102 protein-coding genes, 1 tRNA gene, 1 rRNA gene and 2 pseudogenes are annotated in these 115,343 nt (G+C 61.7%); 51 read left to right on the top strand and 55 right to left on the bottom strand.

Annotation, left to right across the window (positions count from 1 at the left end; genetic code table 11):
• Positions 1–142 precede the first annotated feature (142 nt).
• Both greB and OKC44_RS18325 read left to right on the top strand, forming a co-directional pair.
• Positions 143–616, top strand: coding sequence for a transcription elongation factor GreB (gene greB / locus OKC44_RS18330; protein ID WP_011704309.1), 474 nt, complete (start codon positions 143–145; stop codon positions 614–616).
• Between the two features lie 268 nt (positions 617–884).
• The gene (locus OKC44_RS18325; protein ID WP_270814493.1) at positions 885–3,191 is read left to right on the top strand and encodes a Tex family protein; all 2,307 of its coding nucleotides are present in this window, start codon (positions 885–887) and stop codon (positions 3,189–3,191) included.
• A gap of 55 nt (positions 3,192–3,246) precedes the next feature.
• Here the strand turns inward: OKC44_RS18325 and OKC44_RS18320 are convergent, their stop codons facing one another.
• From OKC44_RS18320 to bioH, 4 genes are all read right to left on the bottom strand, one after another.
• On the bottom strand, positions 3,247–3,525 hold the full coding sequence (locus OKC44_RS18320) for a hypothetical protein (protein WP_270814492.1): 279 nt from the start codon (positions 3,523–3,525) through the stop codon (positions 3,247–3,249).
• A gap of 94 nt (positions 3,526–3,619) precedes the next feature.
• Positions 3,620–4,417 (bottom strand): putative metalloprotease CJM1_0395 family protein, encoded by a 798-nt coding sequence (locus OKC44_RS18315; RefSeq protein ID WP_270814491.1) that lies wholly within the window; start codon positions 4,415–4,417, stop codon positions 3,620–3,622.
• Between the two features lies 1 nt (position 4,418).
• Positions 4,419–4,652: a flagellar hook protein FlgE gene (locus tag OKC44_RS18310; RefSeq protein WP_042065963.1), complete on the bottom strand. Its 234-nt coding sequence runs from the start codon at positions 4,650–4,652 to the stop codon at positions 4,419–4,421.
• Positions 4,653–4,723: 71 nt separating this feature from the next.
• The gene (gene bioH / locus OKC44_RS18305; RefSeq protein WP_270814490.1) at positions 4,724–5,488 is read right to left on the bottom strand and encodes a pimeloyl-ACP methyl ester esterase BioH; all 765 of its coding nucleotides are present in this window, start codon (positions 5,486–5,488) and stop codon (positions 4,724–4,726) included.
• Positions 5,489–5,524: 36 nt separating this feature from the next.
• On the opposite strand from bioH, the gene OKC44_RS18300 reads away from it, so the two are divergent.
• Together OKC44_RS18300 and nfuA are read left to right on the top strand one after the other, a co-directional pair.
• Positions 5,525–6,253 (top strand): ComF family protein, encoded by a 729-nt coding sequence (locus OKC44_RS18300; RefSeq protein WP_257685793.1) that lies wholly within the window; start codon positions 5,525–5,527, stop codon positions 6,251–6,253.
• An 80-nt stretch (positions 6,254–6,333) separates the two neighbouring features.
• Positions 6,334–6,912, top strand: coding sequence for a Fe-S biogenesis protein NfuA (nfuA, locus tag OKC44_RS18295; RefSeq protein ID WP_270814485.1), 579 nt, complete (start codon positions 6,334–6,336; stop codon positions 6,910–6,912).
• A 70-nt stretch (positions 6,913–6,982) separates the two neighbouring features.
• On the opposite strand, the gene gpsA is transcribed toward nfuA, so the two are convergent.
• The 3 genes from gpsA to OKC44_RS18280 are packed head-to-tail and all read right to left on the bottom strand — an operon-like array spanning position 6,983 to position 8,939.
• Positions 6,983–7,987 (bottom strand): NAD(P)H-dependent glycerol-3-phosphate dehydrogenase, encoded by a 1,005-nt coding sequence (gene gpsA, locus OKC44_RS18290; RefSeq protein ID WP_270814484.1) that lies wholly within the window; start codon positions 7,985–7,987, stop codon positions 6,983–6,985.
• Between the two features lie 2 nt (positions 7,988–7,989).
• Positions 7,990–8,460, bottom strand: a complete 471-nt coding sequence (gene secB, locus OKC44_RS18285) for a protein-export chaperone SecB (protein WP_011704300.1) — start codon at positions 8,458–8,460, stop codon at positions 7,990–7,992.
• A gap of 47 nt (positions 8,461–8,507) precedes the next feature.
• Positions 8,508–8,939: a rhodanese-like domain-containing protein gene (locus OKC44_RS18280; protein WP_005307875.1), complete on the bottom strand. Its 432-nt coding sequence runs from the start codon at positions 8,937–8,939 to the stop codon at positions 8,508–8,510.
• Between the two features lie 325 nt (positions 8,940–9,264).
• On the opposite strand from OKC44_RS18280, the gene gpmM reads away from it, so the two are divergent.
• Together gpmM and envC are read left to right on the top strand one after the other, a co-directional pair.
• Positions 9,265–10,794: a 2,3-bisphosphoglycerate-independent phosphoglycerate mutase gene (gpmM, locus tag OKC44_RS18275; RefSeq protein ID WP_270814482.1), complete on the top strand. Its 1,530-nt coding sequence runs from the start codon at positions 9,265–9,267 to the stop codon at positions 10,792–10,794.
• Positions 10,795–10,803: 9 nt separating this feature from the next.
• Positions 10,804–12,153, top strand: coding sequence for a murein hydrolase activator EnvC (gene envC / locus OKC44_RS18270; RefSeq protein WP_270814480.1), 1,350 nt, complete (start codon positions 10,804–10,806; stop codon positions 12,151–12,153).
• Positions 12,154–12,275: 122 nt separating this feature from the next.
• Here the strand turns inward: envC and OKC44_RS18265 are convergent, their stop codons facing one another.
• Positions 12,276–12,926 carry a Qnr family pentapeptide repeat protein gene (locus OKC44_RS18265; protein ID WP_045790859.1) on the bottom strand — a complete coding sequence of 217 codons (651 nt, stop codon included), beginning with the start codon at positions 12,924–12,926 and terminating at the stop codon, positions 12,276–12,278.
• 90 nt (positions 12,927–13,016) lie between these two features.
• Here OKC44_RS18265 and OKC44_RS18260 point away from each other — a divergent pair, with 90 nt between their 5' ends.
• On the top strand, positions 13,017–14,024 hold the full coding sequence (locus OKC44_RS18260) for a substrate-binding domain-containing protein (protein WP_270814497.1): 1,008 nt from the start codon (positions 13,017–13,019) through the stop codon (positions 14,022–14,024).
• A 97-nt stretch (positions 14,025–14,121) separates the two neighbouring features.
• Here the strand turns inward: OKC44_RS18260 and OKC44_RS18255 are convergent, their stop codons facing one another.
• From OKC44_RS18255 to OKC44_RS18245, 3 genes are read right to left on the bottom strand one after another with little or no spacing between them, the layout of a single operon-like run.
• Positions 14,122–14,763, bottom strand: coding sequence for a bifunctional 4-hydroxy-2-oxoglutarate aldolase/2-dehydro-3-deoxy-phosphogluconate aldolase (locus tag OKC44_RS18255; RefSeq protein WP_044798912.1), 642 nt, complete (start codon positions 14,761–14,763; stop codon positions 14,122–14,124).
• A gap of 23 nt (positions 14,764–14,786) precedes the next feature.
• Positions 14,787–16,583, bottom strand: a complete 1,797-nt coding sequence (gene edd / locus OKC44_RS18250; RefSeq protein ID WP_017410601.1) for a phosphogluconate dehydratase — start codon at positions 16,581–16,583, stop codon at positions 14,787–14,789.
• The gene (locus OKC44_RS18245; protein ID WP_270814477.1) at positions 16,580–17,089 is read right to left on the bottom strand and encodes a gluconokinase; all 510 of its coding nucleotides are present in this window, start codon (positions 17,087–17,089) and stop codon (positions 16,580–16,582) included. The genes edd and OKC44_RS18245 overlap by 4 nt, the downstream gene beginning before the upstream one ends.
• Before the next feature lie 245 nt (positions 17,090–17,334).
• Here OKC44_RS18245 and gntU point away from each other — a divergent pair, with 245 nt between their 5' ends.
• From gntU to OKC44_RS18225, 4 genes are all read left to right on the top strand, one after another.
• Positions 17,335–18,675 (top strand): gluconate transporter, encoded by a 1,341-nt coding sequence (gene gntU / locus OKC44_RS18240; RefSeq protein WP_045528700.1) that lies wholly within the window; start codon positions 17,335–17,337, stop codon positions 18,673–18,675.
• A 146-nt stretch (positions 18,676–18,821) separates the two neighbouring features.
• Positions 18,822–20,171, top strand: a complete 1,350-nt coding sequence (gene pssA / locus OKC44_RS18235) for a CDP-diacylglycerol--serine O-phosphatidyltransferase (protein ID WP_016349097.1) — start codon at positions 18,822–18,824, stop codon at positions 20,169–20,171.
• A gap of 179 nt (positions 20,172–20,350) precedes the next feature.
• Complete coding sequence (gene recG, locus OKC44_RS18230; RefSeq protein ID WP_171281937.1) at positions 20,351–22,420, top strand: ATP-dependent DNA helicase RecG; 2,070 nt, start codon at positions 20,351–20,353, stop codon at positions 22,418–22,420.
• 30 nt (positions 22,421–22,450) lie between these two features.
• Complete coding sequence (locus tag OKC44_RS18225; RefSeq protein ID WP_257703626.1) at positions 22,451–24,517, top strand: AsmA-like C-terminal region-containing protein; 2,067 nt, start codon at positions 22,451–22,453, stop codon at positions 24,515–24,517.
• Positions 24,518–24,579: 62 nt separating this feature from the next.
• Here OKC44_RS18225 and OKC44_RS18220 read toward each other — a convergent pair whose 3' ends face one another.
• Complete coding sequence (locus OKC44_RS18220; protein WP_043126567.1) at positions 24,580–25,488, bottom strand: bifunctional GNAT family N-acetyltransferase/hotdog fold thioesterase; 909 nt, start codon at positions 25,486–25,488, stop codon at positions 24,580–24,582.
• A 173-nt stretch (positions 25,489–25,661) separates the two neighbouring features.
• On the opposite strand from OKC44_RS18220, the gene OKC44_RS18215 reads away from it, so the two are divergent.
• Positions 25,662–26,339 carry a spermidine synthase gene (locus OKC44_RS18215; RefSeq protein ID WP_270814472.1) on the top strand — a complete coding sequence of 226 codons (678 nt, stop codon included), beginning with the start codon at positions 25,662–25,664 and terminating at the stop codon, positions 26,337–26,339.
• On the opposite strand, the gene dtd is transcribed toward OKC44_RS18215, so the two are convergent.
• From dtd to typA, 3 genes are all read right to left on the bottom strand, one after another.
• Positions 26,328–26,765: a D-aminoacyl-tRNA deacylase gene (gene dtd, locus OKC44_RS18210; RefSeq protein ID WP_270814470.1), complete on the bottom strand. Its 438-nt coding sequence runs from the start codon at positions 26,763–26,765 to the stop codon at positions 26,328–26,330. The genes OKC44_RS18215 and dtd overlap by 12 nt on opposite strands.
• Before the next feature lie 79 nt (positions 26,766–26,844).
• A complete protein-coding gene (locus OKC44_RS18205) occupies positions 26,845–27,717 on the bottom strand; it encodes a virulence factor BrkB family protein (RefSeq protein WP_011704286.1) in 873 nt (290 codons plus the stop codon).
• A gap of 173 nt (positions 27,718–27,890) precedes the next feature.
• Entirely contained in the window at positions 27,891–29,702 is a 1,812-nt protein-coding gene (gene typA, locus OKC44_RS18200; RefSeq protein ID WP_011704285.1) for a translational GTPase TypA, read from the bottom strand.
• Positions 29,703–30,053: 351 nt separating this feature from the next.
• On the opposite strand from typA, the gene glnA reads away from it, so the two are divergent.
• The 5 genes from glnA (at position 30,054) to add (ending at position 35,843) form a co-directional block, all read left to right on the top strand.
• Positions 30,054–31,463: a glutamate--ammonia ligase gene (gene glnA, locus OKC44_RS18195; protein ID WP_011704284.1), complete on the top strand. Its 1,410-nt coding sequence runs from the start codon at positions 30,054–30,056 to the stop codon at positions 31,461–31,463.
• A gap of 91 nt (positions 31,464–31,554) precedes the next feature.
• Entirely contained in the window at positions 31,555–32,136 is a 582-nt protein-coding gene (locus OKC44_RS18190) for a DUF4124 domain-containing protein (RefSeq protein WP_101150373.1), read from the top strand.
• 80 nt (positions 32,137–32,216) lie between these two features.
• Positions 32,217–33,272 carry a nitrogen regulation protein NR(II) gene (gene glnL / locus OKC44_RS18185; protein WP_011704282.1) on the top strand — a complete coding sequence of 352 codons (1,056 nt, stop codon included), beginning with the start codon at positions 32,217–32,219 and terminating at the stop codon, positions 33,270–33,272.
• Positions 33,273–33,281: 9 nt separating this feature from the next.
• Positions 33,282–34,700, top strand: coding sequence for a nitrogen regulation protein NR(I) (gene glnG / locus OKC44_RS18180; RefSeq protein WP_010635441.1), 1,419 nt, complete (start codon positions 33,282–33,284; stop codon positions 34,698–34,700).
• Positions 34,701–34,841: 141 nt separating this feature from the next.
• Positions 34,842–35,843 (top strand): adenosine deaminase, encoded by a 1,002-nt coding sequence (gene add, locus OKC44_RS18175; RefSeq protein ID WP_024944669.1) that lies wholly within the window; start codon positions 34,842–34,844, stop codon positions 35,841–35,843.
• Positions 35,844–35,911: 68 nt separating this feature from the next.
• Here add and hemN read toward each other — a convergent pair whose 3' ends face one another.
• The 4 genes from hemN to OKC44_RS18155 all read right to left on the bottom strand — a co-directional run bounded on the left by hemN (position 35,912) and on the right by OKC44_RS18155 (position 39,787).
• The gene (hemN, locus tag OKC44_RS18170) at positions 35,912–37,285 is read right to left on the bottom strand and encodes an oxygen-independent coproporphyrinogen III oxidase (protein ID WP_044798902.1); all 1,374 of its coding nucleotides are present in this window, start codon (positions 37,283–37,285) and stop codon (positions 35,912–35,914) included.
• Positions 37,286–37,311: 26 nt separating this feature from the next.
• A complete protein-coding gene (locus OKC44_RS18165) occupies positions 37,312–37,752 on the bottom strand; it encodes a DUF2489 domain-containing protein (protein WP_270814495.1) in 441 nt (146 codons plus the stop codon).
• Between the two features lie 11 nt (positions 37,753–37,763).
• On the bottom strand, positions 37,764–38,342 hold the full coding sequence (yihI, locus tag OKC44_RS18160) for a Der GTPase-activating protein YihI (protein WP_162516539.1): 579 nt from the start codon (positions 38,340–38,342) through the stop codon (positions 37,764–37,766).
• An 827-nt stretch (positions 38,343–39,169) separates the two neighbouring features.
• Positions 39,170–39,787, bottom strand: coding sequence for a c-type cytochrome (locus OKC44_RS18155; RefSeq protein WP_016349084.1), 618 nt, complete (start codon positions 39,785–39,787; stop codon positions 39,170–39,172).
• 142 nt (positions 39,788–39,929) lie between these two features.
• On the opposite strand from OKC44_RS18155, the gene yihA reads away from it, so the two are divergent.
• A complete protein-coding gene (gene yihA, locus OKC44_RS18150; RefSeq protein WP_029302461.1) occupies positions 39,930–40,580 on the top strand; it encodes a ribosome biogenesis GTP-binding protein YihA/YsxC in 651 nt (216 codons plus the stop codon).
• Between the two features lie 790 nt (positions 40,581–41,370).
• Here the strand turns inward: yihA and OKC44_RS18145 are convergent.
• The 9 genes from OKC44_RS18145 to OKC44_RS18105 all read right to left on the bottom strand — a co-directional run bounded on the left by OKC44_RS18145 (position 41,371) and on the right by OKC44_RS18105 (position 48,113).
• Complete coding sequence (locus OKC44_RS18145) at positions 41,371–41,631, bottom strand: DUF1488 domain-containing protein (protein WP_016349082.1); 261 nt, start codon at positions 41,629–41,631, stop codon at positions 41,371–41,373.
• On the bottom strand, positions 41,628–42,449 hold the full coding sequence (aroE, locus tag OKC44_RS18140) for a shikimate dehydrogenase (protein WP_270814463.1): 822 nt from the start codon (positions 42,447–42,449) through the stop codon (positions 41,628–41,630). Before aroE ends, OKC44_RS18145 begins: the two co-directional genes overlap by 4 nt.
• A gap of 103 nt (positions 42,450–42,552) precedes the next feature.
• Entirely contained in the window at positions 42,553–43,461 is a 909-nt protein-coding gene (gene hemF / locus OKC44_RS18135) for an oxygen-dependent coproporphyrinogen oxidase (protein ID WP_270814461.1), read from the bottom strand.
• 94 nt (positions 43,462–43,555) lie between these two features.
• Positions 43,556–44,116 carry a Sua5/YciO/YrdC/YwlC family protein gene (locus tag OKC44_RS18130; RefSeq protein ID WP_042065946.1) on the bottom strand — a complete coding sequence of 187 codons (561 nt, stop codon included), beginning with the start codon at positions 44,114–44,116 and terminating at the stop codon, positions 43,556–43,558.
• Between the two features lie 134 nt (positions 44,117–44,250).
• Positions 44,251–44,754, bottom strand: a complete 504-nt coding sequence (gene purE, locus OKC44_RS18125; RefSeq protein WP_011704271.1) for a 5-(carboxyamino)imidazole ribonucleotide mutase — start codon at positions 44,752–44,754, stop codon at positions 44,251–44,253.
• A 74-nt stretch (positions 44,755–44,828) separates the two neighbouring features.
• Entirely contained in the window at positions 44,829–45,386 is a 558-nt protein-coding gene (locus OKC44_RS18120; protein ID WP_016349077.1) for a DNA topoisomerase family protein, read from the bottom strand.
• 55 nt (positions 45,387–45,441) lie between these two features.
• Positions 45,442–45,915 (bottom strand): DUF494 family protein, encoded by a 474-nt coding sequence (locus OKC44_RS18115; protein WP_202012438.1) that lies wholly within the window; start codon positions 45,913–45,915, stop codon positions 45,442–45,444.
• A complete protein-coding gene (gene dprA / locus OKC44_RS18110) occupies positions 45,908–47,023 on the bottom strand; it encodes a DNA-processing protein DprA (RefSeq protein ID WP_270814455.1) in 1,116 nt (371 codons plus the stop codon). Before dprA ends, OKC44_RS18115 begins: the two co-directional genes overlap by 8 nt.
• Before the next feature lies 1 nt (position 47,024).
• Positions 47,025–48,113 (bottom strand): LysM peptidoglycan-binding domain-containing protein, encoded by a 1,089-nt coding sequence (locus tag OKC44_RS18105; RefSeq protein ID WP_103828399.1) that lies wholly within the window; start codon positions 48,111–48,113, stop codon positions 47,025–47,027.
• A 108-nt stretch (positions 48,114–48,221) separates the two neighbouring features.
• Between OKC44_RS18105 and def the strand changes: the two genes are divergently transcribed.
• The 5 genes from def to OKC44_RS18080 all read left to right on the top strand — a co-directional run bounded on the left by def (position 48,222) and on the right by OKC44_RS18080 (position 54,103).
• A complete protein-coding gene (gene def / locus OKC44_RS18100) occupies positions 48,222–48,734 on the top strand; it encodes a peptide deformylase (protein WP_011704266.1) in 513 nt (170 codons plus the stop codon).
• A 12-nt stretch (positions 48,735–48,746) separates the two neighbouring features.
• Positions 48,747–49,691 carry a methionyl-tRNA formyltransferase gene (gene fmt, locus OKC44_RS18095; protein WP_011704265.1) on the top strand — a complete coding sequence of 315 codons (945 nt, stop codon included), beginning with the start codon at positions 48,747–48,749 and terminating at the stop codon, positions 49,689–49,691.
• A gap of 56 nt (positions 49,692–49,747) precedes the next feature.
• The gene (gene rsmB, locus OKC44_RS18090; protein WP_011704264.1) at positions 49,748–51,040 is read left to right on the top strand and encodes a 16S rRNA (cytosine(967)-C(5))-methyltransferase RsmB; all 1,293 of its coding nucleotides are present in this window, start codon (positions 49,748–49,750) and stop codon (positions 51,038–51,040) included.
• A gap of 147 nt (positions 51,041–51,187) precedes the next feature.
• Positions 51,188–52,564: a Trk system potassium transporter TrkA gene (gene trkA / locus OKC44_RS18085; RefSeq protein WP_011704263.1), complete on the top strand. Its 1,377-nt coding sequence runs from the start codon at positions 51,188–51,190 to the stop codon at positions 52,562–52,564.
• Between the two features lie 96 nt (positions 52,565–52,660).
• Positions 52,661–54,103 (top strand): TrkH family potassium uptake protein, encoded by a 1,443-nt coding sequence (locus tag OKC44_RS18080; RefSeq protein ID WP_011704262.1) that lies wholly within the window; start codon positions 52,661–52,663, stop codon positions 54,101–54,103.
• 105 nt (positions 54,104–54,208) lie between these two features.
• Here OKC44_RS18080 and rmuC read toward each other — a convergent pair whose 3' ends face one another.
• On the bottom strand, positions 54,209–55,549 hold the full coding sequence (rmuC, locus tag OKC44_RS18075; protein WP_270814452.1) for a DNA recombination protein RmuC: 1,341 nt from the start codon (positions 55,547–55,549) through the stop codon (positions 54,209–54,211).
• Positions 55,546–55,761, bottom strand: coding sequence for a hypothetical protein (locus OKC44_RS18070; RefSeq protein WP_016349071.1), 216 nt, complete (start codon positions 55,759–55,761; stop codon positions 55,546–55,548). Before OKC44_RS18070 ends, rmuC begins: the two co-directional genes overlap by 4 nt.
• 138 nt (positions 55,762–55,899) lie before the next feature.
• Here OKC44_RS18070 and OKC44_RS18065 point away from each other — a divergent pair, with 138 nt between their 5' ends.
• Positions 55,900–56,412, top strand: a complete 513-nt coding sequence (locus tag OKC44_RS18065; RefSeq protein WP_011704259.1) for a ferredoxin-type protein NapF — start codon at positions 55,900–55,902, stop codon at positions 56,410–56,412.
• Between the two features lie 58 nt (positions 56,413–56,470).
• Here the strand turns inward: OKC44_RS18065 and OKC44_RS18060 are convergent, their stop codons facing one another.
• From OKC44_RS18060 to OKC44_RS18035, 6 genes are all read right to left on the bottom strand, one after another.
• Entirely contained in the window at positions 56,471–56,923 is a 453-nt protein-coding gene (locus OKC44_RS18060) for an Rrf2 family transcriptional regulator (RefSeq protein ID WP_011704258.1), read from the bottom strand.
• Positions 56,924–57,222: 299 nt separating this feature from the next.
• Positions 57,223–58,062 carry a PfkB family carbohydrate kinase gene (locus OKC44_RS18055; protein WP_011704257.1) on the bottom strand — a complete coding sequence of 280 codons (840 nt, stop codon included), beginning with the start codon at positions 58,060–58,062 and terminating at the stop codon, positions 57,223–57,225.
• A 119-nt stretch (positions 58,063–58,181) separates the two neighbouring features.
• Complete coding sequence (gene ald / locus OKC44_RS18050) at positions 58,182–59,297, bottom strand: alanine dehydrogenase (RefSeq protein WP_270814450.1); 1,116 nt, start codon at positions 59,295–59,297, stop codon at positions 58,182–58,184.
• On the bottom strand, positions 59,294–60,049 hold the full coding sequence (locus OKC44_RS18045; RefSeq protein WP_011704255.1) for a glutamine amidotransferase-related protein: 756 nt from the start codon (positions 60,047–60,049) through the stop codon (positions 59,294–59,296). Before OKC44_RS18045 ends, ald begins: the two co-directional genes overlap by 4 nt.
• Before the next feature lie 84 nt (positions 60,050–60,133).
• Positions 60,134–61,630, bottom strand: coding sequence for a CoA-acylating methylmalonate-semialdehyde dehydrogenase (locus OKC44_RS18040; protein ID WP_270814448.1), 1,497 nt, complete (start codon positions 61,628–61,630; stop codon positions 60,134–60,136).
• 98 nt (positions 61,631–61,728) lie between these two features.
• Positions 61,729–63,060 (bottom strand): aspartate aminotransferase family protein, encoded by a 1,332-nt coding sequence (locus tag OKC44_RS18035; protein ID WP_024944654.1) that lies wholly within the window; start codon positions 63,058–63,060, stop codon positions 61,729–61,731.
• Positions 63,061–63,245: 185 nt separating this feature from the next.
• Here OKC44_RS18035 and OKC44_RS18030 point away from each other — a divergent pair, with 185 nt between their 5' ends.
• The 6 genes from OKC44_RS18030 (at position 63,246) to OKC44_RS18005 (ending at position 68,486) form a co-directional block, all read left to right on the top strand.
• Complete coding sequence (locus OKC44_RS18030; RefSeq protein ID WP_011704252.1) at positions 63,246–63,788, top strand: cupin domain-containing protein; 543 nt, start codon at positions 63,246–63,248, stop codon at positions 63,786–63,788.
• A gap of 261 nt (positions 63,789–64,049) precedes the next feature.
• Entirely contained in the window at positions 64,050–65,546 is a 1,497-nt protein-coding gene (locus OKC44_RS18025; RefSeq protein WP_016349065.1) for an aldehyde dehydrogenase, read from the top strand.
• A 125-nt stretch (positions 65,547–65,671) separates the two neighbouring features.
• A complete protein-coding gene (locus OKC44_RS18020; RefSeq protein ID WP_016349064.1) occupies positions 65,672–65,845 on the top strand; it encodes a hypothetical protein in 174 nt (57 codons plus the stop codon).
• Positions 65,846–65,970: 125 nt separating this feature from the next.
• Positions 65,971–66,873, top strand: a complete 903-nt coding sequence (gene rarD / locus OKC44_RS18015) for an EamA family transporter RarD (RefSeq protein ID WP_270814446.1) — start codon at positions 65,971–65,973, stop codon at positions 66,871–66,873.
• A gap of 67 nt (positions 66,874–66,940) precedes the next feature.
• The gene (locus OKC44_RS18010) at positions 66,941–67,759 is read left to right on the top strand and encodes an AraC family transcriptional regulator (RefSeq protein WP_270814444.1); all 819 of its coding nucleotides are present in this window, start codon (positions 66,941–66,943) and stop codon (positions 67,757–67,759) included.
• Positions 67,760–67,838: 79 nt separating this feature from the next.
• A complete protein-coding gene (locus tag OKC44_RS18005) occupies positions 67,839–68,486 on the top strand; it encodes a LysE family translocator (RefSeq protein ID WP_168755424.1) in 648 nt (215 codons plus the stop codon).
• A gap of 99 nt (positions 68,487–68,585) precedes the next feature.
• Here OKC44_RS18005 and mgtA read toward each other — a convergent pair whose 3' ends face one another.
• A complete protein-coding gene (gene mgtA, locus OKC44_RS18000; protein ID WP_060390904.1) occupies positions 68,586–71,348 on the bottom strand; it encodes a magnesium-translocating P-type ATPase in 2,763 nt (920 codons plus the stop codon).
• A gap of 1,230 nt (positions 71,349–72,578) precedes the next feature.
• On the opposite strand from mgtA, the gene OKC44_RS17995 reads away from it, so the two are divergent.
• Positions 72,579–74,201 (top strand): methyl-accepting chemotaxis protein, encoded by a 1,623-nt coding sequence (locus OKC44_RS17995; protein WP_270814439.1) that lies wholly within the window; start codon positions 72,579–72,581, stop codon positions 74,199–74,201.
• Positions 74,202–74,326: 125 nt separating this feature from the next.
• Positions 74,327–75,436 carry a YeeE/YedE family protein gene (locus OKC44_RS17990; protein WP_270814437.1) on the top strand — a complete coding sequence of 370 codons (1,110 nt, stop codon included), beginning with the start codon at positions 74,327–74,329 and terminating at the stop codon, positions 75,434–75,436.
• Between the two features lie 104 nt (positions 75,437–75,540).
• Here OKC44_RS17990 and OKC44_RS17985 read toward each other — a convergent pair whose 3' ends face one another.
• Positions 75,541–76,161: a LysE family translocator gene (locus tag OKC44_RS17985; protein WP_270814435.1), complete on the bottom strand. Its 621-nt coding sequence runs from the start codon at positions 76,159–76,161 to the stop codon at positions 75,541–75,543.
• A gap of 101 nt (positions 76,162–76,262) precedes the next feature.
• Here OKC44_RS17985 and OKC44_RS17980 point away from each other — a divergent pair, with 101 nt between their 5' ends.
• Positions 76,263–77,147 (top strand): LysR family transcriptional regulator, encoded by an 885-nt coding sequence (locus OKC44_RS17980; RefSeq protein ID WP_270814434.1) that lies wholly within the window; start codon positions 76,263–76,265, stop codon positions 77,145–77,147.
• Positions 77,148–77,156: 9 nt separating this feature from the next.
• On the opposite strand, the gene OKC44_RS17975 is transcribed toward OKC44_RS17980, so the two are convergent.
• Positions 77,157–77,831 (bottom strand): chromophore lyase CpcT/CpeT, encoded by a 675-nt coding sequence (locus OKC44_RS17975; protein ID WP_041213570.1) that lies wholly within the window; start codon positions 77,829–77,831, stop codon positions 77,157–77,159.
• A 271-nt stretch (positions 77,832–78,102) separates the two neighbouring features.
• Between OKC44_RS17975 and OKC44_RS17970 the strand changes: the two genes are divergently transcribed.
• The 3 genes from OKC44_RS17970 (at position 78,103) to OKC44_RS17960 (ending at position 79,904) form a co-directional block, all read left to right on the top strand.
• Positions 78,103–78,759: a DUF3313 domain-containing protein gene (locus OKC44_RS17970; RefSeq protein ID WP_017410561.1), complete on the top strand. Its 657-nt coding sequence runs from the start codon at positions 78,103–78,105 to the stop codon at positions 78,757–78,759.
• Between the two features lie 98 nt (positions 78,760–78,857).
• On the top strand, positions 78,858–79,370 hold the full coding sequence (locus tag OKC44_RS17965) for a cupin domain-containing protein (RefSeq protein ID WP_024944645.1): 513 nt from the start codon (positions 78,858–78,860) through the stop codon (positions 79,368–79,370).
• A gap of 84 nt (positions 79,371–79,454) precedes the next feature.
• Positions 79,455–79,904, top strand: coding sequence for an SRPBCC family protein (locus tag OKC44_RS17960; RefSeq protein WP_024944644.1), 450 nt, complete (start codon positions 79,455–79,457; stop codon positions 79,902–79,904).
• Between the two features lie 88 nt (positions 79,905–79,992).
• On the opposite strand, the gene OKC44_RS17955 is transcribed toward OKC44_RS17960, so the two are convergent.
• Positions 79,993–80,493 carry a DUF1993 domain-containing protein gene (locus tag OKC44_RS17955; RefSeq protein WP_024944643.1) on the bottom strand — a complete coding sequence of 167 codons (501 nt, stop codon included), beginning with the start codon at positions 80,491–80,493 and terminating at the stop codon, positions 79,993–79,995.
• 278 nt (positions 80,494–80,771) lie between these two features.
• On the opposite strand from OKC44_RS17955, the gene ydfZ reads away from it, so the two are divergent.
• Together ydfZ and OKC44_RS17945 are read left to right on the top strand one after the other, a co-directional pair.
• Positions 80,772–80,969, top strand: coding sequence for a putative selenium delivery protein YdfZ (ydfZ, locus tag OKC44_RS17950; RefSeq protein WP_219282082.1), 198 nt, complete (start codon positions 80,772–80,774; stop codon positions 80,967–80,969).
• Between the two features lie 228 nt (positions 80,970–81,197).
• On the top strand, positions 81,198–82,601 hold the full coding sequence (locus OKC44_RS17945) for a hypothetical protein (protein ID WP_270814431.1): 1,404 nt from the start codon (positions 81,198–81,200) through the stop codon (positions 82,599–82,601).
• Between the two features lie 96 nt (positions 82,602–82,697).
• Here the strand turns inward: OKC44_RS17945 and OKC44_RS17940 are convergent, their stop codons facing one another.
• Positions 82,698–83,042: an SH3 domain-containing protein gene (locus tag OKC44_RS17940; protein ID WP_270814430.1), complete on the bottom strand. Its 345-nt coding sequence runs from the start codon at positions 83,040–83,042 to the stop codon at positions 82,698–82,700.
• 234 nt (positions 83,043–83,276) lie between these two features.
• Here OKC44_RS17940 and OKC44_RS17935 point away from each other — a divergent pair, with 234 nt between their 5' ends.
• From OKC44_RS17935 to gapS4b, 5 genes are all read left to right on the top strand, one after another.
• Positions 83,277–84,062, top strand: a complete 786-nt coding sequence (locus OKC44_RS17935; RefSeq protein ID WP_270814428.1) for a hypothetical protein — start codon at positions 83,277–83,279, stop codon at positions 84,060–84,062.
• 146 nt (positions 84,063–84,208) lie between these two features.
• Positions 84,209–85,102, top strand: a complete 894-nt coding sequence (locus tag OKC44_RS17930; protein ID WP_270814427.1) for a LysR family transcriptional regulator — start codon at positions 84,209–84,211, stop codon at positions 85,100–85,102.
• A 189-nt stretch (positions 85,103–85,291) separates the two neighbouring features.
• On the top strand, positions 85,292–85,822 hold the full coding sequence (locus OKC44_RS17925; RefSeq protein WP_270814425.1) for an REP-associated tyrosine transposase: 531 nt from the start codon (positions 85,292–85,294) through the stop codon (positions 85,820–85,822).
• Positions 85,823–86,031: 209 nt separating this feature from the next.
• Entirely contained in the window at positions 86,032–86,982 is a 951-nt protein-coding gene (gene gapS4a / locus OKC44_RS17920) for a GapS4a family protein (protein WP_270814423.1), read from the top strand.
• Positions 86,972–88,096 carry a GapS4b family protein gene (gene gapS4b / locus OKC44_RS17915; protein WP_270814421.1) on the top strand — a complete coding sequence of 375 codons (1,125 nt, stop codon included), beginning with the start codon at positions 86,972–86,974 and terminating at the stop codon, positions 88,094–88,096. Before gapS4a ends, gapS4b begins: the two co-directional genes overlap by 11 nt.
• Before the next feature lie 626 nt (positions 88,097–88,722).
• Here the strand turns inward: gapS4b and uvrD are convergent.
• From uvrD to OKC44_RS17900, 3 genes are all read right to left on the bottom strand, one after another.
• Positions 88,723–90,894, bottom strand: a complete 2,172-nt coding sequence (uvrD, locus tag OKC44_RS17910; RefSeq protein ID WP_270814419.1) for a DNA helicase II — start codon at positions 90,892–90,894, stop codon at positions 88,723–88,725.
• 68 nt (positions 90,895–90,962) lie between these two features.
• Entirely contained in the window at positions 90,963–91,394 is a 432-nt protein-coding gene (locus tag OKC44_RS17905) for a hypothetical protein (protein WP_101617524.1), read from the bottom strand.
• A 34-nt stretch (positions 91,395–91,428) separates the two neighbouring features.
• A complete protein-coding gene (locus OKC44_RS17900; RefSeq protein WP_270814417.1) occupies positions 91,429–93,348 on the bottom strand; it encodes a hypothetical protein in 1,920 nt (639 codons plus the stop codon).
• Positions 93,349–93,840: 492 nt separating this feature from the next.
• Here OKC44_RS17900 and OKC44_RS17895 point away from each other — a divergent pair, with 492 nt between their 5' ends.
• The 5 genes and pseudogenes from OKC44_RS17895 (at position 93,841) to OKC44_RS17880 (ending at position 98,781) form a co-directional block, all read left to right on the top strand.
• Complete coding sequence (locus OKC44_RS17895) at positions 93,841–94,839, top strand: BMP family lipoprotein (protein WP_024944638.1); 999 nt, start codon at positions 93,841–93,843, stop codon at positions 94,837–94,839.
• An 83-nt stretch (positions 94,840–94,922) separates the two neighbouring features.
• On the top strand, positions 94,923–96,503 hold the full coding sequence (locus OKC44_RS17890; RefSeq protein ID WP_029302435.1) for an ABC transporter ATP-binding protein: 1,581 nt from the start codon (positions 94,923–94,925) through the stop codon (positions 96,501–96,503).
• Positions 96,504–96,585: 82 nt separating this feature from the next.
• A complete protein-coding gene (locus tag OKC44_RS17885) occupies positions 96,586–97,701 on the top strand; it encodes an ABC transporter permease (RefSeq protein WP_005307647.1) in 1,116 nt (371 codons plus the stop codon).
• 2 nt (positions 97,702–97,703) lie between these two features.
• A pseudogene (locus tag OKC44_RS22210) lies at positions 97,704–97,806 on the top strand (ABC transporter permease); the annotation flags it as partial.
• A 9-nt stretch (positions 97,807–97,815) separates the two neighbouring features.
• The gene (locus tag OKC44_RS17880) at positions 97,816–98,781 is read left to right on the top strand and encodes an ABC transporter permease (RefSeq protein ID WP_016349044.1); all 966 of its coding nucleotides are present in this window, start codon (positions 97,816–97,818) and stop codon (positions 98,779–98,781) included.
• A 62-nt stretch (positions 98,782–98,843) separates the two neighbouring features.
• Here the strand turns inward: OKC44_RS17880 and OKC44_RS17875 are convergent, their stop codons facing one another.
• Complete coding sequence (locus OKC44_RS17875; protein ID WP_010635489.1) at positions 98,844–99,749, bottom strand: LysR substrate-binding domain-containing protein; 906 nt, start codon at positions 99,747–99,749, stop codon at positions 98,844–98,846.
• Positions 99,750–99,868: 119 nt separating this feature from the next.
• On the opposite strand from OKC44_RS17875, the gene OKC44_RS17870 reads away from it, so the two are divergent.
• The gene (locus OKC44_RS17870) at positions 99,869–100,996 is read left to right on the top strand and encodes an S-(hydroxymethyl)glutathione dehydrogenase/class III alcohol dehydrogenase (protein WP_043164416.1); all 1,128 of its coding nucleotides are present in this window, start codon (positions 99,869–99,871) and stop codon (positions 100,994–100,996) included.
• Positions 100,997–101,045: 49 nt separating this feature from the next.
• Positions 101,046–101,882: an S-formylglutathione hydrolase gene (fghA, locus tag OKC44_RS17865; protein WP_011704224.1), complete on the top strand. Its 837-nt coding sequence runs from the start codon at positions 101,046–101,048 to the stop codon at positions 101,880–101,882.
• 51 nt (positions 101,883–101,933) lie between these two features.
• Here the strand turns inward: fghA and OKC44_RS17860 are convergent, their stop codons facing one another.
• Positions 101,934–102,656, bottom strand: a complete 723-nt coding sequence (locus OKC44_RS17860) for a head GIN domain-containing protein (protein WP_270814414.1) — start codon at positions 102,654–102,656, stop codon at positions 101,934–101,936.
• Positions 102,657–103,020: 364 nt separating this feature from the next.
• Here OKC44_RS17860 and ovoA point away from each other — a divergent pair, with 364 nt between their 5' ends.
• Entirely contained in the window at positions 103,021–105,171 is a 2,151-nt protein-coding gene (gene ovoA, locus OKC44_RS17855) for a 5-histidylcysteine sulfoxide synthase (RefSeq protein WP_270814412.1), read from the top strand.
• A 57-nt stretch (positions 105,172–105,228) separates the two neighbouring features.
• On the opposite strand, the gene OKC44_RS17850 is transcribed toward ovoA, so the two are convergent.
• The 9 genes and pseudogenes from OKC44_RS17850 to OKC44_RS17810 form a co-directional block, all read right to left on the bottom strand.
• On the bottom strand, positions 105,229–106,200 hold the full coding sequence (locus OKC44_RS17850) for a bile acid:sodium symporter family protein (protein WP_171279950.1): 972 nt from the start codon (positions 106,198–106,200) through the stop codon (positions 105,229–105,231).
• 211 nt (positions 106,201–106,411) lie between these two features.
• On the bottom strand, positions 106,412–107,848 hold the full coding sequence (locus OKC44_RS17845) for an amino acid permease (protein ID WP_011704221.1): 1,437 nt from the start codon (positions 107,846–107,848) through the stop codon (positions 106,412–106,414).
• A gap of 167 nt (positions 107,849–108,015) precedes the next feature.
• Entirely contained in the window at positions 108,016–108,354 is a 339-nt protein-coding gene (locus tag OKC44_RS17840; RefSeq protein ID WP_270814409.1) for a tRNA-binding protein, read from the bottom strand.
• Positions 108,355–108,430: 76 nt separating this feature from the next.
• A pseudogene (locus OKC44_RS17835) lies at positions 108,431–109,876 on the bottom strand (amino acid permease).
• 102 nt (positions 109,877–109,978) lie between these two features.
• Positions 109,979–110,434, bottom strand: a complete 456-nt coding sequence (locus tag OKC44_RS17830) for a beta-galactosidase subunit beta (RefSeq protein WP_270814407.1) — start codon at positions 110,432–110,434, stop codon at positions 109,979–109,981.
• Positions 110,431–113,505 carry a beta-galactosidase subunit alpha gene (gene ebgA, locus OKC44_RS17825; RefSeq protein ID WP_270814405.1) on the bottom strand — a complete coding sequence of 1,025 codons (3,075 nt, stop codon included), beginning with the start codon at positions 113,503–113,505 and terminating at the stop codon, positions 110,431–110,433. Before ebgA ends, OKC44_RS17830 begins: the two co-directional genes overlap by 4 nt.
• Positions 113,506–113,827: 322 nt before the next feature.
• Positions 113,828–114,793: a transcriptional regulator EbgR gene (ebgR, locus tag OKC44_RS17820; RefSeq protein WP_017410539.1), complete on the bottom strand. Its 966-nt coding sequence runs from the start codon at positions 114,791–114,793 to the stop codon at positions 113,828–113,830.
• Positions 114,794–114,947: 154 nt separating this feature from the next.
• A 5S ribosomal RNA gene (rrf, locus tag OKC44_RS17815) occupies positions 114,948–115,062 on the bottom strand.
• 23 nt (positions 115,063–115,085) lie between these two features.
• Positions 115,086–115,161: transfer RNA gene (locus OKC44_RS17810), tRNA-Thr, on the bottom strand.
• Positions 115,162–115,343: the final 182 nt, after the last annotated feature.

Here is a 115,343-nt window from a genome sequence, read left to right as displayed (position 1 = left end):
ATTTTGCGCCCCTTCACCCCGCGTCTCATCACTCAGGCATCCCCTCAGACGCCCCAGTTTTTGCTCGACAGCAAGGCGACAACGGATAAGATCTGCCGAGCCATAAGAGGCTCATCAGCCCCACTGACACAGGTAACGACCGATGAAGACCAAGCTGATCACCCGTGAAGGCTACAACAAGCTCAAACAGGAGCTCGATTTCCTCTGGCGCGAGGAACGCCCCGAGACCACCCGCAAAGTGGCCTGGGCGGCCAGCCTCGGTGATCGCAGCGAGAATGCCGACTACCAATACAACAAGAAACGGCTGCGGGAGATCGACCGGCGGGTCCGTTACCTGCGCAAGTGCCTCGAGGAGCTGGGGATCGTCGACTACTCCCCCGCCCAGGAGGGCAAGGTCTTTTTCGGTGCCTGGGTCGAGGTGGAAAACGAGGAGGGAGAGACCAAGCGCTTTCGCATCGTCGGCTATGACGAGATCTTCGAGCGCAAGGATTACATCTCCATCGACTCCCCCATGGCCCGCGCCCTGCTCAAGAAAGAGGTGGGGGACGAGGCCATAGTACGTACGCCAGTCGGTGACGCCTGCTGGTACATCAATGAGATCAGCTATCCCAAATAAGCCAGCGCCGACCCAGGCGGCCAAATCGGCTGACGAGGCCAGGAGAGACCGAGCATGCCCACCCACCGGGTATGACAAGCGTCATTTTTGCCGGGGTGGCATCCCGCTGCCCGACCCCATATAGTGCTCACACCCGGCGCCTTGCGGCGCCAACCGGCCCGCGCGGCAGTGGTCCGGCTGGTACCTTGAGTACCGCCAGGACAGCCCCTTGCCCGGCGACATCGCCTCGCGCCTGCCCGTTGACCAGGACCCGACCAAGAGACCCTCGATGCAAAGCCACGTAATAGAACATCAGATTGCCGGTGAGCTGAATGCCCGCCCGGAGCAGGTACAAGCCGCCGTTCGCCTGCTGGACGAAGGTGCCACCGTTCCCTTCATCGCCCGTTACCGCAAAGAGGTGACCGGCGGTCTGGACGACAGCCAGCTGCGTACCCTGGAGAGCCGCCTCGGCTACCTGCGTGAACTGGCGGATCGCCGCCAGGTGATCCTGCGCTCCATCGAAGAGCAGGGCAAACTGACCCCGGAGCTGGCCCGCGAGCTGAACGATGCCGACAGCAAGACCCGGCTGGAAGACCTCTACCTCCCCTACAAGCCCAAGCGGCGTACCAAGGGGCAGATGGCCATCGAGGCGGGATTGGAGCCACTGGCTGACCTGCTGCTGAGCGACCCGCTGAAAGATCCCGAGCAAGAGGCGGTTCGCTTCCTCAATGCCGAGCAGGGGATCTCCGACGGCAAGGCCGCCCTCGACGGTGCCCGCTACATCCTGATGGAGCGCTTCGCCGAGCAGGCCGATCTGCTGGAGAAGCTGCGCGACTATCTGTGGCACAACGCCACCCTGCGTGCCCGCGTGGTGGCGGGCAAGGAGCAGGAAGGGGCCAAGTTCAAGGACTACTTCGAACACGACGAACCGCTGCACAAGGCCCCCTCCCACCGGGTGCTGGCCATGTTGCGCGGCCGCAACGAGGGGATCCTCAACCTGGCGCTGGTTGCCGGCGACGATGAGGGCGCCAGCCCCTGCGAAGGGATCATCGCCCATCACCTCAGGCTCAACCTGCAAAACCGCCCAGCCGACAAGTGGTTGCAAGGGGTGGTGAGCTGGACCTGGAAGATCAAGCTCTCCTTGCAGATGGAGACCGAGCTGATCGGCCGCATCCGCGAGTCAGCAGAAGACGGGGCGATCAAGGTATTCGCCATGAACCTCAAGGATCTGCTGATGGCAGCGCCGGCGGGCATGCGCTGCACTATGGGGCTGGATCCGGGCATCCGCACCGGGGTCAAGGTGGCGGTGGTCGATGCCACCGGCAAGCTGGTCGATCACGCGACCATCTATCCGTTCGAACCCAAACGCCAGGTTGACCAGAGTCTCAAGACCCTGAGCGAGCTGTGCCAGAAGCACAAGGTCGAACTCATCAGCATCGGCAACGGCACCGCCTCGCGGGAAACCGACCGCCTGGTAAGCGATCTGTTCGAGCGCTACCCGGCCGCCAAAGCGCAGAAGATTGTGGTGAGTGAAGCGGGGGCATCGGTCTACTCTGCCTCCGAGCTCGCCTCGCAGGAGTTCCCGGATCTCGATGTCTCCATTCGCGGCGCCGTCTCCATCGCCCGCCGGCTGCAGGATCCGCTAGCCGAGCTGGTCAAGATCGATCCTAAGAGCATAGGTGTCGGCCAGTACCAGCACGACGTCGGCCAGAGCCAGCTGGCCCGCCGCCTCGATGCGGTGGTCGAGGATTGCGTGAACGCGGTCGGGGTGGATGTGAATACCGCCTCGGTCGCCCTGCTCAACCGGGTTTCCGGCCTCTCCCAGACCCTGGCCCAGAACATCGTCGCCTACCGCGACGAAAACGGCGCCTTCCAGCACCGCCAGCAGCTGCTGAAAGTAAGCCGACTCGGGCCCAAGGCATTCGAGCAGTGCGCCGGCTTCCTGCGCATTCGTGGCGGCAGCAACCCGCTGGACGGCTCGGCGGTGCACCCGGAATCCTACCCAGTGGTGGAGCGGATCCTCGCCAAGCTGGAGCAGACCGTGGACAGCCTGCTCGGCAACAGCAGCCTGCTACGCACTCTCAAACCCGCCGACTACACCGACGAGCAGTTCGGGGTGCCTACCGTCACCGACATCATCGGTGAGCTGGACAAGCCTGGCCGCGACCCGCGTCCCGAGTTCAAGACCGCCACCTTCAAAGAAGGGGTAGAGAAAATCAGCGATCTGGTGCCCGAGATGGTGCTGGAGGGGGTGGTCACCAACGTCACCAACTTTGGCGCCTTCGTCGACATCGGCGTCCATCAGGACGGGCTGGTGCACATCTCCTCCCTCACCGATCGCTTCGTCAAGGATCCCCGCGAGGTAGTCAAGGCCGGCGACATCGTCCGGGTCAAGGTGCTGGAAGTGGACGTACCGCGCAAACGCATCAGTCTGACCATGCGCCTGGATGAGAAAGCCGGCCAGCCGGCACGCAAACCGGCCGAGCCGCGCCACACCGGCAATGCCAAGCCGAAGCAGGCACCGCGTCAGAGCCCCCCGGCCGATGGCGCCATGGGCAACGCCTTCGCGGCTGCCCTGTCGAAGCTGAAGAAATAAGTCCCTAGAATGCAAAAAGCCCCGCGAGGGGCTTTTTTGTCGCTGTTGTGCGGCCTCATTGGGCCAGCGCAGCCAGAATGGCGTCAGCCTCCAGATGGGCTGCCAGTACCTCCCGCAGCCGGTTGAATGCCTTGCAGGCCTCTTGCGGATACTTGCCATAAGAAACCACGCCGGTATGGCTCCAGCCTGCTGCCAACATCACCTTCTTCTTGAAATGGGTGCCTTCGGTGCCGCCCCCGCCAAGCTGCATCAAGAACTGCTCCATCTGGAGGTGCGGCGGTGGTACACGGGAGAAGGTAGCAAAATCTTCCGGTTTGACTTCATCAAAGTGCATGACGACTCCTGTGAGCGTGGATGGGATTACCCCTCAGATTAGTTGCAAATGCCTGCTCGCGAGGGAAAAACCGGGCGGAAATACGGTGGAAACCTCAGACACTCAGGCTCAGGTTCTGCTGGGCCGCAGGCTTGACTGCCTGCTGATAACGCTGGGCGATGACCTGGTTGCGCTGCTCCATGTAGCCATTCAGCACGCCCGTCTTGGCGCTGCCGTCTGCAGCCAGGGCGGTATCAGGGTCGGATGAAAGCAGCGCCTTGCGGGCCTGTGCCTCCTTGGCCGCAGCACTTCTGGCTACGCTCAGATCCTGAGAGGAGGGCTCGGCAGGCGCCAGTGCGGCGGCCCGCACCTGTTGCATCTTGGCGATGGTGGCTCTGGGATCGCCGGGGATGGTCCCGATATCGATGGAGACGCCACCGCCGGTCGCGTAACGCTTGCCATCCGGCCCCATGGCAAACTCATAGGTTGGGCTGCCTGCATACTGACCGCCGGTGCTCTGGTGTGCCTGCTCGTGAGTGCGCACTTCCTGATCCCTGTCGGCCAGCTCCTTGACCTGCAACTCCTGCTTCTGCTGTTGCTCCTGCTGCTTGGGATCCTGCTGCTTGTTGCGCTGACCGTCCTCACCGGTGGCCTCGACGAAGCGATTGTCGATCGCCGCCTGCGGGTTGCCGGTCTGGGAGCCTTCTCGGGCCTGCTGGGAAGTCTGATTGGGATTGGCCTGGCCGGCTCTGGACTTCTCTTTCTGGGAGCCGACCTCGGACTCGGCGTTGAAAGCCTCGCTCTGACGGCTCTGGGGGATGAGTGCCGCGCGACGATTGTCAGTGCGTGCCGATTCCGTCTGCGGTTGCAGCTGGTTGGGAATGATGGTCGGCAGACTGACATTGATGTTCATGTCACACCCGGATGTCGATCAGGGTTCCCATCATGTCGCTGGCGGTCTGGATCACCTTGGCAGAGGCGCCGGCCTGCACCTCGGCACTCTTGAGGTTGACCAACTCATCGGGCAGCTGAACCTTGTCACCGCTCGGGGTATTGAGCCTGGCGATCTGGCTGGACGCCTTGTCGGCGATCTGCTCCGCACGCTGAAAGCCTTGCACACCGCTGTTCAATGCTGAATCTATACGCATGACAACTCTCCTCTGACACTGGATTAATTATCCGCCACGCCAGAGGATTAATGAAGCAAATTGGCTACTTTTCAACCTACAAAATGTTCAATGATTTCAATGAACTGTTGTGGATGGGAAATAAAGGGCGCGTGTGAGGCCTTTTCCAGCACCACACTGCGGCTGGCCGGGTAACGCTCGTCCAGCAGAGGGATGGACGCCTTGGGCACCAGCGAATCCAGCCGACCGTAGACTCGCAGCCAAGGCAGGCTCAATGGTGTCAGCTCATCGCGCAGATCGACCTCGGCCAGCAAACCGAGTCCGGCCTCCAGCGCGGCCAGCTGTGGAGCGGGCCGCTCCGCCAGCCAGTGGCGCAACTGGCGGATGTCGTCCCTGGCGTGTTCGCTACCCATCGCCTGGATCGCTAGGAAGCGTTCGATGGTCTGCTTGAAGTCCCCTGCCAACATCTGGTTGAAACCGGCCAGTACCTTGGGGGCGATCCCCGGCCATTCGTCACGGGCCATGAAACAGGGGGAGCTGGCCACCGTGATGAGGGAGTGCAGTCGCTCGGGATGGCTCAAGGCCAACTGGCTTGCCACCAGACCACCGAGGGACCACCCCAGCAAATGGCACTGCTCCGGCAGGATGGTTTCAACCTGTTCAGCCAACCAGGGCAGACTGTACTCTATTCCGCCCCCCAGCGGACTGTTGCCAAAGCCGGGCAGATCCACCAGATGGACGCGATAGCGAGACGCCAGGGCCGGCACAATGCCATGCCAGACCGCGCCATTCATTCCCCATCCGTGCAACAGCACCAGATCGGGCCCCTGACCAAACCGCTCAACCGACACGCTCATCTAGACTCAGATCCTGTTCACTCTGTTGGGGTCAGCATGTTAAAGCGGTTGCTCGCCAAAGCAAGTCCGATCCTCGGCCGCCATGCCGACTGGCAGGGCAACTGCCTGCTCTGCCTGCAGCCTTGCGATGTCGACCCCTTGCTGTGCAGCTGGTGCCGGCAGGCACTGCAGCAGGCTGAGCATACCTGCCGCTTGTGTGCCGCTCCCTTGCCAGCAACGCATGAAGAACGCCTGCCGATCTGCGGTCGCTGCCAGCGCAGGCCGCCGCCATGGGAGCGGCTGCAGGTCATCGGTGACTATCGCCCCCCCTACCCCATGCTGATCCCCCGGCTGAAGTATTCCGGCCAGATCCTGCTGGCCCCGCTGCTCGCCCGGCTGCTGGCCGATCATCTGGATCTCAGCGAGCCGCCAGAGGCCATCATTCCTGTGCCTCTGCACTGGTGGCGCCAGTGGTGGCGCGGCTTCAATCAGGCGGAAGAGATAGCCCTCGCTCTCAGCGAGCTGACCGGCATTCCTTGTGACAAGCGCCTGCTGCGCCGGGTCAGGGCAACCCCGCAGCAAACCAAGCTCAGTGCCGGCCAGCGGCGGCGCAATCTGCGCGGCGCCTTCCAGATCCGCCCCCACGCCTACCAACACGTGGCGCTGCTCGATGATGTGGTCACCACGGGCGCGACCGCCGGCCATCTCACCCGTTTGCTCCATGAGAGCGGAGTCACAAAGGTGGAAGTGTGGGCCGTCTGTCGCACCCTCAAGCATCTCAAGTAACCATCGGCATGCTACCCAAGCCTTGCCAAGAGAGTTATCATGAATACCCTAGTCGTACACTCAGGTTTATGAGGATAGTGATGATCAGCATTTCCGACACCGCCCAGGCCCATTTCCGTAAACTGCTGGAAAAACAGCCTGATGGCACCAATATCCGGGTGTTTGTGGTCAATCCGGGAACCCAGAATGCCGAGTGCGGCGTATCATATTGCCCACCCGACGCGGTCGATCCGGAAGATCAACACCTGCCCTTCAGCGGCTTCGACTGCCTGGTCGATCCCATGAGCGCCCCCTTCCTGGTGGATGCCACCATCGATTTCGTCACCGATCAGATGGGCTCCCAGCTCACCCTGAAGGCCCCGAACGCCAAGATGCGCAAAGTGGCCGACGACGCCCCGCTGATCGACCGTATCGAGTACGTGTTGATGTCCGAGGTGAACCCCATGCTGGCCGGCCACGGCGGCAAGGTCACCCTGGTCGAGCTGACTGAGGACAAGCTGGCCATCCTGCAGTTCGGCGGCGGTTGCAACGGTTGCTCCATGGTCGACTACACCCTGAAAGAGGGGATCGAGAAGCAGCTGTTGGAGAAATTCCCGGGCGAGCTCAACGGCGTCAAGGATGCCACCGAGCACCAGCGCGGCGATCACTCCTACTACTGATTTGCTGCCCTTGCCGCAAAGAAAAGGCCCCGCCAGCTGGCGGGGCCTTTTGCATTCTGCAGCGGGCGGATCACTCGTCCTTCTTGTCTCGCGACAGCAGGGCGATGGCCGCCTCTTTCGGATTCTTGCCTTCGTACAGCACCTTGAAGATCTGCTCGCAGATGGGCATCTCGACGCCACAGCGGGCCGCCAGCAGATGCACCTCCTTGGTGTTGCGATAGCCTTCCACTACCTGACCGATCTCGGCCATGGCGGTGTTCACATCCTTGCCGGCCCCGAGGGCCAGCCCGAAGCGACGGTTGCGCGACTGGTTGTCGGTGCAGGTCAGCACCAGATCCCCGAGCCCCGCCATCCCCATGAAGGTCTTGGCGTCGGCACCGAGCGCGGCGCCCAGGCGCTGCATCTCTACCAAGCCCCGGGTGATGAGCGCGGTCCTGGCGTTGGCGCCAAAACCCAGCCCGTCGGAGAGACCGGCACCGATGGCGATGACGTTCTTGACCGCCCCACCCAGTTGCAGACCGATGAAGTCCGGATTGGTATAGACCCGGAACGAACGGCCACAGTGCAGCAGCAGGGAAAGATCGTCGGCGAAGTCGTCGTGGGTCGAGGCGACCGAGATGGCGGTCGGCAAACCGGCGGCCAGCTCCTTGGCGAAGGTGGGGCCGGAGATGACCGCCAGCGGCATCTCGTCACCCAGCACCTCGCGCGCCACGTCTTGCAGCAGGCGGCCGCTGTCCGGCTCCAGCCCCTTGGTGGCCCAGGCGATACGGGTATCCGAGCGCAGGAAGGGTTTGACCTGGGCCAGTACCTGACCGAACACATGGCTCGGCACCACCAGCAGCAGCACGGGGGCGGCTTGTACCGCCTGTTGCAGATCGGCGGTCAGCTGCAGATCGGCAGGAAAAGGGACATCCGGCAGAAAAGCCTTGTTGCAGCGGTCTTGTTCCAGCTCGGCGACATGGGCAGGGTCGTGACCCCACAGCAGGGTCGGATGACCGTTGCGCGCCAGAGAAATGGCAAGGGCGGAGCCATAAGACCCCGCCCCCAAGACCGAGATAGCGATCTGGTCGGCCATTATCAGGCTTCCGCAGTCGCCTGCTGGGCCTGTGCCTGCGCCATGTGCTGGGCAAACAGGGCATCGAAGTTGACCGGTGCCAGGTTCAGCTGCGGGAAGGAACCCTTGCTCACCAGGTTGGACACCGCTTCGCGGGCATACGGGAACAGGATGTTCGGGCAGAAGGCAGCCAGGCAGTGAGCCAGTTGCGGCTCTGGCAGGTTGCCGATGGTGAAGATACCGGCTTGCTGAACTTCACACAGGAAGGCAGTTTCGGTTTCCAGCTTGCAGGTCACGGTCAGGGTCAGTACCACTTCATAGACGCTGTCGGCCAGGATGTTGGTCTTGGTGTCCATGTCCAGCTTGACGTCCGGCTGCCACTCTTTCTGGAAGATGTGCGGGGTATTCGGCGCTTCGAAGGAGACGTCCTTGGTGTAGACGCGCTGGATGTGGAATTCCGGTTGTACTTCCTGGTTGTTGATCTCTTCAGCCATTTTGTTTGATTCCTTTTTATGAAAATAGGTGGGCGCAGGCCCTTAAATCAGCGTTTTTTGGTCACCGGCAGATTCTCTGCACGCCACTGGGCCATGCCACCGCTGAGCACATACACCTGCTTGAAGCCGGCTTTGCTCAATTGGCGACCCGCGCCACCAGCGGTCATCCCCGACTCGCACACCACTATGATGGGGGCATCTTTATGCTTTTCAACCGGGCCCAGATTATTGCTCTGGATCTGGCTGAGCGGCAGATGCTGGGCACCGGCCAGATGGCCCTTGGCAAACTCTTCCTGACTGCGAATATCCACCACGGTGGCGTTTTCACGGTTGATCAGCAGGGTTGCGGTGTGGTTGTTCACCGACTTCACCGGAGAAAAACGAGCACGCACCGTGGTGTAAACCAGGGTGCCTGCCAGGCCGAACCAGGCTGCGGTCAGCAGCGGGTTGCGGGCCGCAAAATCCAAATACTCTTGCATCTTCTACTATCCAGGGACCAAGACAAGTGCCCGAGTATACATGGGGACCCAGCCAAGATCAGCCATCTTGGCGGCAAAGCGGGAGCGGGCTCCCACCAGACGGGGACGAGGGAAAGCGGCGGCATAAAAAGTGGCATTCGGCCCGCTAGGGGGAGGATTCGTCAAGTGGTGCGACAAGCCGGCGACAAAGAAGAAACAGCTCGGCAACAGCGTGTGGCCCCCGCCGGACGGGGCTTGGCTATCAGGTGACTATTTCGGCAGATGTAGTAATATTACGCTAGTTTCACTTCCCGCAATTCATTCCTATCCGAGAGGACATAGCCTTATGTCAACAGCTAAGAAACCTTTGGTTCTGGTCATCATGGACGGTTGGGGCTACAGCACCAAGCAAGAGCACAACGCCGTCGCGGCCGCCAAGACTCCCAACCTCGACCGTCTCGCCCGTGACTACACCAGCACCCTGATCTCCGGCTCCGGCCTGGACGTGGGTCTGCCTGATGGTCAGATGGGGAACTCCGAAGTGGGCCACGTCAACATCGGCGCCGGTCGCATCGTCTATCAGGAACTGACCCGCATCTCCAAAGACATCCAAGACGGCGACTTCTTCCAGAACGTCGAGCTGGCCAAGGCGGTCGATGCTGCCGTGACCAAGGGCAAGGCCGTGCACATCATGGGCCTGATGTCCCCGGGTGGCGTGCACAGCCACGAAGAGCACATCATGGGCATGATCGAAATGGCCGCCAAGCGTGGCGCCGAGCAGATCTACTTCCACGCCTTCCTGGATGGTCGTGACGTGCCGCCGCGCTCCGCCCAGTCCTCCATCGAGCAGTTCGATGCCCTGTTCGCCCGTCTGGGCAAGGGTCGCTTCGCCTCCATGATCGGCCGTTACTACGCCATGGACCGCGACAACCGCTGGGATCGCGTGCAGCAAGCCTATGACCTGATGACCCAGGGCAAGGGCGAGTTCACCACCGACAGCGCCAGCGAAGCCCTGGCCGCAGCCTACGCTCGCGACGAGAACGACGAGTTCGTCAAAGCCACCCGCATCGGTGCCGCCGCCCCCATGCAGGATGGCGATGCGCTGATCTTCATGAACTTCCGTGCCGACCGTGCCCGCGAGATCACCCGCGCCTTCGTCGACAGCGACTTCACCGGCTTCGCCCGCACCGCTACCCCGGCGCTGAACTTCGTGATGCTGACCGAGTACGCGGCCGACATCAAAACCGCCTGTGCCTACCCGCCGACCGCGCTGGTCAACACCCTGGGTGAATGGCTGGCCAAGCAGGGCAAGACCCAGCTGCGCATCTCCGAAACCGAGAAGTACGCCCACGTCACCTTCTTCTTCAACGGCGGCGAAGAGGCCTGCTTCACTGGTGAAGATCGCGAGATCGTCGCCAGCCCGAAAGTGGCCACCTACGACCTTCAGCCGGAAATGAGCTCCGAAGAGCTGACCGACAAGCTGGTCGGCGCCATCAAGAGCGGCAAGTACGACGTCATCATCTGCAACTACCCGAACGGCGACATGGTTGGCCACACCGGCGTGTTCGACGCCGCGGTCAAGGCCTGTGAAGCTGTCGACCACTGCATCGGTCGCGTCACTGAGGCGCTGGCCGAAGTGGGTGGCGAGTGCCTGATCACCGCCGACCACGGCAACGCCGAGAAGATGATGGACGAAGAGACCGGTCAGGCGCACACCGCCCACACCAACCTGCCGGTTCCGCTCATCTATTTCGGTCGCAAGGCTGAAGTGGCTGAAGGCGGCAAATTGTCCGATCTGGCCCCCACCATGCTGACCCTGATGGGTCTGCCGGTACCGCCGGAAATGACTGGCAAGCCCCTGATGATTCTGAAATAATCCTTCCCCATGCGGGGATGCGAAGTTATTTCAACCAAAACCAGTCGCGTCGGCCTGTTGGCCGGCGCGCTGTTTTTTTGTCTGTCGTTCGGGCCGGCCACGGCACGGGCTGCCAACCAGCAGCTCGGTGCCATGCAGTCCCAGATCAAGGAACAACAGCAGACCATCAAGCTCAGCAAGCAGGAGCTTGCCAAGCTCAACACCCAGCTCAAGGCTGATGAGCAGGCCATCTCGGCCGCCGCCGCCAAGCTCGAACAGACCAAGCAGCAGCTCAGAGAGAACCAGCAGAAACTGGTGGGGCTGCAGCAAGACAAGCTGGATCTGGAACAGCAGGCCAGCCATCAGAAGCAGTTGCTGGCCAAGCAGGCCGAGAGCGCCTTCACCGCCGGCAACCACGATTACCTCAAACTGCTGCTCAATCAGCAGGATCCGGCCAAACTGAGCCGCTCCCTCGACTACTACGACTACCTCAACAAGGCCCGCATCGAAGCCATCGAGGCGCTGCGTGCCACCCGCACCAAGCTGGCCAAAAACCAGCAGGCCACCAAAGAGACCGAAAGCCGGCTGCAAAGCCTGCTGAGCGAACAGCAGCAACATCACCAGAGCCTGCTTGCCAGCCAGCAGAGCCGCGCCAAGGTGCGCAACCAGCTGCAGCAATCGGTACAGGATGACGAACAGAAGCTGAGCAAGCTGGTCAAGGCGGAAAAAACCTTGAAGGCCCGGCTGGAAGAGCTGCGCCGCCAGCGAGAAGAGCAGGAACGACGCGAACGGGCCGAGCGGGAACGCCTCGCCAAGCTGAAGGCGGAGCAGGAGCGGCAGCGCAAGCTGGCAGAGCAGCGCCGTGCCGAACAACAGCGGCTCGCTGCCCAACAGAACAAGGCAGCCCAGCAACAGCAGCCGACCGAGGAAGTGGCCAGCAACAAACCCGAGCGGGGTTCTGGGATCAGCAGCGCCGGCTATTACAGCGGACTCAAGACCAACGGCAGCCTGCGCTGGCCGGTGCAGGGCCCCATCCTCATCGCCTACGGCTCGCCGCGCACCGCCGAATTGAAGTGGAAAGGCACCCTGATCGGCGCCAGTGAAGGTACCCAGGTCAAGGCGGTGGCACCGGGCCAGGTGGTCTACGCCGACTGGCTCGACGGCTTCGGCATGCTGCTGGTAATCGATCACGGCCGCGGCTACATGAGCCTCTACGGTCACAACCAGTCGCTGCTGCGCCAGGTGGGCCAGAACGTGGAACAGGGTGAACCGGTGGCGCTGGTCGGCGACAGTGGCGGCCAAGACAGGCCCGGCCTCTACTTCGAGATCCGCTATCAGGGTGAGGCGATCAACCCCACCAAGTGGCTGGCCAAGCGCTGATCACCGCCACCCGGCCGCCAACCTTGCCATCCAGAAAAGCCTGCATCATGCAGGCTTTTTTGTTCGCCACCGGCAGCGGGCATGACGGCAGATGACGAAAACTTACCTCTTTTCCTGCCGGCTCAGGGGAAGACGATCAGTCCGATCTGCTCCAGCAAGGCCTGCTGCTGATCTTCGTTGATCTGCACCCCGTCCAGATTGACCCGCCGCAGATCCAGCCCCGGCAGATCGCACTGGCGCAGGTCACAACCCTGCAGGTTGACGCTGGCCCAGTCTATTTGGCCAAACTCGGATCCGCTGAGATCGGAGCCCGCCAGCGAGGCACCGAACAGGTTGGCCCCCTGCCAGCGATTGCCGCTCAATTCGCATTGCTCCAGCAAGCACCCTTCGAAATTGGCGTAACTGAAGTTGTTGCCGGTCAGATGGGCCTCGCAGAAGTAGCTCTTGACGGTGATCTGGTTGGCAAAGCTGGCGCGGGAGAAGTTGATCCCCAGCGCCTGACAGTCGCGCAGCTCCAGTCCCAGACATTGGCTTTGGCTGCAGTCGGCCATGGTGAGATCGCAGCGCAGGAAGCTGGCCTCGCGCAGGTCGCAACCCTGCAGCAGACAACTCTGCTCGCGCTCCCGGTCATAGAAGCTGCAGTCGACGAAGCGGCATTCGGCCAGATCGAGCCAAGAGAAGTTGCAGCCGATGAAACGGCAACCCTGGAACTGCTCCCCCTCCAGGTCCTGCTGCTCGAAGCGCACGCCCTCGAAGCACTTGTCCTTGATCATCCCGCGACTCCCCCTGTTGATGGCGTCATATGCTGACTTTGTTAAACAAAAACGGTAATGTTACGTGTAACATTTCTGCCGGATCCCGAGATGAACGACACCCGCAAGCGCCGCCCCACCCTGCAGGACATAGCCGACCTGACCGGGGTCACCAAGATGACCGTCAGCCGCTACCTGCGCGACCCGCAGGCCGTGGCCGAGGGCACCCGCGAGCGGATCGCCGCCGCGGTGGAGGAGCTCGGCTACATCCCCAACCGGGCGCCGGACATTCTCTCCAACGCCACCAGCAGGGCGATCGGCATCCTGATCCCCTCCCTCTCCAACCAGGTCTTCTCCGCCGTGGTGCACGGCATCGAATCGGTGACCCGGCCCGCCGGCTACCAGACCCTGCTGGCCCACTACGGCTACAGCCCGGAGCGGGAAGAGGAGCAGGTCGCCTCCCTGCTCTCCTATCACGTGGATGGGCTGATCCTCTCCGACAGCCAGCACACCGAGCGCACCCGCAAGATGATTGCCACCGCCGGCATCCCGGTGGTGGAGACCATGGATCTGCCGCAGAGCCCCATCGACATGGTGGTCGGCATGGATCACCGGGCAGCCGCCCGGGCCATGGTAACAAAGATGCTGCGCCGGGGCCGACGCAAGCTGGTCTATCTCGGCGCGCGGCTCGACGTGCGCACCCAGCTGCGGATGGAAGGCTACTACCAGGCGATGCAGGATTTCGGCCTCTCCGGTCAGCACCTGCTGACCGAGCAATCCTCCAGCTTCACCCTCGGCGGCCAGCTGCTGGAGCAGGCACTGGTGCGCTATCCCGATCTGGACGGCCTGTTCTGCACCAACGATGACCTGGCGGTGGGCGCCCTGCTGCAGTGTCAGGCCAAGTGGATACCCGTGCCCCAGCAGATCGCCATCGCCGGCAGCAACGCCCTCGACATCGGCCACGCCATGACCCCCAAGCTGGCCAGTATCGTCACGCCACGCAAGGAGATCGGCCGTGCGGCCGCCACCATGCTGCTGGCCCGCCTCAACGGCCAGCCGCTGGCCGACACCCGGCTCGACATGGGCTTCTCCCTGTACGAGGGGGACAGTCTGGGCTGAGGGCCAGATCCCCACCATGCAGCTAAAACAGAGCAGGCCACCCGAGGGTGGCCTGCTTGCTTGGCAAACGGAAGGTCCGGCTCACGCCAGCGTCAAATCAGGATGCGACCAGGGCGACGGCTTCGCGGGAGAGGCGGGTCACCTCTTCCCAGTTACCGTTCTTGACGGCCTCTGCCGGCAGCATCCAGGAGCCGCCGACGGTGGCGACGCATTTCAGCGCCAGATAGTCGGCCACGTTTTTCGGGCCAATGCCGCCGGTAGGGCAGAACTTCACCTGGGGCAGCGGCGCGGCGATGGCGGAGAGCGCCTTGGTGCCGCCGTTCGCTTCAGCCGGGAAGAATTTGAGGTGGTCGTAACCGGCTTCCAGCGCCTGCATCACCTCGGACGGGGTGGCCACGCCCGGGATCAGCGGCGCCGTGCTGTTGGCCGCGTGGGCCAGCAGGGCCGGGGTCATCCCCGGGGAAATGACGAAGCGGGCACCGGCGGCCACAGCCGCATCAAACTGCGCGCAGTTGAGCACGGTACCGGCACCGACCATGGCTTCCGGCATCGCCTTGGCGATGAGGGCGATGGCCTCCAGCGCCACCGGGGTGCGCAGGGTGATCTCGAACACCGAGATGCCACCGTCCAGCAGCGCCTTGGCCATCGGCAGGGCCTGCTCCAGCTCATTAATGACCATCACGGGTACCAGCGGGGAGGCGGCAAACACCTCGGCCGGGGTCACTTTCCAGTTCTGCATAGCTCTTCCTTAGTCAAAGGCTCTTAGTCAAAAATAGTGGCGCCGCACTCGGCGCTCGATACCGCGCGACGCATCACGCTGAACAGTTCACGGCCCCACCCCTCTTGTTCCAGGGTGAGGTCGATCTCGGCCTGGGTACGGCCACTCAAATCGGTCAGGCAGTCGAGGCTGCCGTTTACCGCGTCCACCCGCAGCAGGTCGCCATCGGCAAGCAGACCGATGGCCCCGCCGTGCAGCGCTTCTGGGGTGACGTGGATGGCGGCAGGGATCTTGCCGGAGGCGCCGGAGAGACGGCCGTCGGTGACCAGCGCCACCTTGTAACCCGCCTTCTGCAGGTTGCCGAGCACCGGCATCAGCTTGTGCAGCTCCGGCATGCCGTTGGCGGCCGGGCCATTGTGGCGCACCACGATGACGGCATCCTGATTGAGATCGCCCGCCTTGTAGGCCGCTTCCACCGCATGCTGGGAGGAGAAGACCCGCGCCGGCGCTTCAATCACCCGATACTCGGGAGCCACGGCGGAGACCTTGACCACGGCGCGGCCCAGGTTACCCGCCAGCAGCTTGGTGCCGCCGGTGGCCTGGAACCGGCTACCGGAAGGCGACAACACGCTCGCATCGCCGCTCTCGCCCACCGGCTGCCATACCAGCCGGCCATCCACCAGTGCCGGACGGCTGAGGTAATCCTGCATCTCGCCAAAGACCGGAGTGGCGTCCAGGTGGATAAGCCCCTCTTCGGCCAGCCGGCGCATCAGGCCGGGCACGCCGCCCGCCTGTTCGAAGGCGTTGACGTCGGCCGGGCCGTTCGGGTACATGCGCACCAACAGCGGCACCACGTCGGAGAGATCGCTGATGTCGTCCCAGGTCAGGTGCAGGCCGGCGGCGCGGGCCAGCGCCACCATGTGGATGCTGTGGTTGGTGCTGCCGCCGGAGGCGAGCAGGGCCACCAGCCCGTTGACCAGCGAGCGCTCGTCGATCACCGCACTCAGGGGGCGATAGGCCGGGGAACCCGGGATCATGGCGCTGATGCGGCGGGCCGCCTCCTCGGTGAGGGCGCGGCGCAGCTCGCTGTGCGGGTGGACGAAGGCGGAGCCCGGCAGCATCAGACCCATGGCCTCGAACACCAGCTGGTTGGTGTTGGCGGTGCCGTAGAAGGTGCAGGTGCCCGCCGCGTGGTAGGCGCCGCACTCCATCTGCAGCAGGGCGTCACGGCCCACTTCGCCGGCGGCGTACTGCTGGCGCACCTTCACCTTCTCGTCGTTGCTGATGCCGCTCGCCATCGGGCCGGCCGGCACGAAGGCGGTGGGCAGGTGGGCGTGGGAGAGCGCCCCCATGATCTGGCCCGGCGCTATCTTGTCGCAGATGCCGAGCAGCAGGGTGGCGTCGAAGGTGTTGTGGGAGAGCGACAGCGCGGTCGCCTGGGCGATCAGATCGCGGGAGAACAGGGACATGTCCATCCCCGGCTGCCCCTGGGTCACGCCGTCGCACATGGCGGGCACGCCGCCGGCCACCTGGGCGCTGTGGCCCAGCTCGGCCAGCGCGGCCTTGATGATGTCCGGATAGCCCTGATAGGGCTGATGGGCGCTCAGCATGTCGTTGTAGGCGGTGACGATGCCGACGTTGGCGCGGGTCATGTCGAGGATGCGCCCCTTCTCGTCACAGCTGGAAGCGGCCACGGCGTGGGCCAGGTTGCCACAGGCCAGCGCGGCGCGGGTCTTGCCCTGATCGGCCTGACGCTGGATGCGGGCCAGGAAGGCCTGGCGACGGGCGGCACTGCGCTCGCGAATGCGGGCGGTGACGCTGGAAATGACCTGATGGATCATTGGGCTTGCTCCAATGCAGTGACGGCGCGATCAACCACCTGTTCGAAGGTGCCGTCGATATCGATATTGAATACACCGGCTTCGCCGTCCGGGCGCTCCAGGGTATCGAACTGACTTTGTACCATGCTTTCGCGCATGAAGTGGCCCTTGCGGGCCCGCATCCGCTCGAGGATCAGCGGCTGGCTGCCGTCGAGGAAGAGGAAGCTGACCGACTCGTTGCCTTCACGGATCTGGTCGCGGTACTGCTTCTTGAGGGCCGAGCAGACGATGACGCCCACCTCGTTCTTCTGCTCCAGGCTGTAGGCCGCGTCGCGGATCCGCTCCAGCCAGGGGGCGCGATCCTCATCGTTGAGCGGGTTGCCGCCGGCCATCTTCTGGATGTTGGCCCTGGGGTGCAGATCATCACCGTCGATGAACTTGGCGCCCAGCACACTGGCCACCTTGAGGCCCACGCTGGACTTGCCGCTACCACATACACCCATCACGATAATGCTCTTACCCGCCATTGTTTGACCTCTATCTCATTTTTCAAAAAACGTGCTGCCGATGGGTTCTAACTTAGCACGTTACCGGTAACATGTTACCGGTAACAATAAGAATTGTGAAGTCTGCCACAGACTGAGCGCACTCATAGTCACCTGGGCAATCGAGTTTGAGCCCTGGCCATAAATCTAAATAAATCATAAAGATATGGTCTGCCGACGGATCGGCAGGGTGTCGACACTGAACTTGGAACAAGGAATGCACAACAATGTCTGACCTCTCCCTGATCATGACGGCCGCCGGCTCCATCGTGCTGCTGCTCTTTCTGGTGATGAAGGCCCGCCTGCACGCGGTCGTCTCCCTCATCCTGGTCTCCATGGTGGCGGGGCTCGCCGCCGGCATGAACCCGGCTGACATCGCCGCCACCATCCAGAAAGGGATGGGCGGCACCCTCGGTTTCGTCGCCGTGGTGGTGGCACTGGGCGCCATGTTCGGCAAGGTGATGGAAGTCACCGGCGCCCTCGATCGGGTGGCCCACACCCTGCTCGGCAAGTTCGGCGTCAAGCGCGCCAACTGGGCCATGGCGCTGACCGGCTTCGTCTGCGCACTGCCGCTGTTCTTCGACGTGGCCGTGGTGCTGCTGATCGGCGTCGCCTTCGCCATCGTCCGCCGTGGCGGCGGCAGCGTGGTGAAGATCGGCATCGCCCTGCTGGCGGGCATCGCCACCTGCCAGGCCTTCCTGATCCCGGCGCCGGGCCCCATCCTGGTGGCATCCCAGCTGGGCGCCGACTTCGGCTACATGATCCTGTTCGGCCTGATCGCCGCCGTTCCGGCCCTGATCCTGGCCGGCCCGCTGTTTGGCGAGCTGATCAGCAAGGTGGTGGACGTGCCGCTGCCGGCCGACGCCCAGAGCAGCGCCCACGACGACGGCAAGAACCTGCCCTCCTTCGGGCTGGCCATGGGCCTGATCGGCCTGCCGCTGCTGCTGATCGGTCTCAAAACCATCGTTGGCCGCTTCGTCGAGGCCGGCACGCCCCTACACGGCTGGCTGGAGTTCATCGGCCACCCCTTCACCGCCATCATGGTCGCCTGCCTGGCCGCCTTCTACCTGCTGGGGATCCGTCGCGGCATGTCCCGTGACGAGGTGATGAACGTCTGCAACAGCGCCATCCAGCCGGCCGGTGTCATCATCCTGGTGACCGGTGCCGGTGGCGTGTTCAAGCAGATCCTGGTGGATTCCGGCGTCGGTGCCGCCCTTGGCAACATGCTGGCGGACTCCGGCCTGCCCATCGTCGCGCTGGCCTTCATTCTGGCGGCCGCGGTGCGGGTCATTCAGGGTTCCGCCACCGTCGCCATGCTGACTGCCTGCGGCCTGGTGCTGCCGATGCTGGAGCCGCTCGGCCTGAACGGCGCCCAGCTGGCGGCGGTCACCATCGCCATCGGCGGCGGGGCCATCGTGCTCTCCCACGTCAATGACTCCGGCTTCTGGCTGGCCAACCGCTACCTCGGCCTCACTGAGAAGCAGACCCTGCAGACCTGGACCGTGATGGAGACCATCATAGGCACCACCGGCGGCGTGATGGCGATGATCATCTACAGCTTCCTCTGATCGCAACCGTGCAGAAAAAGGCCTCCAATGTGAGGCCTTTTTCATCTTTATGACGATTCTTTCTTTGGCTAACAGGGCGAGATTGCTAGAATCGCCTATCCATCGCTCCGAGTGGAACGCTTAACGCAGTGATTTCAGGTTTCTCTATGCATTCATCGGCACATTATCGACAGCTGCTGGCGCGCCTGCCCCAGATCGCCGTCGCCGCAGACCAGTTTGAAGTGCTCAACAGCGCCAAGGACTTCAAGAGCCGGATCCTTTCGCTCATCGCCAGCGCGCGTCAGCGCATCTATCTGGTGGCGCTCTATCTGCAGGATGACGAGGCGGGACGGGAGATCCTCTCCGCCCTCTACGCCGCCAAGCAGCGCAACCCGGCCCTCGACGTCAAGGTGTTCGTCGACTTCCACCGTGCCCAGCGCGGCCTGATCGGCAAGGGCAAGCAAGGCGGCAACCACCTGATGTATCAGGAGATGGCTGCCCGCCACGAGCACCAGATCGCCATCTACGGCGTGCCGGTGAAGGGGCGTGAACTGCTCGGGGTACTGCACCTCAAGGGCTTCATCTTCGATGACACCCTGCTCTACTCCGGTGCCAGTCTCAACGACATCTACCTGCACCAGCAGGATCGCTACCGTTTCGACCGCTATCACCAGATCACCAGCCCGGAGCTGACCCGCAGCATGGTCAACTACGTGGATGACCTGTTCCTGCGCAGCGAGGCGGTGCAGCGGCTGGATCGCACCGACATCCCCAGCGCGAAGCAGCTGAAGGGGCCGATCCGCCGCTTCAAGCACAACCTGCGCCTCGGCCAGTACCGCTTCGACACCATGCCGGTCAACAGCCAGGAGGTGGCCATCACCCCGATGAGCGGCCTGGGTAAGCGCGGCAACCAGCTCAACAAGATGATCCGTACCCTGGTGCGGGCCACCGAGCGGGAGATCTTCATCTGCACCCCCTACTTCAACCCGCCCAAGGAGTTGAACAAGGATATCGAGGCCCTGCTCAAGCGCGGCTGCAAGGTGACCATAGTGGTGGGCGACAAGACTGCCAACGACTTCTTCATTCCGCCGGAGGAGAAATTCTCCACCATCGGCGGTCTGCCCTATCTGTACGAGACCAACCTGCGCAAGTTCGCCGAGCGCAACCAGCATCACATCGATGCCGGCCGTCTCAACCTGATGCTCTGGTGCTGCGAGCGCAACTCCTACCACCTCAAGGGGATCTTCGTGGATGACGAGTGGGCCTTGCTCACCGGCAACAACCTCAATCCCCGCGCCTGGGCGCTGGATCTGGAGAACGGCCTGCTGGTCTACGATCGCCGTCACCTGCTGCGACCCCAGTTCAACGCCGAACGCGAGAACATCCTGGCCAACACCAAGCGCATCAGCCACTTCGATCAGATCGAGCAGATCCAGGACTACCCGGATCAGGTACGCAAGCTGCTGGCCCGGATCCACAGGGTCAAGGCCCACATCCTGCTCAAGCGCATCATCTGACCGGGACGCATCGCACCCTCAGGGATCCTCACAAGGGCCTGCCGCACATCGGCAGGCCCTTGTCATTGGGGGCTCCGCTCCCCACCAGCCGAGCCCCAACCGCACGACGCGGCTTGCGTCGAGACAGCAATAAACCCTATCATCTGGACATATTTACAGTGTTTTCGGGCATCTAATTGATGAAATTGGATAAAATCTCCCTCGACAGCCTCAAGGGCGTCGGCAGCAAGATGCAGGAAAAGCTCGAGCGGCTGGGGCTGGCCACGGTGCAGGATCTGCTGTTCCACCTCCCCCTGCGCTACGAGGACCGCACCCAGGTGTGGCCCATCGGCGATCTGCCGCCCGGCCTGCACGGCGCCGTCGAGGGGGAGATCCAGGACACTCAGCTGGTGATGGGGCGTCGCCGCATGCTGGTGTGCCGCATCAGCGACGGTACCGGCACCCTCACCCTGCGCTTCTTCAACTTCACCGCCGCCCAGAAGAACAGCCTGAGCCCGGGCCGGCTGATGCGCTGCTTCGGCGAGGTGCGCCCCGGCAAATACGGGCTGGAGATGGCCCACCCCGAGTACAAGCTGCTCGGCGAGGAGCAGGCCGGCCAGACCGAAGAGGCGCTCACCCCCGTCTACCCGACCACCGAGGGGCTGCGCCAGCTCACCCTGCGCAGCCTCACCGATCAGGCGCTGGCCCAGCTCGACCTCTACGGGGTCGAAGAGCTGTTGCCCGCCGGTCTCTACCCCCAGCAGATCGATCTGGCTGCGGCCCTGAAGCTGCTGCACCGTCCGCCCCCCTCGGTGGCGCTGGCCCTGCTCGAAAGCGGCCAGCACCTGGCCCAGCAGCGGCTGGTGCTGGAGGAGCTGCTGGCCCACAACCTCTCGGTCTTGAAGGTGCGGGCCCAGGCACAAACCCAGCTGGCTCGCGCCCTCAAACCGGCACCGGCGCTGGTAGAACAACTGCTCGGCGCCCTGCCGTTCACCCCCACCGGCGCCCAGAACCGGGTGGTGGCGGAGATCGGCCGGGATCTGCAACAGAGCCACCCCATGATGCGACTGGTACAGGGGGACGTGGGCTCCGGCAAGACGCTGGTCGCAGCGCTGGCCGCCCTGCAGGCCATCGGCAACGGTTGTCAGGTGGGCTTGATGGCGCCGACCGAGCTGCTGGCCGAACAGCACGCCATCAACTTCGCCAAGTGGCTGGAACCGCTCGGCATCGGAGTCGGCTGGCTGGCGGGCAAGCAGAAGGGCAAGGCACGAGAAGAAGCGCTGGCCGCCATCGCCGACGGCAGCGTCAAGATGGTGGTGGGTACCCACGCCATCTTCCAGGAGCAGGTGGTGTTCCAACGCCTCGCCCTGGTCATCATCGATGAACAACACAGATTCGGCGTGCATCAGCGGCTCGCCCTGCGGGAAAAAGGGGAGCGGGAAGGGGTACATCCCCATCAGCTTATCATGACCGCCACCCCCATCCCCCGCACCCTGGCGATGACCGCCTATGCCGACCTCGATACCTCCATCATCGACGAGCTGCCACCGGGCCGCACCCCCATCACCACGGTGGCACTGCCCGATAGCCGCCGCCAGGACGTGATCGAACGGGTCAGACTGGCCTGCGAGGAGGGCAAGCAGGCCTACTGGGTCTGCACCCTGATCGAGGAGTCGGAGGTGCTGGAGTGCCAGGCCGCCGAGGACACCGCCGCCGAGCTGCAGAATCTGCTGCCCGGCCTGCACATCGGGCTGGTGCACGGCCGGATGCGGCCGGTCGAGAAACAACGGGTGATGGAGGAGTTCAAGGCGGGCATACTGCAGCTGCTGGTCGCCACCACCGTCATCGAGGTGGGGGTGGACGTGCCCAACGCCAGCCTGATGATCATCGAAAACCCGGAGCGACTTGGGCTGGCGCAGCTGCACCAGCTGCGCGGCCGGGTCGGGCGTGGCTCGGTGGCCTCCCACTGCGTGCTGCTCTATCATGCCCCCTTGTCCAAGACGGCCCAGAGCCGGCTCGGGGTGCTGCGGGAGACCAACGACGGCTTCCTCATCGCCCAGCGGGATCTGGAGCTGCGCGGCCCGGGCGAGTTGCTCGGCACCCGCCAGACCGGCCTGGCCGATCTCAAGATCGCCGATCTGGTACGCGACCAATCGCTCATCCCGCAGGTGCAGAAGATGGCGCGCTTCTTGATGGACCGCCACCCAAACCATGTCGAACCCTTGATACGGCGCTGGCTCGGCCTGCGGGATCACTACTCCAATGCCTGACCAAGCAACAGAAACAGGAGGAAAGCACTGATGAATTCCTGGCTGCGCGGCCTGCTCTACACCCTTGCCTTCCTGTTGCTCTTTGTCTGGGTCGGGCTCGGCCTGTTCGACGCCGAGCGGGCCAAGGGGCCCATCGCCGGCTGGCTCAGCCAGCAGACCGGCGTGCCTGTCACCATAGGCCGGCTGGTGTTCAACCCGCTCCACCCCTACACCCTGCTGGCAGAGCAGGTGAGTTACGGCAACGCCGTGACCCTCGACAAGATCTATCTCGAGATAGAGAGCATCGACTGGCTGAGCCGGGACGTGCGCATCGCCCATCTCGACCTCATCCGCCCGGCCATCAAGTTGCCGCTGCCCAACCAGCTGCCGAGCCTGCCGGTGCACTCCCTCACCATCGCCGACAGCACCATCGACCGGCTCAGCCTGGAGAGCGACGGGCTGACCCTGCGCGGCCTCAACGCCACCCTGAGCGACTGGCAGCTGCTCAATCCGGTGCGCCCGCCCCAGGCCAACCTGACCCTCAACATCAATGAGCTGGCAACCCCGGCCTGGGCCCTCTCCCGTCTCAACCTGGCCGGCCGGCTGGAGGGGCAGGTGCTGAGCACCGACAAGCTGACCACCAACCTGTTCGACGGTCTGCTCGAAACCGGCATGGTGCTCGACTGGCCTGCCCGCAGCCTGCGGCTGAACAACCTCAAGACCCAGGGCATGCGCATCGAGTGGGGCACCCTTGCCAAAGCCGAATCCCCCCTGCGCCAGGTCAGCCTGGATCTCGGTCAGATCCGGGATCTCAGCTTCAACGACATCGAGCAGGAGCTGGCCCTCAATAACCTCAACGGCCAGCTGACCGCCTTCAACTGGCAGGCCGGCAGCACGCCCAGCGGCTACTTCTCGGGAACCCTCGGCGATCTCGGCCGTGGCCTGTTCCAGCTGGAATCCATCCAGGGCAAGGTCGCCTTCTCGCCCCAGCAGCTGGATGCCGAGTTGCAGGGCAAGGCCTATGAGGGGGAGTTCAATCTGGAACTCTCTCTCGATCCCCTGCAGCAGAAGCTGACCCTCAAAGACATGGCGCTGAGCGGCATGGACATCAGTCTGCCGGAAGGGTGGTGGCAGGATTGGCAGCGCTGGCGCCCGCAGCAGATCGACATCCGCAAGCTGGCCTTCGACAAGCTCAAGGTGCTCTCCTTCGACGATACCCTGCCCCTGTCGCTGACCGGCTGGCAGTTCTATCTGACCGATCTCAGCCTGCGCGGCAACCAGCCGGGACCGCTGCTGGGCCGGGCCCGCCTCGAGAGCGCCTGGTTCGAACTGGTGTGGGACGGCCTCAGCGCCCGCAACGGCGAGCTGGATGGCGAGCTGACGGCCGGCTCCTGGCAGCTCAACAAGCTCACCAGCTCGCTGCCGGATGAGGGCAGCCTCAGCCTGAGCGGCCAGTGGGGCCGCGAGCCGGGCCAGACCAGCCGGTTGCAGCTCAAGGGTGAGAAACTGGATCTGGTGCAGTGGGGCAAGATCCTCCACTCCCCCGTCTCCTTCGCCGGCAAGATGGACCTGAGCGCCGATCTGCAGGCGCTGCACGGCGGCACTCCGGGCGCCTGGCGCAGCTCCCTGCAGGGGAACATTGCGCTCGATGCCACCGAGCCGTTCTGGGACAAGGTGAAGATAGATCCGCTGCTGGATCAGTGGTTCAAGCAGGCGGCGGCACCAACCCTCAGCCCGGCCGAGCTCTGGCAGGCGATGCAGGAGGGTGACACCCCCTTCTATCGCATCAAGCTGCAGGGCAAGGTGGCGCAGGGCCAGCTGAAGATCGAACAGGCCGGCGCTTCCACCATCACCCACCTGCTGGGGGTGCAGGGCAGCGTCGATCTGGTCAATGAGCAATGGCAGCTGGATCTGGGCGTCCTCAACGGCCAGCACTGCGCCGAGCTGCTCGGCCAGTGGCGCGGGCCGCTCGCCGAGCCAACCCTCAGCTGGGGCTTCCAGCAAAAACCGGACGGCTGCGGCTGGGAAACCGGCGTGCGCTACCCGCCACAGGGCAACAGCAGCCCGCTCTGGCGACCGGCGCCGAAGGCCCCAGCCGCACAGGCGGCCAACGGCTAGCCGACAGAAAGCAACAAGGCCTCGTGATGAGGCCTTGTTGCTTGATGGGAACCAGCGTGGGGCTACTGGCCCGGCCGTTTCACCGGCTGCACCACGTAGTGACCGAGGAACTCGGCCGCCAGCTTGTCGCCGCTGAACAGCTTGATCTTGAGGCTGAACTTGGCAGATTCGCCAGCCTTGAGCGGCTCGAGCACGGCGGGCATGCCTTCGCGCGCCACCCGCGCCTCCGGCTCCTCCTTGACCGGCCGGTAGTACTTGATGTTGCCCTCCGCCAGCACTGTATCCCCCACCAGTCCCGCCTCCTTGAGCTGCAGCCAGATCAGGCCCCAGCCCGCCAGCACGCACTGGCTGTAGATGCTGCCGGCGAACATGGTGTCATGCACGTTGAGATTGGCCGCCAGATTGGCCTTGAGGTGGAAGGTCTGGCCGTCGTAGTGGGTGATGTGCACCCCCATCTTCTCGCTGATGGGAATGCCGCGTGACCAGCGGGTGGTGAGATCCTGGCACCACTCCGACCGGTATTGGATGGTCTGCAGCGGACTCAGGGACTTGATCATCTGGCGGTGCGGAATGCGGCCGAAGGAGACAGGGCCTTCCCCCACCTCCAGGAAGCCGCACTTGCGGTAGAACTCCACCGCCTCCTGGCGAGCATTCATCACCAGCCGCTTCACCTTCTCGCTGCGGGCCAGCTGTTCGAGATCTTCCACCATGCGGGCACCCAGCCCCTGACCGCGAAATTCGGGGCGCAGCGCCATGAAGCGGATCTGGGCCTCGTCACCGCCAACAAACAGCCGCCCCACCGCGATGGGCGTGCCGTCGGGGGCCAGCATCAGCCGGTGAATGGCGACGGTATCGTATTCATCCCGCTCGGAACCGACGGGCAGATTGAAGGGTTTACGCAGAAGTTCCCAGCGCAACTGGTAGTAAGCGTCCAGCTCGGCGGCCGTTTGAGGAGTGACTACCCGGTACATAAAGCGATCCTTGAGTTAGCGCCTACGGACAGACGGAAGGGCTTGCGCACCCATGCCTCCCAGCTCAACTGATAATGGGCATCCGGTTCGGCTGCCGTCTGGGGGGTGACCACCCGGTACATAGTTCCATCCTTGAGTTACACTGGTCGAAAACCATCTTGCCGTGCAAATTCATGGACTTCAATCTGCAAGCGTACCAAGCCGACCACTTATTGCACCTCAGCGCCAAGCCCCAGCGCCGGCTCACCGTACAGGAAAATGCCCATCACCGCTGGCTGGAGATCGACGGCGTGGTGCAGTCGGCCATGTCCCTGGCCGAACCCGCCACCCTCTGCCTGCCGCACCAGCAGGTGATCGCCTGTCTGCTGCCTGAGCAGGCCAGCAGCATCCTCGAGCTGGGGCTGGGGGGTGGCGATCTTACCCGCCATCTGCACCAGCGCTGGCCCGATGCCCGTCACGAGTGCGTCGACCTCGACGAAGAGGTGATCACCCTCTATCAGCTGTTCTTTCAGCCTGACCACCACCCGCAGCGCACGCCAACCCTGCACCAGGCCGATGCCCTCGCCTTTCTGGAACAGAGCGAGGCGCAGTACGACCTCATCCTGCTCGACTTGTTCAGCCAGGACGGCAACCCGCCGCTGCTGTTCCAGGAGCGCATCTATCAGGCACTGGCCCCCCGCCTGAACGGCGAGCTCATCATCAACCTGCTGCCGCGCACCCGCCTCGAGCTGACCCGGGTGCTGATGCTGCTGGAGCAGTGGGTCGGCCCCACCACCCCCTACCCGGTGCCGGGGCTGCGCAACGTCCTGCTGCACACGGCCCCTCGCTACGAGCTGGCGTCAGACCTGTAGCCAGAAGGTGACCGGCCCGTCATTGACCAGCGCCACCTTCATGTCGGCAGCGAAGCGGCCGGTGGCGGTCGGGATGCCGCTGGCAGCAGCCCTGGCCACGAAGTAGTCATAGAGGCGTTCGGCCTCGCTCGGGTGGGCTCCGCCGGAGAAGCTGGGTCTCATCCCCTTGTTGGTATCGGCCGCCAGGGTAAACTGGGAGACCACCAGCAGGCTGCCAACGATCTGGCTGACATTGAGGTTCATCTTGCCATTCTCGTCGGAGAAGACCCGATAGCCGCTCACCTTGTGCAGCAGTTTGTCGGCCTTGGCCTCGTCATCCCCCTGCTCCACCCCGAGCAGTACCAGCAGTCCCTGACCGATGGCCCCGGTCACCTCCCCCTCGACAGTCACGCTGGCCTCGGAGACCCGCTGAATCAGTGCAATCACATCCCTCTCCTCTCAAAACGAAACGACCGCCCCCATCTGCTGACGGGGCGGTCGTCGATGCTAACAGCAAGGGACCGGCTCAGGCCAACTCGTCGGCGCCCGGTCGCTCATATTCACCGAGGCAGGCGGTGGTTTCCGCGCCAAGCAAGACCACCAGCCAGCTCAGGTAGACCCAGACAAACAGGATGGGGATGGTCGCCAGGGCGCCATAGATGGCCTGATAGGAGGGGAAGTTGGTGATGTAGATGGCAAAGCCGCGCTTGGCCAGCTCGAACAGGGTCGCCGCCACCAGAGCGCCGATGAAGGCGTGCATCAGCCGCACCTTGCAGTTGGGCACCACGGTATAGACCAGCAGGAAAGTCAGTACCGAGAACAGGAACGGCAGGCCGCGCAGCAACAGATAGCCGATGCCGAACAGGCTCTCGGCCCCGAACAGCCGCAGCGAGAAAATGTAGGAGGAGATGGCGATGCTGGCCCCGATGAGCACCGGACCCAGGGTCAGGATCATCCAGTACATGGCGAATGCCTGGGCCAGCGGCCGGCTCTGGGTGGAGCGCCAGATGTAGTTGAGGTTCTTGTCGATGGCCGAGATCAGCATCAGCGCCACCACGATCAGGGCACCGATGCCGACTGCCGTGGTGTTGGTAGCGTTGGCCACGAAGCCGTCGATGTACTCCTTGAGCATCTCGCCGGCGGTGGGCACGAAGTTGTGATAGACGAACTGCTCCATCGCCTGCTTCAGGCTCTGGAACACCGGAAAGGCCGACATCATGCCGAATACCACGGCGATCATGGGCACCAGGGAGAGCAGGGTCACATAGGCCAGATAGCCGGCGGTGACCGTCAGCCTGTCCTGCTGGAAACGGCCCCAGACGAACTGGGCGAAGTGGCCACCATCGTGGCGTAAAAAAGAGAGGGCATGGCCAAGACGGCCGCCGAATTTCTGCTGCATTGTCGCTCCCAACGTCTTCATAGTGCAGACATTGTGTCAGATAGCATGGTCATTTGACCACCCATGGGCCGGCCGGGTGCGACTCGCACCGGCACCTGCAACCGCCTGCCCGCGGCGAGCAGGCATAAAAAAAGAGGCCCGAAGGCCTCTCTCTGTCTGTCGATGAACAGATATCAAGCACGACCGGCGCGCTTGCGATCCATCTCGGTCAGCAGTTTCTTGCGGATACGGATGCTCTTCGGAGTGACTTCAACCAGTTCGTCGTTGTCGATGAACTCCAGAGCCTGTTCCAGCGACATGCGGATCGGCGGAGTCAGCACCTGGGCTTCGTCGGTACCGGAGGCACGCATGTTGGTCAGCTGCTTGCCCTTCAGGCAGTTTACAGTCAGGTCGTTGGAACGGGAGTGAATACCGATCACCTGGCCTTCGTACACTTCGGTCGCGTGACCGATGAACAGACGACCGCGGTCTTGCAGACCGAACAGGGCATAGGTCAGCGCCTTGCCGGTAGCGTTGGAGATCAGCACGCCATTCTGACGCTCGCCGATGCTGCCACCCTTGTGCGGACCGTAGTGGTCGAAGGTGTGGTACAGCAGACCGGTACCGGAGGTCAGGGTCATGAACTCGGTCTGGAAGCCGATCAGGCCACGGCTCGGGATCATGAAGTCAAGGCGAACACGGCCTTTGCCATCCGGGGTCATGTTGGTCATCTCGCCCTTGCGCAGGCCGAGTTGCTCCATCACGGAACCCTGGTGCGCTTCTTCCACGTCCACGGTTACGGTTTCGAACGGTTCTTGCAGAACGCCGTCTACGGTGCGCAGGATAACTTCCGGACGGGATACCGCCAGCTCGTAACCTTCGCGACGCATGTTTTCGATCAGGATGGACAGGTGCAGTTCACCACGGCCGGAGACACGGAACTTGTCCGGATCATCGGTCTCTTCCACGCGCAGGGCCACGTTGTGGACCAGCTCCTGGTTCAGACGCTCCAGGATGTTGCGGGAGGTCACGAACTTGCCCTCTTTGCCGGCGAACGGTGAGGTGTTGACCTGGAAGGTCATGTTCACGGTCGGCTCGTCAACGGAGAGCGGCGGCAGCGCTTCAACGGCGCCGTTGTCACAGATGGTGTCGGAGATCTTCAGCTCGCCCAGACCGGTGATGGCGATGATGTCGCCAGCTTGCGCATCGGCCACTTCGGTACGGGATAGACCCAGATAACCCAGTACCTGACCGACCTTGCCGGTACGGGACTTGCCGTCGGCACCGACGATGGTGACCTGCTGGTTGGTCTTGACGCGGCCACGGGTGATGCGGCCGATACCGATGACGCCAACATAGGAGTTGTAGTCCAGCTGGGAGATCTGCATCTGGAAACCACCGTCGGCATCAGCCTTGGGCGCTTCCACGTTGTCGACGATGGCCTGGAACAGGGGTTCCATGTTATCGGACTCAACGTCCTGATCCATGGTGGCCCAACCGTTCAGTGCAGAGGCGTAAACAACTTTGAAGTCCAGCTGTTCGTCGGTGGCACCCAGGTTGTCGAACAGATCGAATACCTGATCCATTACCCAGTCAGGACGAGCACCCGGACGGTCGATCTTGTTGATGACCACGATCGGCTTCAGACCCTGGGCGAATGCCTTCTGGGTCACGAAACGGGTTTGCGGCATCGGGCCGTCAACGGCGTCAACCAGCAGCAGCACGGAGTCAACCATGGACAGTACGCGCTCTACCTCACCACCGAAGTCGGCGTGACCCGGGGTATCAACGATGTTGATGCGGTAGTCGTTCCAGCGGATCGCAGTGTTCTTGGCGAGAATGGTGATGCCACGTTCCCGTTCCAGATCATTGGAGTCCATGATCCGTTCCTGGCCTTCCGTGGAGCGGTCCAGGGTGCCGGACTGCTGCAGCAGCTTATCAACCAGAGTCGTTTTGCCGTGGTCAACGTGCGCAATAATCGCAATATTGCGTAAATTCTCTAACATTCTCGCCTCAATCACCGGGTAAAATTGGGCGCTAATTGTACTCTCGCCTTTGTGATCTGCCTAGCAGAATTGCAGTACATTCGCGCACAACAGGGGATCAGGATCATAGACCTTCCGATCAAAGCCTGCTTAGATGGGGGCTGACCGTATAACGCGCACCATTTTAGTGCACCAAAACGATCCATGGATGCACTACTTTGAGGCGTAACGCGCTGAGATGGCGGGTCTCAGGACTGGCTGATAGCCTCAAATGCCCTGAAATCAAGCTGTCACAAACTTGGCACGATACTGGCTTATGTGAATGTGATGACGCATTCACCCTAAGAGTTTTAACACCGGAGGTTACTTAGCATGTCAGCCCAGAACGTTTTGGCCCTGATCCAGGAACACGAAGTCAAGTTTGTCGACCTGCGCTTTACCGACACCAAGGGTAAAGAGCAGCACGTATCCATCCCTTCCCATCAGGTTGACGAAGATTTCTTCGAAGACGGCAAGATGTTCGATGGTTCCTCCATCGGCGGCTGGAAGGGCATCAACGAATCAGACATGGTGCTGATGCCGGATGCGGCCTCCGCCAAACTGGATCCGTTCACCGAAGAGACCACCCTGAACATCGTCTGTGACGTGCTGGAACCGGCCACCATGCAGGGCTACGACCGCGATCCGCGCTCCATCGCCAAGCGTGCCGAAGACTTCCTGAAGTCCAGCGGCATCGCCGACACCGTGCTGTTCGGGCCGGAGCCGGAATTCTTCATGTTCGACAACATCACCTTCTCGAACACCATGGGCCACAGCTTCGTGAAGATCGAATCCGAAGAAGCCGCCTGGAACTCCGGTACCGATTACGAGCACGGCAACAAGGGTCACCGTCCTTTCGTCAAGGGTGGCTACTTCCCGGTTGCACCGGTTGACTCCTCTCAGGACATCCGTGCCGCCATGTGTCTGGTGCTGGAAGAGATGGGCCAGGTCGTTGAAGCTCACCACCACGAAGTGGCGACTGCCGGTCAGAACGAGATCGCGACCCGTTTCAACACCCTCACCCTGAAAGCGGATGAAGTGCAGGTGCTGAAGTACGTGATCCACAACGTGGCCCACGCCTACAACAAGACCGTCACCTTCATGCCGAAACCCATGTTCGGTGACAACGGCTCCGGCATGCACTGCCACCAGTCCCTGGCCAAGAACGGCGTCAACCTGTTCGCCGGCGACCTGTACGGCGGTCTGTCCGAGATGGCGCTGCACTACATCGGCGGCATCATCAAGCACGCCAAGGCCATCAACGCCTTCGCCAACCCGACCACCAACTCCTACAAGCGTCTGGTACCGGGTTATGAAGCACCGGTCATGCTGGCCTACTCTGCCCGCAACCGCTCTGCCTCCATCCGTATTCCGGTCGTGCCGAGCCCGAAAGCTCGCCGCATCGAAGTACGCTTCCCGGATCCGGCTGCCAACCCGTACCTGGCCTTCGCAGCCCAGCTGATGGCCGGTCTGGACGGCATCATCAACAAGATCCACCCGGGCGATGCCATGGACAAGAACTTGTATGACCTGCCGCCGGAAGAAGCAGCCGAAGTGCCGACCGTGGCCGGCTCTCTGGACGAAGCCCTGGCTGCGCTGGATGCGGATCGCGAGTTCCTGACCCGCGGCGGCGTATTCAGCGACGACTTCATCAACTCCTACCTGGAGCTGAAGCAGCAGGACGTTGACCGCGTGCGCATGACCCCGCACCCGCTGGAGTTCGAACTGTACTACTCCGTTTAATCCGGAAGCCAGCTCAGAACTTGACCAAACCCGCCGACAGGCGGGTTTTTTCTCTGATAGGATTAAGCAAAATCCCGTCAAGGAGAGATGGATGAAAAACCCCAACCCAGTATGGATGCTGAGCCTGTTGCTGCTGGCCGCCACCGGCGCCCAGGCTGCCAAGGTATACTCCTGGACCGACAGCCAGGGGGTCGTTCACTACACGGATGCCCCTCCCCCCGGCCAGAAAGCCAAGGAGGTCGATCTGCGCGTCGCCCCCTTCATCGGTAGTTCACCCCGCTCGGTGCAAGTTGACAACTTCAACAGCCTGACTGGTGTCGATGCCAAGAAAGAGAAGGAAGCGGCCAAGCTGGTGATCGAACTGCTCTCCCCGGAACAGGGCAGCACCCTGCGCGACAACACCGGCAACGTGGTGTTTCAGGGTCAGATCAGCCCGCAACCGCCGACCCAGTACGATGTGCGCCTGACCCTGGACGGCAAGGCGGCCCCCATCGTTAAAAACTCGCTCGCCATCCGGGTCGAAAATCTCGATCGCGGTGCCCATGAGGCCCAGCTCGAGCTGCTCGCCAAAGACGGTACGATCCTTGCTAAATCCAAGCCAGTCACCTTCTACCTGCACCGGGCCAGCATCAATCCTGCACCCAAAGTGACCCCCCTCAACAACAAGGGGTGATCCTGTGCCTCGATACGGGTAGACTAAATGCACCACATTGGTGCATTGCTGGTGTATAGCACCGTTTTAGGGAGAAACCTGTGCCAACCCGCCCGGATCAAGCCAAGATACTGCTCGATAACTTGCTGACCGCCGTCATCCTGATGGATGAACGGCTCTGCATACAATTCGTCAACCCGGCCGCCGAGCAACTGCTCTCCCTCAGTCAGCGCCGGCTGATCGGTATCGAACTGCCCCACCTGCTGGAACACATCTCCCTCGATTTGCAGCGGCTAAAGCAGTGCCTCAGCTCGGGGCAGGGTTTTACCGACAGTGAAGTCACTCTGGTGGTGGAAGGGGAGCCCAGACTGGTGGAGATGAGCGTCAGCCCGCTGGCCGATCATGAGCAGCGGCTGATGGTGGTGGAGCTGCGCAAGATCGACCAGCAGAAGAAGATCAGCCAGGAGCTGCAGCAGCATGCCCAGCAACAAGCGGCCAAGGAGCTGGTACGCGGTCTGGCCCACGAGATCAAGAATCCCCTCGGCGGTCTGCGCGGCGCGGCCCAGCTGTTGCAAAAGGAGCTGCCCGACCCCGCCCTGCGTGAATACACCGGCATCATCATCGAGCAGGCCGACCGGCTGCGGGTGCTGGTCGACCGACTGCTTGGCCCCCAGCGGCCCGGTCGCCACCAGATGCACAACGTCCACTCGGTGCTGGAGCAGGTGCGCCGGCTGGTAGAGCTGGAGCTGCCGCCGACGGTGCGCATCGAGCGGGATTACGATCCCAGCATCCCGGAGTTCGAGATGGAGCCGGACCAGCTGCAGCAGGCCTTCCTCAATATGGTGCGCAACGCCGCCGAGGCCATCGGCGAGCAGACCGGCCTCATCCGCATCAAGACCCGCACCGCGTTCCAGATCACCATCCACGGCCAACGCTACCGGCTGGCGGCCGAGATCAAGATCATCGACAACGGCCCCGGCATCCCGGATGCCATCCGCGACACCCTCTTCTATCCGATGATCACCGGCAAGGAGGGCGGCACCGGGCTCGGCCTCTCCATCGCCCAGAACCTGATCGATCAGCACAAGGGGCGGATCGACTGCATCAGCTGGCCCGGCCACACCGAATTCACTATCTTTCTACCGCTTCGCAAATAAGGGAACGTCATGACAGCAAAAGTGTGGATCGTCGATGACGACAGTTCTATCCGCTGGGTGCTGGAGCGCACCCTCGGCAGTGAAGGTTTCGAGTGCGAGAGCTTCGCCGATGGCGAGGCGCTGCTGAGCTCGCTGGAGATGCGCTCGCCAGACGTGATCCTCTCCGATATCCGCATGCCCGGCATCGACGGCCTCAGCCTGCTTGAGCAGATCCATCGCCGCCAGGCCGATCTGCCCATCATCATCATGACCGCCCACTCGGATCTCGACAGCGCGGTCAATGCCTACCAGCGCGGCGCCTTCGAATACCTGCCCAAGCCGTTCGACATCGACGAGGCGGTCACTCTGGTGCGCCGCGCCGAGAATCACCTCAAGGAGCAGCGCACCAAGCGCAAGGCACGCCAGCAGGATCCGGCCAGCAGCCCGGAGATCATCGGCGAGGCACCGGCGATGCAGGAGGTGTTCCGCGCCATCGGCCGGCTATCGCGCTCCAGCATCTCGGTGCTGATCAACGGCCAGAGCGGCACCGGCAAGGAGCTGGTCGCCCACGCCCTGCACAAGCACAGCCCGCGCGCCCACAAGAACTTCATCGCCCTCAACATGGCCGCCATCCCGAAAGATCTCATCGAATCGGAACTGTTCGGTCATGAGAAGGGAGCCTTCACCGGCGCCAACAACATCCGCCACGGCCGCTTCGAACAGGCCGACGGCGGCACCCTGTTTCTCGACGAGATTGGCGACATGCCGCTGGATGTGCAGACCCGGCTGCTGCGGGTACTGGCCGATGGCCAGTTCTACCGGGTCGGCGGCCATCAGCCGGTGCAGGTGGATGTGCGGATCATCGCCGCCACCCACCAGAATCTGGAGAAGCGGGTGGCAGACGGCGAGTTTCGGGAAGACCTGTTCCACCGCCTCAATGTCATCCGGATCCACATTCCCGCCCTCAAGGAGCGCCGTGAGGACATTCCCCAGCTGGCCCAGCACTTCCTGTTGCGGGCAGCCAAGGAGCTGAATGTGGAGGCCAAGAGCCTGCATCCGGATACCCAGGCTTACATCAGCCGCCTGCCCTGGCCTGGCAACGTGCGCCAGCTGGAGAACGTCTGCCGCTGGCTTACCGTGATGGCCTCGGGCCAGGAGGTGCTGGTAAGCGATCTGCCCACCGAGCTGCTCACCCCCATCACCAGCACCGCCGAACCGGGTCAGCCGGCCCTGTCCGGCGGCTGGCAGCAGCAGTTGCAGGACTGGGTTGCCGCCAAGCTGGCGCTGGGGGAGACCGACATCCTGGCCGATGCCCTGCCCCAGTTCGAGCGGATCATGCTGGAAACCGCGCTGGACCATACCCATGGTCACAAACAGGAGGCGGCACGGCTGCTCGGTTGGGGGCGCAACACCCTCACCCGCAAGCTGAAGGAACTCGACCTCTCCTGAGTCCTTGGGAAAAACGATTCCCATCACGCCTTGGCAAATCACCGACCAATAAGACCCCGTTTGATTTCAAACGGGGTATCTTTTTTGAGATCCCTGCCTAGAATGGCAGGCTTTCACACCCGACTCGAAGAAGGCGCCATCATGATTGACAGATCTCTTCCCCTGACCGACCTGCACCGCCATCTGGACGGCAACATCCGCCCGCAGACCATCCTCGAGCTGGGCCGTCAGCACAACATTCAACTGCCCGCCTTCGAGCTGGAGGCGCTGCGCCCCCATGTGCAGATCGTCGAGAATGAACCGAGCCTGGTCGCCTTCCTCAAGAAGCTGGACTGGGGCGTAGCCGTGCTGGCCGACTATGACGCCTGCCGCCGGGTCGCCTACGAAAACGTGGAAGATCTGCTGCGCGCCGGCATCGACTATGCCGAACTGCGTTTCAGCCCGGCCTACATGGCGATGGCCCACAAGCTGCACCCGCAGGGCGTGGTCGAAGCCATCATCGACGGCGTGGCGGCTGGCAGCCGCGACTTCGGCATCAAGACCAACCTGATCGGCATCATGAGCCGCACCTTCGGCACCGAGCAGTGCAAGCAAGAACTGGATGCCTGTTTGGCCCATCGTGATCGGCTGGTCGCCATCGATCTGGCCGGCGACGAGCTGGGCTTCCCGGGCGAGCTGTTCACCGACCACTTCCGCCGGGTGCGTGATGCGGGCATGCGCGTCACCGTGCACGCCGGTGAAGCCGCCGGCCCCGAAAGCATGTGGCAGGCCATTCGCGAGCTGGGTGCCGAACGTATCGGCCACGGCGTCAAAGCCATTCAGGATCCGGCCCTGATGGCCTATCTGGCCGAGCACCGCATCGGCATCGAGTCCTGCCTCACCTCCAACATTCAGACCACCACGGTAGCGAGCCTGACCGAGCACCCGATCCGCCAGTTCCTGGCCGCCGGCGTGCTGGCTTGCCTCAACACCGACGACCCGGCGGTGGAAGGCATCGACCTGCCCCACGAATACGAGGTGGCGGCCCCGGCTGCCGGCATGACCGCCAGCGAGATCCGCACCGCCCAGCAAAACGGCCTAACCCTGGCCTTCCTGAGCGAGGCCGAGAAGGCCGAGCTGAGCGCCCTCGCAGCCCAACGCTGAGTGCAGCCAAACCCAATAAAAAAACCGCCGAGAGGCGGTTTTTTTATTTCCCAACGACATCGGCCGGCTTAGATCACCCGGGAGAACTGCTGCTGGCGCGCCTTGCTCCGCAGGTAAACATCGAAGCACATGCAGATGTTGCGGATCAGCAGTTGACCGGTGGAGACCACCTCCAGCCCCTCTTCGGTCATCCGCACCAGGCCGTCATCGATGAAGGTCTGCAGCAGCTTGAGATCCTCCGCAAAGTACTCCTTGAACACCAGGCCATGGGCCTGCTCGACGGCGGCAAAGTTCAGGCGAAAATCGCAGATGAGGCGCTTGATCACCTCCCGGCGGATCAGGTCGTCCTGATTGAGAGAGCACCCCTTCCACTGGGCATGCCCCAGCGTTTCCACCTGGCCATAGTAGGCCTTGAGCTCTTTCTGGTTCTGGGAATAGGCATCGCCAATCATGCTGATGGAAGAGACCCCCAGCCCCAGCAGATCGCAATCCCCCTGGGTGGTATAGCCCTGGAAGTTGCGGTGCAGCTTGCCCTCACGCTGGGCCACTGCCAGCTCGTCGTCCGGCTTGGCGAAGTGATCCATGCCGATGAACTGATAACCACGGCCGGTCAGGAAGGCGATGGTGTCCTGCAGCATGGCCAGTTTTTCCTGCGGCGCCGGCATGTCCGCCTCTTTCAGCTTGTGCTGAGCGGCAAAACGGCTGGGCAGGTGGGCATAGTTGAAGATGGAGAGGCGGGCCGGGTCGGTCTTGAGCACCTCTTCCAGGGTGTGATGGAAGCTCTCCCGGTTCTGGTGCGGCAGGCCGTAGATGAGATCCAGGTTGGTGGAACGAAAGCCCAGTTCGCGGGCCCGCTCCAGCATGGCACGGATGAAGTCGTTGTCCTGCTCGCGGTTGACCGCGACCTGGACTTCCTTGTTGAAATCCTGAACGCCGAGGCTGATGCGGTTGAAGCCGATTTCCCGCAGCACGTCCAGCATGGAGAGCTCGATCTCCCGCGGATCCACCTCAATGCTGATTTCGCCCTCTTCGGCGAAGTGGAAATGCTCCCGCAACATGGCCATCAGTCGGCGAGTCTGGGGTTCATCCAGATAGGTGGGAGTGCCGCCGCCCCAGTGCAGCTGGGTCACCAGCCGCTGCTTGAACAGCGGAGCCTGCGCTTTGATCTCCTGCTCGAGGAAATCGAGGTACTGATCGGCCTTGTGACGGTGACGGGTGATCACCTTGTTGCAGCCGCAGTAGTAGCAGAGCTTGTGACAGAAGGGGATATGCACGTAGAGCGACAGGTTGCGCGCCGGATACTGACTCGCGGCCTGGACGAAGTCCGGATAACCGAAACCCTCGTTGAACTCCAGCGCAGTGGGATAGGAGGTGTAACGCGGACCGCTGTAGTTATATTTCTCGATCAGGGCCTGATCCCACACAATCTGTTCTGCTTGCACGCTTGCTTCCTCTTTTTGTTATCGGCTCACCGGCTTAACTGAAAATCCTTCAGTCTGGCCACATCCTCGAGGATCTGCGCCTCCAGCTCGGCCTCATAGCCACTGCGTTCGAGATCCATCTTCATGACTTCATTGCGTTTGAGGGCCCGTCTCGCCTCATGAGTCGGCATCTCCTTCACCTTCTCGTAGAGACCGTACAAACCCGGAAATTCGCCGGCAAAGGCGCGACCGCCCTTCATCTGCAACGCATCCAGCAGATTGGTCAACCGGATGGCGCCCTCGGAGTAGTCGCACTGACCATCCCGTACCGCATGGGCAATCACCCTGACACTCTCGAGGATCCGCTCATTGCGGGCCGCGATAGCCTGCTGCTGGCTGTCGTGCTGGCGCTTGAGACGTGCCAGCAGGGTACCGGCATACCAGGCCAGTCCCAACAAAATCAGGCCGCCCAACAAGGCGGCCAGCATCCATCCACTCATCACTTTTTCTTCGGCTCAGGCTTGGGCTCTGGCTGATAGTCGACCTGGGTGAAACGATCCCACAGCTCCTCTTCGGAGGCTGGCTGGCCCGGCTCGTCAAAGTCAGCCTCATCAAAATCAGCCTCGTCTTCGTCATCATCGGTGTCGATGATGCCAAGCTCGTCCATCAGCTCCTGATAGCGGTCAACCCGCTGATCGACCCAGGCCTGCTCGGCAGCTTCCAGGGTCTCACCGGCATCGAGCCGATCCAGCAGGTCATTCAGGCGATCATCATTCTCTATGGAGGCCAGTTCCTGCTCCGGCGTCATCACCAGCTTCTTCTCTTTGACCTGCTTGGGTGCAACCGGCTTGCTGCTCTTCTCTTCCACGATCAGGGCAACCGGTTTGCGGGAACCGATGCGCGGATCCTTGGCCTGTTTGGTGCCACTCTTCTTGCCGGCCTGCTCGACCTGCTGGCGGGATCCTGCCTTCAAGCCCTTGCGCTTGGCGGCGCGTTTGCGCTCACGGCCTTCCTGGGCACTGGCATCTGATTCTTTGCGCTTACCGGCAGGTTTGCGATTGGGTTGTTTAGCCGACATGAATGAATGACTCCGACAAATAACTGGATTGAAACCCGTTTCCGGTTCGAAAAGGTCCGGAAGAGGATGCTGACACGGGGGACGATGGATTAGAAACAGAGCGGGATCCCGCACCAATCCGGCCATAAATGGCCTTCGAATACCGCAGGATCGGCATCCTCTGGGCATGTTGCTGGTATTTTGACACAGAATGACCAAGCGGGTTAATGACCCAAAAGAAAAAAGGCAGCCGAAGCTGCCTTGATATGTTTATGCGAGTCCCATCCCTGGCTGCAAATCACCCTGTCCGTGGTGATACCTCTGCGCATCATATCTTGTGTATGGTCATCCTGACCTTAATTGGTCGATCCTGAATGTGCGTGTGCTTGCCTGACCCATGCAGACGACGTCCGGTCATCTTCTGGGGTGGTTGCTTCCCGCAGCCCCGTCCTTCCTGAACGGTCACCATCCTGGTCTTTCAATCCATTGCCTGCCACTCGCGTGGCCCTTGGCATCCAGCCTCATCGACATCCTGTCTTCACGACATCCCGGTCGTGAACCGCCGCGTGGGTCATTCCATGCATCCACTGTATCAATTTAATAAAGTGACTCAATCCATCAGGAACGTTTTCAAACGGAGATAAACGACTTATTGTCATTTAACATATTGAAATTAATGAATTACTAAGCATTTTTCTAAAAATATTTAAGCCCTGGCCAGGCTGATGAATGGGAGATCTCTTACAACAATGCGAGAAAAAATTGGCCAAATGGTGTTAAAGGCCAAAAAGAAACGAGGAGCCGGCGGCTCCTCGTCAATATCAATGAGATAATATCATCCGACTTTATCAGTGCAGACCTGCCACATATTTGGACAGTACTTCGATATCCTGATCGGTCAGCTTCTTGGCAACGTCCCGCATCATGCTGTTCGGGTCGTTGTCACGGGCTGCGGCTCGGAAAGCTGTAAGCTGGGCCTTGATGTAGGCAGGATGCTGGCCGGACAGGCTCGGATACTTGGCCTGCTCGACGCCCGAGCCGCGCGGACCATGGCAGGCAGTACAGGCAGCCAGACCACGGCTCATGTCCCCTCCCATGTACAGCGCCTTGCCTGCAGCGACGGCGTCATCGGGTACCGCGAGCGGCGTCACCTTCTGACTGGAGAAGTAGGCTGCCAGGTCTTCCATGTCCTGTTCAGACAGAGGAAGCGCCATCGGCCCCATGATGGGTGCAACCCGGCCAGTTTGACCAGAAGCTGCAGCCTTCAGTTCAACTAACTGCTTTTTGATATATGATGCGTGCTGACCAGCAATCTTGGGGTACATATCGACTAGGCTGTTGCCGTCCGGTCCATGACAAGCCGCGCAAACGGCAGCCTTGGTTTGTCCCGCAGCGGCATCGCCCTTGGCTTGTGCCATCCCCGTTACGCCAACCATCAGAGCAAGAGTAATGACTAGGTTCTTCATGGCGTTCCAACTTCTCGTTATTAGGCTTCCAGATCCCATGCCGCTGAAGGCATGTTAAAATAAACGCGTTTAAGCGACGCCATTTTACACGATTTCACAAAAAAGTAACTCTATAACCCTCTATCTCTATGGGGAATTTACGTTGGATACACAAACTCTGAATTTCAATAAGGTGCATTTTGTGACCAGCGCACCCGACATCCGTCACCTGCCAAATGATGGGGGTGTCGAGATTGCGTTTGCCGGCCGTTCCAACGCCGGTAAGTCATCTGCATTGAATACCTTGACCAAGCACAAGAACCTGGCTCGTACCAGTAAGACGCCGGGACGCACCCAGCTGATCAACCTGTTTGAGCTGGAACCGGGCAAGCGTCTGGTCGACCTGCCGGGCTACGGTTATGCGCAGGTTCCGCTGGAAATGAAGCTCAAGTGGCAAAAGTCGCTGGCGGAATATCTGCAGCGTCGTGAGTCATTGAAAGGTCTGGTGATCCTGATGGACATCCGCCATCCGCTCAAAGATACCGATATGAATATGCTGGAGTGGAGCTCTCACCGCAAACTGCCGGTCATGCTGCTGCTGACCAAGGCCGACAAGCTGAGCCCAGGTCCGCGCAACAATCAGGTCATCAAGGTACGCCAGGCCGTAGCCGAGCTGGGTCCGCAGATCCAGGTGGAAGCCTTCTCTTCCCTGACCCAGATCGGGGTCGAAAAACTGGCACAGACGCTGACTGGCTGGTATCTCGCAGGCGCCGATGAAATGGCTGACGATGAGCAAGCACCGCTCGAGGAGTAAGCTACGTCCTGCATACACCACAACCAAACCCTGCAATTGGCGGAGCAGCTCCTCCGCTGATTGAAAGGCTTTCAGTCTGCTTGCCATAACCCCTCTCGCCAGTGACATCGCCCACTCCCTACGATGAGTTCTTGAAACACTATTTTTATCAATGGGATAAATAGTTAATTCTATATAACAATTAACTTTTCATCCCATTGGCAACGTTTTCAAAAATAGATGCCGGCGGGGGCGTTCCCTCACCAAATAAGTACCAAAGTGAAATTTTATTACAAAGCAGTCAATGGAAAGGATAAAAATGAGGCCAGTTCTGCAAACGCAGTACCGGCCTTAAACAATCAGTTCAAAAATTGGGAAGAAGCTAAATCTTGAGAACAAAGACGACTGGTTTTCCTCAAGAAGCCCCTTCATTCTAACAAACATTCGCCAACATTAAAGCATTTACTCTAAACGCAACCCATAAAAAAACACCCCGATGATGACTCACCGGGGTCGCTATTCAGCCACATTCAATTACGTGAAATAAAAGGTCTGAAAGATAGAACATCTTACCTCTGTACCCTACGTTGCTAACTGTATAGCAAAGCAGCAGAAAGTGAAAGTAATTTATGTAATTAAGTTTCACGAAAAATGAATTACATAAATCATGTTATTTTTCATATAGATAAAAAAATCCCCAGTACGAATACCGGGGAGTTATAAAGGTGACTAGCTAGCACTTCCTCAACTATCTAGTTAGTCAGCACAACTTGGCGCAAGTTCCGCTGCTTTGAGAAAAAACTTGAAAAAATCAGAGGTAGATGGCGCCATCTTCTGCAAACTCTTGTTCCTCAATGAGTTTTTCAGCAATTTCCTCGATGTCAAAACGCACGCTTTCGAAGGCTCGCAAGATGTCTTCCTCTCTGGCGAGGGATAGCCCGGTCATTTTCTCCAGACGCCGGCGACTGATGTAGCAATCCACCAGCGCCCCCATCTGCTGGGCAGGAAAGTGGATCCGCTGTTCGTGCGCTTGCCAGTCGGCCAGCTCGGGAAACAAGATGCCTTGGTTCATAGGGTCCCCAGATTTCGTTTCAGTTCTCTCAATACCTGTTTAGTCCCAGGCCGGATTCCGCGCCACACGGTAAAGGCTTCTGCCGCCTGTTCCACCAGCATACCGAGGCCATCTACGGTCTGGCGAGCCCCCTGCCCTTTGGCCCAGGCGATAAAGGGGGTATCGGTCGCGCCATACATCATGTCGTAGATGGCGATATCGGCATGGATCAGCGCCGGAGGGAGCGGCGGCAGCTCCCCCTGCAGGCTGGCGGAGGTGGAGTTGATGATCAGATCGAAATGGCCGCTCAGCTGTTCATATGTCTGGGCACTGACCGCCCCCAGATCACGAAACTCGGCAGCCAGCTGCTCCGCCCTGGCGTGAGTGCGGTTGGCGATAACCAATGACTCGGGTTGCTCGGCCAGCAGCGGAGCCAGCGCACCGCGCGCCGCGCCACCCGCACCCAGCAGCAGGATCCTGCTGCCGGCCAGTGCTACACCATGCACCTTGAGATCGGCCACCAACCCGGCACCATCGGTGTTGTCACCCAGCAGTACGCCATCATCGGTCAGCTTGATGGTGTTGACGGCCCCCGCCCGCCGGGCCCGAGGGCTCAGTCGATCGACCAGGGCAAATGCCTGCTCCTTGAAGGGGACGGTGACATTGCATCCCTTGCCACCTTGGGCAAAGAAGGCTCTCAGACTGGTGGCGAACTCTTCGACCGCCGGCTCGGCCAGACCATATTCCAGCTCCTGCTGGGTTTGCCTGGCAAACAGGGTATGAATAAAGGGAGATTTGCTGTGGCGCACCGGGTGGCCAAAAACCAGATAACGATCCATCAAAGAGTTCCTTCAGAGGGCAATCTCCCGATTTAACGGGTTTTCGCACTCAGGAACAAGCCGAATATCGGCCAATAAGAAGGGACCATCATGGCCCCTCTGGTCACAACCACTCGCGCGGTTTTAGGTAGTCGCTGTAGAGCAATGCCTCCGGGCTGCCTGCGGACGGCTGCCAGTCATATTCCCAGCGTGCCAGCGGCGGCATCGACATCAGGATCGACTCGGTACGCCCGCCGGTCTGCAAGCCGAACAGGGTGCCACGGTCATACACCAGATTGAACTCCACATAGCGGCCACGACGATAGAGCTGGAATTCCCGCTCCCGTTTGCCATAAGCCAGCCCCTTGCGGCGCTCGACAATCGGCAGGTAGGCATCGAGATAGCCCTTGCCAACCGCCTGCATAAAGGCGAAACAGTCGGCAAACGGCCAGCGATTCAGATCATCGAAGAAGAGGCCGCCGACGCCGCGCGTCTCGTCCCGGTGCTTGAGGAAGAAGTAGCGATCACACCAGGATTTGAACTCGGGATAAATGTCGGTGCCGAACGGCTGACAAAGATCGCGGGAGACCTGATGCCAATGCCGTACGTCCTCTTCGAACGGATAAAACGGGGTGAGATCGAAGCCGCCACCAAACCACCAGATCGGCTCCTCCCCCTCTTTCTCGGCGATGAAGAAGCGCACATTGGCGTGGCTGGTCGGCACATACGGATTATGTGGGTGGATCACCAGCGACACCCCCATAGCCTCAAACCGGCGGCCCGCCAGTTCCGGCCGATGGGCCGTCGCCGAGGCCGGCATGGCGTCGCCATGAACGTGGGAGAAGTTGACCCCTCCCTGCTCGATCACGGCACCGTGACGCAGCACGCGAGTGCGGCCACCGCCACCTCCTTCACGGCGCCAGGCATCTTCCACAAAGTGTCCGACGCCGTCGGCCAGTTCCAGACCACGGCAGATCTCGTCCTGCAACTGCAGCAGGAAGGCCTTGACCTGGGCCACATCCGGTTTGCTCATCTTGTCTCCAGTCAGCCAGGATCGTCGCCTGACCCTATTATTGTGATGTCGCCGGATGGACTAAGCCGATCCGTATTGCCGCTCTTCGAGCGGTTCAAGAGGGGCGGATGATGGCGCCGGTTCTGGCATCCTTGATCTCGGACGGATTGGCCTGCCCCCCCACTTCGCCGGGCAGGATATAGGCCAGCTGACTCGCCAGCAATTCGCCGATGTCCGCCACCTGGCGGGCCGGTTCCTCACCCGTCAGGTTGGCGCTGGTAGAGACCAGCGGTTTGCCAAACGCGCGGCACAAGGCCTGCACCTGCGGATGGGCCGTCACACGCACCGCCAGGGTAGTGAACTGACCGGTCAGCCAGGCCGGGGTATTGCTGCGCGCCGGCATGATCCAGGTGAAGGGACCAGGCCAGCTCGCTTCCACCCGGGCCAGCTGCTCGCTGGTGAGCTGGTCCAGATCGATGTAATCCTGCAACTGAGCCAGATCGGCGGCGATCAGGATCAGTCCCTTCTCCACCGGGCGTTGCTTGATCGCCAGCAGACGGTGTACCGCCGACTCGGAGTCAGGATCACAACCCAGGCCAAATACCGCCTCGGTCGCATAGGCAATCACCCCATCGCGCTGGAGGGCGGCAACTGCAAGTTCAAATTCATTGGGCATAAAAAATGCGACAGCCGGGCTGTCGCCTCATCATTGATTAACATTGAACCTACGAAACGGCGACCCTGGCGCCCCTCCCTCATCGACCTGCGAGAGGCTGATGGCGAACGGGGTGGTGGTTGCCGTCTCGGAGCTTACTTGAGCAGGGCCTGCAAGGCCGCATCCTTGGCCAGTACCTCGTCGGCATTTTTCTGGCGTTCGGCCTGCACCTTGGCCGCCAGTTCATCATCTGCCACTGCCAGCATCTGCGCTGCCAGATAGCCTGCATTCTTGGCGCCGGCCTTGCCGATCGCCACGGTCGCCACCGGCACCCCGCCCGGCATCTGCACGGTGGAAAGCAGCGCATCCAGCCCCTTGAGCGGGCCGCCATCGATGGGCACACCGATCACGGGACGAGTCGTGATACCCGCCACGGCGCCTGCCAGATGAGCGGCGAGACCGGCGGCACAGATAAAGACCTTGCAGCCACGGGCTTCGGCGTCGGTCACATACTGATGAGTCGCAGCCGGTGTACGGTGTGCGGAGGTCACTTTCACTTCTACCGCGATATCGAATGACTTGAGCACCTCGAGGGTGGTCTGCATCACCGGAAAATCAGAATCAGAGCCCATCAATACGGCAACAAAAGGTTTATTCATGGTGGGAATGTCCTTACTCCAAGTGGGGGGTTGAAGTTCGCCGAAAACGTTTCAATTCGCTTGTGGCGGCCGGATTATACCTGCTCGCTCTGGTGGCCGCATTTCTTTTGCGGGCAGATCCAGCGCAGGGCTCCCCTCATCTTTTTCTCCACCATGATACCCCAGCCACATTGCGGGCAAGGCATGGGAACCGGCTTGTCATTCACCACATATTTGCAATGGGGGTAGCCGTCGCAAGAGTAGAACTGCTTGCCATAGCGGGAGGTTCGGCTGATGAGGTGCCCCTTGCCACACTCCGGGCAGAGGATCTGGGTATCATCGCTCTCCTGCAGAGATTCGATGTGCTGGCAGGCTGGATATTGGGTGCAGCCAACAAACAGGCCATAACGCCCCTTCTTGATCGCCAGCGGCTGGCCGCAATCCGGGCAGGCCGAGCCCTCAAGCACCTTCTCGATGTCACGACCGGATGGGGTCAGGGAGCGAATGTAATCACAGGCAGGATAGGCGGAGCAACCGAGGAAGGGACCATGCTTGCCCTGGCGGATCACCAGCTCGGCCCCACACTGCGGGCACGGTTCGCGCTCGAAGGCATGTTCGTGGGCTGAAAAGAGGTGATGATCGATTTTTGACATGGGCCGCGCCTTGAAATCCAGATGACCTGAATTCTACCAGCGCGGCACCGGGCTGTCAGTGGATGACACCGTCTGACTCGTCAAACACCAGCTCTTCCATCTGCTGGTAGGCATTTTCACTGCCCGGTACGTTGAACAGCACCATCATGACTACCCACTTCAGATCGTCCAGCTCGATATCCGGTTTATCAAGCTCGAGCAGGCGCTCGATGCAGATTTCGCGGGTTTCGGCATTGAGTACCTGGGCTTGTTCCAGAAACAGCAGGAAACCGCGGCACTCGGTACTGAGGCGTGTCAGTTCTTGTGGAGCATAGATACGCATGGAGCCTTGCGCGCTGGCGGCCACGTAGACCTCCCGCTCGCTGTCATGCAGGTTGGCCAGTCGCTCCAGCCAGTTGAGCGCCTTCTCGATCTCGTCTTTGTCGAAACCTGCCCGGCTCAGTTCGTCGGTGAGTTCATTCTGCTCGACCATCACATCTGCATCGCTGTGGATGTAGGTCTCGAAAAGGTACATCAATACATCAAACATGATTCGCCCTCCTCGCTCTGACGTATCCACCGGCTACCGCCATCACTGCACCGGCCAGCTCCAGTTCTACCAACCTGCCCAATACTACTTCGACAGGCAGCTGGGACCGCTCGGCAACGGTATCCACGCTCGTGGTCTCATAATCTACGTTATCCAACAAATCGGCATAAGGCAATTCGCTATTATTCGAATGCTCAGACAAGTCAGCCACTTGCTGCCGCAGACCGACAAATCCGGGCAGCTCTTCCACTATATCGGCCGCGCTCAATACAAGTTTGGCCCCCTGCTGGATTAATTTGTTGCAACCCAGTGCCTGCACGTTTTGCGGGGCACCAGGGACGGCAAAGACTTCTCGCCCCTGTTCCAATGCATAACGGGCCGTGATGAGCGAACCGCTCTGCTCGGCCGCCTCTACCACCAGGGTACCCAGCGACAAGCCACTGATGATGCGATTGCGCCGTGGAAAGTGCTCGGCCAGCGGTCCCTTGTCGGGTGCCAGCTCGGAGATAAGCAAGCCGCCTTGCGCCAGGATTTCCATGGCCAACCCCTGATGGCGCTTCGGATAGAGGCAGTCGAGCCCTGAGCCCAGCACGGCCAGGGTAGTCCCCCCTGTCGCCAACGCCTGCTGATGACACACCCCATCGATGCCAAGCGCCAGTCCGGAGGTGATGGCCAGCCCGCAGGCGACCAGCTCACCGCAGAGGCGGGCAGCATTGTCCTTGCCGGCATAGGTCGGATGGCGTGTGCCGACCATCGCCAGCTGAGGAACAGACAGGGCAGCCAGGTCGCCGCGGCAGTAGAGCAACAGCGGGGCGGCAGGGATCTCTTTGAGCAAAGCGGGATAGGCGGGGTCATCCGGACACAGGAGGTGGTTGCCGGGCTCGGCGGCCCAGCTCAGCGCCTGCTCGACAACCGGCTGGGGCCACCTTATCTGCTGGATTTGAGCGCTCTGTAGACCAAGAGCTCGCAAGGTGCCGTCGTCGGCGTCGAACAGGGTGACGATGTCACCGCCAAAATGGGCCAGCAGGCGAGCGGCGGTGACCGGACCTATGCCGGTGACGGCATCCAGCGTCAACCACTGCGCGAGTCGCCCGGATGGAAGATACACGTCAGAAGTTGCTGACCTGATAACCGGTGCTGACCATGTCCTGACTCTGCAGGATCAGGCCATAACTCAGCTTGTCGTACACCTTGAACAGCATGACCCGGGCCACGGCCTCCGATGGCAAAGGTGGCTTGCCGGTCGAATAGAACGCCTTGTCATAGACGGAGGAGTACTCCCGATAGGCGACCTTGCCATTCTTGCTCACCAGCCGGGCACCGGGACGTAGGATCTCCAGCACATCGCCGGGGGCAACCTGATCACGCATGCCCTTGTTGATGAGCACGACGTCGAACTTGCCACCGCCGCGGGCCTTGCTCGGCAAATCGACGATATAGCCGGGCGAGATGACGGGGGCTGCCTTGGGAGTGAACACGGCGGAGAGGCTCTCCTGCGGCGGGAACGGCATCAGCTTGTCCCCCTGATACACCTCGCGCTGGTTGTGACTGAGGGTAACCCGGGTGCGGCCGTCCGGCAGCAGGGCTTCCGCCCTGGCCGTGCCGACGAAGACCGCCTCTTGCCCCAGCTGTTCGCCACTCTTCTTGTCTTTGTAGATGGTCCCCGGATGATAGATGCCATAGTCCTGACCCGGGATCAGCGAGCCCTGTACGTAGAGGGTATCCCCCTCCAGCATGCCGATGTGCGCCTCATCATTGCCCAGCACATAAGGCAGCTGCTTTGCCTGCTGGCTGTCAGCCAGAATATGGTCGGTTTGCAGGAAAGGGCCGATCTCGCTGAGCGGTAGGGTTGGAATGGGGTTGGCCTTGTTCTCGTAACGACTCTTGGGAGAGAGACGAACAACCTGCTTGCCGCCCTGCATCGCCTTGCCAAGGCGCGGTTCGCCGTTGACCCAGCTCAGGTGCAGCACATCGCCCGGGTAGATCCAGTGCGGATTGGCGATCTGCGGGTTGATGTTCCAGAGCCTTGGCCATAGCCAGGGTTCTGCCAGATACTGGCCGGAAATATCCCAGAGGGTATCGCCTTTTTGCACCACATAGGTCTCGGGATAACCCGCTTTCAGTTTCAGCTGGTCGGCCAGCACGCCCTGGCTCAGGGTGGCCAACAGACAGGCGAGGATGGTTTGCTTCAGATACATAACACTCCCTGTTACTTCTGCGCGCAAAGTGTTGCTGTTTTTTGTCGGCGTAAATGACTAGAATTACGCCAATATTGACTGCATTTATACGAAACTAAAGAAAAAACTATGGCCATTCTAGATGTATTGCGTTTCCCCGATGAGCGTCTGCGTACCGTCGCAGCCCCTGTCGAGACCTTTACACCCGAGTTACAACACATTGTAGATGATATGTTCGAAACCATGTACGCGGAGGAAGGCATCGGCCTCGCCGCCACTCAGGTCGACATTCATCAGCGCATCATAGTGATCGATGTCTCTGAAAACCGTGAAGATCCTCTGGTATTGATCAACCCTGAGATCATCGAACAGGCCGGCAGCACCGGCATCGAGGAAGGGTGCCTCTCCGTGCCCGGCAGTCGTGCCCTGGTGCCCCGCGCCGAGTGGGTCAAGGTGCGCGCCCTGGATCGCCACGGCAAGGCATTCGAGCTGGAAGCAGACGATCTGCTCGCCATCTGCATCCAGCATGAGATGGACCATCTGGTCGGCAAGCTGTTTGTGGATTACCTGTCCCCGCTCAAGCGCCAGCGCATTCGCCAGAAGCTGGAAAAGATGGCCCGTGAAGATCGCAAAGTCCTCTGAGGATCTGCCCCATTGAATAAGCTGAAACTGATTTTTGCCGGTACTCCCGACTTCGCCGCCCGTCACCTGGCGGCGTTGTTGTCTTCCGACCACGAGGTCGTCGCCGTTTATACCCAGCCCGACAAGCCTGCCGGCCGCGGCCAGAAGCTCACTGCCAGCCCGGTCAAGGAGTTGGCGTTGGCCCACAATCTGCCGGTCTATCAACCCGCCTCCCTGCGCAAGGAAGAGGCCCAGGCCGAACTGGCCGCCCTTGGCGCCGACCTGATGGTGGTGGTCGCCTACGGCCTGATCCTGCCCAAGGCCGTGCTCGATACCCCACGGCTGGGCTGTATCAACGTGCACGGCTCCCTGCTGCCGCGCTGGCGCGGTGCCGCCCCGATCCAGCGTTCCATCTGGGCGGGCGATGCCGAAACCGGCGTCACCATCATGCAGATGGATGTAGGGCTGGATACCGGCGCCATGATCCGCAAGGTGAGCTGCCCCATCGCCGCCGACGAAACCTCTGCCAGCCTCTATGACAAGCTGGCCGGGCTGGGCCCGCAGGCACTGGTTGATACCGTCAATGCCATGGCTGCTGGCAACACCGCCGCCGAAGCGCAGGACGATGCGCAGGCCAACTACGCCGAGAAGCTCTCCAAGGAAGAAGCCCGCATCGACTGGTCGATGGAAGCCGTCGCCATCGAGCGCTGCACCCGCGCCTTCAACCCCTGGCCCATCAGCTGGTTTGAAGTCGCCGGCCAGACCGTCAAGGTATGGCAGGCCGAGGTCGTCGCACAGGATCACGGCCAGGCGGCCGGTACCCTGCTCAAGGCTGACAAGCAAGGGATCGACATCGCCACCGGCAAGGGCGTGCTGCGCCTGCTGACCCTGCAGCCGCCCGGCAAGAAGGCCATGTCCGTGACGGACCTGCTCAACTCTCGCCGCGACTGGTTTGAACCCGGCACGCAATTGAATTGAACTGAATTGACACAAGGCGGGGCCCAGGCCCCGACTTGCGCATCTAAGGTAACACTATGAAAACACGCGCACAGGCTGCTCTCGTCATTCAACAGGTGCTGGATCAGGGCCAGTCCCTCTCCGCCGTCCTGCCTGCTGCCCAGGAGAAGGTTGCGCCCCGCGATCGCGCCCTCCTGCAAGAACTCTGCTACGGCACCCTGCGCTGGCTGCCCCGTCTCGATGCGGCGGTCGGCGAGATGATGGACAAGCCGCTCAAGAACAAGAGCCGCATCTTCCACTACCTGATCCTGGTCGGTCTCTATCAGCTCATCTACACCCGCATTCCGGCTCACGCCGCGGTGGCCGAGACCGTCAACGCCGTCAAGCTGCTCAAGGGCACCTCCTTGCGCGGCCTCATCAACGGTGTGCTGCGCAACTTCCAGCGCAGCGCCGAAGTCATTCTGCTGCGCATCGACCGTGTCCCCAGCATTCGTCTCGGCCACCCGGAGTGGCTCACCAAGCGGCTGCGCCAGGCCTATCCGGATGAGTGGGAATTCATCATGGAGGCCAACAACCAGCGCCCGCCCATGTGGATCCGCAACAACAGCCAGCGCCAGAGCCGCGAGCAGATGCTGGTCCGCATGGCCGAGGCCGGCATCAATGCGATGGCCGGTGAAGAGGGCGAGGATTGCATCCTGCTGGAACGTCCCTGCGACGTGACCAAGCTGCCCGGCTTCGAGGCCGGCGACTGTTCGGTACAGGATGGCGCAGCACAACAGGCCGCCGCGCTGCTCGACCCGCAGCCGGGCGAGTGGGTGCTGGATGCCTGCGCCGCCCCCGGTGGCAAGACCGCCCATCTGCTGGAGCGCCAGCCCGCGCTGGCCGGCGTGGTGGCGGTCGATGCCGACGACAATCGCCTCAAGCGGGTGCAGGAGAACCTGGATCGCATCGGCCTCACCGCCAAGGTGATCCACGGCGATGCCAGCACCCCGGATCTGTGGTGGCCAGAGGGTCAGTTCGACCGCATCCTGCTGGATGCCCCCTGCTCCGCCACCGGCGTCATCCGTCGCCACCCCGACATCAAGTGGCTGCGTCGGGATCAGGACATCCGCGAGCTGGCCGAGCTGCAACACCGCATCCTCGGCGCCCTCTGGTCGAAACTGAAAAGCGGCGGTACTCTGCTGTATGCCACCTGCTCCGTGCTGCCGGAAGAGAACCGCGACCAGATCCGCGCCTTCCTCGCGGCCACCCCGGATGCCACCCTGGTGCCGCTGCATGCGCAGGACACCCCGGAGTGCCCGGGTCGCCAGTTCCTGCCGGGCGAGGCCGAGATGGACGGCTTCTACTATGCCAAGCTGATCAAGCGGTAAGCAGGGCCATCATCACGACGGGTGCCGCTTGCGGCACCCATTACTGCCCAACATCGAGCGCGATTTCCCTATGAGATTCATCCTGTTGATGACCGTCCCCACGCACCCTGGCCGCCGTTGCAACGACGACGCTCATGAGGCCATCCTATGAAGATCATCATTCTGGGCGCCGGTCAGGTCGGCGGCACCCTGGCCGAGAACCTGGCCGGCGAGAACAACGACATCACCATAGTCGACACCGACAGCGACCGGCTGCGCGAGCTGCAGGACAAGTTCGATCTGCGGGTGGTGAACGGCCACGGCGCCCATCCCAAGGTGCTGCGTGAAGCGGGTGCCCAGGATGCCGACATGCTGGTCGCGGTCACCAACAGCGACGAGACCAACATGGTCGCCTGCCAGGTGGCCTACTCCCTGTTCAACACTCCCAACAAGGTGGCGCGGATCCGTTCGCCGGCCTATCTGGTGGAGCGTGACCGGCTGTTCCTGCCCGAATCCGTGCCGGTGGATCACCTGATCGCCCCCGAGCAGCTGGTGACCGACTACGTGCGCCGGCTGATCGAGTACCCGGGCGCCCTGCAGGTGGTGGACTTCGCCGGCGGCAAGGTGGGTCTGGTGGCGGTCAAGGCCTACTACGGCGGCCCGCTGGTGGGCAACGCCCTCTCCACACTGCGCGATCACATGCCCAACATCGAGACCCGGGTGGCGGCGATCTTTCGTCAGGGCCGCTCCATCCGTCCGCAGGGCACCACCATCATCGAGGCCGATGACGAGGTGTTCTTCGTGGCGGCGGCGGGCCATATCCGCGCCGTGATGTCGGAGCTGCAGCGGCTCGAGAGCCCCTACCGGCGCATCATGATCGTCGGCGGCGGCAACATCGGTGCCGGCCTCGCCCGCCAGCTGGAGAAGCGCTACAGCGTCAAGCTTATCGAGCGCAACCAGAAGCGGGCGGAGCAGCTCTCCGAGGTGCTGGAAAACACCATCGTCTTCTGCGGCGACGCGGCGGATCAGGAGCTGCTGGCGGAGGAGCACATCGACCAGATCGACGTCTTCATCGCGGTGACCAACGAGGACGAGGCCAACATCATGTCGGCCCTGCTCGCCAAGAAGATGGGCGCCAAGAAGACCATGGTGCTGATCCAGCGCAGCGCCTACGTGGATCTGGTGCAGGGCGGTTCCATCGACATCGCCATCTCGCCGCAGCAGGCCACCATCTCGGCCCTGCTGACCCACGTTCGCCGGGCCGACATTGCCAACGTCTACAGCCTGCGCCGCGGGGCGGCCGAGGCCATCGAGGCGATCGCCCACGGTGACGAGAACACCTCCAAGGTGGTCGGCAAGACGGTGGGTGAGCTCAAGCTGCCGCCCGGCACCACCATAGGCGCCATCGTGCGCGGTGACGAGGTGCTGATCGCCCACGACCGGACCCAGATCCAGCAGGATGACCACGTGGTGATGTTCCTGGTGGACAAGAAGTACATTCCGGAAGTGGAACGTCTGTTCCAGCCAAGTCCCTTCTTCCTGTAATCTGCCCATGCACCCAGGCAGCACAACCCAGACCCGGCACAGCCTCTACCAGGGATTGTCCGGGTCTTTTGTCAATCAACGACCAGGTTATCTTGCATGATCAAGCTGCGTCCCATCATCTTCACCCTCGGGCTGGTGCTCTCCAAGCTGGCCCTGTTCATGTGGCTGCCCACCCTGCTGGCCCTGCTGACCGGCTCCGAGGGGTTCGTCGAGTTTCTCAAGTCGGTGCTGATCACCCACGGCGCGGCCCTGCTCTGCCTGCATTACGGCCGCAAGGCGGTGTTCCACCTCGGCGTGCGGGAGATGTTCCTGCTCACCACCTCGGTCTGGGTGGTGGCCTGCATCTTCGGCGCCCTGCCCTTCTTCTTCATCAACCACATCGACTTCACCGACGCCTACTTCGAGACCATGTCGGGGGTCACCACCACCGGCTCCACGGTGCTGTCGGGGCTCGACGGCATGGCCCACAGCATACTGCTGTGGCGCTCCATCCTGCAGTGGCTGGGCGGGGTGGGCTTTATCGTGATGGCGGTGGCGGTGCTGCCCTACCTCAACGTGGGCGGCATGAAGCTGTTCCAGACCGAGAGCTCGGATTGGTCCGACAAGAGTGCGCCACGCGCCAAGACGGTGGCCAACAACATAGTGCTGGTCTATCTGGTGCTCTCCATGCTCTGCTTCCTGGCCTACTGGGTGAGCGGCATGACCCTGTTCGAGGCGGTCAACCACTCGATGACCACCCTCAGCACCGGCGGCTACTCCACCTCCGATCAATCCATGTCCCACTTCTCCAACTCGGCGCACTGGATCGGTACCGTCTTCATGTTCCTCGGCGGCCTGCCCTTCCTGCTCTACGTGCAGAGCCTGAGCCGGCGTGACAACAGCCTGCTCAAGGATGCCCAGGTACAGGGTTTCTTCTGGCTGGTGGTCTGGGTCACCGTGGTGGTCACCTTCTATCTGTGGCTAAGGGACATCTACGGCTTCATGGATGCTCTGCGCATCAGCTGCTTCAACATCGTCTCCGTGCTCACCACCACCGGCTTCGGGCTCGGTGACTTCGGCACCTGGGGCCCGCTCACCAGCATCATCTTCATCATCCTGCTGGCCCTCGGCGCCTGCTCCGGCTCCACCGCCGGCGGCCTCAAGATCTTCCGGGTACAGGTGGCGTTCGCCCTGTTCAAGAAGCAGATGCGCCAGCTGATGCACCCCTCCGGCGTCTTCCCGCAGAAGTACAACGGCCGCCCGGTCAACGACGCCATCATCCGCTCGATGATCTCGTTCGTATTGGCCTACTTCGCCGTCATCCTGCTGATCGCCGCCCTGCTCGCCGCCATCGGGCTGGATCCCCTGACCGCCATCTCGGGCTCCATCACCGCCGTGGCCAACGTGGGTCCGGGCATGGGACCGATCATCGGCCCCAGCACCAACTTCGCCACCCTGCCCGACTCGGCCAAGTGGATCCTGTCGTTCGGCATGCTGCTGGGACGGCTCGAGATCCTGACCGTGGCGGTGCTCTTCTTCCCCTCCTTCTGGAAGCAGTAGCCGGCAAGCGCGCGAGATCGAATGGCGAAGGGTATCAAGACGAAGAAATGCAGAAGGGCAGCCACTGGCTGCCCTTCTTGCTGCTTGAGCGAATGAGGCCCCGCTTCACTCGGCCGGGTCTTCCCGCTCCAGCGCCCGGTTGACCAGCGGCTCGGGCAGGGTCTTGGTCACCTCCACCCCCAGCTCGCGAAAGCGTTCCACCTGGGCGATCAGGTTGCCGCGCCCGTTGACCAGCCGCCCCATCGCCTTGTCGTAGCTATCCTGCGCCCGGTGCAGGCTGCCACCCAGCTGCTGCATCTCCTCCACGAACAGCCGCAGCTTCTCGTAGAGGCGGCCGGCCCGCTCGGCGATCTGGCGGGCATTCTGGTTCTGCCGCTCGTAACGCCACAGGTTCTCTATGGTGCGCAGCGCCACCATCAGGTTGGTGGGGCTCACCAGCAGAATGTTGTTGTCGAGCCCGAATCGCACCAGCGAGGAATCGGCCTCCACCGCAGTGAGGAAGGCGGGCTCCACCGCCACGAACATCAGCACGTAATCGAGGGTGCGCACCCCGGGCAGCTGCTGGTAATCCTTGCGGCCCAGCTCGCGGATATGGTTGCGCACCGAGGCGACGTGCTCTTTCAGCGCCACCGCCTTCTCCAGCTCGTCATCGCTGTTGTACCAGCGCTCGTAGGCGGTCAGCGACACCTTGGCGTCGATGATGATGTCCTTGTCCTGCGGCAGGTGGACGATGACGTCAGGCTGGTAGCGCTTGCCCTTGTCCACCTCGATGTTGACCTGGGTATGGTACTCGTGGCCTTCGCGCAGGCCACATTCGCTGAGGATCCGCGCCAGCACCACCTCGCCCCAGTTGCCCTGCTGCTTGCTGTCACCCTTGAGGGCGCGGGTCAGCGCCGCCGCCTCCTCGGTCATGCGGGCGTTGAGCTCGGCCAGGCGCTCCAGCTCGAACTTGAGACTGTGACGCTGGGCCGTCTCCTGGGCGTGGGTCTCCCCCACCTGGCGGCGAAAGCCCTCAAGCTGCTCTTTCAGCGGCGTCAGCAGCAGATCCAGGCTGTTCTGGTTCAGTTCGCGGAAGTTGCCCGAGTTTTGCTCGAAGATCCGGTTGGCGAGGTTCTCAAACTGCTGGCTGAGGCGCTGTTCCACCTCCTGTTGCAGTTGCAGCTTCTCGGCGGCGGCCACCCGCTCGCTGCGCAGGGTGGCCTCGGCATCCTTGAGACGGGCAGTGAGCTTGATCAGCAGGGTCTGTTGCTGCTCCAGCTTCTGCTGGCCCTGCAGCCGTTCCTCCTGCAGTTCGTCACAGCGATCCTGCAGCACCTGCTGGCGCTCCTCGCTCAGCAGCACCTGCTGGGCCAGCTGGGCCGCACCACGCCGGCCCGCCAGCCAGCCAAGGCCAACCGCCAGCACGGCGGCAGCCAGCAGCAGGGTCCAGAGCCCGGGCTCGATCATTTGCGGCTCCGCTGACGCAAAAAGAGTTCGAGATAGCGGTTGAGCAGCAGCCAGAGCAGCACGTAGAGCAGATAGGCGGCCAGCACCACCCACTTGTGACTGTTAACGCCGGTGTCGAGCTCGACGAATTCGATCCCCTTGATGCGGCAGTAGCCCCACATCAGCAAGGGGAAGACATAGAGCAGAGAAGCACGCCACAGAAATAACCACATGAGTTCATTCAATCCTGCAAAAAGACCCGCCTAGCTTACACAAGGGCAACCCGGCTTGCGATCCTGGCCGGCGCTATTCTCTGGCTTGCGAAGGGAAACTTGGATAAAATTAACCCCTAATAGGTATCAGGGGTGAGCATGACTCATTTTTTCTGTCGCTGGCTGACGCAAGCATTGGGGGGCTCTCGCAAACCGGAGGTGGTTTGTCACGAAGCGCGTCCCCCCTGGGCCATCGAAGAGTCCCAGTTCCTCTCCCTCTGCTCCCGCTGCGGTGAATGCTTCAAGGCCTGTCCCAACGGCCTGCTCAAACCGGCCAACCAGCCCGAATATGACGACACCCCCATCGCCGGCACGCCCGTGCTGGATCTCGCCTGCGGCCAGTGCAGCTATTGTGGCAGCTGCGCCAGGGCCTGTCCGACCGGCGCCCTCGATCTGCAGCTGGGTCGCCAGGTGCAGACCCGGGTACGGATCGAGGCCAGCTGCCAGGCCCGGCAGGGCTTCTACTGCCTGCTGTGTGAAGATGCCTGCCCCCAGCAGGCGATCAAGGCCACCGCCGACGGCGTCAGCATCAACATGGCGGCCTGCGACGGCTGCGGCGCCTGCGGTCTCGCCTGCCTGCACGGCGCCATCACCCTGATCCCCCAGCTCTGAGCCCAAACCCCGGACATGACAAAGGGGCCCGTGGGCCCCTTTGTCATGCTTGCCTGGCTTATGCCATGGCCAGAATGGAATCCTGTTCGATGCCGAGCAGGTGGCAGAGCCGGGTCGGATCGCGCACCGCATCGGCCAAGGTGTACTCCCCCAGTACCTCGAGGAAGGCGTTCATGGCGCGGCGCAGAATACCCTGAATACGGCAGCCACCGGAGAGGCGGCAGTTCTCGCGCTTGCAGTCCACCGGGCAGAGCACGTGCTCCATGTCCATCACCACGTCGCGCAGGTTGATGGAGACGGCGGAGCGGCCGAGGCGGATGCCGCCATGCTTGCCACGCACCGTCTCTATGTACCCCTTGATACCGAGCTGATGCACTATCTTGACCACGTGGTTGCGGGAGATGGCAAAGGTATCGGCCACCTCGGTGATGGTCGACAGGCGATCTCCCGGCTGGACCGCCAGAAAAGTCAGGGTACGCAGGGCATAGTCGGTAAATCGTGTCAGTTGCATGGTCGCACTTGCCTCTTACTACAAGTCAGAAATCAGGACGACAACCTAAAGCTAAGAGGCGGGGAAGCGCTTGCGCCCGCGCAAGGTCCGCATCTTAATCTGAGTCGTGGAATGACAAGGTTAAGAGCAGCTCAGGCGGGTGTCGATGAAGATGCACATAAATCGACACTTTCTTTGATTGATCGCAAACTTGCAGGGTTAGTCCAAGGTTTTGGGGGGTTATGGCGGTTAAATTTGCCGGTTTTCCCCTCCGCCTCGGCCCGGGCAAGGCGACCTCATCGGCAACGGTTCATGGCGGCTCAGTGCGGTTGCCTGAGCCAGTTTTTCAGGGCGCTGGAGGGGATGGAACTCTCGGAAGCGACCGCGAAGGCGCCCCAGTCCACCGCGCACTGCAGTGCATCCCGGATCGCCATGCCTCGCGCCAGCCCGTGGATCAGGCCGCCAGCGAAGGCATCCCCCGCCCCCGTGGTGTCCACCACCGACACCGGCCGCGCCGCCACCCGGATCTGCTCCTCGCCATGAATGGCCACCGCCCCCGCCTTGCCTTCGGTCAGCACCAGCCAGGCCAGCTGCTCGCCGGCGATCTGGCGGGCATGCTGCCAGGGATCGTCCACCTCGCCGAGGTCGGAGCGGGAGGCCACCAGCACGTGGCAGGGGCGACGCGCCTGGCCGCCCTTGGGATACTGGGCCACCACGAAGCTCTTGCCGAGCATCTGGCGCATGTAGCCGATGATGGCGGTGCCCGGGTAGTTCACGTAGAGGCAGTCCACCCCCTCGCTCGGCAGATCCCCCGGCAGATCCGGGCGCCGTGGTCGCCTCAGGATGGTGCGCTCGCCGGTGGAGTCCACCAGGATCAGCAGCTCGCCGGTCTCACCGCCGAAGCGCTCAACATGGCTGCAATCCAGACCGTAGCCCGCCGCCTGCTCCAGCAGCCAGTCGCCGGTTTCGTCCAGCCCGATGCGCGAGGCGATGGTCACCTCGTGGCCGGCCCACACCAGCCCGATGCCGGTGTTGGCGGCGCCGCCGCCGAGCCGGCGGCCCTGATCCAGGTATTGCAGGCGGGCACCGGCCACCAGGGGTTCGGAGAGGGAGAGCACGTGATCACAGTTGAGATTGGCGAGCAGCAGAATGCGGGACATGAAAAGACCTCACTGACAGGGGAGCCCAGTATATGAGAAAGGGCCGTGACGGCCCTCCCTGAAATCGCGGGGTTTGTGAGCCCGCTCGACGTTTGCCGAGCGAGCGCGCGACGGCTGCGTCAGCCCAGTACCGACTCGGCGCTGACGTACTCGTAGCCGAGCGCCTGCGCCACCGCCGCCTGGGTGATCTTGCCCTTGAACACGTTCAGACCGGCTCGCAGGTGGCGATCGTCCTGCAGCGCCCGGGCATAGCCCTTGTCGGCCAGCGCCAGCACGAACGGCAGGGTGGCATTGGTCAGCGCGAAGGTGGAGGTGCGCGCCACCCCGCCCGGCATGTTGGCCACGCAGTAGTGGATGATGCCGTCCATCACGTAGGTGGGCTCCTCGTGGGTGGTTGGGTGGGAGGTCTCGAAACAGCCGCCCTGATCGATGGCCACATCCACCAGCACCGAGCCCTTGCGCATCAGCTTGAGCATGTCGCGGGTCAGCAGCTTGGGCGCCGCCGCCCCCGGGATCAGCACGGCGCCGATCACCAGATCGGCCTGGGCGATGCACGCCTCTATGTTGGTACGGGTGGAGTAGAGGGTCTTGAGGGCCGGGCCGTACAGGCTGTCCAGCTCCCGCAGTCGCGGCAGGGAGCGATCCAGGATGGTGACGTCGGCCCCCAGTCCCAGCGCCATGCGCGCCGAGTTGACGCCGACCACGCCGCCACCCAGCACCACCACCTTGGCAGGCGCCACCGCGGGTACCCCGCCCAGCAGGGTGCCGTTGCCCCCCTGCGCCTTCTCCAGGCTGTGGGCGCCGGCCTGGATCGCCATCCGCCCCGCCACCTCGGACATGGGTGCCAGCAGCGGCAAGCCGCCGCGCTCGTCGGTCACCGTCTCGTAGGCGATGGCCACCGCCCCCGAGTGCACCAGCAGCTGGGTCTGCACCGGATCCGGCGCCAGGTGCAGGTAGGTGAACAGCAGCTGACCCGGCCTGAGCAGTTCGCACTCCTCCGGCTGGGGCTCCTTCACCTTCACTATCATCTCGGCCCGGGCGAAAATCTCCGCCGCGCTGGCCACCAGTTCGGCACCGGCTGCCTGGTACTCGGCGTCGGACAGCCCGATCGCCTCGCCTCCCTGCTGCTGCACCAGCACCTTGTGTCCCCGGGCCGTCAGCTCCTGCACTCCGGCGGGAGTCATGCCGACCCGGTATTCATGGTTTTTGATTTCCTTGGGTACGCCAATAATCATGCTCGCTCTCCTGCTGTGATCCCGCCGGCAGCCGTGTCGGCGCCGGGCAGGATGCCCAAAAATTGCAACAACCACTGCATCATGGTGGCCGAATCTACCTCCCCCTCCAGCGAGGAGAGGCTGCGCTGGTAACGATCGTCCGGCAGCAGATCCCGCCGCCGCTCGATCAGCGCCCGGTTGTACTCCACCGAGAATTCCGGATGTCCCTGGATGGCCACTATGTGGTCACCCTGCAAAAACATGAAATTGGGACAAAAATCATTGCCCGCCAACCTGGTGGCCCCCGGCGGCAGCTGCTCCACCTGATCCTGGTGGCTGGCCAGGATCCGGATGGTCTCGAGCCCCGGCTCCATCCAGGGTTGCCGCGCCAGCATGGGATGGACCGATACCCCCAGCCCCCAGCCCTTGGTGGACTTCATCACCTCACCCCCCAGCGCCTGGGCGATCACCTGGTGGCCGAAGCAGACCCCGGCCAGCTTGACGTCGGCATCGTGGGCGCGCCGGATCCAGTCGCGCAGCGCCCTGATCCAGGGGATGTCGCTGTAGGCATCGTGGCGCGAGCCGGTGATGAGCCAGGCATCGCACTCGTGCAGATCGGCCGGCAGCTCGCCATCGAGCGCCGACCAGACCCGAAACTCTAGCCCGGGGGCCAGCGCCCGGAAGCCCTTGATAAACATCTCGGAGTAAACGGGGCCGAAATCCCCCACCAAGTCGGGGTCCAGCCGGTCACAATCGAGAATTCCCAGTCGCATCTGTTACTCCTTCACAGTGATAGCGGCGAACGAAGGTGGATTCCTGCCACCGGGCCATGTCCGGGCTAGCTGCTGCATGGTTGATTACTTCATGGTCGGCATGGAGAACTCCGCGCCCGCCCGCAGGCTCTGGGGCCAGCGGGCAGTCACCGTCTTCATCCGGGTATAGAAGCGCACCCCATCCGGTCCGTGCATGTTGAGCGGCCCGAAGATGGACCGCTTCCAGCCGCCAAAGCTGTGAAACGCCATGGGCACCGGGATGGGAACGTTCACCCCTACCATACCGACCTGCACGCGGGCGGTGAAGTCCCGCGCGGTGTCACCGTCACAGGTGAAGATGGCGGTGCCGTTGCCGTACTCGTGTTCGTTGATGAGCCTGAGCGCCGTCTCGTAGTCCGGCGCCCGCACGATGGCCAGCACCGGGCCGAAGATCTCCTCCCGGTAGATGCGCATCTCTGGGCCGACCCGGTCGAACAGGCTGCCGCCGATGAAGTAACCCTCGCCGTGGCTCAGGCCCCGACCGTCCACCACCAGCTCGGCCCCCTCGGCCACCCCCTGATCCACATAGCCGCACACCTTGGCCAGGTGCTCGCGGCTGATGAGCGGCCCCATCTCGTTCTCCGGGCTCTGGCCCAGCCCCGGGCCCACCCGCAGCGCCGCCACCAGCGGCGACAGCCTGGCCACCAGCGCATCGGCCGTCTCATCCCCCACCACCACGGCCACCGAAATGGCCATGCAGCGCTCGCCGGCCGCACCATAGGCCGCCCCCATCAGGGCGGAGACCGCCAGCTCGAGATCCGCATCCGGCATCACCAGCATGTGGTTCTTGGCACCGCCCAGCGCCTGCACCCGCTTGCCGTGGGCCGAGGCGGTGGCATAGATGTACTGGGCGATGGGGGTGGAGCCGACGAACGACACGGCACCGACCCGCGGGTCGGTCAGCAGCACGTCCACCACCTCCTTGTCGCCGTTGACCACGTTGAGCACCCCGTCCGGCAGGCCCGCCTGCTTGAGCAGCTCGGCCATGCGCAGGGAGAGGGAGGGATCCTTCTCGGAGGGCTTGAGGATGAAGGTGTTGCCGCAGGCGATGGCCACCGGGAACATCCACAGCGGCACCATGGCCGGAAAGTTGAACGGAGTGATGCCGGCACAGACCCCCACCGGCTGCATCATGGAGTGGCTGTCGACCCCGCGGCCCACGTTGAGGGAGTGCTCCCCCTTGAGCAGATGGGGGATGCCGCAGGCAAACTCCACCACCTCGAGACCGCGGGTCAGCTCGCCCTGAGCGTCGGAAAACACCTTGCCGTGCTCGCGACTGATCAGCCGCGCCAGATCGTCTCTGTGCTGCTCCATCAGCTCCTTGAAGCGAAACAGCACCCGGGCCCGTACCAGCGGCGGGGTCTGCGCCCAGTCGGCCAGGGCGCGCTCGGCGCTGGCGATGGCATCCTGGCACTCGGCGGCGGTGCTGAGCACCACCTGGCCCTGCTGCTGGCCGGTGGCCGGATTGAAGATGGCCCCGAAGCGCTCGCTGCGGCTCTCGGTCATCTCGCCGTCGATGAAGTTGCTGACCCTGTATGTCATAAATCCTCCGTGATGGGTAATGCGTGCCTGCCCGCGCCGCCCCGGGGAGCAGGCACGGGCAAGTGGCGCCGCGACGGGCGCCATCAACCGGTTAAAAGTCAGTCCTGGGCCTGCAGGGCGTCCTGCAGCAGGGTGAAGAGATCGTCGATCTGGCTGCGCTCGATGATGAGGGGCGGCGACAGGGCGATGATGTCGCCGGTGACGCGGATAAGCAGACCCTTCTCGAAGCAGCGCACGAACACCTCGTAGGCGCGCTTGCCCGGCGCATCCGGCATGGATTCGAGCTCGATGCCCGCCACCAGCCCGTAGTTGCGCACATCCTTCACGTGTTTGCAGCCCTTGAGCGAATGGGCCGCCTCCTCCCAGTAGCCCGCCAGATCGGCGGCGCGGCTCAGCAGGTTCTCGTTGCGATAGATCTCGAGGGTCGCGAGGCCCGCGGCGGCGGCCACCGGATGGCCGGAGTAGGTGTAGCCGTGGAACAGCTCGATGGCCCCCTTGCCGGCCGCCATCATGTCGTCATAGATGGCGTTGCTCACCAGCACGGCCCCCATGGGGATGGCGCCATTCGTCAGCCCCTTGGCACAGGTGATCATGTCGGGAATGACGTCGAACTCCTGGGCGGCGAAGGGAGCACCGAGGCGGCCGAAACCGGTGATCACCTCGTCGAAGATCAGCAGGATGCCGTGTTTGGTACAGATCTCCCGCAACCGCTTGAGGTAGCCTTTGGGGGGCATCAGCACGCCGGTACTGCCGGCGATGGGCTCGACGATCACCGCCGCTATGTTGCTGGCATCGTGCAGGAAGACGATCTTCTCCAGCTCGTCGGCCAGCGCCACATCCTCCTCGGGCAGCCCCTTGGTGAAGGCATTCTTGGCGATGTTGAGGGTGTGGGGCAGGTGATCCACCCCGCCCAGCAGGGAGCCGAACCACTTGCGATTGCCGGGAATGCCCCCCACCGAGATGCCGCCGAAGCCGACCCCGTGGTAACCACGTTCACGACCGATCAGTCGGGTACGGGTGCCCTGGCCGCGCGCCCGCTGCCAGGCCAGCGCGATCTTGAGCGCGGTATCCACCGACTCAGACCCAGAGTTGGTATAGAAGACGTGGCCGAGCCCCTTGGGGGCGATCTCCACCAGCCGGTTGGCCAGCTCGAACGGCAAGGGGTGCCCCATCTGGAACGTCGGGGCAAAATCGAGGTGGGAAATCTGCTGGGAAACCGCCTCGGCAATCTCGCGCCGACCATGACCCGCGTTGCAACACCAGAGCCCGGCAGTGCCATCCAGTATCTTGCGGCCATCCTCTGAGTGATAATACATCCCCTCTGCCGACTTCAGGATGCGCGGCGCCGCCTTGAACTGCTGGTTGGCGGTGAACGGCATCCAGAAAGCGGACATGTCGGAGGGGGTATTGATGTCGCTGATCGGTTTCATGGTCACCTCATCCTTAAGGTGTTTAGTAACTATCGGCCAATGCCTATTAAATTAAACACCTGAAATCTTAAAAAAGGGCTCAAACTTGCCCCACATGGTATCACCCGGCTAGCTGCTCTGAGCGGGGTGGTATAAGATATTTAACACAAATTTAATAATAGTAAACAGTCAAGGAGTGTCTATCGATGGATATCGGTCACCGCCTCAAGGCGGTTCGCACCAAGGCGGCCCTCTCCCAGCGCGAGCTGGCGAAACGCTCCGGTGTGACCAACGGCTTTATCTCCCAGATCGAGAAAAATCAGGTGAGCCCCTCGGTCGCTTCTCTGCGCAAGGTGCTGGAAGGCATTCCCATGTCGCTGGCCACCTTCTTCACCGATGAGACGGAGATGGACTCCGAGGTGATCTTCCGCGCCGCCGACATGCCGGACCTCGGCACCCACCCCATCAGCTACCGCCTGGTGGGCCACAGCCGCGCCAACCGTGCCATCGGCATGATGCAGGAGATACTGCCACCGGGCGCCGACACGGGTGACGACATGCTGAGCCACGAAGGCGAAGAGTGCGGTATCGTCATCCAGGGTCAGGTGGAGGTCACCGTCGGCGAGCAGGTCTACCTGCTGACGCCGGGAGACGGCTACTACTTCGACAGCCGCACCCCGCACCGTTTCCGCAATGTGGATGAGCACGAATGCGTGCTGATCTCGGCCAACACCCCCGCCAGCTTCTAAGCCATGAGAGGGGAGATCCCGCCCCTCGGCGGACCCGGCACAGCGACCAGCCCCTTCGCGCTGGCCTCCGCTTCAGCAGGCGCCGACGGCCCGCGCTTGCGGTGCGGTCTGCCCCGCCGGATAGCCTCGCCGGGACGGATTCAGAATGAGGCCAAATCGGCAAAGTGTTTAACGAATTGTTACAAGATGGATTTACAAGCGGCAGGATGTTTAGCATATTGATACGCGGAAACTGACTTTTTGCCGGTTCAAGGAGTGAACATGAGTGACCTGACCCTGGCCCAGTGGCAACACAAGGCCTCCCACCTGACCCTGCCCTCGCAAGCCTTCATCGACGGCAGCTACCGGGACGCCATCAACGGCGCCACCTTCGACTGCATCAACCCGGCCAACGGCAAGCTGCTGACCAAGGTCGCCGCCTGCGACGCCGCCGATGCCGAACTGGCGGTGCAGGCTGCCCGCGCCGCCTTCGACGACAAACGCTGGAGCGGTCTGCCGCCCAAGCAGCGCAAGCAGATCCTGCAGCGCTTCGCCGAACTGATGCGGCTCAACAAGGTGGAGCTGGCGCTGCTGGAGTCGCTCGACATGGGTAAGCCCATCGGCGACGCCATGGGCTATGACGCCCCCGCCGCCGCCAACTGCATCGCCTGGAACGCCGAAGCCATCGACAAGATTTACGATCAGGTCGCCCCGGTCGAGGAGTCCGCCCTGGCGCTGGTGACCCGCGAACCGCTCGGGGTGGTCGCCGCCATCGTCCCGTGGAACTTCCCGCTGGTGATGGCCTGCTGGAAGCTGGGGCCGGCGCTCGCTACCGGCAACTCGGTGATCCTCAAACCCTCCGAGAAATCCCCGCTCACCGCCCTGCGCATCGCGGGTCTGGCCAAGGAGGCCGGCATCCCCGACGGCGTGTTCAACGTGCTGCCGGGCTTTGGCCACACGGTCGGTGAGGCGCTGGCCATGCACATGGACGTGGACTGCATCACCTTCACCGGCTCCACCAAGATCGGCAAGCATCTGGTGCAGTGCTCCGGCAAGTCCAACCTCAAGCGCGCCTTTATGGAGTGTGGCGGCAAAAGCCCCAACATCATACTGGCGGACGCGCCTGACCTGGACGCCGCCGCCAAAAGCGCCGCTGGCGCCATCTTCTACAATCAGGGCGAGGTGTGTACCGCCGCCTCCCGGCTGCTGGTGCAAAACAGCATCAAGCCGCAGTTCATGGACCGGCTGCTGGCCCATGCCCGCGAATGGATCTCGGCCAACCCGCTCGACCCTGCCACCCGCATCGGCGCCATGGTGGACCACATCCAGATGGAGCAGGTGCTCAACTACATCGCCATCGGCCAGCAGGAGGGCGCCAAGCTGCTGCTGGGGGGCAAGCGCACCAATACCGAGAGCGGCGGCTTCTACATCGAGCCCACCATCTTCGACGAGGTGACCCCCGAGATGCGCATCTTCCGCGAGGAGATCTTCGGCCCGGTGCTAGCGGTGACCGGCTTCGACACGCTGGAAGAGGCCATTGCGCTCGGCAACGACACCGACTATGGCCTGGCCGCCGCGATCTGGACGGCGGATCTCAACAAGGCGGTGAAAGGCTCCCGCGCCCTGCGTGCCGGCACCGTGTTCGTCAACAACTGGGATGGCGGCGACATGACCATGCCGTTCGGCGGCTTCAAGCAGTCCGGCAACGGTCGCGACAAGTCACTGCATGCGCTGGAGAAGTACACCGAGCTGAAAAGCACCTGGATCCAGCTCGAATAGCATCAGAAATGACGCTTATCTGCGAATTGGGGGGAGAAATCCCCCTTTTTCATTTTTGCCCTTTCATCGCCGGCCTCAATCGATATAATCATCAAATAGACAAGCCCTTAAATATAAAGATAAAAATGTTATTTTTTCTGGGAAGTGTACTGTTTCTGGTGATAGGACTGCCGCTGCTGTTCTATATGCTGGGACACGGCGAAGCCTACGTGACCTGGGGTCCGTGGATCTCCGCCATCGCGCTCATGCTGTGGCTGCTGCTGGATGTGGACAAGATCCGCCGTGGCGGTGGCCGCTGAGCCGGGCAGTACGCCGTTAAAATCCGCTGATCATCATTTATTAACTTCTTTCCCCGCAAAAGGATCGCTACACTGATTTTTTGCGATGTTTTCCCGCATCCAACTCTCCAGTGAAGGTTATCCGCATGCAGCAACACGTTCAGCGCCAGGGCGTCATCTACGCCTTGTGCGCCTATACCCTTTGGGGGTTGGCCCCCATCTACTTCAAGACCATTGCCGCCGTGCCGGCCGCCGAGATCCTGACCCACCGGATGATCTGGTCGTGCGCCCTGCTGATGGTGCTGACCCTGCTTGGCCGCCAGTGGCACAAGGTACAGGCGGTGCTGCGCCAGCCGAAAGTGCTGCTCACCCTGGCCTTTACCTCCATCACGGTCGGTGGCAACTGGCTGCTGTTCATCTGGGCCATCAACAACGGCCACATGCTGGATGCCAGCCTCGGCTACTACATCAACCCGCTGTTCAACGTGCTGCTCGGCATGCTGTTCCTGAGCGAGAAGCTGCGCCGGTTGCAGTGGTGGGCTGTGGGGCTCGCCGTCATCGGTGTCGCCATCCAGATCATCGCCTTCGGCTCCCTGCCCTGGATCGCGCTGGTGCTGGCCTCGAGCTTCGCCATCTACGGCCTCATCCGTAAAAAACTGGCCCTCGATGCGCTGACCGGCCTCTTGATCGAGACCCTGATCATGCTGCCGCCGGCCGCCATCTATCTGTGGGGCTTTGCCGACAGCCCCACCAGCCATCTCACCCAGAATGACTGGCACCTCAACCTGCTGCTGATCGCCGCCGGTGCAGTCACCACGGCTCCCCTGCTCTGCTTCACCGCCGCCGCCACCCGGCTCAAGCTCTCCACCCTGGGCTTCTTCCAGTACATAGGGCCGAGCCTGATGTTCATCCTGGCGGTCACCCTCTATGGCGAGGCGCTGGCGCTGGACAAGATGATCACCTTCGCCTTCATCTGGAGCGCGCTGGTGCTGTTCAGTCTGGACGGACTGCGCAGCGGCAAGCGCCGGCAGGCAGTGGAGCAGGCTTGACGGCAAGGGCGCGCAGCGCTGCAATAATCTACAAGCCCGCGTTCGGGTTTCAGGTTATCAATAGTCGATGAGCGCACCCCAATCCCGCATCCACTACTGGCAATCCCGGCTGCTGCCGGGGGTTGAACTCTCCCACTCCCACCACAGGGAGTTCAGCTATGGCCGCCATGTGCACCTGGACTACCACATAGGTCTGGTGCAGCAGGGCGGCCAGAAATTCATCCACAAGGGCAGCAGCCACCACCTGGTGCGCGGCGAGCTCTCCACCGTCAACCCGGACGAGATGCACGACGGCCTCAGCCTGCTGCCGGAAGGGTACGAGGTGCGGGTGTTCGCCATCGCCCCCGAGCAGCTGGCCCGCTGGCTGCCGGACAGCCCGGACCCCTTCTTCGACCAGGGGCTGCAACGCCGCCCCGACCTCTATCAGGGCTTTGCCCGGCTGCACATGTACCTGGACAACCCCAGCCCCGACGGCCTGCTGGCGGAGAGCGAGCTGCTGGCCCTGCTCGGCGAGCTGCTGCACCTGGCACCGGAGCGCCACGCCCTGGCCGACCCCCAGCTCAGGTACCTGCGCGACCATCTGCTGGCCCGGCTGGATGAACGTCACAGTCTGGAGGATCTGGCCGCCCTGTTCGGACTGGATCGCTTCGCCTTCCTGCGCCAGTTCAAGAAGAAGACCGGCATGACCCCCTACGCCTGGCTCAAGCGACTGCGGCTCGAACAGAGCAAGCGCCTGCTCGGCAGCGGCCTGCCGGTGAGCGAGGTGGCACTGGCGGTCGGCTTCTTCGATCAGAGCCACTTCCACCACGGCTTTCGCCAGGCGTTCGGCCTCACCCCTGCCGATTTTCGCCAGCAGATGCTGGCCGCCAGCGGGCGCGCCGACTAACTCCGCACTGCAATCTTTTACAATCCGGCGCCCCCGCAATCCGCCATGCTGTGAACTCGATACTGTCCCAGAGGTTTCCATGTTCACCAGCCTGTTTCTGACCATAGGTCTCATCCATCTCATCGCCCTGGCGAGCCCGGGCCCGGACTTTGCGCTGATCCTGCGCACCAGCCTGCACAGGCCCACCGCCCTCGGGGCGGCGCTCGGCATCGCACTCGCCATCCTGGTGCACGCTACCCTCAGCCTCACCGGCATCAGCCTGCTGATTGCCGAGCACCCCTGGCTGTTCATGACGGTGAAGGTGGTCGGCGCCCTCTATCTGGGCTGGCTCGGCTGGGGAGCGCTCAAGGCGGCCTGGCACAGCTCGGCCGAGCTCGCCCTGCACGCCGGCGGCGAGGCGCAGGGCTGGCGCAAAGGGGTGCAGCGCGGCATTGCCACCAACCTGCTCAACCCCAAGGCACTGCTGTTCTTCATGGGGCTGCTGGCCGCCATGGTGACGCCGCAGGTGGACGGCCTGACCCGCGGCCTGCTGGTGCTGGAGCTGTTCCTGCTCTCTCTGATCTGGTTCGGCGTGCTGGCCTGGAGCCTCTCCACCGTGCGGGCCCAGCGCCTGCTCGGCCGCGTGCAGCGTCCGCTCAACCTGGTCACCGGCCTGCTGTTTGGCGCCGTCAGTCTCTCCATCCTGACCGGCATGGCCGGCGAGGCCTACGCCCTGGTCCTGCACTGACACCCGTGTGCCAGCCATGAAAAAGAGGGATGGCCCAGGCCATCCCTCTTTGCGTTCATAGTTCCTGGCCGGGTCACCGGCCCTCTCGCTCGCCCTTCATCAGAACCACTGGCCGTGGCGCTTGATGTAGATGCTCTTGACGGTCTGGGTCAGCCCCATGTAGGCCAGCATGGTGATCACCAGCCACATGAAGTACTTGGGCCCATCCAGGGTGATGAAGCCGAAGTGCTCAGCCAGCGGCGAGAACGGCAGGTAACAGCCGATAGCGATGGCGATCGAGGTGGAGAGCAGCACCGGCAGGGTGGCGGTACTCTGCAGGAACGGGATCTTGCGGGTACGCAGCATGTGCACCACCAGGGTCTGCGACACCAGCCCCTCGATGAACCAGCCTGAGTTCATGATGGCCTGACCGTTGACCAGCGGATCCATGCTGCCGTTGGCGGTGGCATAGAGGGCGCCGGCACCGAACACGAACCACATCAGGCAGTAGGTGCTGATATCGAACACCGACGAGGTTGGGCCGAGCCACAGCATGAAGCGCTTGATGTTGCTCGCCTCCCACTTGCGCGGCCGCTTGAGGAACTCGGGGTCCATCTTGTCCCACGGCAGCAGCATCTGGGAGACGTCGTACACCAGGTTCTGGATCAACATCTGCATCGCCAGCATGGGCGCCCAGGGCAGCCAGGCAGAGGCCACCAGCACCGAGAAGACGTTGCCGAAGTTGGAGCTGGCGGTCATGTTGAGGTACTTCAAGATGTTGCCAAAGGTCTCGCGCCCCTTGATCACCCCCTCCTCCAGCACCATCAGGCTCTTCTCCAGCAGGATGATGTCGGCGGTCTCCTTGGCGATGTCGGCACCGCTGTCCACCGAGATCCCCACGTCCGCATCCCGCAGCGCCGGCGCATCGTTGATGCCGTCGCCGAGGAAACCGACGGTGTTGCCGTTGGCCTGCAGCGCCTTCACCACCCGCGATTTCTGCAGCGGGGTGAGCTTGGCGAAGATGGTGGTGTGCTTGACCACGGTGCACAGCGCCACGTCGTCCATCACCTCGATATCCTTGCCAAGCAGCGGCACACCGGGCTCCAGCCCCACATCGCGGCACACCTTGCTGGTGATGATGGGGTTGTCGCCGGTCAGCACCTTGACCGCCACGCCGTACTCATTGAGGGCGCGGATGGCCGGTGCAGCCGAATCCTTGGGCGGATCGAAGAAGGTGAGGAAGCCGCGCACCACCAGCTTGACCTCGTCGCTGGTGCGATAGCTCTGCTTGCACTCGCCTGCCGGGATCTCGCGGGTCGCCACGATCAGCACCCGATACCCCTCGGCGTTGAACTCCTCGCTCTGGCGCAGCAGGGCACGGCGATCCGCGTCGGTCAGCTCCCTAACCTCCTGACCATCGGCGATCTGGCTGGAGACGGCCAGCATCTCTTCCACCGCCCCCTTGGAGACCATCAGCTGCTGGCCTAGATCGTCCTGCACAATGACCGACAGGCGCCGGCGCACGAAGTCGAACGGCAGTTCGTCCACCTTGCGGTAGTTGGCCGGCTTGCAGCTCTCCCCCAGCGCATCGGCGTGCTCGACCACCGCGATGTCCATCAGGTTCTTCATGCCGCTCTGGTGAAAGCTGTTGAGCCAGGCCAGCTGCAGGATCCGGTCGTCCCGCTGGCCACGCACGTCGTAGTGGTGCTCGAGGATGATCTTGTCCTGGGTCAGGGTGCCGGTCTTGTCGGTGCAGAGCACGTCCATGGCGCCGAAGTTCTGCACCGAGTTGAGCCGCTTCACCACCACCTTGCGCTTGGCCATGGCCACCGCACCGCGCGCCAGGTTAGCGGAGACGATCATCGGCAGCATCTCGGGGGTGAGCCCCACCGCCACCGCCAGCGCGAAGGTGAGCGCCGACATCCAGTCACCGCTGCTGACGCCGCTCAGCATGAAGACGATGGGCACCATCACCAGCATGAAGCGGATAAGCAGCTTGGTGACGCTGTTCACACCGCGATCGAAGCTGGTCTCGATGCGCTTGTGGCTCACCACGTTGCGGGCCAGCGAACCGAAGTAGGTGTCGCTGCCGGTGGCCACCACCACGGCGCGGGCGGTACCGCTCACCACGTTGGTGCCCATGAAGCAGATGTTGGGCAGATCGAGCAACCCAGCCTCCCCTGCGCCGGTGCCGTCCGCCGACTTGCCGGCCACGGCGCCCAGGGTGTCGTACTTCTCCACCGGCAGCGCTTCGCCGGTCAGCACCGCCTGGCTGATGAAGAGATCGCGGGATTCGATCAGCTTGATGTCGGCCGGGATCATGTCCCCCGCCTGCAGGTGCACTATGTCACCGGCCACCAGCTCGGTCATCGCCACCTCCTTGCGCTGGGGGGCAACCCCGGGCGAGGGGCGGCGCTGCACGGTAGCGGTGTTGCGCACCAGCGACTTGAGCGCTTCGGCCGCCTTGGCGGAGCGGTACTCCTGCCAGAAGCGCAGCAGACCGCTCAGGCCCACCATGACGCCGAGGATGATCACCTTGACCCAGTCCTCGTCGCCCGGCTCGGCCATCAGCACGTCCATCACGTAACTGACCAGCCCGAGCACGATCAGCACCATCACGAAGGGGTTCTTGAACGCCTGCAGCAGCTGGATCAGCGCATGGGGCGGCTTGTCGTGGGTCACCTCGTTGGGACCAAACTGGATCAGGCGGTTGGCGGCCTCGGTCGCGGTGAGGCCGTCGATGTTGCCGCGCACGGCGGTGAGGGTGTACTCGAGGGACTTGTCGGCCTCATCGAGCACCCGGGAGGAGAGTTTCTCTCTGGCACTGGCCGGGGCAACGAACCCCTGCTGCTTGTGCCGGCTGGCGGTATGTTGTTGTTTCATGACTCGTTATCCTGATTTCTACGCGCAGGCGGGCCCTGTCGCGGGCCGGGCCTGGCGTCAGTACTGATGTGAAAAAGCAATGGACCCGGCAGCGAACAGGCAGCCGCCGCACACTGGGCGGCCCGCAGACAGCAGTCTGCGCGACCACATCGGCATGCTCGGGTCGGATCAGGGGTCAGGACACCGCATCCCGTTCCCCGCAGGGGATCAGGAGTGGGTAGGCGTGGACCCCGAGGGTCTAGGTTTGGGCTCTTCGGTCATGACGGTTCCTCCGAGTTGAGCGGCAGCAAGCCGGCCCTGGCATATCGAGGGCACGGCAGGTCGTCACCGGCGGGCAGATCCGCACGGCGGCGTTATCGACAGGAGGCAAGGGCCGCAACGGGGCGGCCAGGACCGATAAAGGAGATCAGGATAACCACAGGCAACAATAACGGCATGATGGCCGAATAATAATGAGGAGGGTTCATGGTCCGGTCACATGAGCAATCAACCGCACCCCATGAATATATTGAGAAATAGCCAGCGCATATTTCAAAATATATAAAGAAGAGACCTTCATTATTTAAATTCGCAACACAGCCTATCGAAAACCACATTGTTTTCAATACGAGCTGTCCATCCTGTTATTTCACGCCGGCCTGTTTGTCCCTGCTCGCCAAAGATCCGGTGAACGGGCGCAACGGGCAGCCCCAGGCCCATGACAAAGGGCGTGCGTGGCAAGGCGTGCAATTGCTGGGGCGCGAGGCGGCATGGCTCGCAGAGGGAGTGGAACAATCCGGGGAGCAACGCAGATCCCGGCGGGAATGGGTTGCAAGAGTCGGGATGACTCGCTAGATGCCACACTCTGAGCGATCAGAGTGAGGGAGAAGAAGGGATATCAACCTCAGTTCTGATTAGCCCACATCGCGCTGTGCAATCGGCTACAACTGTCGCTTTCCATAATATCCTTCCATCTGTTGATAACACGCCAAGATTCTACCCAGAAATATTTGGCGGCGCAAAATATAAATTCATATTTTAATAAATCACCAGCCATGAATTGCCATTCTCCTATTTTTTCGCGAACGCTTCTCAACGCCTATTTGAGAATGGCTCAACCGACCGGCCGTGATGTCGATCGCTCCGTCAGCCCTCACTGACAGCAACGCCCGCCGCGATATGGCCCGCGCGGCAGGTCTTTATACGGGATGGGACTATGCTATCCATGTGCCGGATTCATATGGGGGTTACATGTTCAAAACAATCCATGATCGTTCGCTGCTGTTCAGCCAGGCGCTGGGCATATTGATCTTCATCATCCTGATATCCATCAGCTTCTTTGGCCTCTACTCGGTGAAGAGCGCCGCGGACAAGATGGGCGAAGGCAAGGATGTCGTCGCGGACATACTGCCGCCCCCGCTCTACCTCATCGAGGCGCAACTGCAGGTCTATACCCTGCTGCATGCCGCGGCGAGCGAGCGGGAGGGGTTGCTGCAATCGCTCGCCCGCCTGGAGCAGGAGTTCAACGACCGCAATCGCTTCTGGCAGGAGAGCACACTCGACGACCAGCTCAAGCAGAGCCTGCTGGGGGAACAGCGCACCCAGGCCGAACGTTTCTGGCAACTGCTCGACAGTCAGTTCATTCCGGCCGTGCAGGCCGGCCGGCTCGAGCAGGCAGCGGCCATCGCCGCCCAGCTGCGCACTCTGTACCTGGCCCACCGGCTTGGAGTCGATGCCACCGTCAGCCGTGGCAGCCAGTATGCCGCCGAGCAGCTGGCGCAGCTCAGCCTCACCGCCCGGATGTGCTACTGGCTTCTGCTCGTCGCCGCGCTGACCGGCTGCGCCCTGGTCTTCTGGCTGGGCCGACCGACTCAGCAACGGTTGCTGGCCGCCGGCAAGGCGACCGCAGCCATTGCGGAGGGAGCCCTCGACAGCCCCATGCCGCCTCCCGGCGACGATGCCATCGGCGATCTGATCCAGCGCATCGGCCGGATGCGGGATCAACTCTCCACCCTGGTCGCCGCCCTGCAGCAGAGTGCGGGAACGCTGCATCAGCAGGCCACCGGCTTGAGCAGCCTCTCTCGCCAGCATGTGGACGACAGCCTGGCCCAAGTGGACGCAGCCCGTCAGGTGGAAGAGGTGATCGAGCAACTGCAGGCCCTGATCCAACAAAGCGATGCCCAACTGCAGCAGGTCACCGGCATGACCTCGGGCTCCGAGGCCCACGCCAATGCCACCCGGCTGGTCATTCAGGAGGTGGAGCAGGTGATCCGCGCCCAGGCTGACGGAGTGAGGCGGGTCTCCGGCACCATCGGCGACCTGGCCGGCTTGTCCCAGCAGATCTCCGGTCTGGCGGGGGCCATTCATGGCATCGCCGAGCAGACCAATCTGCTGGCGCTCAACGCCGCCATCGAAGCCGCCCGGGCCGGTGAACAGGGGCGCGGCTTTGCAGTGGTGGCCGACGAGGTGCGCTCCCTTGCCAGCCGCACTGGCGAGGCCACGACGGAGATCACCAGCATCATCGGCCGGATCCAGGATACCAGCCAGCGGGCCGTCAACGAGATGGACACCGAACTGGCCAGGGTGGGCAAAACGGTGGAGCACGTGGCCGACGCCAAGCAGAGCATCACCCGCATTGAAGAGGGCTGCGGCGAGATCTGCCAACGGATCGATCAGGTCGGAGCCCTGCTGGAGCAGGAGAAGAGCCTGATCCACGCCATCAACAGCAACGTCGGCGAGATGTCGCGACTGGCGGCCAAGGTCAACGACAGCGCCCGCCATGCGGCGAGCGAAGCCGATACGGTAGCGACTAACTCCCAGGCACTGACCCGCCAGACCCAGCACTTTCACCTCGCGCCACCACCCCGCCATTGATCCCCAGGGCAGGGTCTGTCCTGCCCCCATTCGCCCTCAGCAGGGTTAAATCGATAGCCTTGGACTCAATGAGGGAATAGGATCCGCACTCCCAATTCTTCATCCAGCTATAAGGATCAACAGGCATGAATCGAAAATGGTCGCTCCCCATCGTGGCAATCGCGGGGGGAGCGTTACTCTGGCTCGGCAACACTTTTGGTATGAAATGGGCTCTGATGGCCCTGATCGGATTCGGCTTCGGCTTCACCCTCTCCTTCAGCCGCTTCGGCATCGTGTTCGGTTGGCGCGAGATGCTGACCAAGCGCAACAGCTACTACGTGCGGGTTCACCTGCTCACCATCGCCATCGAAATTCTGCTGTTCACCTGCTTCCTCTCCTTTAGCCACGCCCTGTTTGGCGATGCCATGGTGGGCAACGTGATGGCCATCGGCATTCCCTTCATCGTCGGCGCCTTCCTGTTCGGCATCGGCATGCAGCTGGCGGGTGTCTGCGCCACCGGCACCCTTTACTGCTGCGGCGAGGGGCAACCCCGCTTCTGGCTGGTGCTGCTCTGCTACGGCATCGGCACCCTGATCAGCAACCAGTTCCGCCCCGAACTGGAGGCCGCCTTCTCCAGCCATGTGGTACTGGCAAAAGACCTGACCGGCAATATCTGGAGCGGCATGCTGCTCAACCTGACGCTGGTCGCCGCGCTGTTCCTGCTGTTTCGCAAGAGCGAGCTCAAACGTACCGGCGAGCTCAAGCCCCTCTTCAGCGGCGGCAACCTGTTCTGGCGCGACGGCCGCTTCACCGTGCTGACCGGTGGCATCATCATCGCCGTGCTCAACTCCAGCGTCGTCGCCCTGCACGGCTCAGCCTGGACCATCACCGGCGCCGTCTATGACATGGCGCTGCGCGGTGCCTCCCTGTTCGGTCTGTTCGAGGGCAACCCCAAGCTGGCCCAGCCGCTGTTCATCAACCCCATGGTCGGCATGTTCTGGCTCGGCATTCTGGGGGCCATGCTGGCGCGTTGCATCAGCGGTGGCGGCACCTTCGCCCCGATGCGGCTCGGCAACAGCCTGGCCTCCATCCTCGGCGGCCTGCTGATGGGGATGGGCGCCATGTACAGCGCCTGCAACCTCGGCGGCTTCTTCGACGGCACCGCCTCCGGCAGCCTGCACGGCTGGGTCTGGATGTTGATGGCCCTCGCTGGCAGCCTGATCGGCATCCGCCTGCGCCCGCTGTTCAAGCTCTGATAAAACAACGGGATGGCGCGGATACACGCCATCCCGTCACGATTCCCCTTCCAAGCCAGTTCGCAGCACCCTGCGCTGCGGCACCGCCCAATCAGCCCCCTTGTCTATTTCAACCCCTTGAACAGCAGCAACAGGGCGAAGCCGGTGAACATCACCGCCGACAGCCGGTTGATCCCCCTGGCGAAGCGTTCGCCATAGCCTTGTGCCCCCACCCAGTGGAACACCAGGCAGTAACCGCCATGCACCACCAGCACCACGGCGCTGAAGGTGACCGCCAGCAGCATGCACTGACCCAGCGCCCCATGACGAAAGTCGATGAACTGGGGAAACAGGCTGGTGAAGAAGATGATCGCCTTGGGGTTGAGCAGGCTGATGAGCGCCCCCTTGATGAAGCTGCGACGGCAATCCCGATCCGGCCCTGCCCCCGGCACCGGGCTCACCGCCCGCTGGCGCCAGGAGTTGAGCCCCAGATAGAGCAGATAAAGCGCGCCGCCCAGGGTGAGGATCTGCTGGCCCGCGGCCAGCCAGCGGGTGAACCAGAGCACCGCCAGCGAGGCCAGGCTCGCCACCAGCAGGATGCCCACCGCCACCCCGCAAAAGCCGGCGATGGCGTGGCGGGTGCCCCGGGTCAGGGTGTTGCCTATGGTGTAGATCACGGCGGGCCCCGGGCTCAGCACGGTGCCGATGGCGAGCAGCAGATAGAGGGCGTAATAGTCGAGTGTCATCGGGAGAGATTCCAGCGTGGATTGGCTGCCGCCCAGTATATTGACAGCCGCGATGCCAGCCAGACATAGTGGCGCTCGGCTTTATAAACCAGGAGTTTAGAGTGGATCGCTTGACGGCCATCGAGATCTTCGTCGAGGTGGCCCGCGCGGGCAGTTTCGCCGCCGTGGCGGAGCGTTTCGCGATGACGCCGGCCATGATCGGCAAGTACATCAAGTGGCTGGAGGCCAGGGTCGGCTCCCGCCTGCTCAATCGCAACACCCGTTGCCAGAGCCTGACCGAGGCGGGCCAGGAGTACCTCGCCGGCTGCCAGAGCCTGTTGCAACACTACCGGGAACTGGAGCAGAACACCCTGGTCAATACCGGCCAGGCAGCGGGCAGAATCCGCATCAATGCCTCCGTCACCTTCGGCAGCTACCGGCTGACGCCGCTGCTGTGCCGCTTCATGGAGCGCTACCCGCAGATCCACATCGAGCTGGATCTGTCGGATCGCTTGGTGGACGTCATCGGTGACGGCTTCGATCTCATCTTCCGGGTCGGCCAGCCCAAGGACGCCGGCTACATCGCCCGGCCGCTGGCCAGCTCTAATTCGGTGTTCTGCGCATCCCCGCACTACCTGCAACGCCACGGTACTCCCCTCACGCTGGCGGATCTGGCCCGCCACCACTGCCTGGGATTCAGTCCCTGGCTCGGCCAGTCGAGCCTGGCCGAGGCCTTTCCACTCGAACAGCTGCACCTGTGGGACAGCCCTTTCATCAGCAACCACGGCAGCGCCCTCAAGGTGGCCGCCCTCAACCATGCCGGCATCCTGCTGCAGCCGCGCGCCCTGCTGAGCGAGGAGCTAGAACGCGGCACCCTGCAGGAGATCCTGGCGGATGCCCTGCCCGCCCCGCGCCCGGTCAACCTGCTCTACCCGGCCAGGGAGCCCCTGCCACTGCGCCTGCGGCTGCTCATCGACTACCTGAGCGAGCAGCGCCACCAGCTATAGGGCGCAGCCTTACTCGCCGCGCTGTTTCACCCGGCGCAGATAGACATAACCCTCCCCCGGGCTGCCCCAGCGCTGATGGGCCTCGGTGTCGTAGGCCCGATCCAGCAATCTCACGCTGTGGGGGCCGATCCAGAGGTACTGCACCAGGGTGCTGGCGCCGCCAAAATTGGTGGAGCAGCTGCCCACCTTGCTGTGGCCGGCGTACTCCCCCGACGGCTGGCGGGTCAGCCAGATCTCGCAGCCTTGACGCAAAGAGAGCTGCTGCGGGGTGAGAGAGTCGAGCAGCTCGGGCTGGCGCCAAGCGCCGGCGAAGTCGATGGCCCGCGGCATGGTCAGCTCGGCCATCAGGATGCGGCCATCGGGTACCAGCGAGAAGCGGTAGATGCGCTGGCGGAACGGGCGTACCGCCCGCTCGGTCAGGAACTGCTCGGCATAGACCCAGCGAAAGCCCTTGTAGCCGGGCCAGATCTCCACCAGCCGCAGCTCGGCGCTGGTGAAGCGGTTGTCGTAGCTGGCCTGCTCGCGGCTGGAGAACTCACCGGTAAACCAGGAGAGCAGCGGCTCCATGCTGGCGGAGGGTGCCGTGGTGGTGCTGTCAGGGGGCGTGGTGACGAAGGGGGTGGGTGCCGCCCAGGCCAGGCAGGAGAGCAGCAGCCCGCACAGGGCCGCCATCAGGCTGGTCATCGAATCCTTCCGAATCAGTTTCATGGCGGCGATTATATGAGCGAACGGCGCCAATATCCGCAACCTTGATCAAATGATTGCCGATCCGAAGCAAAATCATCGTATTAGCGTCATGTCCCGGCAATTGGGTGGCCGCCGCCTGCGGGCTGGATCCCGCCTGAACGCCGCTGCACTCTTCGCTTGTGGGCGCTCTTTGAATCGGTTATTTCTCTTGCAATGCCCTGCGCACCGGATGCCAGGGTCGGGCAAGCGCCGCAATCAGGAGCAAAAGATGAAAAGAGCCGTAATCGCGGGCATGGTGGCCATTCTGCTGGGTGGCTGCGCGGTGAAGAACCAGGTATCCCACAGCCTGCAGGCGATTCCGCTGACCGCCTTCCAGCAGAGCGAAAGCAACCCCAACCAGCGCATCTACAAGGAGCCCGGCGTGGATCTGCGCCAGTACCATCAGGTGCTGCTCGATCCCTTGCAGTTCATCCGCCAGGAGAACGGCCAGTGGTACCTGCTGACCGCCAACGAACAGAACGAAATCGGCCGCTACTACCACGCCACCTTCCAGCGCGAGCTGATGAGCCACGGCGTCAAGATTGCCACCGCCCCCGGCCCCGGCGTAATGCGGGTGCAGGCCGCCATCACCAACTTCGACCTGACCCGGCCCGACCCCAAGCTGCGGGATCTGCTGCCCGCCAAGATCGCCATCAATGTCACCCGCGAGGTGATCGGCAAGGAGCCCTATCTGCTCAAGGTGGGCAGCATGGCCCAGCTGCTCGACTCCCAGAACGGCAAGCTGCTGGTGCGGGTGATGGATGCGCGCGAGAGCCCGGACACCACCCACAAGGACAGCCCCATCACCGCCAGCGAGATGGAGAAGATGATCGACCAGTGGGCCGCCGGCCGCGCCAAGCAGCTGGCCGACAACCTGGGCCGCTAGTCCGGCTCGCCGCCTCCCGGGCGCAAGACGCCCACCTCCGGCCCCGTGCGCCCAGCACGGGGCCGCTTATTTCCCCTTTCATTCGACAAGGAGTCGTCATGAACCGTCACCCCAGCATCAAGCACTGGCGCGAGCTGCAGGAGCCCGAGCCCGGCCGCTACTCCGGCAGCGAGGAGCCGCTCTCCCTGGGCAGCGCCCTCGGCAGGCACTACGGCTTTGCCCGCCTCGGCATTCACCACGAGTTGCTGCCGCCGGGCCGGCGCACCAGCTGGCCCCACGCCGAGGAGACCGAGGACGAGTTCGTCCACGTGCTGGAAGGCACCCCGGACGTCTGGCTCGATGGCGTGCTGCATCGGCTGCAGCCCGGTGACTCGGTCGGCTTCAAGGCGGGCGACGGGCTGGCCCACACCTTCATCAACAACACAACTCAGCCGGTGCGACTGCTCTGCGTGGGCGACACCGATCGGGCGGACAACCACATCCACTACGCCGTGCACCCCGAGCGCAACCGCTTCATCGGCGCGCGGCACTGGGATGCGGTGCCCGAGCGCGAGCTGGGGGATCACGACGGCCTGCCCGACCAGCTGCGCGAGCGCAACGGCCCCTTCTAGGGCCCGCAGCCAGCCAGTCATCGGCAAACGGACGCAACCGACTATCCTTGATGGACCCAAGGCAACGAGGAGAGGAACAGAGAGATGAGGACAGGAACAGTGCGGCTGCACCGGGTGCTCAAGGCACCGCCGATGCGGATCTACCGGGCCTTTATCGAGACCGATGCGCTGGCCAAGTGGCTACCACCCTATGGCTTTACCTGCCGGGTGGAGCAGCTGGAGGCCCAGGTGGGCGGCCACTTCCGGATGGCGTTCACCCATTTCGGCAATGGCAACAGCCACGCCTTTGGCGGCGAATACCTGGAGCTCGAACCGGGCAAGCGCATCCGCTACACCGACCGGTTTGACGATCCCAACCTGCCGGGAGTGATGCACGTGACCGTGATCCTGACCGGGGTGGTGTGCGGTACCGAGCTCGCCATCGTGCAGGAGGGGATCCCCGAGGTCATCCCGGTGGAGATGTGCTACCTCGGCTGGCAGGAGTCGCTGGCCCAGCTGGCCGCCCTGGTGGAGCCCGAAATCCCGGCGCAGTAACCCGCCTGCGGTGACCCCGAAAACGACAGAGCCTGCCACAGTGGCAGGCTCTTTTTATGCTGGGCAAAGCCCGAATGACGGGCTGAGCTTATTGCAGGTTGATGGCGCCCAGGTAATCCCCCTTGCCGAGCTCGACCCCGGCCTTGCGCAGCAGGGCATAGGTCATGGTGAGGTGGAAGTAGAAGTTGGGGATGCCGTACTCATGCACGCAGGTGTAGCCGTCCATCCCCTTGCCACCGGCCCAGTAGGGGTAGTAGTGGCCGCTCGCATACTGGCTGAAATCGGCATCCAGCTTGCTCTGCAGATAGGTGAGGGTCTTGGCCAGGTGGGCGCGCAGATCCGCCATGGTCTTGGGGTCATCCCCCAGTACCGGCGGCTCGCTCAGGCTGGCGGTGGCCACCACGGCGCGGGCGCTGTCGCAGCAGATCAGCACCTGCTTGCTGAATGGCAGCATGTCGACGATCAGCCGATCGCCGAAGAAGTTCTCCACATTGAATTTCTTGGCGGCAGCGTGGGCCTCGGCCTTGGCCAGGCACTGGTCGAGGTTGGTCAACATCTTGATAAACTGGGCGACGATATCACGATTCATAATGCGCTCTCGGTTGGTTGAAGGCAGTTATACGAGCGGCATCCACTATAGCGTATCCCCCCGTTTGTTCGAGCCCGCCCCCGCAAAAAGCAGAACCGACCTGCCTTCCCAACGACAGGATTGGACGACCCCGCGCGGCAGGTCCGCTCGCCCTTGCCGCAGTGCCGAGTCCCTCTTTGGCTCTTTTTTGATCTGTGACATGCATCACTCTTTGGCGGGGGCGTAGGCTGATCCGCGCAGCCCGGGCATACCGCCGGGCCCCACAAAAGGAGAGTGCCATGAAAATCTATGACCGAAACCGCAATGCGCTCACAGCGGGTCAGCGCGTGATGATCGCCGCCACCGGCGCCGTCGACGTTCTAAAAGAGGCCCACACCGGCAACATGACCCCCTATCAGGCCGAGCATGAAAAGTGCGTGCTGCTGGCCAACTCCCGGGAGCAGTACGCCCCCATCGAGTTGATTAGACTAGGCTGATACCCCGCGTTCTCTGTCACCCTACTCTTTACAATTCACCCGGCCACCGCGCCCCGTCAGGGCCGGGTTTCTGCGCTCTACCCCAGTCCCCACACCGCGTCATGAGAGCATGCACGCTATCGGCACGGGGATCGCCATGAACAGGGGGCGGCTCAACCCCTTCCACTACATCGACTCACCTGTACGGACTACTCTCATCGGGGTGCCACATAACAAGGAGAGTGAATCATGTACGGGAAAATCCTTCTGATCGTCTGTCTGTTATTACAGGGTTGTACCAATGCTCCTCAACGCCGGCTTGCCTCGGCAGAAAAACAATTGAGTACGGATGGTGAAACCACCATGTTGTATCACTCTGTTCTTTATTATCCGGATGAACTGAGTTTGCGTTTTGATGGTTATCTGATTGGCGTGGAAAAAAGCCCGCGAGATCTGGTCTCTACACCGCAAAGCGTGAAGGTCAGCCCCCCCTCAGAGAAGACCTTAAAGACATCAACAGACGCGTTATTAAACCAGCCCAAGTTGTTGTATATCTCGCATATTCTGCGAGAGCAGGCCCAGCCCCAATCCGCCGAAAACTATACCTGTGCCTTGTATAACCTGTATCAACGACTGGAGCCCGCACAATCCCAGCTGGTTGAACCCTGCGCCGAGCAGAATATGCTACCGATGGCCGTCACGCAGCGGCGTTGCCAGGATAAAGAGGTTTGCGGTTATGACGACAGTTGGGATGCGCTGAAGCTGTTAAAACAGAGCATGATTCAGCGCCTGGTGACACAGGCCAATACAGGCAAGCCTTACAGCGACATTGTGGTCATTGTCATGGGCTGGAATACGGTGCAAGAAGAAGCCATTCGCAACTTCAACTCCATCATGCTCAATGTGAAACGCAGTGCCCCTGCCGATTTCAATCCCCTGGTTATCGGTGTCACCTGGCCTAGCCAATGGAGCAGCAGTTGGATTGAACCGATTTATCGACTCACCAGCTTCCCCACCAAGGCCGGCGACGCCGACGAACTTGGCCTGAGCTGGCTGGGAGTGCTGATACAGCAAACACTGCCGGAAGTAAAAGCCGCATTGCCTCAAGCCCAGCAAGCACAACTCACGACCTCGCTGATTGGCCACAGCTTTGGCAGCCGCGCTTCCAATGTGGCGGCTTGCTTTGGTCCGGCCATTTATCAGGATCACTACCAGCCCCCCACTGCGGGCATTGATAACCTGATCAACCTGCAAGGAGCCTTTAAACTGACCCAGCTGACCGATAACGCCACATCGACCTCAGCGACGGTATTTTGCCCTCTGGTGAAGCAGGTAGCGCTGACGGCATCGATCAATGATCAAGCCATGAGCAAGGCGCCCGGGGGAGGCTATGCCGGCGATGCCAGAAGCTATGCAGATATTTGCTCCAATACCAACACCCTTATTCGCTGCGCCTTCGCCGATCGTCACGGTAACCTGTTCGGTGTCAGCGGCTCAGCCCGCAGCAACATCACCTATATCGAGGCGAGCAGTCTCATCAGTGAGAACGCCTATCTAAGTGGTGGCGGCGCGCACAGTGACATCTATCGCAAAGAACATGGCCGTCTGATTTATCAGCTGATGCGACAGGGAAAAACTCCCCCTCTTGATTGAGAGCACGGCGCAACATTCACTCTGAATCCGCCAGCCTGCTGCGCCATATCGTTACGGCGGGTGATCACAACACCTCACCCGCCACCATCAACGACCTCAAGAGACGGGCGCGATGGCGCTGGCCGGGATCCAGCCCGATTGCCCTTGATCGTTATGCACCCAGAGCCAGCCTGCCAGCTCCCGTTCCACCCGTACCCGCTCCCCCACCGCCACGTCCAGCTCCCGGGCGGTATAGTGCTGGCGCGCCTGCGCCTCCTCGGCGCCGATCGGGGTCAGCAGGGACAGGGGCGCCCACCCCTCGTTGCCGTCTGCGGTAAAGGTGCGCACCCAGCCAGGGAACTCGTCGTCCTCGTGGCCGATGCGCACCCGCTCTCCGGCCCGAAAGACGATGGGATTGGGGTAACAGGTGTGGTGGGCCGTGGTGATCAACGCCAGCATCATCGTGTCCTCCGACGGGTTCTGATGGGTGACGCCCCGAGTCATACCACAATCCTGGCCCCGTTGCGTCAACCGGGCTCACACCCTCTGGCAGAGGGCGATCTCCCCCGGGGCGGGCCGACGGCTCTGATCCCCACGATTCATTACTGTCAGTGAATTTTCATATCATCCAAGTGTCATTTCAGTGAACACATCGCCGCCCTAGACTGCTTCTCGAACCTTAACGAGGAGTCTTGTATGAAACTCACCCATGTCACTCTCCTGGCCGGCACCATCGCGTCAGCCATCTCTTTCAACACCTTTGCCGGTGACCTGGTCTCGGTGCAGTTCAGCGATGGCCGCCCTGCCGTGACCGGGGTCGAGGCGGTCAACAAAGCGCTCAACCCCATCGGCGTCAACGTGGTCACCGTCGACATCCCCGACGCCGTCAGGCCGCTGCTGGAGGCCTCCCACCGCCGCGCGTTGACCAAAGCGGAGCACGGCGCCCTGATTGCGGCCTTCAACCTGAGTCAGGGGGAGCTGCTGGAGCAAGCCAGGCTCGCAGGGCGCGAGCCTGCGGTGCAAGGGGGCGGTGTCGCCACCGAAGAGACAGGCGTCGGCCCCTACCCCAAGGTCTATGACCTGATGGCGCTGGACGAACGCACCCGCAGCGCCGTGCTCGGCAAATATGGCCGCATGCACGTCAACTCTGCAGAGGATGGCACCGACATCGACGAGGTGATGACGGTGGTCAGCGGCGGGCCGTTCCGCTGGGGCTTTACCCTGCAAGACGGCAGCATCGCCCGCTTCCAGATCGACAAGGTGGGCCTGGAGGACAAGGCCGTGCGGATCAGCTATCACGGGCTGGGCATGCACGCCGGACTGATGGATGCCAAACAGGGGCTGCTGGTGGCCTTCGCCCACGGTCCAAAGGAATTCACCATGCGCTACCAGGCCGACGTGCCCTACGCCCAACTGCTCGGCACCAACCCCTGGGCCGATGTCGGTATCAGCCTGCCTCCCGCACCGGGCAAGGCGCAATAAGCCACTGCGGCACTGGGCGGTCGGGTCAAGGCCCTGCCGCCCTTGTTGCGCCTCTCTGTTACCTGGCGCCCGATGAGCCGGAGACAGTGAATTCACCGCGCCATGATGGCACCATCGTTTACCAGTGGTGAATTATCGGGGGCAGGATGAACAAGATCACGGCGCTGAACGTCTTTCGCCGGGTGGTGGAGATGGGCACCTTCAGGGCGGCAGCAGATGACCTGCACCTCTCGCAGGCGGCGGTCAGCAAGAACATCAACGAGCTGGAAGCCTATCTCGGCATCGCCCTCATCAACCGCACCACAAGGCGGCTGAGCGTCACCGAAGCCGGCATGACCTATTACCGCCAGATATGCGCCGTGCTGGACGGCCTGGAAGCCGCCGACCAGTCCATCATGGCCGCCTCCTTCACCCCCAGGGGCAGGCTGAGGATCGGCATGCCCATGTCCTACGGGCTGATCCGGCTCAACCCCCTGGTCTGCGAGTTCCAGCGCCGCTATCCAGCGATCGGCATCGAGGTGATCCTGAGCGACGCCTATATGGATCTGGTGGATCAGGGGCTGGATGTGGTGATCCGGGGGGCTGGCACCCTGGAGGACTCCACCCTGCGCGCCAAACCCCTGTGCCAGGTACAGCGGGTGCTCTGCGCCGCCCCCGATTACCTGAAGGAGGCGGGCCAACCCGCCCACCCGGCGGATCTCAAGCAGCACAACTGCCTGCGCTACAGCCTCTCATCTTCCCCCGGCAAGTGGTTCTTTACCCGAGACGCGGAGAGCCTGGCGGTGGAGCTGCCCCCCGCCAGCTTCTGCGCCAACAACGGCATTGCCCTGAAACAGGCGGCGGTGCAGGGGCTCGGGGTGATCCTGGTACCGCACGAGTTCGTGGCGAGCGAACTGACGGACGGCACCCTGGTGACCCTGCTCCCCGACTGGCAACCCGACCCCCACGCCCTGTTCGCCGTCTACCCCTTCCACAAGGAGCAGTCCCCCAACGTGCGGCTCTTTATCGAATTTATCGTCAAGGCGTTTCAACTGCGGTGAGCCAGACAGATGGGAGCTTGGGGTTTGTGCCTCTCGGCCACGATACCTGTATGCAGCGTGTAGGTTCGATTAGCGAAGCGTAATCGGACGATCGCGGAATCGGACGTTCGTGTCATCAGACGTTCGCGTGATTGGCTATATAGACAACAAGGCTATGCTTGGCTTTTCGGCCGAGGCGAGAGGAAGGGTATGGCCAACTGGCGGCGGGCATGGTGGCCCGGAGGAACCTGGTTCTTTACCGTCAACCTGCTGGAGCGGCGCAACAACCGGTTGCTGGTGGAGCAAATCGACCTGCTGCGTCAAAGCGTTGCCAAGGTGCAACAGTCTCACCCCTTCGCCATTCACGCATGGGTGGTGTTGCCTGACCATCTCCACTGCATTCTCTCATTGCCGGAGGGGGACAGCGATTTCCCCCTGCGTTGGCGGCTCATTAAAAGCCATTTCTCCCGCGCCTTGCCGGTGACCGAGCGCCGCAGCCAGACCCGGTTGCGGCACGGGGAGCGGGGTATCTGGCAGCGCCACTACTGGGAACACCTGATCCGGGATGAGCGGGATTACCGCCACCATATGGATTATGTCCATATCAACCCGCTCAAACATGGTCATGTCACCCGGGTGGCCGATTGGCCGTATTCCACCTTCCATCGTTATGTAGCGAGCGGCGTCTATCCGCCGGATTGGTGCGGGTCGGTGGATGGGGCGTTGGGGGGATTGGAGTAAACCTCTAAAAGGGTTGTTCCGTTGTAAGCGTTCGATTACGCGAACGTCCGATTACGCTTCGCTAATCGAACCTACAATGCCTTATTTTATTTAAATATCTAAAGTCAAATCTACTCGCCAAATACTTGTAAGTAAGCTTGAGAGAGTCAAGTGACGCATGATATAACTAGCTGTAAAACTTTTTGTATTTATTTGAAGAAGAGGCAGAGATGGGGGAGTTATCTAAAAAAATTGGGGAGCATGGTGAGAAAGTCGTGCGTAATTTTATTACCATGATTGGGTGGAGTGCCGCGCAGGATGGGGTTAGCATCCCGTGTGAACATGGTGGCGCTCATAAAATTGGCAATGGCGATAGAAATACTCATGGAATAGATCTTTTCCATTCAGTTAAGTCACAGCTACAAGACTTCACATTAGATAACATAGTAATTTCAGTCAAATACACATCTAAACCGTATCCTAACTATCCTACAAGCCACTTCAAAAGCCATTTTCGCGACTTAGCGCACACTCTTGAATGCTTTATGCTATCAGACTTCAGAACAATAAATAACTCAGATTATGAAATGAGTGGCATTCGAGCATCAAGAGAAATAGGCGTGCTGTTTTGGCTAACCAATGATAGTGATGCAGAACAGAATGTCATCAAAAAAATCCATAATATTATAATAGAGAAAGGGCTGTCATTTTCATGTATTTACGTGGTGGATAATGAAAGAGCTAAATTCATTTACGATTCTATATCATATATAAAAAGCTCTTATTATGAGATGGATGTTAATTTCCACTATGCTTTCACGTCATCCAATTACAGTGACCCACAAATTAATAAGTTTGGTAAGGTAATGCCCGTCGAGTATTTAACATCAGATATTCTTCCTTTCAGATTGATTGATAAAAACTCCCAAAAAATGTCATTTTGCTTGAGCTGTAAAGATGGTTTTTCTGAAGAAGCAATGAATAGGCTAATATATCTCGCCAGCGATGTGTCGCAAAACTTTACAAATTCTTTTGTATTTTTATTTCCTGATTACGATCCACTTAAACACCAAACTATAGTTAATCGTGCAGTGCAATTACAAGGTGACGCTGGTCGGTCCTTAGATATAAATGTATATTCATTCAAGAATACATTTGAGAGCTTAGTTCATGGCAAATGAGAAATATGTATTACCATATGGTGATAATTTAAGAGACTTACTCAATGACTCACTTATTACAAAAAGTGATCTCAGAGCAATTTTAAGAAAAAGAGGCGTTTTTACTTACGCTGACGAGAAGCCAGACCAAGTACCTCTTATCGTAAGGACTGGAGTTACGCCAAAAGAATTTGTGGATATTCTCGAGAAAGTTAAAACAAAAGAGGAAAATCCAAAACTTCAAACGCAGACAGTAAAATGTATTAAAGGCGACCATACATTAAAAGCTATGTTACCGGCCAACCTTGACTTATCTAGAGTGATAAATAAGCCATTTTCCAACTACAAATTGATAGGTTTTCCATCCTTTAAAACTATAGATGGTGATAGTAATAATATTGAGCTGGCATTTACAATTGAAAGATATGACTATAGTAAAAGCTGGGATAAAAATACAACTTTATTCTCCGGGAAAGTGAGATTAAAAAAAGAGAAGGACTCTGTCGATGTTAATATATCGCTATCTCACACATCATCAGAGACAAAAGAAGTTGCTAGTGCAATCACATCTACTTTAATTAATGAAATGAAGTCTTCTGGTTTTATAGACAAGAAAGAGGAATTGAAGAAAATATTATTCTCTGATTTTTCAAATGAAAATAGAGTTCTTTTTTTGCAAAGAGTAAGCCAAAACCCAATAGACTGTGAACTCTATTTTAAGGATACTAAAGATATAGGATTCAGCCCTGATGAGAGTCAAAAACTCCCCGCTGAAATGTCTTGGATGGAAAAGAAAATATCGACCCTAATATTAAAGGGAAGTGGCTTGCACTCAACATTCTTTGTCCAGGACAAAGCTCTACATAAATATATTAAACTACATACGTTAGAGGCTGACTACACCTTTGACTACGCTAATTTCAGTGGGACATGCCACATTACCTTCGATTTCCCAGAGTTCTCCATAAAAAAAGACGTAAAATCCGAATTGGCCATTCGGGTCAATAGTATTAAATTCAAAAAAAAGGAAGGTATTTCAACGAGCAAAGTAAAGGAAATGCTATTGTCACAACTTGATAAAGCAAAAATAAAATACTATGAAATGTATTCCGACAAAGTAAAGACGACGCAATGAAATTACGTATTTTATATATACCTTTTGCTTCCAGGTTGGTTGAATAAAGAAAGTTACAACCCCTTTAACCTTGAATACGCCGGCGTCATCGAACTGGATCCGTACTCGTCTCTGCTGGCCGAGCTTGATGCCGCTGGCCTCGGAGATCGTGCACCCCTCATTCTGGCTAAAGTGGCCATCCTAGATGCTTCCAAGTCAAAAGCAGGCACAGTATTGATCCCCCTCCAATCCGCCGAAGGTCAGAGGCAACGTCAGGGACGCCATCAGGGATGATGGCGTAGCCGCAGTCGGCACAGGGATGTGCCGTCTGCGGCGGCCCGTCCGACGTTGGCTCAGACCCGAGGGGACTGGCGAAGCCAGCGGATTGGCGGGGGAGAAGACCTTTGGTGCATTTTTTGAAAAGAGCGGGTCTTTCCAAAGTCACTCGCCCAAGCCCGAAGGGCGGGCGAAATCCTGTCGAGGGCCATGCCCTCGCGTCCTGCACGGCGCCAGCCGTGCTGCCAACAGCCAGGCACACCATATACCCATGACGCGAACGTCCGATTACGCTTCGCTAATCGAACCTACAGTCCTGACCAAAAAGGAGCCAACGGCTCCTTTTGTATTGATGGCGGGTGCGCTGCACCTTACAGCGCCTCAAGGCGGGCATATGCCGTCACCAGCCACTTGGCGCCGACGTCGTCGAACTGGATCTGCACCCGGCTCTGCTGGCCGACCCCTTCGAAGTTCAGCACTATGCCTTCGCCGAATTTCGGATGGAGCACTCGCTGGCCGAGCTTGATGCCGCTGGCGTCGAAGCTCTGCTGCACCTCGTTCTGGCTGAAGCGGCCGTACTGGGTGGGGCGGCTGACCTGGGTGCGCAGCCGGATCTCTTCCAGGCACTCGGCGGGCATTTCGCGGATAAAGCGGCTCGGCTTGTGGAACATCTCGCGGCCGTAGATGCGGCGGCTCTCGGCATAACAGATGTAGAGCTTCTCCATGGCGCGGGTCATGCCCACGTAACAGAGGCGGCGCTCCTCTTCCAGCCGGCCCGACTCCTCGGTGGATTGCTGGCTGGGGAACATGCCCTCCTCCACGCCGACCAGCAGCACCAGGGGATATTCCAGCCCCTTGGCGCTGTGCAAGGTCATCAGCTGCACCGCGTCGGCATATTCGTCCGCCTGATTCTCGCCGGATTCCAGCGCCGCGTGGGCGAGGAAGGCGGAGAGATCGCTCATATCTTCCAGCTCGTCCGGACGCTGGTACTGGCGGCAGGCGGTGACCAGTTCGTCCAGGTTCTCTACCCGCGCCTGGGATTTCTCGCCTTTTTCCGCCAGATACATCGCCTTGAGGCCGGAGTGCTGGATGGCGATATCCGCCTGCTGGTGCAGCGGCAGCATGGCGACCTGCTCCTCCAGCGCATCGATGAGATCTACAAAGCCGCGCACCGCGTTGCCGGCGCGGCCGGTCAGCACCTTGTCATTGAGCAGTGCCTTGGCCGATTGCCACAGGTTCTGGCCCTGATCGCGGGCGTTATTGCGCAGGATTTCGAGGGTGCGATCGCCGATGCCGCGGGTCGGGGTGTTGACCACCCGCTCGAAGCTGGCGTCGTCGCCACGGTTGTTGATAAGGCGCAGATAGGCCATGGCGTCTTTAATTTCCTGGCGCTCGAAGAAGCGCAGGCCGCCGTAGATGCGATAGGGCATGGCGTCCTGCATCAGCGCCTCTTCCAGCACCCGTGACTGGGCGTTGGAGCGATAGAGGATGGCGCAGTCGGCGAGCAAGCCCCCCTTCTCTTTCCAGTCCTTGAGGCGGCCGACCACGAAGCGGGCCTCGTCCACCTCGTTGAAGGCGGCGTACAGCGAAATCGGCTCACCCTCGGCCCCCTCGGTCCACAGCTCCTTGCCAAGGCGCTCGGCGTTGTTGGCGATGACGCAGTTGGCCGCTTTCAGGATGTTGGCGGTGGAGCGGTAGTTCTGCTCGAGGCGGATGGTCTCGGCGCCCTGATAGTCGGTCAGGAAGCGCTGGATGTTCTCGATCTTGGCGCCGCGCCAGCCGTAGATGGACTGGTCATCGTCACCGACGATCATCACCTTGCCGGAATCCCCTGCCAGCATCCGCAGCCAGGCGTACTGGATGCCGTTGGTATCCTGGAACTCGTCCACCAGGATGTTCTGGAAGCGATCGCGGTAGTGCTCGAGGATGTGCGGCTTGTTCAGCCACAGCTCGTGGGCGCGCAGCAGCAGCTCGGCAAAATCCACCAACCCGGAGCGATCGCAGGTCTCCTGATAGGTCTTGTAGATCTGCTGATAGGTGCGGGTGACGGGGTCACCATAGAGGTCGATGTCGCCGGGGCGCAGCCCCTCGTCCTTCTTGCCGTTGATGTAGCCCATCACGGCGCGCGGAGCCCAGTGCTTCTCATCGAGGTTGAGCGCCTTGAGCACCCGGCGAATGAGGCGGTACTGGTCGTCGGAGTCGAGGATCTGAAAATCCTGCGGCAGCCCTGCATCCAGATGGTGGGCCCGCAGCAGGCGGTGGGCGATGCCGTGGAAGGTGCCGATCCACATGCCACGCACGCCGTCACCGATCACTTTCTCGACCCGGCCGCGCATCTCGGCCGCCGCCTTGTTGGTAAAGGTCACCGCGATGATGGAGAAGGGTGAACAGCGTTCCACCTGCATCAGCCAGGCGATACGGTGCACCAGCACCCGGGTCTTGCCCGAACCGGCACCGGCCAGCACCAGCAGGTTGCAACGGGGGGCCGCCACCGCGTCTCTTTGCTTGTCATTGAGCCCGTCGAGCAGGGTTGAAACGTCCATCACCACTCCTGTTTATTTATACAGGCGGGGATTATACGGCCTGAGTGGCCAGAGACCAACCAGCAGGATCAACGAAGGGGGCGGTGATAGTTCCGATATTGGCCCAACACATCACCAGAAAAGCTCAATAACATGGCGCGTGGTGCATCCAGCACCTGATGAACAGGATCAAAACGAAGGGAGGTTGCTCGCAAACGGCCTTCGGGCAGCGTCACTTCCGTGCTACCCATCATGAGCATGCCGTCCTGATAATACCCATGCTGGAAGTGCACTATGACGGCATCCACCATCAAGGTGCCTTGTTTCAACTCCAGTGACTCCCGTTGTATTTCGCGCAACGCAAAGAGACTGGACAATGACGGACGCCCGCTGGGCATCCGCTGCAAGTATTCACGGGTGTTCAATTGATATTGCAACTGGCCCTGACTATCGAAGACACGCTCCCGATAGTCGTTGTAGCGTGCCAACATGCCGGCAGCTTGCGCCGCCTGCATCAGCAAAAAGAGCGCTCCTAACAGGAGCGCTCTGCATTGTTTACAGCTGATCAGCACAGCTGACCTTGTTGCCATCCAGATCGGTACAAGATACGAAGACCTTGTCGAAGGTCGACCCGGCCACCGGTGTCATTTGGGTTGACCAATCATAGCCCACTCCCTTGGCATAGATACTAGTGTGGCTGTATTGATCTTCCTGTATCCAGCCGATGTACTTGAGTGCATCGTAATCGTTTTGGGCAAGAAGCGCCTTGAACTCGTCACTCGAGATCAGGCACATGGGTTCTCCCATTGCCTTGGAGAGTTCAGCATCCCGAATACCCACAGCACAGTTGCCAGATACCTTGATGGTCATATCGCTGCGATCCAGCATCTCGTCAAAGAACGGGATGATGTTGATGTTGAACTTGACGCCCACCTCTTTGGGCTCCCAATTCATGCCGGTATTGACGTACTTGATCTTGCGATTTGTCCACTCGACAGTAGGCTCCTTGCCCAAGAAATGGTTCGCCAGCTGGGTCAGGAATTTGGTGTTGGCGGCGATATCCTCTTCGGTCAAAGAGTCGTCCAGCTTGCTCTGATCAATGGTCAGCGCAATATCTACCGCTTGCTTCAGCTGAGCTTTGGCCTTGCCCAAGTGCATCTTGGCCTCGTCAGTCAGGCGGAAGAAATCGGGGTGACTCATCAGGCTATCCGGCTCGATATCCACCGGGCTGAACTGGGTCTTGAAGGTGCTGGCATTCTCACCATAGATGGTATTTTGCTGTTGCCCATCCCAAGAGTAAGTGATGAGCATGCGAGGCAAGGTCACCTCTTCTTCCTGGACAGAATAGGCTTTGTCCGGGCCATATTGGTATGATGCGGCAATATTGAGTGCCGATGCCATCGCGATGGCTGAGGCGCGCAGTGCCTTGGCGCCGTCGAAGTTGAGAGTGACAGACTCGCCATCACCATAGGTAGCGCTGTAACCCGGGTCCTGAATATCGGCCAGGGTGGCGGCGACCTTGTCCATGCTATCGGCATAGGTCCCCATTAGCTTGGCTACGTCGCGGGTATACCCCTTGTCACCCTTGAGGATAACGGAGGCGGAATAGGGGGTGTGGATGATGACATCGATCACTTTGGCCAGGTTGGTGCTGTAATTCACGCCCATTTCAGAGGAGGTAAAGCCCAGGCGTTCTGCAACAATGGGGTCGTTGGTTACTTCGAGCATGGCCAGCGTGGCCAGCACGATCTGGCGGTCAATCTTGCCATTATCTGTGGTTTCAGCCAGCAGAGTGTCTTTGTACTCCTTGAGTTTCTCTTCAACGTTAAGGGTTTTCAGATCGGTCAGCACTTGTAAATCCGATAGCACCTTGTCGACCGCGACAGAGCGGCCATTGACACCCGCCAGAGTGGCAGAGAGGTGGTCTTTCGCTGCGGCCAGCGAGACGACATCCTTGGTCAGGCCTGCCGTTTTCAGGGCCTCGACCAGTGAGGTGTTAAAGGCGTCATCGCTACCTAATTCGATGATCCCCAGTTGTGCGACCTGTGCCTTGTCGAGGGTGATGCCATTTTCCGGGTTATTATCACTGTCGAGAGTTTGCAACAGGGCCGCGATGCGGATTGCCTTGTTCTTGTCATCACCCGCCAGGGTATAGGGAGTGACCAGAGAGCTACCAGCCTTGAGCGTCACCGAACCCAGCAGTTGGTTGCCCAGAGTGAAGGAGCAGCTGTCGCCATCATTGAACAGAAACTCACCATTGGCGTTGGTGATGCTGCTGTAATTGGCGCACCGGTAGTTGAGGCCAGCAACGGCGGCATCGAGGAAAATCGCTGTGTGCAGGGGCTTGCTGCCGGTGTCGGTGCCACCACCGCTGTTGCCACCGTTGCCACCTTCGTCGCCGCCACCTCCACAAGCGGTCAACATGACACCTGACAATACGCAAGCCACTGCTGCACTCAGCACATTTTTTTTCATTTTTTATCGCTCGAATAAGTGAAAAAACACGCCCCCATCCAGGAGGCGCAGTCGAGTCGCATAATACACAAGAGTACTCATATGAAAAGCGGCAATGTGCAGCTATATGAGCTCGTTCACTCTCGCCGGCAAATCCACTATCTGGGGCACTCTCCAACTAGTGCTAATAACGAAAGATACTGATACCAAACCATTAAGGGGAGCCAATAGAACCCCAAACATTGATCATCATGTGAAAACGCTTGCTTATAACCTTATGAATACAAACAGAAATGTCATTTGGAGCCAATTAATCGCAGAATTTAAATCTGAAAATAGGCATCAAAACAACCACTTATAAACCGATTTGCTTATATTTCAAACCGTTAACGCAAACGTTTTTCCTTTATGATCTCCTTGACCCACACCGTGGCTCACTTACAGTTAGCCAGCGTGCTTTATGGCCTGCCCCGGCAGGTTGTGGACCCTCACATAACAATCAAGGATACGATCGTGACTAAAGTGCTCAAGCTGGCCACCGTTGCCGCCCTCACTCTCGCTGCCCTTTCTGCCCAGGCAGCCTCCCAGCCCGCCGTCATCTACGACACCGCAGGCAAATTCGACAAATCGTTCAACGAAGCCGTGTTCCGCAATGGCGTCGAAGTCTACAACAAAGACAAAGGCGTCAAGGTCAAGGAGTTCGAACCCCAGAACGAAGCCCAGCGTGAGCAGGGTCTGCGTCGTCTGGCCAGCCGTGGCAACGGCCCGATCGTTGCCGTCGGCTTCAACATGGGTTCCGCGGTAGAGAAAGTAGCGACCGAGTTCCCGAAAACCCAGTTCACCATCATCGACATGGTGGTCGACAAGCCAAACGTCCAGTCCGTCATCTTCAAGGAGCATGAAGGTTCCTTCCTGGTGGGCGCGCTGGCTGCCATCGCCTCCAAGACCGGCAAGGTCGGCTTCGTGGGCGGCATGGACATCCCGCTGATCCGCAAGTTCGAGTGCGGCTACGAGCAGGGTGCCAAGTACGTCAATCCGAAGATCGAAGTGTTCCAGAACATGACCGGCTCCACCCCGGCAGCGTTTGCTGACCCGGCCAAGGGTGCTGAGCTTGCCAAGTCCCAGTTCGCCAAGGGAGCCGACGTAGTCTATGCCGCCGCCGGCGGTACCGGCATCGGTGTTTACCAGGCCGCCAAGGACGAAGGCAAGCTGGCCATCGGCGTGGATTCCAACCAGAACCACCTGCAACCGGGCACCATGCTGACCTCCATGGTCAAGTCGGTTGGCCTGGCCGCCTACCAGACCTGGGATGACGCAGCCAAGGGCACCTGGAAACCGGGTATCAAGAACCTGGGCCTGGCCGAGGGTGGTGTGGATTGGGCACTCGACAAAGACAACGAGAAGCTGATCACCCCCGAGATGAAAGCCAAGGTTGACGCCATCAAAGCCGAAATCATCTCCGGCAAGGTCAAGGTGCACGACTACATGAGCGACAGCACCTGCAAATACTGAGTAACCGCTACTACTCTCAACCCAACGACCGGCCCGCACGGGCCGGTTTTTAGTCTCTTTTCATGACCCGCAAGGACTGCATCATGGACCAGACAGATCGCTATGCCATCGAATTAAGGGGTATCGATAAGCGGTTTGGCGAAGTGTACGCCAACAAGCAGATCGACCTTAAGGTTCGTAAAGGCAGCATTCACGGTATCGTCGGCGAAAATGGCGCCGGCAAGTCGACCCTGATGAGCATCATCTACGGTTTCTACCACGCCGACAAAGGCGAGATGTTCATCGACGGCAACCCGTTCAAACCCCATGGCTCACAAGATGCGATTGCCGCAGGCGTGGGCATGGTGCACCAGCACTTCATGCTGGTGAACAACTTCACGGTTTTGGAAAACGTCATTCTCGGCGCGGAAAACGGCTGGCACCTGGGCAAGAGCCTGGCGGCGGCCGAAAAGCTGCTGGGCGAGCTGGCACGGGACTATGGTCTCGAAGTGCCGCTGCACGAGAAGGTCGAGGATCTGCCGGTAGGCCTGCAACAACGGGTCGAGATCCTCAAGGCGCTCTATCGCGGCGCCCGCATCCTGATCCTGGACGAGCCGACCGGGGTACTGACCCCGCAAGAGGCGGATCACCTGTTCGAGGTGCTCAAGAAGCTGCGCGATCAGGGCGCCACCATCATCCTCATCACCCACAAGCTGCGCGAGATCCTGGCCATCACGGATCAGGTCTCCATCATGCGCCGGGGTGAAATGGTGGCCCACGTCGCCACCAAGGATACCGACAAGGAGCAGCTGGCCGAACTGATGGTGGGCCGCAAGGTGCGCCTCAAGGTCGACAAGGGGCCGACCCAGCCGGGCGACGCCAAGCTCAAGGTCGATGGCCTCAGCTATGTGGACGACGCCAGGGTGGAGCGGGTCAAATCCGTCAGCTTCGAGGTGCGGGCCGGTGAAGTGGTCGGCATCGCCGGCGTCTCCGGCAACGGCCAGTCCGAGCTGCTCAGCCTGCTCGGCGGCATCCTCAAGCCCAGCAAGGGCAGCTTCACCATCACCGGTGGCGGTCAGGCCCACGAAGTGAGCGTGAGCCACCCGGCCGACCCGGAGCGGGTCCGCAACTTCGGTCTCGGCCACGTGCCGGAAGACAGACACAAGATGGGTCTCATCAACCGCTTCGAGGCGAAAGAGGCCTTCATCCTCGGCTATCACCGCCGCCCCCAGTACAACAAGGGCTGGCTGCAGAACAAGGAGGCGATCCTGCAGGATTGCCAGGCCAAGATGGACAAGTGGGACGTGCGCCCGCCCCATCCCGAGCACAAGACCGCGAATTTTTCCGGCGGCAACCAGCAGAAGCTGGTGATCGCCCGAGAAGTGGAGCAGGACCCGGATGTGCTGCTGATCGGCCAGCCGACCCGCGGGGTCGACATCGGCGCCATCGAGTACATCCACCAGCAGATCATCGCCATGCGCGACAAGGGCAAGGCAGTATTGCTGGTCTCGGTGGAGCTGGACGAGATCATGAGCCTCTCTGACCGCATCCTGGTCATCGCCGACGGTCGCATCGTCGGTGAGCTGGATGCCGCCAAGGCGGATGAACGCACTATCGGTCTGATGATGGCAAACATAGTTCCTGACGAGGTGGCGGCAAGCCAATCACAAGGAGCCACATCATGAAGCTCACAGCCACTTGTAACGGATTCGGCCTGCTGATGGTCAACACCCCCGTCACCGACCAGATTGCCAAGGAGGCTCGCCCATGAGCCAAGCACGTATCCCTGCCTGGATCTCCGTGGGCGTACTGCCCGCGGTCAACATCCTGCTGGCCTTCCTGGTGTCGGCCATCCTGTTCTACTACCTCGACATCAACCCGGTCGATGCCGCCGAGATCATGTGGTACGGCGCCTTCGGCACCGGTGAAGGGGTCGGTTTCACCCTCTACTACGCAACCGGCTTCATCTTTACCGGTCTGTCGGTGGCGGTGGCCTTCCACGCCGGCCTGTTCAACATCGGTGGCGAGGGGCAGGCCTATATCGGCGGCCTCGGCGTCGGTCTGGTCTGTCTGCTGCTGGGTGATTCCCTGCCGTTCGCCCTGCTGCTGCCGCTGGCCATCATCGCCGGCGGCCTGTTCGGTGCGGCCTGGGCCTTCATCCCGGCCTGGCTGCAAGCCAAGCGCGGCAGCCACATCGTCATCACCACCATCATGTTCAACTTTATCGCCGCCTCCCTGATGGCCTACCTGCTGGTCGAGGTGTTCAAGCCGGCAGGCTCCATGGCCACCGAGAGCAAGGTGTTCGCCGAGGCGAGCTGGCTGCCGAAGATGAGCGAACTGGCGGGGGCATTCGGCATGGAGATGTCGAACAGCCCGCTCAACATCAGCTTCTTCTGGGCACTGCTCTGCGCGGCCCTGGTGTGGGTTTTCATCTGGCATACCCGCTGGGGCTACGAGATCCGCTCGGTCGGCGCCAGCCAGAGTGCGTCCGCCTATGCCGGTATCTCCTATCCCAAGGTGGTGATCCTGGCCATGGTGATCTCCGGCATGCTGTCGGGCTTCTTCGCCCTCAACGTGCTGCAGGGTGAACTGCACCAGATCAAGCTCAACTTCGTGGAAGGCTTCGGCTTCACCGGCATTGCGGTGGCGCTGATGGGGCGCAACCACCCGGTCGGCGTCATCATCGCCAGCCTGCTGTTCGGCTTCCTCTATCAGGGCGGCGCCGAGCTGAGCTTCGAGTTCGGGGTGGACCGCAACATAGTGGTGGTGTTGCAGGGTCTGGTGATCCTGTTCTGTGGTGCCCTTGAGCACATGATGCGTCCGCGCATCGAGCAGCTCTATCTGGCGTTTGCCAACCGCTCTGCGCAAGTCAAGGGGGCCTGATCATGTTCGAAATTCTGATCCTGATGCTGGATGCCACCATCCGCACCGCGCCACCGCTGATCCTGGCGGCCATGGATGACAGGAATGTTCTGCGAGCAGAAGGGAGCATAAGCCATGTTTGAAATATTGATCCTGATGCTGGATGCTACCATCCGCACCGCGCCGCCACTCATTCTGGCGGCCATGGCCGGCATGTTCTGCGAGCGCTCCGGGGTGGTCAACATCGCCCTCGAGGGCAAGCTGCTGGCGGCGGCGTTCGCCAGTGCGGCGGCGGCAGCCGTCTCCGGCTCTGCCTGGATTGGGCTGGGTGCCGGGGTGGGTGTCTCCATCCTGTTCGCCCTGATGCACGGCTTTGCCACCATCACCCACCGTGGTGATCAGGTGGTGAGCGGCATGGCCATCAACATCCTGGCGGCCGGCCTGACCGTCACCCTGGGCCGTTACTGGTTCGATCAGGGCGGTCAGACCCCGGCGCTGTCCGGCGCGGCCCGCTTCGCCCCCATCGACCTGCCCTATGCCAAGGAGCTGTATGACGTGCCGGTCATCGGCCAGCTCTACAGCGAGCTGCTGAGCGGCCACTCCCTGCTGGAGTACGTGGCGTTCGCCGCCGTGCCGCTGGCCTGGTGGGTGCTGTTCCGTACCCGCTTCGGCCTGCGCCTGCGGGCGGTGGGCGAGGCACCGGCTGCGGTCGACACCGCCGGTATCTCGGTGGTGCGCATGCGCTACACCGCGCTCATCATCGGCGGCCTGCTGGCCGGTATCGGCGGTACCTACCTGGCGGTGGCCCAGACCGCCCAGTTCATCCCCAACATGAGCGCGGGCAAGGGCTTCATGGCGCTGGCGGCGCTGGTGTTCGGCAAGTGGCGCCCCTGGAACGCCATGGCGGCCTGCCTGCTGTTCGGCTTCCTCGATGCGGTCGCCATCCGGCTGCAAGGGGTCAGCATCGGCGGTTTCCCGATCCCGGTACAGGCCATCGAGGCGCTGCCCTACATCCTGACCGTGTTCCTGCTGGCCGGCTTCATCGGCAAGGCGGTGGCACCCAAGGCGCTCGGGACCCCCTACGTCAAGGAGCGGGAATAGTCCCGCCCTTCATGCCATGCAACAAAAGGCCCGCACATGCGGGCCTTTTTTATTGAGCGAAGTCAGCCGACGGGGCGCACCAGCGCGGGCTGATGGGGATCGCTCAGCCGCTCCGCCAGATAGTCCACCAGCAGTCGCACCTTGGGAGAGAGGTGGCGGTTGTGGGGATAGAGGGCCCAGATCCCCTCCGCCGGCGCCCGCAGCTCCGGCAGCAGCTCGATAAGCTCACCCCGGGCCAGGTGGTCGCTCACGTAGTAGTCCGGCAGCTGGATGATGCCGATCCCCTTGAGCGCCGCATCCAGCAGGGCGTGGCCGCTGTTGCAGTGCAGCAGACCATGCACCCGCACACTGTGAGGGCGACCATCCAGGGTGAAGTGCCACTCGTCGCTGTTGCCCACCAGGCAGGTGTGGCGGGTGAGCTCGGAGAGGCTGTTGGGCATGCCGTGGCGGGCGGTGTAGGCCGGCGAGGCGCACACATAGGGCACCCGCTGCGCCAGCTTGCGCGCCACCAGGCTGGAGTCCTTGAGGTGGCCGAGTCGCAGTGCCAGATCGTAGCCCTCGTGCACCAGATCCAGCAGCTGGTTGGTGAGGTTGAGGGTCACCTCCAGCTGGGGAAAGCGCACCATGAAGTCGTTCACCAGCGGGGCGATACGGCTCTCGCCGTAGGAGACCGGGGCCGTGATGCGCAAGGTGCCCTGCGGCACCGCCTGATGGCGCCCCACCGCCAGCTCCGCCTCGTAGAGGTTGTCCAGCAGCTGGCGACAGTGGCGATAGTAGATCTCGCCAAGCTCGGTGAGCCGCACCTGACGGGTGGTGCGCAGCAGCAGCTTGGCCTGCAGCCGATCCTCCAGCTGTGCCACCTGCCGGCTCACTTGCGCCACCGACACCCCCAGCTTGCGCGCCGCCGGGGTAAACCCCCCCTGCTCCGCCACGCTGACAAATTCACAGATCCCTTCCCAGCCGAACATTATTACCTGTCTGTAAAAGTGATTTCAGATTTCGCCTTATTATCACCAAATAAGCGGGAAACTACACTGGATGTCCGAACCCATTCTCCTCACCCTGCTCAACAATAAGGACATCCGTCATGGCACAGGTTCAAAGCATCAAGTGTAAGGCCGCCATCGCCTGGGGCCCGGGCCAGCCCCTCTCCATCGAAGAAATCGACGTCATGCCTCCCCAGGCCGGCGAAGTGCGGGTACGCATCGTCGCTACCGGCGTCTGTCACACCGATGCCTTCACCCTCTCCGGTGAAGATCCGGAAGGGGTCTTCCCCTGCATCCTCGGCCACGAGGGGGGCGGTATCGTCGAATCCGTCGGCGAGGGCGTCACCAGCGTCAAGGTGGGCGATCACGTGATCCCGCTCTACACCCCCGAGTGCGGCGAGTGCAAGTTCTGCAAATCCGGCAAGACCAACCTGTGCCAGAAGATCCGAGCCACCCAGGGCAAGGGGCTGATGCCGGACGGCACCACCCGCTTCTCCAAGGATGGCCAGCCCATCTATCACTACATGGGCACCTCCACCTTCAGCGAATACACTGTGCTGCCCGAGATCTCCATCGCCAAGGTGGACCCGGCCGCCCCGCTGGAAGAGGTCTGTCTGCTCGGCTGCGGCGTCACCACCGGCATCGGCGCCGTGATGAACACCGCCAAGGTGAAAGAGGGTGAGAGCGTCGCCATCTTCGGGCTGGGCGGCATCGGCCTCTCCGCCGTGATCGGGGCTCGCCTGGCCAAGGCCGGCCGCATCATCGCCATCGACATCAACGAGAGCAAGTTCGAACTGGCCCGCAAGCTGGGTGCCACCGACTGCATCAACCCGAACGACTATGACAAGCCCATCCAGGAGGTGATCGTCGAGCTCACCGACGGCGGCGTCGACTTCTCGTTCGAGTGCATCGGCAACGTCAAGGTGATGCGCGCGGCGCTGGAGTGCTGCCACAAGGGTTGGGGCGAGTCGGTCATCATCGGCGTGGCCGGTGCCGGCCAGGAGATCAGCACCCGTCCGTTCCAGCTGGTCACCGGCCGGGTCTGGCGCGGCAGCGCCTTCGGCGGCGTTCGCGGTCGCAGCGAGCTGCCGAGCTACGTGCAGCGCTACATGCAGGGTGAGTTCAAGCTGGACGACTTCATCACCCACACCATGGGGCTTGAGCAGATCAACGAGGCGTTCGATCTGATGCACGAAGGCAAGAGCATCCGCAGCGTCATCCACTACTGAGCATGATCACCCCGCCCGCCACCGTGGGCGGGGTGCAGGAGTTCCCCCGATGAATCTGGACATAATCAGCAGCAACAAGAGCTTCGGCGGCTGGCACAAGCGCTACAGCCACGCCTCCGAGGTGCTGGGTTGCGAGATGCGCTTCGCCATCTATCTGCCGCCCCAGGCCCTCACCGGCCAGAAGGTGCCCGTGCTCTACTGGCTCTCCGGCCTCACCTGCACCGATGAAAACTTCATGCAGAAGGCGGGCGCCCAGCGCATCGCCGCCGAGCTCGGCATCGCCCTGGTGGCGCCGGACACCAGCCCGCGCGGCGAAGACGTCGCGGACGACCCCGGTTACGATCTCGGCATGGGCGCCGGCTTCTACGTCAACGCCACCCAGCATCCCTGGCGCGATCACTACCAGATGTATGACTACGTCACCCGCGAGCTGCCCGAGCTCATCGAGACCCACTTCCCGGTCTCGACGAAGCGCGCCATCAGCGGCCACTCCATGGGTGGCCACGGGGCGCTCATCGCCGCCCTGCGCGAGCCCGGTCGCTACCGTTCGGTGTCGGCCTTCAGCCCCATCAGCCACCCGAGCCGCTGCCCCTGGGGCCAGAAGGCACTCGGCGCCTACCTCGGCAACAACCCCTTGCTGTGGCAGGAGTGGGACGCCTGCCAGCTGCTGCGCCACCACCCGGTGACGCCGCTGCCGACTCTGGTGGATGTGGGGCTGGACGATCCCTTCCTGGCCGAACAGCTGCACATCGATGCCCTCGCCGATGCGGCCGCCGGCAAGGAGTGGCCGCTGGAGCTCAACCGCCACGCCGGGTACGACCACAGCTACTACTTCGTGGCGAGCTTCATCGAGGCGCACCTGCGCTTTCACGCCCGCCACCTCTGATCGAAACAGGCCCGTAACGGGCCTGTTTTTTTCTGCTCGGTGGACAAAAATTCAGCTGCCCTGCCGGCTCACCTCGCCGGAGCCGGCTATCTCGCTCTGCAGCACGGGATCGCCCCAGTAGCTGACCGAGCCCGAGCCGGCGATGCCGACCTTGAGTCGCTCCAGGGCCCTGACCTCTACGTCGCCGCTGCCGGCGATATTGACCTCCACCTCGCGCCCCTTCAGCTCGGCCCCCAGCACATCCCCCGAGCCGGCGATGTTCAGCTCCATGACGTTGGCCGAACCTTCACCCAGATCCAGGCAGCCCGAGCCCGCTATGTTACCCTCCAGCCGCTTCAGATCCAGCATGCTGGCGACTATGTCGCCCGTGCCGGCCACCGACAGCACCAGCGCCTCCCCCTTGAAGCCGCGCAGCTCGCCGTTGGCGACCCCTGCCAGCGCCAGCTCATGGAGCGCGGGCAGGGTGATGGTGATCTCCAGCGGCTCGGTCGGATCGAGCCGGTAACCGTCCTTCACCTCGATCTCCAGCTTGTCGCCCCGCTCGCTCAGCACCAGGTAGGGCAGCAGGTTCTCCTGCCCACGGATGCGCAATCCGCGCGGCTCGCCGGCCACCAGATGGACGCTGGCAGGCACGCCGGCCAGCACCCGGGTCACCTGCCGGCCCACCCCGTGCTGCTGCTCGATCACGGCCCCTGCCCCGATCACCCGGGTATCATCCAGCCAGCTGCACCCGCTGAGCCCGACCGCCAGCACCATGCCCATCATCCATTTCATCGCCACTCTCCTCATTGTGTATTGGCCAGTCGTGGCCCTTTGGTCAGCATCCATCGCAAAGCCTGTGCCAGTTAGTCAACTGCATGATTTGTAGGAAAATATCCATTTTTACGCTACATGAACACAGCAAATGGAGAGTCATTCAGACCATAATCTGGCGAATCTGACCATCCCCAAACGAGCAGGTGGACGAGCGATTGGCGAGCCGTTCGCGGGGTCGCTATGCTGACAAGCCGTGGAAGTTTTTGGTTGCCGCGCCGGTCTGTTGAGCCAATAGTGGTACCTTGTGCGTACAAAGCTCTCCATCGCGGTAATGCCATTACCACTGTCTTGTCAGTCTTCACTGCCAACAAGGAGTCAGAGCGTGACCCAAGCCACTCTTCTCTATTCCACCGCCACCGGCCTGCCGGAACCGACCCGTACCCCGCTGCTGACCGGCAGAGATCCCGAACACAAGCGCCGCGAGCTGCTCGCCTACTTCTGCCAGACCTTCGATCTCTACGACTCGCTGTTCGACTGCCTGGCCGACGAGCGCGCCTGGTTTGACAAGGCGATCCCCCTGCGCCACCCGCTCATCTTCTACTACGGCCACACCGCCGCCTTCTTCATCAACAAGCTGCTGGCGGCCCGTCTCATCGAGGGTCGGCTCGACGCCCGCATCGAGGCCATGGTCGCCATCGGGGTGGACGAGATGAGCTGGGACGATCTGGACGAGACCCACTACGACTGGCCCTCCGTCAGCGAGCTACGCGACTACCGCGGCCGGGTGCGCTCCCTGGTGTGTGATTTTATCGAGCGGATGCCGATCGAGCTGCCCATCCATTGGCAGAGCCCGGCCTGGGTCATCCTGATGGGGATAGAGCACGAGCGCATCCACCTCGAGACCTCCAGCGTGCTGATCCGCCAGCTGCCGCTGGCCTGGGTGCGCAGCCAGCCCCAGTGGCCGGTCTGTCCCGAGGCGCGCCATCGCCGTGACGAGGTGCCCGCCAACACCCTGCTGCCGGTGGCCGGCGGCCGGGTGCGGCTCGGCAAACAGGACGCCACCTACGGCTGGGACAACGAATATGGCGAGCGCCACATCGAACTGGCCCCCTTCCAGGCCAGCCGCATGCTGGTGAGCAACGCAGAATTTTTCGACTTCGTACAGGCGGGTGGCTACGAAACCCGTGACTGGTGGGATGACGAAGGCTGGGGCTGGCGCCAGTATGCCAGGGCCCGCATGCCCACCTTCTGGGTCGGCGACCCCCTCGAACCCGAGCAACTGCAACTGCGGCTGATGACCGAGCAGGTCCCTATGCCCTGGGACTGGCCGGTGGAGGTGAACCAGCTGGAGGCCGCCGCCTTCTGTCGCTGGCAGGCAGCCCAGACCGGTTTGCCCGTCCAGTTGCCGAGCGAGGCAGAGTGGATGCTGCTGCGCGAACAGCTAGCCGGCGATCAACCTGACTGGATCGAGGCACCCGGCAACATCAACCTGGCCCGCTTCGCATCGTCCTGTCCGGTGGATGCCTGCCCGCAGGGCAGCTTCTTCGATCTGGTGGGCAACGTCTGGCAATGGACCAGCACCGCCATCGACGGCTTCGAGGGGTTCAAGGTGCATCCCCTCTACGACGACTTCTCCACTCCCACCTTCGACGGCAAGCACACCCTGATCAAGGGGGGCTGCTGGATCAGTACCGGCAACGAGGCGCTCAAGTCCTCCCGCTACGCCTTCCGCCGCCACTTCTTCCAGCATGCAGGCTTTCGCTATCTGGTCTCCCGCTATCAGGAGCCGGTCGTCGTCAATCCCTACGAGACCGACACGCTCGTCGCTCAGTATCTCGACTTCCAGTACGGGCCGACCCACTTCGGGGTCGCCAACTACGCCCAGACCCTGGCCAGCCTTGCCAGCGAGCTGTGCAGCCGCCATGAGCGGGCGCTCGACATCGGCTGCGCCACCGGCCGTGCCAGCTTCGAACTGGCGCGCCACTTCGCCCACGTGGACGGGGTCGACTACTCGGCCCGCTTCATCGACGTGGCGCTGGCGCTCGCCAGCCAGGACAGCTTCCGCTACGCGGTGCCGGTGGAAGGGGAGCTGGTGGAGTATTGCGAGGCGCGGCTCTCCCGCCATGAGCTCGGCCGCGAGCAGAGCGAGCGGGTCCACTTCAGCCAGGGAGATGCCTGCAACCTCAAGCCCAAATACGGCGACTATGACCTGGTGCTCGCCTCCAACCTGATCGACCGGCTGCGAGAGCCCGCCCGCTTCCTGCGGGACATTGCACCCAGACTGCGCAGCGGCGGCCTGCTGGTGCTCACCAGCCCCTATACCTGGCTGACCGACTACACCCCCAAGGCCAACTGGCTCGGCGGTGTGCGCGAGAACGGCGAGGCCCTCGGCACCTATCAGGCGCTGCAGCGGCTGCTGGCGGCGGAATTCGAGGAGCACATGCCCCCGAGGGACGTCCCCTTCGTCATCCGCGAGACCGCCCGCAAGTACCAGCACACGGTGGCCCAGCTCACCGTCTGGCGCAAACGCTGACGAGGCGGCAAACGAAAGAGGGAGGCCCATGGCCTCCCTCTTCTTTATCCGGACGGCTTACCCCTGCTGAACCTGGGGTACCGCCTCCTGCTCGCGGTAGCGACGAGCCAGCACGGCGCACACCATCAGCTGGATCTGGTGGAAGATCATCAGCGGCAGCACCATGACCCCGACGCTGGCGGCCGGGAACATGACGTTGGCCATCGGCACCCCATTGGCCAGGCTCTTCTTGGATCCGCAGAAGACGATGGTGATCTCGTCCGCCCTGTCGAAGCCGAGGCGACGGCTGATCCAGACGTTCCAGCAGAGCACCAGTGCCAGCAGCACGCAGCTGAGCAGCACGATGCTGACCAGATCGTACCAGCCCACCTGATGCCAGATCCCCTGCACCACCGCCTCGCTGAAGGCCACATAGACCACCAGCAGGATGGAGCTCTGGTCCAGCTTGCCAATGAGCGGCCGGTGGCTGTCGACCCAGCGGCCGATGAGCGGGCGCGACAGATGGCCCACCACGAACGGCAGCATCAGCTGCACCATGATGGCCTGAATGGAGTGCCAGGTATCGACCCCCTCCCCCTGCACATTGATCATCAGCCCCACCAGCACCGGCGAGAGGAAGATGCCGAGGATGCTGGAGGCCGAGGCGCTGCACACCGCCGCCGACACATTGCCGCCGGCCATGGAGGTGAAGGCGATGGCTGACTGCACGGTGGCCGGCAGGGCACAGAGGTAGAGGAAACCGAGGTAGATGGCCGGGCTCAGCCAGTGGGGCACCAGCGGCGTGAGCAGCAGCCCCAGCAGCGGGAACAGCACGAAGGTGCTGGCCATCACCACCAGGTGCAGCCGCCAGTGGCCGAGGCCCGCCAGCAGGTTCTGGCGCGACAGCTTGGCGCCATGCATGAAGAACAAGAGCGCCACCGCCAGCTTGGTCAGCAGACCGAACCAGACGGCCACCTGCCCCTCGCAGGGGAAGAAGGAGGCCAGCGCGACCACCACAATCAGTACAGAGGTAAAGGGATCCAGACGCACGAGCGGTCTCCGGTGAAAGCAGATCCCGTCCCCTCGCGGGGCCGGTGATCGGGGACGACAGGAAACACAACAGGAGCTGTGGCACAGCTCCTGTTGAAACGAATCCCCAGCTTACCCCGATAAGCGGGAGGCGCAAAGTTGAGCGCCCCCCCTTTATCTGCCGGAAATTAAGCAAGCCCGGCTGGCCACAGGATCCGGCCAGCCTTGTGCTTCAACTCTGCTTGGCCAGCTTGCCGCCGGCTGTACCGGTTGCCTGCTTGCGGGCCTGCCGCTTCTCGAAGCGGGAGATCCACCAGTAGGCCAGCGCCGAGAAGACCGCCGTCATGAAGACGTTGATGAAGAAGGCGCGTACCAGATCCACCCCGCTCGGGAAGGCGGAGGCGCTCATGCTCACCACGAAGATGGCGATCAGCACCGACACCACCCCCATCCCGAAGGTTCGCGAGCCCATGCGAAACTCCCGCGGGGTGTCGTCGTGTTTCCAGCGGAACACGAAGTAGGCCACCATGATGAAGATCGGCGGCAGCATGGCGGTACCGGCGGTGAGGTTGATGGCGGTGTTCATCATCTGCTGCACGGATTCCGAGCCGAACCCGTTGACCACCAGCATCACGAACACGAAGGCAAACTGCCACCAGGCGGCGCGTACCGGCACGCCGTGCTCGTTGAGCTGGGTGGTCTTCTCGCCGTAGACCCCCTGCGGGATCTCGGAGAAGTGGATCTTCACCGGCGCCGAGGTCCACATCATCATGGAGCCGAACATGGCGATGAACAGCACCACGCCGACGAAGCGGCCCACCAGTGCCTCCGACAGCTGGAAGTACTGGGCCATGCCGGTGAAGATCTCCACCATGCCACCGGCATAGGTGAGGCTCTCGCGCGGCACGAACACGTTCACCAGCAGGGAACCGACCGCATACATGGCACCGATGACGATGCCGGCGCTGATGATCACCTTGATGAAGGACTTCTGGCCGCCCTTCACATCATTGAGGTAGGCCGCTGCCGTCTCGGCACCGCCCGCCGCCTGGAAGATCCAGCACATGATGCCGAGCGTCGCCCAGTTGACGGTGGGAGTCATCGCCTCCAGCGTGATGGGCTGGGCCGGCACATGATCGCCACTCAGGGCCATCAGGGCACCCAGCACATAGATGGCGAACAGAGCAAACACCCCGTAGGCCACAATCTCGGCAATCTTGCCGAGCCAGCTCGCCCCCTTGGTGGAGATGTGGGTCGCCGCCGCGAACAGCACGATGGAGATGACCGAGGTGACCATGGGCGAGAAGCTGTACTCATAGCCCAGCATGGCGTAGGAGGCGTAGGCGATGACGTTGGGCAGCAGGGAGACGAACCAGAACAGGTTCACGAACCAGTAGAGAAACGAGCCCAGATAGGCCATTCGGGTGCCGAGCGGCTTCTTGAGCCAGTCGTACATGCCCGACTCGGAGTTTTTGTTGGCCGAGACGAACTCGGCGATGATGAAGACGAACGGGATGAAGTAGACCAGGGTTGCCAGCAGGAAGATGGGGGCAGAACTGAGCCCCAGCTCGATGTTGTTGTTGACGATGTTGCGCACGTTGAACACGGCGGCAAAGGTCATCGACAACAGGGCAAACTTGCCTATGGTGCCGCGTACGGATTCAGACATGGTGTCCTCCAGTGGACTCGCGCTCCCTGCGGGTAACGCTGTGACTCTGTGATGTGTTTGGCAAGGGTCTGTCGGCCCCGCGCTTTACTCTCTTGTTATGATCGGGCCGCGTGGACGGCCTCGTTGCTGAACCGGTGCAATCTCACCGCACCGGCTCGCAATCTCAGTCAGACGATCGGAGTGCCCGGTGCAATCGGCACCCGCGGCTGCAACAGCACGCTCTGGCTCTCGTCCGCAGTCTCGGCGCAGAGCAACATGCACTCGGAACGCTCACCGCGCATCCTGGTGGGCTTGAGGTTGGTCAGCACCACCACTTCACTACCCATCAACTCCTCTTCGCGGTAGTGGGGCACCAGGCTGGTGACGGTCTGCAGCGGCCGCTCGCCACCCACGTCGATCTGGACGATATAGAGTTTGTCGGCACCGGGGTGGCGCACCACCTCCAGCACCTTGCCCACCTTCATCTCGACCCGCTTGAATTCGGCAAACTCGATCGTCTCGCTCATGCTCTTTTCCTTTTCTGGTTCAACGGTTTGCGGGTGGCCAACGGCCACCCGGTTTGATTGGGAGCCAATGCAGTGCCTATGGCGTCTGCATGGCGACCTGCGCCGCCGGCTCGGCCTCTTTCGCACGCGCCTCGGCGCTGAGGGAGGCCTCGTATCTGTTGTATTTCCACCAGGCAAAGCCGAGGAAGATCAGGATCCCGCCGACGTTGTAGAAAACGATGGTCATGATGTCGGCGCCGGTCGGGAAGGTGGAGGCGAGGAAGCCCACCGAGAAGATGGCGATCAGCACCGACACCACGGCGATGCCGGTGGTGCGCGACCCCATCTTGAACTCCCGCGGCAGGTGGTCGAGCTTCAGGCGCAGATTGAGGTAGGCCAGCATGATGAACAGCGGCGGCAGCATGGAGGCGGCGGCGGTCATGTTGATGACGGTGTTCATCAGATCCTGCGCTGTGTTGGAGCCCAGGGTCGGGATCACCATCAGCGGCAGCACGATGAGGTACTGGATCCAGGCTGCGCGGGCGGGCACGCCGTTCTCGTTCAGCTCGACCGTCTTCTTGCCGAAGATGCCGGCCGGGATCTCGGAGAAGAAGATCTTCACCGGGGTCGCCGTCCACATCAGCAGGGAGCCGAACATGGCGGTGAAGGAGACCAGCCCCACGAAGCGGTTCATCAGGATCTCCGGCAGGCCGAAATGGGCTGCCAGCCCCTCGAACACCTGCACCTAGCCGCCGGTGTATTTCAGGGTGTCGCTGTGGACGAAGACGTTGATCAACAGCGATGCAATGGAGTAGAGCACCCCGATAAAGATCCCGGCGATGATGATCACCTTCACGAAGGACTTGGAGCCGCCCTTCACGTCATTGACGTAGACCGCCACCGACTCGGCGCCACCGGCTGCCATAAAGATCCAGGTGGTAATGCCAAGGAAGGCCCAGCTGAAATCGGGGACCATAGCCTCGACCGTGATGGGATCGGCCGGTTGCACGCCGCCCACCAGTGCCGCACCTGCCAGCAGGATGTAGGAGAGGGTCAGCAGCAGCATCAGGGACGAGGTCACCGAAGTGATGGGGCCGAGCATCTTGGCACCGTTGGTGGAGACATAGGTGGCAAAGGCAAACAGCACCATGCTCAAGGCCGTGGTCGCCACCGGGGTGAGAATGTACTCGTAGCCGAGGAAGGCATAGGAGGCGTAGGCGATAACCCGCGGCAGCAAGGAGGTGAAGAAGAAGAGGTTCACGAACCAGTAGGTGTAGGCGGAGATGAAGGCCCAGCGACCGCCGAGGGAACTCTTCACCCAGGCATACACCCCCGCCTCGGAGTTTTTGTTCAGTGACACGAACTCCGCAATGATCAGGCAAAACGGAATGAAGTAAAAAATGGTGGCCAGAAAGAACATCGGGGCCGAGGCCAGACCGATCTCGATGTTGTTGTTGATGACGTTGTTGAAGCTGAATACCGCCGCGAAGGTGAGCGACAGCAGACCAAACTTGCCTATCGTATTGCGTTTGGAATCAGACATGGTGCATCTCCAGACCTGTAGTTATTGCAGCGAAAGGGCGGGGCATGATTTGTAGGGTGAGCCCCGCCCTTCCGGCTTTGTCAGTGCAAAACCAGCGGCTTGTTATTTGTTTTTGAAGTAGCCGCCTTCGACGGTGACCTTGATGATCAGCTTGCGTACCGGGCTGTCGCCTGCGAACCGGTACGCCTCGTCGTTCTCGAAGATCACCACCTGACCGTTGCCCACCTGCTGGCGCTCACGCACCTCGCCAGCCAACCACTCTCGATCAGTTGTGTCGTCATAGCCCTGCTCGACCCGCAGATCCGACTTGGCTGCCCACTCCACCGTCTCTTCCCCTTCCAGGTAGTAGTGAACATCGAAGTAGCGGCGCTGCCCCTCAAACAGGGAGGTGGCCGGGCTGGCCCCCTCCTGCAAGCGGTAGGTGAGGGAGTCACCGATGGAGTGGCAGATGCCGGGCTTGAGGTTGGCCAGGTTGTTGATGGCCTCCACGCAGCGGCCCCACTTCTTGCCCTCCCGGTAGATGTTTTTGAACAGGGTCAGGTTGTCCAGGGTGATCATGCGAGGTTCCTCCCGCCGTTGATGGTGAGATCGAGCCCGGCCAGTGCAGCCGGATTGAGGTTGCCACGGGCGATGGGTAGCAGGGTCAGACCGAAGCTGAATGGCTCGAAGCGCACCCGCCAGGAGTCCAGCACCTCGGAGCCCCAGGAGTTGGAGCCTAGCCCCAGTACCTTGTGATCCAGATTGAGGGTGAGATAACCGCAGGGCTCCAGCTCGTTGATGTGCTGGGCGGCGTGGATATGCTCCCAGCTGTAGGGCCAGACGCTCAGGTTGATGGGGGCATCGGGCCGCACGTAGAGACCGACGCCGTGGCGGTTGGTCAGGGTCGCCCAGCGCACCTGCTGGCGGTTGCCATTGTCCTGCGGGAAGGGGTAGTGCTCCCACATCTCGCCGACTGTGCTCTGGAAGCTGTCGATCCAGTTGCTCTGGCGGCTGTCCTGATAGTTCTCGCCCGGCCCCATGCCGTAGTAGTGCACCCGGTCGAGATCCTGACGAATGCCCAGCTCGAAGCCGATCTTGGGGATGATGTCGTCATAACCGCCGTAGGGCTGACCGGACAGTGCCACGTGCAGCTGGCCGTTCGGACTCAGGGTGTAGACGTAGCGGCAGCGCATGCCGAAGTCGAACACTGGCGGCGCGATCAGGCTCTCCACCGTCACCTCGACCGCATCGCCCAGCTGACGCCAGCTTAAGGTGCGGAAGTGCTCCTGCATGATCTGCAGGTGGTTCGGGTGCCACAGGCTCTCGTACTCCTGCTTGTGGTTGTCGATCATCGGCTTGAAGAAGGTGAGGCGTGGCGAGCGCTCAATCAGCTCGATACCATCCTGCTGCCAGCTCACCAGCTTGCCGTCGAGGCGCGAGAAGCGCAGGGCAAAGCCGCTGCCGCTTAAGACAAGCTCGAGGCGCTCATCGGCAATCTGCAGCGCAGTGGCGTTGGGATTGGCAAAGGGCTGCAGCTGGCGAGTCGACTCTTTCAGCTGGAACTGGTACTGGCCCAGCTCGTGCTCCGCGGCGCTGTAGCGGGTAGCAGTGGCCTTGATGACCCGCAGCTGGACGAAGGTTTCCCGCCCATCGAGAGTGGGCAGCTCAAGCTGCAACTCTGTGGTGGCACCGGGGGCAACCCCTTCCAGCCGGATTTGCTGGCTGGCCAGCAGTTCACCCTCGGCCTTCACCTCAACCAGCAGACGGATGTCGTCGAGATTGGAGAACCAGTAGCGGTTTTCCACCGCCAGCTTGCCGCTGGCCAGATCCAACGCCCGCACCTTGACCGGGCAGATCACCTGCTTGTATTCACGCAGGCCAGGCCCCGGGGTCTGATCCGGATAGATGAGGCCATCCATGCAGAAGTTGTAGTTGTTGGGATAGTCGCCGTAGTCGCCGCCGTACTTGTAGACCGGGCGGCCCTGCTCGTCCTGATCCAGAATGCCGTGATCGCACCACTCCCAGATGTAGTGACCCTGAATGTGGGGATGGCGGTCGAACACCTGCTGATATTCGCTCAGGCCACCCGGGCCGTTGCCCATGGCGTGGGCGTATTCGCAGAGGATACGAGGCTTGGCCATCGGGAACTCGCCGAAGCAGTTCATCTGGGAGACGCGCGAATACATGGTACTCACCACATCCACCACCTCGGCATCGCGATCCTCTTCGTAGTGCACCAGCCGGGTCGGGTCGAGCTCCTTGCAACGCTGGTACATGGCTCTGATGTTGCAGCCGTAGCCGGACTCGTTGCCGAGCGACCAGATGATGATGGAGGGGTGGTTCTTCTGGGCGTGCACGTGGCGCTCGATGCGATCCACGAACACCGGCTCCCAGAAGGGGTCGTCGGTGATGCGACTGAGATCGCCGACGTTGGCAAAACCGTGGGTCTCCACGTCGGTCTCCGCCATCACGAACAGACCGTACTGGTCGCACAGCTCATAGAAGCGAGGATCGTTCGGGTAGTGGGCGGTGCGCACCGAGTTGAGGTTGTGCTGCTTCATCAGCACGATATCGCGTTCCACCCGATCCATGCCGACCGCACGGCTCTTGAGATGGTCGTTGTCGTGGCGGTTCACCCCGTGCAGCTTGAGGTAGTGGCCGTTGACGTAGAAGAGCCCATCCTTGACCTTGATTTCACGCACCCCGACCCGCTGCGGGATCACTTCCAGCAGCTCGCCCTGACCGTTGTAGAGGGAGAGTTGCAGCTGGTAGAGGTAAGGGTCTTCGGCACTCCACAGACGGGGGTTGGCCAGATCCAGCGTGAAGCGGCAATCACACTTGCCGTCGATGGCGAGATGATCGAGCGAGCCGCTGGCGATCTCGCTGCCCTGATCCAGCAACGACCAGACCAGACGGTGATCACGGGCGGGCGTCCCCAGATTCTCCAGCTGGATGTCGCAGCTAAGAGTGGCGCTTTGATTGTCATCAGCCAGCGCGGTGCGGATGAAAAAGTCCTGCACATGGGCGGCCGGTTTGCCCACCAGATAGACGTCGCGGAAGATCCCCGCCATCCACCACATGTCCTGATCTTCGATATAGGTGGAGTCAGCCCACTGCATCACCCGCACTGACAGCAGGTTCTCGCCGACCTTGGCGTAGGCACTGATATCGAACTCGGCGGTGAGACGGCTCCCCTTGCTGAAGCCGACATAGTGGCCGTTCACATAGACCTCGAAGTAGGTCTCCACCCCGTCAAACTTGATGATTACCTGCTCCCCATCCCAGGCCGGGCTCAGCGTGAAGCTGCGCTGATAGGCACCGGTGGGGTTGCTGGTCGGCACGAAGGGCACGTCGATGGGGAAGGGAAAACCTTCGTCGGTGTACTGCAGATTGCCATGCCCTTCCATCTGCCACATGTTGGGCACAGTGATCTGGCCCCACTCGCTCATAGGGCTGTGATAGAAGGCCTCCGGCACCTGCAGGGGGTGGTCGAAGCAGTGGAACTGCCACTGGCCGCCAAGGCTCAGAAAACGGCGGCTCAGCTCGCGCTGCATGGTGGTCGCCAGCGCATGGTCGGCATAAGAGAAGAAGTAGGCACGCGGAGCCAGCCTGTTTTCACCAACGAATTGGACGTTTTCCCAGTTATTCACATGTCCTCCCGGAACAAGGCAACGTTAACTGGGTAAACTCTAGATAAACATTTACTAAATATCAGCTTTGAATCGGTAAAGTTTTAACCTGATCACAATGCATGGATGGTTTTGTGAGCGAGATCAGAAGCGGGAGATAAAGGGGAGCAAGGCACGGAGGAGTGGCATGGATGTTGATAATAGCTGGCTGAACCGGAATAAAATCAACTATACAACAATATTATATGACGTCGCGGGATGATATGGGAAGGCGGTTTGCTTGGGAGAGGTGTCCGCACCACCGCAAGATGGTGCGACTAAAAGACGGAATATTTTACTAAAACTACCGAGTGGTACCGCGCAGGGTCAGCTTGCTCGGTACCAGCACCCGCAGCGGGATATCCCGCTCGTCACGCAGCCGCTCAACCAGCAGATTGACCCCCTGGGAGCCCATCAACTCGGAGTGGATCCGCACCGTGGAGAGCGGCGGGAAGGTGAACTTGGCGGTCGGAATATCGTTGACGCTGATAAGCTCGATCTGCTGGGGAATCGCCAGTCCCTTCTCGTGGATGGCACGCAGCACGCCGATGGCGATGGAGTCGGAGGCGACGAACAGCGCCCTGGGCCAATCTCCCGCCAGCATCTCTTTGGCCAACTTGTAGCCGGAGGCGCTGGAGAAATCCCCGCGATAGAGATCGCTCTCCTGCACCACACCAAGACGCTGACCGTAGTCGAGGAAGGCCAACTCGCGCAGATCCGGGCCATCATCCTGGCCGCCGATGTAGCCGATGCGCTGGTGTCCCTGGGCGATGAAAAAGTCCACTACCTGCTGGCTGATCAGCGCCAGATCCACGTCAATCGAGTCAAAGTCCCCCTGAGAACGGCAATCCACAAACACCAGCTGGGCAGAAAGGGAGTGGAGCGCGGCGAGACGCTCTGCAGGCAAATGGCCGATGACCAGGATACCGTCGACGGCGGAGAGATCGCGCCCCTCGGCACCGTTATAGAAGTGGGTCAGCTCGATGTTGAGTCGGGCGCACTGGGTCTCGATGCCATAGCGGATGGCCAAATAATAGGGGTCGTTGACCTCGGTGCTCTGCGGGTAGGCATAGACAGCCAGGAAGTGCAGTTTGCTCTTGTGAACCCCCTTGCGGGCACCGCTGGTCTTGTACTCCAGCCGCTCGGCGATCTCGAAGATCTTCTGCTTGGTCTCTTCCTTGACGCTCAGCGTCGGATCTTCATTGAGCACCCGCGACACGGTGGCCTGGGAAACCCCCGCCTCCAGTGCAATTTCCTTCAACGTGGCCATGCATACTCCTCTGGCAATGACTCCCGACAATACCAGACCAAGAGTAACGGGCAACGTGCTGACATCCCAGCATTTTTACTAAAAGAAACCCATCAGGATGGCAAAATTCCAATGCAAAAAGGCCTCCCGAATGGGAGGCCTCTTCTAAATAGGTGCCTGACAGTGTCCTACTCTCGCATGGCGAATGCCACACTACCATCGGCGCTACCGCGTTTCACTTCTGAGTTCGGCATGGGATCAGGTGGTTCCACGGCGCTATTGCCGTCAGGCAAAAGCTTTACTACTTCAATAATGGTGCTGATACCCAGAGTCGAACTGGGGACCTCATCCTTACCAAGGATGCGCTCTACCAACTGAGCCATATCAGCACACTAACCGGTAAAGACCGCACTGTGTGTGCTATCTAAATCTTCTGTCCAACACAACCTGACGTTGTATCGCGACCAACCACATCGCTGTGATTGCTTAATTGATGCCTGGCAGTGTCCTACTCTCGCATGGCGAATGCCACACTACCATCGGCGCTACCGCGTTTCACTTCTGAGTTCGG

It is taken from the genome of Aeromonas sp. S41-2 (assembly GCF_027705845.1).
In the GTDB taxonomy this organism is placed as follows: Bacteria; Pseudomonadota; Gammaproteobacteria; order Enterobacterales; family Aeromonadaceae; genus Aeromonas; species Aeromonas hydrophila.
Note: the sequence above shows the minus strand (reverse complement) of the source record. Positions and strands in the feature narration are given on the sequence as shown.

Bases quoted from the DNA above. Each gene is read 5' to 3' on its own strand.
- OKC44_RS17970 (WP_017410561.1), top strand. From the start codon at position 78,103: ATGAAAAGAGCCGTAATCGCGGGCATGGTGGCCATTCTGCTGGGTGGC.
- OKC44_RS18045 (WP_011704255.1), bottom strand. From the start codon at position 60,049: ATGCGACTGGGAATTCTCGATTGTGACCGGCTGGACCCCGACTTGGTG.
- OKC44_RS18155 (WP_016349084.1), bottom strand. From the start codon at position 39,787: ATGAAGAACCTAGTCATTACTCTTGCTCTGATGGTTGGCGTAACGGGG.
- rsmB (WP_011704264.1), top strand. From the start codon at position 49,748: ATGAAAACACGCGCACAGGCTGCTCTCGTCATTCAACAGGTGCTGGAT.
- OKC44_RS17885 (WP_005307647.1), top strand. From the start codon at position 96,586: ATGAGCCAAGCACGTATCCCTGCCTGGATCTCCGTGGGCGTACTGCCC.
- ydfZ (WP_219282082.1), top strand. From the start codon at position 80,772: ATGAAAATCTATGACCGAAACCGCAATGCGCTCACAGCGGGTCAGCGC.
- gpmM (WP_270814482.1), top strand. From the start codon at position 9,265: ATGTCAACAGCTAAGAAACCTTTGGTTCTGGTCATCATGGACGGTTGG.
- recG (WP_171281937.1), top strand. From the start codon at position 20,351: ATGAAATTGGATAAAATCTCCCTCGACAGCCTCAAGGGCGTCGGCAGC.
- OKC44_RS17845 (WP_011704221.1), bottom strand. From the start codon at position 107,848: ATGTCTGAATCCGTACGCGGCACCATAGGCAAGTTTGCCCTGTTGTCG.
- OKC44_RS18220 (WP_043126567.1), bottom strand. From the start codon at position 25,488: ATGTACCGGGTAGTCACTCCTCAAACGGCCGCCGAGCTGGACGCTTAC.
- ald (WP_270814450.1), bottom strand. From the start codon at position 59,297: ATGATTATTGGCGTACCCAAGGAAATCAAAAACCATGAATACCGGGTC.
- add (WP_024944669.1), top strand. From the start codon at position 34,842: ATGATTGACAGATCTCTTCCCCTGACCGACCTGCACCGCCATCTGGAC.
- OKC44_RS18005 (WP_168755424.1), top strand. From the start codon at position 67,839: ATGTTCACCAGCCTGTTTCTGACCATAGGTCTCATCCATCTCATCGCC.
- bioH (WP_270814490.1), bottom strand. From the start codon at position 5,488: ATGAGCGTGTCGGTTGAGCGGTTTGGTCAGGGGCCCGATCTGGTGCTG.
- edd (WP_017410601.1), bottom strand. From the start codon at position 16,583: ATGATCCATCAGGTCATTTCCAGCGTCACCGCCCGCATTCGCGAGCGC.
- OKC44_RS17945 (WP_270814431.1), top strand. From the start codon at position 81,198: ATGTACGGGAAAATCCTTCTGATCGTCTGTCTGTTATTACAGGGTTGT.
- purE (WP_011704271.1), bottom strand. From the start codon at position 44,754: ATGAATAAACCTTTTGTTGCCGTATTGATGGGCTCTGATTCTGATTTT.
- OKC44_RS17975 (WP_041213570.1), bottom strand. From the start codon at position 77,831: ATGACCAGCCTGATGGCGGCCCTGTGCGGGCTGCTGCTCTCCTGCCTG.
- OKC44_RS18080 (WP_011704262.1), top strand. From the start codon at position 52,661: ATGATCAAGCTGCGTCCCATCATCTTCACCCTCGGGCTGGTGCTCTCC.
- hemF (WP_270814461.1), bottom strand. From the start codon at position 43,461: ATGAGCAAACCGGATGTGGCCCAGGTCAAGGCCTTCCTGCTGCAGTTG.
- OKC44_RS18280 (WP_005307875.1), bottom strand. From the start codon at position 8,939: ATGCAAGAGTATTTGGATTTTGCGGCCCGCAACCCGCTGCTGACCGCA.
- OKC44_RS17930 (WP_270814427.1), top strand. From the start codon at position 84,209: ATGAACAAGATCACGGCGCTGAACGTCTTTCGCCGGGTGGTGGAGATG.
- OKC44_RS17955 (WP_024944643.1), bottom strand. From the start codon at position 80,493: ATGAATCGTGATATCGTCGCCCAGTTTATCAAGATGTTGACCAACCTC.
- OKC44_RS18020 (WP_016349064.1), top strand. From the start codon at position 65,672: ATGTTATTTTTTCTGGGAAGTGTACTGTTTCTGGTGATAGGACTGCCG.
- OKC44_RS18325 (WP_270814493.1), top strand. From the start codon at position 885: ATGCAAAGCCACGTAATAGAACATCAGATTGCCGGTGAGCTGAATGCC.
- OKC44_RS18255 (WP_044798912.1), bottom strand. From the start codon at position 14,763: ATGCAGAACTGGAAAGTGACCCCGGCCGAGGTGTTTGCCGCCTCCCCG.
- uvrD (WP_270814419.1), bottom strand. From the start codon at position 90,894: ATGGACGTTTCAACCCTGCTCGACGGGCTCAATGACAAGCAAAGAGAC.
- OKC44_RS18070 (WP_016349071.1), bottom strand. From the start codon at position 55,761: ATGTGGTTATTTCTGTGGCGTGCTTCTCTGCTCTATGTCTTCCCCTTG.
- pssA (WP_016349097.1), top strand. From the start codon at position 18,822: ATGCATTCATCGGCACATTATCGACAGCTGCTGGCGCGCCTGCCCCAG.
- OKC44_RS18300 (WP_257685793.1), top strand. From the start codon at position 5,525: ATGTTAAAGCGGTTGCTCGCCAAAGCAAGTCCGATCCTCGGCCGCCAT.
- yihI (WP_162516539.1), bottom strand. From the start codon at position 38,342: ATGTCGGCTAAACAACCCAATCGCAAACCTGCCGGTAAGCGCAAAGAA.
- OKC44_RS18035 (WP_024944654.1), bottom strand. From the start codon at position 63,060: ATGAAACCGATCAGCGACATCAATACCCCCTCCGACATGTCCGCTTTC.
- gapS4b (WP_270814421.1), top strand. From the start codon at position 86,972: ATGGCAAATGAGAAATATGTATTACCATATGGTGATAATTTAAGAGAC.
- OKC44_RS17965 (WP_024944645.1), top strand. From the start codon at position 78,858: ATGAACCGTCACCCCAGCATCAAGCACTGGCGCGAGCTGCAGGAGCCC.
- OKC44_RS18030 (WP_011704252.1), top strand. From the start codon at position 63,246: ATGGATATCGGTCACCGCCTCAAGGCGGTTCGCACCAAGGCGGCCCTC.
- OKC44_RS18115 (WP_202012438.1), bottom strand. From the start codon at position 45,915: ATGTTTGATGTATTGATGTACCTTTTCGAGACCTACATCCACAGCGAT.
- OKC44_RS17990 (WP_270814437.1), top strand. From the start codon at position 74,327: ATGAATCGAAAATGGTCGCTCCCCATCGTGGCAATCGCGGGGGGAGCG.
- OKC44_RS18105 (WP_103828399.1), bottom strand. From the start codon at position 48,113: ATGTATCTGAAGCAAACCATCCTCGCCTGTCTGTTGGCCACCCTGAGC.
- OKC44_RS18040 (WP_270814448.1), bottom strand. From the start codon at position 61,630: ATGACATACAGGGTCAGCAACTTCATCGACGGCGAGATGACCGAGAGC.
- OKC44_RS18165 (WP_270814495.1), bottom strand. From the start codon at position 37,752: ATGCTGGCCGCCTTGTTGGGCGGCCTGATTTTGTTGGGACTGGCCTGG.
- OKC44_RS17890 (WP_029302435.1), top strand. From the start codon at position 94,923: ATGGACCAGACAGATCGCTATGCCATCGAATTAAGGGGTATCGATAAG.
- OKC44_RS17880 (WP_016349044.1), top strand. From the start codon at position 97,816: ATGTTTGAAATATTGATCCTGATGCTGGATGCTACCATCCGCACCGCG.
- glnG (WP_010635441.1), top strand. From the start codon at position 33,282: ATGACAGCAAAAGTGTGGATCGTCGATGACGACAGTTCTATCCGCTGG.
- mgtA (WP_060390904.1), bottom strand. From the start codon at position 71,348: ATGAAACAACAACATACCGCCAGCCGGCACAAGCAGCAGGGGTTCGTT.
- aroE (WP_270814463.1), bottom strand. From the start codon at position 42,449: ATGGATCGTTATCTGGTTTTTGGCCACCCGGTGCGCCACAGCAAATCT.
- envC (WP_270814480.1), top strand. From the start codon at position 10,804: ATGCGGGGATGCGAAGTTATTTCAACCAAAACCAGTCGCGTCGGCCTG.
- secB (WP_011704300.1), bottom strand. From the start codon at position 8,460: ATGGCTGAAGAGATCAACAACCAGGAAGTACAACCGGAATTCCACATC.
- OKC44_RS18025 (WP_016349065.1), top strand. From the start codon at position 64,050: ATGAGTGACCTGACCCTGGCCCAGTGGCAACACAAGGCCTCCCACCTG.
- OKC44_RS17935 (WP_270814428.1), top strand. From the start codon at position 83,277: ATGAAACTCACCCATGTCACTCTCCTGGCCGGCACCATCGCGTCAGCC.
- typA (WP_011704285.1), bottom strand. From the start codon at position 29,702: ATGTTAGAGAATTTACGCAATATTGCGATTATTGCGCACGTTGACCAC.
- glnA (WP_011704284.1), top strand. From the start codon at position 30,054: ATGTCAGCCCAGAACGTTTTGGCCCTGATCCAGGAACACGAAGTCAAG.
- OKC44_RS18260 (WP_270814497.1), top strand. From the start codon at position 13,017: ATGAACGACACCCGCAAGCGCCGCCCCACCCTGCAGGACATAGCCGAC.
- OKC44_RS17925 (WP_270814425.1), top strand. From the start codon at position 85,292: ATGGCCAACTGGCGGCGGGCATGGTGGCCCGGAGGAACCTGGTTCTTT.
- OKC44_RS18265 (WP_045790859.1), bottom strand. From the start codon at position 12,926: ATGATCAAGGACAAGTGCTTCGAGGGCGTGCGCTTCGAGCAGCAGGAC.
- OKC44_RS18065 (WP_011704259.1), top strand. From the start codon at position 55,900: ATGACTCATTTTTTCTGTCGCTGGCTGACGCAAGCATTGGGGGGCTCT.
- OKC44_RS17995 (WP_270814439.1), top strand. From the start codon at position 72,579: ATGTTCAAAACAATCCATGATCGTTCGCTGCTGTTCAGCCAGGCGCTG.
- OKC44_RS18120 (WP_016349077.1), bottom strand. From the start codon at position 45,386: ATGTCAAAAATCGATCATCACCTCTTTTCAGCCCACGAACATGCCTTC.
- OKC44_RS18320 (WP_270814492.1), bottom strand. From the start codon at position 3,525: ATGCACTTTGATGAAGTCAAACCGGAAGATTTTGCTACCTTCTCCCGT.
- OKC44_RS17960 (WP_024944644.1), top strand. From the start codon at position 79,455: ATGAGGACAGGAACAGTGCGGCTGCACCGGGTGCTCAAGGCACCGCCG.
- OKC44_RS17830 (WP_270814407.1), bottom strand. From the start codon at position 110,434: ATGATCACCCTGGACAACCTGACCCTGTTCAAAAACATCTACCGGGAG.
- rmuC (WP_270814452.1), bottom strand. From the start codon at position 55,549: ATGATCGAGCCCGGGCTCTGGACCCTGCTGCTGGCTGCCGCCGTGCTG.
- OKC44_RS18245 (WP_270814477.1), bottom strand. From the start codon at position 17,089: ATGGCGGGTAAGAGCATTATCGTGATGGGTGTATGTGGTAGCGGCAAG.
- OKC44_RS17875 (WP_010635489.1), bottom strand. From the start codon at position 99,749: ATGTTCGGCTGGGAAGGGATCTGTGAATTTGTCAGCGTGGCGGAGCAG.
- OKC44_RS18215 (WP_270814472.1), top strand. From the start codon at position 25,662: ATGGACTTCAATCTGCAAGCGTACCAAGCCGACCACTTATTGCACCTC.
- OKC44_RS18205 (WP_011704286.1), bottom strand. From the start codon at position 27,717: ATGCAGCAGAAATTCGGCGGCCGTCTTGGCCATGCCCTCTCTTTTTTA.
- OKC44_RS17985 (WP_270814435.1), bottom strand. From the start codon at position 76,161: ATGACACTCGACTATTACGCCCTCTATCTGCTGCTCGCCATCGGCACC.
- OKC44_RS17840 (WP_270814409.1), bottom strand. From the start codon at position 108,354: ATGAGCGAGACGATCGAGTTTGCCGAATTCAAGCGGGTCGAGATGAAG.
- greB (WP_011704309.1), top strand. From the start codon at position 143: ATGAAGACCAAGCTGATCACCCGTGAAGGCTACAACAAGCTCAAACAG.
- gpsA (WP_270814484.1), bottom strand. From the start codon at position 7,987: ATGGCCGACCAGATCGCTATCTCGGTCTTGGGGGCGGGGTCTTATGGC.
- OKC44_RS17900 (WP_270814417.1), bottom strand. From the start codon at position 93,348: ATGAAAAAAAATGTGCTGAGTGCAGCAGTGGCTTGCGTATTGTCAGGT.
- nfuA (WP_270814485.1), top strand. From the start codon at position 6,334: ATGATCAGCATTTCCGACACCGCCCAGGCCCATTTCCGTAAACTGCTG.
- OKC44_RS17940 (WP_270814430.1), bottom strand. From the start codon at position 83,042: ATGATGCTGGCGTTGATCACCACGGCCCACCACACCTGTTACCCCAAT.
- trkA (WP_011704263.1), top strand. From the start codon at position 51,188: ATGAAGATCATCATTCTGGGCGCCGGTCAGGTCGGCGGCACCCTGGCC.
- def (WP_011704266.1), top strand. From the start codon at position 48,222: ATGGCCATTCTAGATGTATTGCGTTTCCCCGATGAGCGTCTGCGTACC.
- OKC44_RS18010 (WP_270814444.1), top strand. From the start codon at position 66,941: ATGAGCGCACCCCAATCCCGCATCCACTACTGGCAATCCCGGCTGCTG.
- OKC44_RS17870 (WP_043164416.1), top strand. From the start codon at position 99,869: ATGGCACAGGTTCAAAGCATCAAGTGTAAGGCCGCCATCGCCTGGGGC.
- gntU (WP_045528700.1), top strand. From the start codon at position 17,335: ATGTCTGACCTCTCCCTGATCATGACGGCCGCCGGCTCCATCGTGCTG.
- OKC44_RS18145 (WP_016349082.1), bottom strand. From the start codon at position 41,631: ATGAACCAAGGCATCTTGTTTCCCGAGCTGGCCGACTGGCAAGCGCAC.
- rarD (WP_270814446.1), top strand. From the start codon at position 65,971: ATGCAGCAACACGTTCAGCGCCAGGGCGTCATCTACGCCTTGTGCGCC.
- OKC44_RS18060 (WP_011704258.1), bottom strand. From the start codon at position 56,923: ATGCAACTGACACGATTTACCGACTATGCCCTGCGTACCCTGACTTTT.
- OKC44_RS18315 (WP_270814491.1), bottom strand. From the start codon at position 4,417: ATGAACATCAATGTCAGTCTGCCGACCATCATTCCCAACCAGCTGCAA.
- fghA (WP_011704224.1), top strand. From the start codon at position 101,046: ATGAATCTGGACATAATCAGCAGCAACAAGAGCTTCGGCGGCTGGCAC.
- OKC44_RS18310 (WP_042065963.1), bottom strand. From the start codon at position 4,652: ATGCGTATAGATTCAGCATTGAACAGCGGTGTGCAAGGCTTTCAGCGT.
- OKC44_RS18055 (WP_011704257.1), bottom strand. From the start codon at position 58,062: ATGTCCCGCATTCTGCTGCTCGCCAATCTCAACTGTGATCACGTGCTC.
- ebgR (WP_017410539.1), bottom strand. From the start codon at position 114,793: ATGGCCACGTTGAAGGAAATTGCACTGGAGGCGGGGGTTTCCCAGGCC.
- OKC44_RS18190 (WP_101150373.1), top strand. From the start codon at position 31,555: ATGAAAAACCCCAACCCAGTATGGATGCTGAGCCTGTTGCTGCTGGCC.
- OKC44_RS18225 (WP_257703626.1), top strand. From the start codon at position 22,451: ATGAATTCCTGGCTGCGCGGCCTGCTCTACACCCTTGCCTTCCTGTTG.
- OKC44_RS18130 (WP_042065946.1), bottom strand. From the start codon at position 44,116: ATGCCCAATGAATTTGAACTTGCAGTTGCCGCCCTCCAGCGCGATGGG.
- gapS4a (WP_270814423.1), top strand. From the start codon at position 86,032: ATGGGGGAGTTATCTAAAAAAATTGGGGAGCATGGTGAGAAAGTCGTG.
- OKC44_RS17860 (WP_270814414.1), bottom strand. From the start codon at position 102,656: ATGAAATGGATGATGGGCATGGTGCTGGCGGTCGGGCTCAGCGGGTGC.